Genomic DNA, 115,343 nt, shown 5'->3' on the forward strand with positions numbered 1-115,343 from the left:
TTCAAACATTATAGGTCTTTTTGGGTTTAAGCCGCCGACAAAAGATTTGAATGTTACAGCAGCCATAGCAATTATGAGTATGATTCTTATTGAGTATTCAGGAATTCATAAAAATGGAGTGAAGCATTGGGTGAAGCATTTTGCTGAACCAGTACCATTTGTAGCACCGATTATGATTTTGGAAATTGTAATCAGACCGCTGTCGCTTTGTATGCGATTATTTGGTAATGTGTTGGGAGCATTTGTTATTATGGAACTTTTGAAGACAGTAGTTCCGGTTTTGGCTCCTATCCCATTTAGTTTTTATTTTGATATATTCGATGGATTATTACAGGCTTATGTATTTGTGTTCCTGACAGCATTGTTTATGAATGAAGAACAGGAATAACTTATTAGATTCACAGCGAGTTGTGCAAAGAATAATAAAATTACAATCATTTGGTGAAAAAAGAAAAAGGAGATTAGAATTATGGGAACAATTATTGCAATTGGAGCAGGTATCGCAGTATTAGCAGGTTTAGGAGCAGGAGTTGGTATTGGTATTGCAACAGCAAAAGCTGTTGATGCTATCGCAAGACAGCCGGAAGCAGAAAGCAAAATCAGTAAGAACTTAATCCTTGGATGTGCACTTGCAGAGGCAACTGCTATTTATGGTTTCATTATTGGTCTGTTAATTATCTTAATGCTGAAATAAGAAGTTGTTTAGCAAGACGAGTAAAGAAGAAAGGCAGGTGTAAAAGGTGATACAGTTTAATGCAAGCCTTATCTATACCATTATAAACCTTGTGATTTTTTATCTTTTACTGAAAAAGTTCTTATTTAAACCGGTTATGGGCATTATGGAAAAACGTGAAAAAATGATTGCTGATGGACTTCAGAATGCAACAGATACACAGAATGAAGCAAAGCAGTTAAAGGCAGATTATGAGAAAGCCCTGAGCGGAGCAAAAGAACAATCCAGCCAGATTGTTGATAAAGCACATGCAGAAGCTAAGAAAGAATACAATCGTATTTTATCAGAGGCAAATGAAAAAGCAGGAATTATGCTGGAAAATGCGAAGAAGACAATCGAGGTTGAACGTCAGCAGACAATGAATACATTGCAGTCAGAAATTGCGGGACTTGCAATGCAGGCAGCTAAGAAGATTGTTGATGAAAAGACAGAGAATCAAGGAAACAAAGGAATTTATGATCAGTTTCTGGAAGGAGTAGGTGAAGCTCATGGAAACACAGACATCGATTAAACGGATGTACCGCTCATCAATGTCAGGACATTATGCGCGAGTGTTGTATGAGCTTAACGTTCCAAAAACAGATATAGAGAAAACAAAAGAAACATTTGCAGAAGTACCACAGTTGAGAGAAGTATTTATCAATCCAACGATTTCTGCAAAAATAAAAATGAGCGTCATCGATCAGGTGTTTCCGGAGAGTATGAAGAATTTCCTGAAAGTCGTATGTAAAAATCAGCGTGTCAATCTGATTAATGAGATATTTGACGCGTATGATGAATATTGCGATGAACAGGCTCATATTCTGACGGCAGTATTGACCTGTGTAGAGCCTCCAAGTGAGGAACAGCTCGATAAGATGAAGGTATTCCTTTGTGACAAATATCAGAAAGCAGATGTGAAGATTCAAATTGTAGAAGATACGTCTCTTCTTGGTGGATTTATTCTTCATGTTGAAAATGATGAGTATGACTGGAGTCTGAAAGGAAGACTGACACGATTAGAACAAAAATTGACCTGGAGGTGAACAAGGTGAGTTCAATCAATTCAGAAGAAATCATTTCTATTCTGAAAAATGAAATAGAGAATTTTGATCAGATCAGTAAGGACAGCGAAGTCGGTACTGTAATTACAGTCGGTGACGGAATCGCAACCATTTACGGGATTGATCACGCCATGTACGGGGAAATTCTTACCTTTGAAAATGGTCTGAAGGGAATGGTTCAGGATATCCAGAAAGATGCTATCGGATGTATCTTGTTTGGCCATGACACAGAGATCAAAGAAGGAACAAAAGTTGCTCGAACAGGGAAAAAGGCCGGTGTTCCGGTCGGAGATAAATTTATCGGACGAGTTGTCAATGCACTCGGCGAGCCAATTGACGGAGCAGGTGAGATTGAAGCAGACGGTTATCGCCCAATCGAAAATGAAGCACCTGGTATTATTGACCGTAAATCGGTAAGTGTACCAATGGAGACAGGTATTCTGTCAATCGATTCTATGTTCCCGATTGGACGTGGACAGCGTGAGTTGATCATTGGAGACCGTCAGACTGGTAAAACTTCAATTGCTACCGATACAATTTTGAACCAGAAGGGAAAAGATGTAATCTGTATCTATGTTGCAATTGGTCAGAAAGCATCTACAGTTGCTAAGGTAGTAAATACATTTAAAGAAGCAGGTGCGATGGATTACACAATCGTTGTTGCTTCAACAGCGAGTGATTGTGCACCACTTCAATATATTTCTCCATATGCAGGAACTGCTATGGCTGAATATTATATGCACAAAGGAAAAGATGTATTAATCATATACGATGATCTTTCAAAACATGCCGTTGCTTACCGTGCATTATCATTGTTACTTGGACGTTCGCCTGGACGTGAAGCATATCCTGGAGACGTATTTTATCTGCATTCAAGACTGTTGGAGCGTTCCAGCCGTTTGAGTGATGCACTTGGCGGAGGTTCTATTACAGCACTTCCAATTATTGAAACACAGGCTGGTGATGTGTCTGCATACATCCCTACAAACGTAATTTCTATTACAGACGGACAGATTTTCCTTGAAAGTGATTTGTTTGCATCTGGTATGCGTCCGGCGGTTAACGTTGGTTTGTCTGTATCCCGTGTAGGTGGAGATGCACAGACAAAAGCAATGAAGAAGGCAGCAGGAAGTCTTCGTATCGATCTTGCCCAGTATCGTGAGATGGAAGTATTTACGCAGTTCAGTTCAGATTTGGATGCTGCAACAAAAGAACAGCTGGAATATGGTAGCGGTTTGATGGAACTTTTGAAGCAGCCATTAGGAGCACCAATGGGATTAGCGGAAAAAGTTATTACATTATGTACTGCAAGAAATAAAGTGATGCTTGGAGTTGAAAAAGCAAAAATTAAAGAATTCCAGCACGATATGTTGCAGTATTTTGCAACAGAACATCCTGAAATCGGCAAAGAAATTGAAGAGACAAAGGTATTGTCCGATGAACTGGCAGAGAAGATTGTAGAGACTGCAAAGGAATTTAAGAAGAGCAGGTGTTAAGATGGCAAATATCAGAGAAATACAGACTCGTATTAATAGTGTAAAAGACACGATGAAGATTACAAATGCCATGTATATGATTTCTTCGACAAAGATGCGTCAGGCAAAGAAAAAACTGGCTGACACAGAGCCGTATTTCTATGGCTTGCAGGGAGAAATTTCACGAATTCTCCGACATGTACCGGAGATGGAGAAGCAACGGTTTTTTGATCTTCGAGAAGAGATTCCGCCAGAGAAGCGTAAGATCGCATCAATCGTAGTAACTGCGGATAAAGGTCTGGCAGGAGCCTACAATCACAATGTGGTGAAGGCAGAAGAAGAGATACTTGCAGGTCCGGGAGAGCACAAATTATTTGTTGTAGGTGAGTTGGGAAGACATTATTTTGCTAAAAGTGGAGTAAAGATTGACACAAATTTCCAGTACACTGTACAGAAACCAACGATGCACCGGGCAAGAGATATTGCCGCAACTCTTCTTGAACAGTTTGAAAATGGAGAGCTGGACGAAGTATATATTGTATATACACGAATGGAAAATTCAATTCAGTCTGAAGTGGAGAAGGTTCGTCTGCTTCCGCTGGAGAGAAGCTCATTCAACGAGATGAAGATGCCGCTTAACGTGTATCGTGAAGCGATTGCATTGTATCCATCTGCACAGGCAGTGATGGACATTATTGTACCAAACTATATTGTAGGTATGATTTATGGTTGTCTGGTTGAGGCATATGCAAGTGAGCATAATGCTCGAATGACTGCGATGCAGACAGCAACAGACAGTGCACAGGATATTATCAGAGAACTTTCTATTGAATATAACAGAGCCAGACAGGCTGCAATCACTCAGGAAATTACTGAGGTCTGCAGTGGCGCAAATGCGCAGAAGCGGAAAAGGAAGTGAGAATAGCATATGAATAAAGGACGAATTGTACAGGTTATGGGACCTGTCGTTGACGTATTATTTGAAGATGGAAATCTTCCTAGCATCAAAGATGCTTTGGAGGTAGAAAATAATGGTAAAGTCTGCGTTATGGAAGTTGCACAGCATCTTGGAAACAATGAAGTGCGCTGCCTGATGCTGGCTGCAAGTGAAGGACTTCATAAAGATATGGAAGTAACTGCAACAGGAGCAGGTATCCGCGTTCCTGTTGGAGATCAGACACTTGGACGTTTGTTCAATGTGCTTGGTGAAACGATTGATAACGGAGACAAAATCGAAGACGATGCTCAGAAATGGGTTATCCATCGCGATCCTCCGACATTTGAAAATCAGAGTCCGGTAGTAGAGATTCTGGAAACAGGTATTAAAGTTATTGACCTTCTTGCTCCATATGCAAAAGGTGGTAAGATTGGTCTGTTCGGTGGTGCCGGTGTAGGTAAGACCGTATTGATTCAGGAATTGATTCATAACGTTGCAACAGAGCATGGTGGATATTCTATTTTTACCGGTGTAGGAGAGCGTTCCCGTGAAGGTAATGACCTTTGGACAGAGATGAAAGCTTCAGGAGTTCTGGAGAAGACAGCATTGGTATTTGGTCAGATGAACGAGCCACCTGGAGCACGTATGCGTGTGGCAGAGACAGGACTGACAATGGCTGAATATTTCAGAGATGAGGAACATCAGAATGTGCTGTTATTCATCGATAACATTTTCCGTTTTACACAGGCTGGTTCAGAGGTATCCGCATTGCTTGGACGTATGCCTTCAGCCGTAGGTTATCAGCCTACACTTGCAACAGAAATGGGTGAGTTACAGGAACGTATTGCATCTACAAAGAATGGATCCATTACATCTGTACAGGCAGTATATGTACCTGCAGATGATTTGACTGACCCGGCTCCTGCAACAACATTTGCCCATTTGGATGCAACAACTGTACTTTCACGTAAAGTTGTAGAACAGGGAATTTATCCGGCGGTAGATCCACTGGAATCAAGTTCACGTATTTTGGAAGCGGATATTGTAGGTGAGGAGCATTATAGAATTGCCAATCAGGTAAAAGCAATTTTGCAGAAATATAAAGAGTTGCAGGATATCATCGCAATTCTTGGTATGGAAGAGCTTTCTGATGAAGATAAGGCAACAGTTATGCGTGCAAGAAAGATTCAGAAATTCTTGTCACAGCCATTCTCCGTTGCAGAAACATTTACAGGAATTCATGGAAAATATGTGCCTTTAAATGAGACAATCCGTGGATTTAAAGCTATTATTGATGGAGATATGGATCAATATCCGGAAAATGCATTCTTTAATGTCGGAACAATTGACGATGTTATTGAGAAAGCGAAGACAATGAGCTCAGAAGAGTAAAGGAGTGCGCATATGGAAACATTTGGTCTGAAAATAATTGCAAGTGACCGTGTGTTTTACGAAGGACGATGCAGGCAAATCGTTGTACCGGCGTATGATGGCGGTACAATAGGAATTTTGCCCAACCATGAGAATATGGTGATTGCAGTAAATGTCGGAGTTGCCCGCATGGAAATTGAGCCGGGGGACTGGCGTGAGGTAGCTGTCGGAAGTGGTTTTATGGAGATTGTTAATAACCGTGTAACCGTGCTTGTGCAGACAGCAGAGCGTCCGGAAGAGATTGATATCCGTCATGCACAGGAACAAAAAGAACGTGCACAGGAGCAGCTGCGTCAGAAACAGAGTATTCAGGAATACTATCATACGCAGGCTTCTCTTGCCAGGGCGATGAACCGTTTGAAAGTATCACATGGAAAGCATTGGAATGTGTAAATATTGTGGATAATCATAAAAGAACTGTACAAAAAGACTTTTTATGTCGGAATTGTATGGTTCTTTTTTTGTTGTTAAAAATATTTGTAAAAAAAGTAACAGAAATGTAACACATAGGAGTGCGTAGTGTTGCTTTTTTCACATTATTATACTAAAATATACTTTAGCTGAATTGATATTAGGGAGAATTACAATGAGTGAAAAAGATAAATTACGTTCGATGGTAGAGCTGATGAATGATGCTTTGAGAACAGTACGTGATTACTATGATTCAGAATATGCATATTACGTTGAACGGGATGATGAAGAAATTACAATGGTCTACGAGTGGTGTGCGGAGAATATTCCGTGGCAGAGAGACCGAATCAAAATGTTATCCCCGGATCAGTTTCCAAAATGGCTGAGAGAGGAAGTTACAGACACCACAGAAGACAGCTACAGTGTATTTTATCCGATGGGTGATAATCAGAAGGCAATACTGGCAGTTGTGAATGTTCACAGAGGAGGGTGCGATCTTTCTTTATTGCGTTCGCTGCTTCCGTATATTTCACAGACAACAGTTTTACAGAAATTACAAAGACAGCAGGAATATTTAAGTTACCATGATGACCTGACAGGCTTGCTGAACAGGAATAGCTTTGTGGGATATCTTTCAGAAGTGAATCAAGAAGCGTTAAAATCCTTGGGTGCGGTTTCTGTCGATGTAAATGGCCTGAAGAATTTTAATAAAGAGTTTGGAAGGGAATATGGAGACGAGGTTGTTATCCGAGTAGGAGAAGTACTGGAAGAGTTTTTTAAAGGATTTATGGTTTATCGTATGACAGGAGACGAATACCTGATTCTTGCGGAGAATATTTCATATGAAGGATTCATGAATCGTATCCACAACAGCAGAGACAAATTAGACAATATCAGTCTAGGACTGGTTACGATGGGATATGCCTGGGAAAAACTGGATATCAATATAGATAATCTTGTTATGGATGCAGGGAATATGATGCGTAAAGAAAAACGTAAATATTATAAAAATCTGAAAAAAGGTCATCATGAACCGATTATTAAGCAGGATTTGTTAGATGATATTGAGCAGGGTAATTTTATTGTATGTTTAAAACCAGTGCTGGAGGCGGAATCAGAAGAGGTTGTCGGAGCCGAAGCAGTTGTGAGATATCATCACAAAGATTTGGGAATTGTGGACCCGGGGCGTTACCTGACACTTTTGGAGGAAACAAAGCTTTCGCATTATCTGGATTTGTATGTGTTTGAAGAAGTGTGTAAGACACTTCGCAGATGGGAGAATGAAGATCGGATGATGTTGCCGATTTCTGTCAATTTCTCAGGAGCAACTTTGCGATATGAGAGTGTTGGAGATAAGATCCTGAAGATAATTGAAAAATATCATGTGTCAAGCGAGTATTTGCAAGTGGAAGTATCGGAAACAAATCAGGAGATGAATCCAGAGATGCTTGCTGAGACAAGTAATAAAATTCGAAAAGCGAATGTGAGAGTCCTTTTGGATGATTTCGGGGCAAAAGATTCAAGTTTTTCTATTTTGTCTATTATGGAGTTTGATGGTCTAAAACTAGATAAAGGAATTACTTCTAATATTGTAGGAAACAGTAAAAGCAGAATAGTGGCAAAAGCAGTGATTGATATTTGCCGTCGACTGGGTGCATCTGTTTATGCCTGCGGAGTAGAAACACAGGATCAGTTGAATGTAATGCAAGAATTGGGATGCGATTATGTTCAGGGAAATTTATTTAATAAAGCAATTACAATTGAGACATTTGAAGTGCGATATATGCAGTAGATGTAAAAAGTAAGATGGGAGATATAAACAGATGAAGAAAAAAGCGATGAAATATCGTCTGATTAAAATACTTTGCGTTGGAATCATCTTTGGAGCATTGATAGGAATGCTTCTTATGGGATTGAGTGGAAGAGCAAGAATCAAAGAAGTAAGAGAAGAATGTAAAACTACAGAGGATAAGCTGAAAAAAGAAAATGAACAGTTGCAGGCAGAAGCTGAAAAGGCTAAGGTGCAGCCGTCATCAGAGGCAATCGCGAAGGAAAATGCGGAAAAATTAGCCTCAAACGATGATGACTGGAGTCTTGTTCTGATTAATAGCGAGAGTCCGCTTGATACATCTTATGCACCGAGTCTGACAAAAATAACAGATGATTATTCTGTAGACAGTCGTATTGCGGATGATACAAAGAAGATGTTTCAGGATGCAGCGGATGCAGGGATGAGTTTGAATATTATATCTGCATATCGTGACTATGAGACACAAAGAGGCGTGTTTAATGATACAATGCTAAACTGGATTTATCAGGGAAAAACACCACTAGACGCCTATGATGAAACAAAACAGTCTGTAGCAGTGCCGGGGACAAGTGAACATGCTACCGGATTGGCAATGGATATTACATCATCAACTTATCAGGAGTTAGATGATGAACAAGAAAATACAGATGAAGCAAAGTGGCTGAAAGCAAACTGTGCAAATTATGGTTATATTTTGCGTTATCCTACTAATAAGTCAGATGTAACAGGAATTGTTTATGAACCATGGCATTTCCGTTATGTCGGTAAAACAGCGGCAAAAGAAATTATGAAACAGGGTATTACGCTTGAAGAATATTTGGAACAGCAAAAAGACGGAAAATAATCTGGAAATTTAAATGAAATTCATGAATAGTCACAAAAGTATAAAAAAATTGAATATTTAATTGACATTCTGACAGAGGTGAGTATAATAAGACTCAACAAAAACAAAGGCGTTTTTCCATTACGGAAAAGCGCCTCTTTTGTTTTGTAGTTGTCATGCATGCGACCCTGTTTAACGAGAAAAAATTGCGAAAGCAATTTTTCGATAATAGAAGGAGGTTGAGAATATGAAGAAACTTGAAATTGTAATTCAGCCAGAAAAATTAGAGGATTTGAAGGGGATCCTGGATGATTGTCAGGCAAATGGTCTTATGATAACAAATATCATGGGATATGGTAATCAGAAGGGACATAAAAAGATTTATCGAGGTGCAGAATATAGTGTGAATCTTTTACCAAAAGTAAAAGTAGAGACAATTGTTGAACCAGATACAGCAGAAAAAATTATTAAAAGAGTTGTAGATGAAATTCAGACTGGTACTTATGGAGATGGAAAAATCTTTGTATACGAAGTACAGGATGCAGTTCGAATCCGAACAGGAGAACGTGGATCGAATGCATTATAATTCGGTGCAAACCATGAAAATAAAAAAAGATATAGATTGTTATCAAAGAGGATAGTTGTAAGATACATAAAAATGTTCTTACAGGTGTCCTCTTTCTTTTGAAATATTGAATGAGATAGTTAAAAGACAGTCTCTAAAGAAATGAGAAGGAGGATGTAGATATGGGATTGACAGATTTAATTGCAGGCGGAATGGATAGCATAGACGCAACAGCATTATTGATAAATGTTATGTGGACAATGTTAGGAGCTATATTGGTTTATTTCATGCAGGCAGGATTTGCTATGTGTGAGGCAGGTTTTACAAGAGCAAAAAATACAGGAAATATTTTGATGAAGAATATGATGGACTTTGTACTTGGAAGTATTTTCTTCTTTATATTTGGCTTTGCTTTGATGCATGGTACAGATTGGAATGGTATTGTAGGAATCAAAGGATTTTTTGATCCGACATCACTGGCAGATGCAGATGGGATGATCAATGGACTTCCGGCAGGCGTGTTTATTATTTTCCACACAGTATTTTGTGCAACAGCAGCAACCATTGTTTCAGGATCTATGGCTGAGAGAACAAAATTTGCAGCATACCTGGCATACAGTGCAGCAATCAGTATTTTTATTTATCCGATCACAGGACACTGGATCTGGGGCGGAGGCTGGTTATCAGAACTCGGATTCCATGATTTTGCAGGATCTACAGCAGTACATATGGTAGGTGGTATCTGTGCTTTGGTAGGAGCTAAAATCCTTGGACCTCGTATTGGAAAATATGACAAAGAAGGAAAAGCAAGAGCTATTCCTGGTCACAATCTTGCAATTGCAGCATTGGGAGTATTTATTTTATGGTTCTGCTGGTTTGGATTTAACTGTGGATCTACAACAGCAGCAACAACGAACTTAGGTGACATTGCAATGACAACAAACCTTGCAGCCGCAGCCGCTACATTGATGGCATTGATCGTAACATGGGTTCGTTATGGAAAACCTGATGTTTCAATGACATTTAATGGTTCTCTGGCAGGTCTGGTAGCAATTACAGCAGGTTGTGATGCAGTAAGTAACTGGTCAGCAATCATCATTGGAGCAATAGCAGGTGTATTGGTTGTATTTTCAGTAGAGTTCTTTGATAAGGTGGCAAAAATTGATGATCCGGTCGGAGCAATTAGTGTGCATGGTGTATGTGGTGCGACAGGAACAATTTTAACAGGTGTATTTTCACCGGATTACACATTTGGAACTCAGCTGCTTGGTGTTGCAGCAACAGCAGCATACGTATTTGTATTAGCAATCATTATTTTTACAATTATTGATAAAACAATCGGTTTGAGAGTATCTAAAGAAGAAGAAATTGATGGTTTGGATGTTCATGAGCATGGATGTTCAGCTTATGCAGATTTTAACTTTAGAATTTAATATAAAAGATTCTGCTGTTGTGCAGAGCGTCTGTGAAAGGCAGCAGAAAAATCTATCTTCTTTCTAAAAGGAACAGGAATTACTTGTAAATGACAGCGAGTAATTCGGTTCCTTTTTTAATATAGTAGGAAAGAAATTTTTTAGGGAGGGGTTCTGCATTGACGATGGAATGTGCTTTTGTTAGAATAAGGGGTAGATGTAAGGAGGGTTTCTTATGGGAGATTTAACGTTTGGCGAACAAGTTAAAATTATGTTAAGCAGAAAAAACATGACGATCAAACAACTGGCTGAGATGATCGAGGAACGAACTGGGAAAGCAATGTCACGTCAGAATCTGACCCAGCGTTTGAGCAGAGATAACTTTCAGGAACAAGACATGAGATTGATTGCAGCTATTTTGGGGTGTCCGTTTAAGTTGAGTATATTTCCAGAGGAGCTGGAAATAGAGGAAACCGCGTCAGAGGAACTTGCAGTTCAATATGCAAACAATGCAGGACTGAAAAATAAAGATGCAGAAGAAATGACAGTTGAAGAACCGGAATCAGAAGAACCGGAATCAGAAGAACCAGAATCAGAAACAGAGGAAGCGGAAGAATTAGAAACAGAGGAAGCAGAATTTGAAGAAGTAGATGATGATTCGGAAGAAGAAATTTTACTTGAAGATGAAGAGCCTTGGGATGAATCAGAGGAATTGACTCTGGAGGATGCGGAGGAGATACCGCAGGACGAAACAGAAAATTATGATGATCACAAGACAACTATCTGGGAGCCACAGATTGTGCAGAGTGCATATGAGAGGGCGAGACTTACTTCGGAATGGGAGAAGGCAACGATTGAGCCGGAGGAAGAACCTAAACGTTTTGTGAAGAGAAACGAAATTGAAGAAGATTTGACGATAGGAGAGTTGAATCCATATACAGGACACGAGTATTTATCAAATAGTGTGAGAATGCATCCGAATAAGATCGGATATGTGCAGGTATATGATCGTGCGAAGCATCGTTGGGATGATATGACAGAATGGGCATATCTTGGATACCAGGAGCGGATGAAATCAGAGCTTGGCAAAGATTATGAACCACCAATTTATTTAGACTAAGATGAAATGGGGAGCTACAATAGACGGATATGCTCCCCATTTATAATGCAAAGAAAATTTAGAAAATATTTTCTAATAAATGTAATGACACCAGTATCCAAAATTTTCCTGTGTATTACATTCATCAGGAGAAAGTTCTAATTGATCGTTGTAGGAGTTGATAAATTCCGGAAAACCAAAAATTTCTGCGGCCCGGGCTTCTCGAATATCATATACTCCGGGCACTCCGAGCTGATAATGACCATTTTCTTCGATAAGGAGAAGATGATGATAATTATGATATCCATGCAGAAGAAAACTGTTGTTTGCAAGATTCCAACATTTTTTAGGAAGAATTTTCAAATCTGAATGATGGATTTTCTGTATGGTTTTAGAAGGAGATAATAAGTTTGTTGTATCACTGGCTTCGAATAAATTATCATTATCGTTGTATTCGGAAGCTGAAAGATCTGGAGCTGGATCAGGAGTTTCGGATTGCACAGTTGTCGAAAAAATTTCATTGATATCCAGATGAAAATGAGATTCTGTAGCGGTAAGAAAACTTTCATCAGGCAGTGGAATTAAAAAACCATGCAGATTCTCCATGGATGAAATTGAATTGATGGCAGAATCCGGTAGTGTAAGTTGAGCAGAAATGATATGAGAATTGCATGGAAGCTCACTTATTTTTTTGGAAATGTTATGCTCTTGTTCGGTTAAAATAGCACAGAGTGGGACAAGGTGCTGATTCGTGACGGGAATATTTCTGGCTTGAATCTGAAGAAGCCAGCAATCTGGCTTCTTTGTGAGTTTTAAAAATCCGGTGTTGCGCATACAGTGATTATTTTTATATTCATAAAGATAATAAATACCTGGATTCATAGAGTACCTCCAATAGATTAATAAAATAAGAATTGAGGAAATGCTGTTCAAAACCTCTAAGATAATGTATTCTTGTAATAATAAGAAAAGAACTGAAAATACATGAAAGGATTAGAAATATTCATGGATGAGATGAACCAAAAGTTGGATGAAAAATATATGAGAGAGGCGATTCGGCAGGCGAAGAAGGCTTATGCGCTGGAGGAGGTTCCGATAGGATGTGTGATCGTGTACGAAGGAAAGATTATTGGACGAGGTTATAATCGAAGAACAACAGACAAAAATCCATTGGCACATGCGGAGATTGCTGCGATAAAAAAAGCGAGTAAAAAAATAAATGACTGGCGATTGGAAGAGTGTACATTATATGTTACCTTGGAACCTTGTCAGATGTGTGCGGGCGCGATTGTACAGGCGCGGACAAAGCGGGTTGTTGTCGGGTGTATGAATCCAAAGGCCGGGTGTGCAGGCTCTATTTTAAATCTGCTTGATATGCAGGAATTTAATCATCAGGTTGAGCTTACGACAGGTGTACTGGGCGAAGAATGCAGTGCAATGATGAAACAGTTTTTTAAAGAACTCAGGGAGAAGCAGAAGAAAATAAAATACGAAAAAACGCTGAAAAAAGAGGATTAGATAAGAGAGTATAGAACAATCAGTTAAATATAGATAAAAAATAAAAGACACTGTGAGGATTCTCCTTTTCAGTGTCTTGAATTTCTTACTTTACGTGCATTACGCTTCGAATGCATCTCCACAAACGTTACCTTGGTAGTTGACTCGATCCAGGCACCCTCACAACACCCGGAAGGTCCTGCTTAGTGCTGCTTCGTTCCCGACCTGACACGGTTCACAGGTTCCCGTCGTGTGAGACCCAGATTTTCAACGCCACTTTCCAAGGGCAGCTTTGCAAATCAGCACCCTCTGCGTAATATCACCCCTGCTATAGCGGATTGCAGGTACAAGGTACCGCTAACACCCCGGCTGCACGAGTCTTAAGTTTACATGGTTTTTAAGAAAAAGTCAAGATGCCTAAGAAGAATAATTGAAAATAGAGGGGGAAGCGTTTATAATGAAATGAAAAAAGTATCTGGTTATTTAATATAAAAGTGACATATTAGAAAAAAGGGAGCATATAGATGAATATTTTATTGACTGCAATCAATGCAAAATACATTCACTCCAATTTAGCAGTATATAGTCTGAGAGCTTATGCAGCAGGAAAATGTGAGAGATATAAAGAAGAGATAGGAATTGCGGAATATACGATCAACCAGCCATTGGATCAGATATTGATGGATCTGTATAAAAGAAAACCGGAAGTGCTTTGCTTTTCCTGCTATTTGTGGAATATTGAATATGTAGAACAACTGGTCGCAGAACTAGGGAAGATTATGCCACAGACAGATATCTGGCTTGGTGGACCTGAGGTTTCATATCATGCGTCTCATATGTTGGAACAATTTCCACAGGTATATGGCATTATGCGAGGAGAAGGAGAAGAGACATTTTTAGAATTGGCAGAGTTTTATTACAACAACAGTGGGAAAAGTCTGGAACAATGTGAAAAAGTCCAACGATTGAAAGAAATCGTGGGGATAACTTTCCGAGATGGAGAAGAAATCATAGAAACTGCAGATCGAAGTGTGATGGATTTAAGTAAAGTGCCATTTGTATATGAAGATTTAGATGTTTTTAAGAATAAGATCATATATTATGAATCAAGCAGGGGATGTCCGTTTTCATGTAGTTATTGTCTCTCTTCTATTGATAAATGTCTTCGTTTTAGAGACTTAGAGCTGGTAAAAAAAGAATTACAGTTTTTTATAGATCATGAGATTCCGCAGGTGAAGTTTGTAGACCGTACATTCAATTGTAAACATTCACATTCTATGGAAATCTGGTCTTATATAAAAGAACATGATAAAGGGAAAACAAATTTCCATTTTGAGGTGGCGGCAGATTTATTAAATGAAGAAGAATTAAATTTAATCAGCACTATGCGACCTGGATTGATCCAATTGGAAATTGGTGTGCAGTCAACAAATGAACAGACGATTAAGGAAATTCATCGTACAATGAAATTTTCGCAGGTGACAGAAGTGGTGAATCGTGTGCATGCTGCGAAAAATATTCATCAGCATTTAGATTTGATCGCGGGTCTTCCTTTTGAAGATTACAATAGTTTCCATAAGTCATTCTGTGACGTATATGCATTGAGACCGGAACAGCTGCAGCTTGGCTTCCTTAAAGTTTTAAAAGGCTCATACATGGAAGAAAAAACAAAAGACTATGAGTTGTTGTATCAGAACAGACCGCCGTATGAAGTGCTGTCGACAAAATGGCTTCCATATTCGGATGTGATTCGCCTCAAAGGACTGGAAGAGATGGTAGAGGTGTATTATAACAGCAGACAATTTGAACATACTATGGAATTGCTTGAACAAGTCTTTGGAGATGCGTTTGTGATGTTTGAAGAAATGAGTAACTATTATGAAGAACATGGATATTATGGGGTGAATCACAATCGTGTCGCACGATATGAAATATTATATGCGTTTATAAAAGAAGTGGCATTAGTACAATACGAGACTTTATTAACAGAAGAGCAATTTCGTCAGACGTTAGTTATGGATTTATATCTGAGGGAAAATATGAAAAATCGTCCGGCATTTGCAGGTGACTCTTTAGTAAGTAAAGAGGTGGAGCGGACATTTTACGATACAGAGGCAGAAGAACATCAATATTTGAAAGGGTATGAAAAGTATGATAAACGTCAGCTGCGTAAGATGACACATTTGGAAAATATAGATGGACATTTGATTTTGTTTGATTATCAAAACCGCAATCCGCTCACAAATCAGGCCACAACATATGAGGTTATATAAGGGTTGCAGGTCACGTTACTGTTCACAGGTACTGTGAAGGATAACTATATAGGTTCTTGCAAAAAATGAGCAAAAAGTATAGAATAAAACCAATTCAAAATAAGAAATAAAAAAAGGGGTATCGAAATGAATTTTTATGATAAAAAATTTAAGAAAACAGTGTCTATTGTTATTCTTGTAATAATATTAGCAATGGTTGCAACGATGATAATTCCATATCTTATGTAAAGAATATGGATGCCAGATAAGACCAAGGGGTATAAGATGCAGCAGAAAAAAAGAAAGAGAAGAAGCAGAAGAATTCGAAGACTCCAGAGAGATATTTATTTGTTGGGTATAGTGTTGCTCTTAATATTAATCATTATGGGGGTGGTACAGCTCGTTACGAAAAGCTATATACATCGTCATGATGATGGGAAAATATTATCAGGGATTACAGTTGGAGGAGTCGATGTGTCCGGGCAGACCAAAGATGAGGCTGTTCAGACAGTACAAGGTGTTATAAGCCAGAAAAATAATGTGATCTTTACATTCAAAGTGGCGGATGACAGAGCATTTGATGTCGAAGCAAATACATTAGGACTTCAAGTGAGTAAGCTGGAAGATTCTGTACAACAGGCAGTGGACTATGGCAGAAGAGGAAATGCATTAAAAGCATATAAAATTATGAAAAATGCAAAACGTGGAAAATTGACACATGATATTCCACTGCAATATAAAATAGATGAAAATACAGCAAAAAAAGTGTTGGAAACAGCTGCGGTATCTGCTCTTAATGAGCCACAGAATGCCTGTGTGACACAGGATGCATTAGGAAATGTAAGCATCGAGAAGGAAAAAAGCGGAGAAGTTCTGAATACAAATAAAACAATCGAGAATATAAAGAAGCTTTTAAAAGCTTGGGATGGAAAAAATGCTACGATTCAAGCGAAGATAGATGAAGATAAGGCAAAAGTTACAGCAGAGGAATTGAAAGATGCGACGGATTTATTGGGAAGTTCTACAACTTATTATGATGTGAATGACAGTGGGCGAGCACAAAACGTAGAAAGCGGAGCAAAACACCTGAATGATATTTTGTTGCAGCCTGGTGAAGAGCAGTCGGCAGATGAAGCAATGAGGCCATATACAGAAGAGAATGGATATGCAAAAGCAGCTTCTTTTTCCGGGAATACGGTAGAACAGACAATGGGTGGAGGAATCTGCCAGGTGTCTACGACATTGTATCAGGCATTGCTTTATGCAGAACTTGATATTGTAGAAAGACATCAACATTCTATGCTTGTATCTTATGCAGAGCCGTCTATGGATGCGGCAATAGCAGATGATGTGATGGATCTGGTATTTAAGAATAATCAGGAATATCCTGTTTATATTGAAGCAATTGTTGGCGGGGGTAGCTTAACGTTTAATATATATGGAAAAGAAACAAGAGATCCGAACAGAACAGTTACTTATGTCAGCGAGACACTTTCAAGTGAACAGGCAACAGGAACAAATTATGTTGCATCAGATGACCCAATCGGATATATCAATTATGTGAGTGCAGCACATCCGAAGATTTCTGCACAGCTGTGGAAGGTTGTGACAGAGAATGGGACAGAGGTGAGCAGAGAAGTTGTGAATCATAGTGAGTATGTATCGTCGCCGGAGACCTATTCTGTGGGAACAGCATCAGATGATGCCAATGCTACAGCTAAAATGCAACAAGCGATTGGAACACAGGATTTAGCAACAATCAATGCAGCAATTCAGGAAATTATTTATGGTTATTGATCAGGAGTGCAAAGAACATAGAAGTCCGGATGATCAAGGAGTAGTATGAAAGTAGGAAAACTATCACAAACTGCATGGAATCGTGCAGTGATGAAACAATTATATAAAAAGCAGGAACAAAATTTATTGAAGATATCAGCGGCAGAAAGTTGCAGTGCCTATGCTGTAGATGATGAACAAGTGCTTATAAAATCGGCGGCATCCACATCAGGTGATACAAAAAAACTAGGGAATTATTCTTTGGCAGCAGCAATCAATCAGTTGGCATCCAGAGGGGCAAAACCTATAGACGTGCAGATTTTTATTTTGATCTCGGAGCGTATCGGAGAGCAAAAGGTGGCAGGCATGGTACAAGAAATGGAAGAAATGTGTACCATGATGAATATTGCAATTTCAAATGTTCAGGTAGAGGTGAATCCGGCAGTGACACAGGCAATTGTGCGTGTGGAGACAATGGGATTTGCTGAAAAGAGGATACTTAGAAATATCGAGAATATCAAGCCGGAACAAGACATTGTCATGTGCGGTTTTGTGGGCTTAGAAGGTACGCTGCGTATTTTGGAGGAGCAGGAAAAAGAGCTAAAAGGAAGATTTGTTCCGGCATTTTTACGTCAGACCAAAGAACTAGAGTCACAGATGCTCAAGCTTCAGCTATTAGAGAATGTTGAAAAAGAAGTGAAAGAGGAAAATATTATTTTATCCGCTGTGCAGCATGTAGGAAGCGGTGGGCTCTTTGCAACTTTATGGGATACAGCTGAGGTGGCAGGACTTGGGTTGCAGATTGATATGCAGAAGATACAAATCCGACAGGAAACCGTAGAAATTTGTGAATATTATCATTTGAATCCATATAAGATGACATCAACAGGAAGTCTTCTGTTTTTCACAGATCAAGGCGAAAAGCTGATCGAGATTTTAGAAAAGAACGGCGCACGAGCCGTTAGGCTTGGGAGTACCACCGCAGAGAATGCGAGGGTGATCACAAGCGGAAGTGAAATCAGATACCTGGATCGGCCAACATCGGATGAACTGATGTTATGGAGAAAACAGAAATTAGAGGAAGGTAAAAATTATGGATACAAAACAGAAATTAAGAAATGAAATTTTGAGAAATTTAGAGAAAAACAGCCGGATTGATCTTGGAGAACTTGCAATTCTTATGGGTATGGAAGAAGCAGAGATTGCAAATGAAGTGGCAGAAATGGAAAAAGAAAAAATCATTTGCGGATATCATACAATGATCAATTGGGATAAAACCGGGGTGGAAAAAGTGACAGCGTTGATTGAAGTGCGTGTTACACCACAGAGAAATCAGGGATTCGACCGTATTGCGGAACGTATTTACAATTATCCGGAAGTGAATGCGGTATATTTGATTTCCGGTGCATATGATCTTCTTGTTACATTGGAAGGAAAAACATTGCAGGAAGTATCATTGTTTGTATCAGAGAAGCTTTCTCCGATTGAACCGGTTATTGGAACAGCAACTCATTTTATTTTGAAAAAATACAAAGACCATGGTACGATCATGTTGCCTAAGAAAGGGTCTGACAGAATGGTGGTGACACCATAATGAGAAATCCATTATCAAAAAAGATTGTATCAGTACAGCCATCAGGAATCCGAAGATTCTTTGATGTGGCAAATGAAATGGAAGATGTCATTTCCCTTGGTGTTGGAGAACCGGATTTCGACACTCCATGGAGAATACGTGAAGAAGGAATTTTTTCTCTGGAAAAGGGAAGAACATTTTATACATCTAATGCAGGATTGATGGAACTTCGTACAGAAATCTGCAAATATCTTGAACGTACGATCCATGTCAATTATGATCCGAAAAAAGAAACACTGATCACTGTCGGAGGAAGTGAGGCTATTGATCTGGCACTTCGTTGTATGCTTGATCCGGGAGAAGAAGTATTGCTTCCGCAGCCTAGTTATGTATCTTATCTGCCATGTACAATTATGGCGGATGGGGTTCCGGTAATCGTAGAATTAAAGCATGAAAATGAGTTTAAACTGACAGTAGATGATCTGAAAGATAAAGTGACAGAAAAGACAAAGATTCTGGTCATGCCATTTCCAAATAATCCGACAGGGTCAATTATGACAAAAGAGGATTTGGAGCCAATAGCAAAGTTTGTGGAAGAACATGATCTGTTTGTTATTTCAGATGAAATTTATTCGGAATTGAGTTATAAAGGTGACCATGTTTCTATTGCTAGTCTGCCTGGAATGAGAGAGCGAACAATTGTGATCAATGGATTTTCAAAAGGGTTTGCGATGACAGGATGGCGTCTTGGATATTGCTGTGGTCCGCAGGTGATTTTGAAGCAGATGATCAAATTACATCAATTTGCAATTATGTGTGCACCTACAAACAGTCAGTATGCAGCGATTGAAGGATTGCGTCACTGTGGAGATCAAGTAATAGAAATGCGAAAAGCATATAATCAAAGAAGACGATTTTTGATGCACGAATTCAAACGTATGGGATTGGAGTGCTTTGAACCATTTGGTGCATTCTATGTATTTCCAAGTATCAAAGAGTTCAATATGACATCGGAAGAGTTCGCAACTCGTCTGTTATACGAAGAAAAAGTGGCAGTTGTTCCGGGAACAGCGTTTGGAGACTGTGGAGAAGGTTTCCTGAGAATATCTTATGCATATTCTTTGGAAGATTTAAAGGCTGCATTGGAAAGACTGGAGCATTTTATTGAAAAATTACGAGCAGAACAAAATAAATAATTATTTTGCTTAGAAAAAACTGTAGTGGAGAAAAAATATGTTAAATATTGTATTATTGGAGCCTGAGATTCCGGCGAATACAGGAAATATCGGACGTACTTGTGTTGCAACAAATACAAGACTGCATTTGATCGAACCATTAGGATTCCGTCTTGATGAGAAAGCATTGCGTCGCGCAGGAATGGATTATTGGAAAGATCTTGATGTTACAACTTATATTGATTATCAGGATTTTCTTGATAAAAATCCGGGAGCAAAGATTTACATGGCAACGACAAAAGCTGAAAAAGTATATACTGATGTAGCATATGAAGAAGACTGTTATATTATGTTTGGGAAGGAAAGCGCAGGTATCCCGGAGGAGATTCTTGTTGAAAATCAGGAGAACTGTGTGAGAATTCCAATGGTAGGAGAGATTCGTTCTTTGAATCTTGGAAATTCAGTTGCAATTATGTTATATGAGGCATTGAGACAAAATCAGTTTGCAGGGATGAATTTGGAAGGACATCTTCATCGTTTGGAATGGAATAAATAAAAGAAAAAGAGAGAAAAATCCTTTTTAGCGGATACGATGTATTGGCTAAAAAGGATTTTTTTCTATTTTAAAAATCTAAAAATTTTTTAGATAAGGTAGAATAAATATGGAATAAAAAGAGCATAATAAATAAAAGTTGTGCATATTTTACTAAATTGTTTCTATTATTGACAAAAAACAAACAATTTATTCACAAAAAAGTTTGAAAAAATCTAAAAAATTTATAGATTTTATACAAGAGATGTGCTAGGATGAAAATATGTACCTTAGGGAAAGGCGGTGACTAGAATATGGTAGAAGAAACCATTCAGGTAATCCGGGAGACAGAAGCAAAAGCAGATGCAATAACAAGAGATGCTGAAGTCAAAGGCAATCAGATCGTGGACGATGCAGAAAAACAGGCGAAACAATGGAAAGAAGAACAATTAGCTGTAATGGAAGAGAAGATGCAGAAAGCCATGACAGATGCAAGAGAAGAAGGAGAACGGGTACAAGCAGAGACGCTGTCAAAGATTGAGAAAGAAGTTGTAGCGTTAAAAGAACTTGCTTCCGTAAAGGAAGAGGAAGCAGTCAGCCTCGTAATAGCACAATTGGTATCATAAGCTGCGTGTTGCGGGAAGGTAAAAAAGATTACAGTTTGCAGGTAAACTGTAATGAAAAAGGAGGGATTGTGTTATGGCGGTATTGCAGATGCAGCGAATGAGTATCTGCGCGTTGAAGAAGGACCGAAAAGCGATTCTGGAAAAGATTCAGAGCATGGGAGTTATGGAGATTAACCATGTGTTGGACGAAGACGAAGATTTCCGCCGGATGGACACTGCAAATGCCAGAAGCAGTTTTGAAAAAGCTGCTAATTCTGCTGACAGAGCTTTGGAGATATTGAATGAATATGCTCCGATAAAAACATCGATGCTGTCATCTTTAGAAGGCAAGAAGCTGGTTGATGCAAAAGTACATGAAGAAGTGATTCGAAAGCGAGAGGAACTGCTTAAAGTGGTGAGTCAGATTCAGGCATTGGATAAGGAAAAAGCAGAGAATAAAGCAGAGATCCTTAAGTTGGAGAATCGGATTGAGAGCCTTGTCCCATGGCTGAGTCTGGATATCCCGATGAATGCGACAGGAACAAAGAAAACTTCTGTGATTTTAGGAAGTATTCCGGGACTGGCTGATATTTCTGGAATTTACGAGATTTTGGCAGATGCAGCGCCGGAAGTTGAGGCGGCAGATGCTTATGTGATTTCATCCGGACAGGATATGACCTGTATTGCAGTTATCTGTTTAAAACAAGAAGAACAGAGTATAGAAGAAGCACTTCGAAGTCGAGGATTTTCAAGAATAGCGCAGAGCAGCGCAAAGACTCCGGCAGGGGAAACGGAGGAGTTAAAGCAGGCAATCAAAGAAAAAGAGAATCGGATTTCACAAATCGAGCAGGAAGTGATCAGGCTCGCAGAACAAAGAGAAGAGATTTATCTGCTTGCAGATTATTATCGTGTACGAGCGGAAAAGTACGAAGTATTAGGAGAGATACCACAATCGGCAAATACTTTTGTGCTGAGCGGTTATGTTCCTCACCGGGATGTAGAAAAGGTGAAACGGGTTCTGGAAAGCAAATATGACTGCGCAATCGATGTGGAGGAGTTAAAAGAAGAGGAAGAACCGCCGGTACTTTTGAAAAATAATAAATTTTCAGCAAGTGCGGAAGGCGTTTTAGAATCTTTCGGACTTCCGAAAAAAGGTGAGATTGATCCGACAGCGATTATGTCAGTATTTTATGTATTTTTATTTGGATTGATGTTATCAGATGCAGCATATGGAGCAATTGTTTCTATTGCCTGCGGTGTATTGATTTTAAAATTCCCGCGTATGTCAGAGGGAATGAAGAAGTCGATTCAGTTATTTTTCTGGTGCGGATTATCAACATTATTCTGGGGAATCATGTTCGGCGGATATTTCGGAGACGTGATTAACGTTGTATCCAGAACATTTTTCGGACATGAAGTGGGAATCAAAGCATTATGGTTTGTTCCACTCAATAATCCAATGAAATTGTTGATTTATTCTATGGTATTTGGATTGATCCATTTATTTACAGGATTAGGGATTAAAGGATACATGTGTATCAGAGATAAAAAATATGTAGATTTCTTATGTGACGTAGTATTGTGGTATGTTTTCTTAATCGGATTGATTTTGTTATTAATTCCGACAGATATTTTTGCATCTATTGCACAGGTTCAGATTACATTTCCACCGGTTGTCAATGCAATTGCAAAATGGGCGTCCATCCTCGGAGCGGTGGGTATTGTGTTGATGTCAGGCAGAGCAAATAAAAATTTTGGACTTCGTATCGCATTAGGAGCATATGATCTGTACAATGTGACAGGATGGTTAAGCGACGTGTTATCTTATTCAAGACTTCTGGCACTGGGACTTGCAACAGGTGTTATTGCCCAGGTTGTAAACCAGATGGGAAGTATGGGAGGAAAAAGCGTATTTGGAGTGATCCTGTTTGTGATCGTATTTATTATCGGACACGTATTTAATATTGCGATCAACTTACTTGGCGCGTATGTGCACACAAATCGTTTACAGTATGTAGAATTTTTCGGAAAATTCTATGAAGGTGGAGGAAGAGCATTCCATCCATTTAGAGAAAATACAAAGTATGCGGATGTTAAGGAGGAATAAAAAGTTATGGATAAATTAGGTATTGTATATGCACTTCTTGGAGCAGCATTAGCTGTATTATTGGCAGGAGCAGGTTCTGCTTTAGGTGTTGGAGTAGCAGGTCAGGCAGCATCAGGGGTTGTATCAGAAGACCCAAGTAAATTTGCAAAAGTATTGATTATGCAGCTGCTTCCAGGTACACAGGGAATTTACGGATTGTTGGTTGGATTTATTACACTTTCAAAGGTTGGTTTGCTTGGCGGAGGTATCAAAGAAGTATCTGTGGCAACAGGTCTTTTGATTTTGGCAGCATGTCTTCCAATTGGTATTGTTGGATTGATCTCAGGAAAATCTCAGGGTAAAACAGCTGCAGCAGCAATCGGAATTGTGGCAAAGAAACCGGAACAGTTTGGTAAAGCAATGCTTTTCCCGGCGATGGTTGAGACATATGCAATTTTAGCACTGTTGATTTCTATCCTCGCAGTAAGTGCAATTCCGGTATAAACTGAAGGGTTACTTCAGGAGAATGTTATTCGGAGAATGAAGATGAATTGAAATAGAGCGAGGTAAAGAAAATGAGTGGATTAGACAAGATGAAAAGTCAGATCCTGGAAGATGCAAACGCACAAGCCGAAGAGAAAATCGCACAAGCAAATGCACAGGCAGAGGAAATACAGGCAAGAGTAAAAGCGGAAGTAGAAGAAGCACAGCAGCGAATGGATCAGAAAACAAAAACTGCAGTGAAGAATTATCATGAACGCATTGCCTCCTCTTGTGACATGAAGAGAAAGACGGCCATTTTGAAGGCAAAACAGGAAATGATCTCCGAAGTGCTTCAAAAGGCATATGAAAAAGTAATGAATCTTTCAGATGCAGATTATTTCGAATTACTTACAAATCTGTTGAAGACATATGTGCAGTCAGGTGATGGTGAGATTTATTTTTCTGAAAAAGATAAGCAGAGAATTCCGGCTTCGTTTGTAGAAGAAACAGAGAAAATCGTAGCATCGAAAGGCGGAAAGCTGACATTTGCTTCGGAAACAAAACAGATTGATGGCGGTTTTATTCTGGTATACGGAGGGATTGAAGAGAACTGTACCATACGGGCAATCTTTGAATCCAAACGTGATGAATGGTCTGACTTGGTGCAAAAAGTAATGTTTGTATAAAATAAAGCAGCCGGGAGGATTGAATGTGAATGAATTAGAATATACCTATGCAGTTGCCAGAATACGTGCGTTGGAGGCATCACTGCTTACAGATTCTGTAATCGACCAGCTCCTTGCATGCAAAGATGAAGCACAGTGTCTTGGGCTTTTAAGTGAAAAAGGCTGGGGAAATGCTGAGACAGAAAATGATGTGGAAGCAATTTTAAATTGCGAGGAAGAGAAAACATGGCAGGTTATCCAGGAAGTATCTCCAGATTTAACAGTGTTTGATGTGATGTCTTATCCGAAACTATATCATAACCTAAAAGCAGCGATCAAGGAAGTTTGTACAGAGGTGACAAATGAAAAGATTTTTTATGATGACTGCGAGATTCCGGGAAAGGAAATGCTGTCAATTGTAGAGAATAAAGCGTTTGAACGTCTTCCGGGGAATATGGAGGCGGCTGCAAAAGAGGCTTATGAGACATTGCTTCAGACAAGAGATGGGCAGCTATGTGATGTGATTGTAGATCGTGCAGCGTTGGAGGCTATTACACAGGCAGGGCATGATGCAAAAGATGAGATTATCCGTGTATATGCTGAGTCAACGGTGGCACTTGCAAATATCAAAATTGCAGTGAGATGTCAGAAGACAGGAAAATCGCTGGAGTTTATGAAACGTGCTATGGCTCCGTGTGAGAGCATCAATGTGGAACAGCTGGCAAAAGCAGCATTGTCGGGAGCAGATGCATTGCGAGAATATTTGAAAGAAACAGTTTATGCAGACGGTGTAGAAGCGTTGGAAGAATCGCCATCGGCATTTGAAAGATGGTGTGATAACCGAATGATCGAGGCAATTAAGCCACAGAAATATAATGCCTTTTCTGCAGGACCGCTGGTAGCGTATCTGCTGGCAAGACAAAATGAAATTAAGACGGTGCGGATGATCCTGACAGGAAAACAAAATGGATTTCCAGACGAGATGATCCGGGAAAGGATAAGGGAGATGTATGTATAAGATTGCAGTAATCGGAGATTATGACAGCATATATGGATTTGCAACACTCGGTCTTAGCATCTGTCCTGTCAAGAACCGGGAAGAAGCAAAAGATAAGCTGCGTCAGCTGGCAGATGGAAAATATGGCGTTATCTATATTACAGAGGCAGTTGCAGCGCAGTTGACAGATGTGATAGAAGAATATCAGGAACGGACATTTCCAGCGATCATACAAATTCCGGGCGTATCAGGAAATACCGGTGCCGGTGTGGAAGGCGTAAAGAAGACGGTGGAACAGGCTGTCGGAAGCGATATTTTGTTCTCAGAAGAATAAAACAATAGATAGAAAGCGAGGTAGTTCGTCAAATGAGTACAGGCGTAATAAAGAAAGTCGCAGGCCCACTTGTTATTGCTTCGGGAATGCGAGATGCGAACATGTTTGACGTCGTTCGTGTTAGTGAACAAAGACTGATTGGCGAAATCATAGAGATGCACGGAGACGAGGCATCTATTCAGGTATACGAAGAGACATCAGGACTTGGACCGGGAGAACCGGTAGAATCCATGGAAGTGCCGATGTCTGTTGAATTGGGACCTGGATTGATTACCAGCATATATGATGGAATTCAGCGCCCGCTGGATGACATTATGAAAGTATCCGGAAATAACTTAAAACGTGGTGTAGAGGTTCCATCTCTGAAGAGAAATTTGAAATGGGAATTTGTACCTACTGCAAAAGTTGGAGATGAAGTAGAAGCCGGAGATGTGATCGGAACAGTGCAGGAGACGATCGTCGTACAGCAGAAGATCATGGTTCCATATGGAATCAAGGGAACCATAAAAGAAATAAAGGCCGGAGAATTTACGGTGGAAGAAACAGTGGCTGTTGTAGAGACTGCAGAAGGTGACAAGGAATTGACACTGATGCAGAAATGGCCAGTCCGTAAGGGACGTCCATATAAAAAGAAATTATCTCCGGATATGCCACTGGTAACAGGACAGCGTGTTATTGATACATTTTTCCCACTTGCAAAAGGTGGAGTTGCTGCCGTACCGGGGCCATTTGGAAGTGGTAAAACAGTAATCCAGCATCAGCTTGCAAAATGGGCGGAAGCAGATATCGTTGTTTACATCGGATGTGGAGAGCGTGGCAATGAGATGACGGACGTTCTGAATGAATTTCCGGAACTGAAAGATCCAAAGACAGGACAGTCTTTGATGCAGAGAACCGTTCTGATCGCAAATACATCAGACATGCCGGTTGCAGCACGTGAAGCATCTATTTATACAGGAATTACAATTGCGGAATATTTCCGAGATATGGGATATTCAGTTGCGTTAATGGCAGATTCAACATCACGTTGGGCAGAGGCACTTCGTGAAATGTCAGGACGTCTGGAAGAGATGCCTGGTGAGGAAGGATACCCGGCTTATCTGGGGAGCCGTCTTGCACAGTTCTATGAAAGAGCAGGTCATGTGATTTCATTAGGTAAGGAAGAAAGAGAAGGAGCATTGTCTGTAATCGGTGCAGTATCACCTCCGGGTGGAGATATTTCAGAACCGGTATCACAGGCTACACTTCGAATCGTAAAAGTATTCTGGGGATTGGACTCAGCACTTGCTTATAAGAGACATTTCCCGGCAATCAACTGGCTAAACAGTTATTCGTTGTATCTTGATAATATGGAAAAATGGTTCAATGAAAAAGTTGAGCCGGACTGGATGGCAAAACGTCAGGAAATGATGACTCTGCTTCAGGAAGAAGCGGAATTAGACGAAATCGTAAAAATGGTTGGTATGGATGCCTTATCAGCAAGCGACCGTCTGAAGATGGAAGCTGCACGTTCTATCCGAGAAGATTTCCTGCATCAGAACTCTTTCCATGAAGTAGATACTTATACTTCTTTGGATAAGCAGTATATGATGATGGATCTTGTCCTCGCATATTATGATCAGTCTGTAGAAGCCTTAGAAAAGGGTGCAAAATTACAGAACTTGATCAATCTGCCTGTACGTGAACAGATTGGCCGATTCAAATATGTGACTGAAGATGAGATTCAGAAAGAATATGAAAAAGTAAAAGAAGAGTTACACATTGAGATTGCGAATGCATTGGGAAAGGAGGACTTCTAAATGCCAAAAGAGTATAGAACCATACAGGAAGTAGCCGGACCACTGATGCTGGTGCGCGATGTGGAAAATGTTACTTATGACGAGCTGGGCGAGATTGAGCTGGCAAGTGGGGAAGTAAGACGTTGTAAAGTATTGGAAATTAATGGAAGTGATGCTCTGGTGCAGTTATTTGACAGTGCAACAGGTATCAACTTATCGAACAGTAAAGTGCGTTTTCTTGGAAGAAGCATGGAACTGGGTGTTTCAGAAGATATGCTTGGACGAGTTTTTGACGGTATGGGACGTCCGATTGATGAAGGACCGGAGATACTTCCGGAAGCTCGTATGGACATCAACGGACTGCCAATGAATCCGGCAGCAAGAAGTTATCCGGAAGAATTTATCCAGACAGGAGTATCAGCTATCGATGGATTGAATACACTTGTACGTGGACAGAAGTTACCAATCTTCTCAGCATCGGGTCTGCCACATGCAAATCTTGCAGCACAGATCGCAAGACAGGCAAAGGTTCGAGGAAAAGATGATAAATTCGCCGTTGTATTTGCGGCAATGGGTATTACATTCGAAGAGTCAAACTTCTTTATTGAAAGTTTTAAAGAGACAGGTGCAATAGACCGTACAGTTTTATTCGTCAATCTTGCAAATGACCCTGCAATTGAGCGTATATCTACACCTCGAGTTGCACTGACGGCAGCAGAGTATCTTGCATTTGAAAAAGATATGCACGTACTTGTAATTTTGACAGATATTACAAACTATGCGGATGCACTTCGAGAGGTATCAGCAGCCCGTAAAGAGGTTCCGGGACGTCGAGGATATCCGGGATATATGTACACAGACCTTGCTTCTTTGTATGAAAGAGCGGGACGTCAGAATGGTAAAAAAGGAAGTATCACAATGATTCCAATCCTGACAATGCCGGAAGATGATAAGACACATCCAATCCCTGACCTGACAGGATATATTACAGAAGGGCAGATTATTTTAAGTCGTGATCTGTATCGAAGAGGTGTAACACCACCGATAGATGTACTTCCATCATTGTCTCGTCTGAAGGACAAAGGTATCGGCGAAGGTAAGACACGTGCGGATCATGCCAATACAATGAACCAGCTGTTTGCGGCATATGCACGTGGTAAAGATGCGAAAGAGCTGATGGTAATCCTTGGTGAAGCAGCGTTGACAGAGATTGATTTGTTGTATGCGAAGTTTGCAGATGCATTTGAAAAAGAATATGTATCACAGGGATACAATACAGATCGAAGTATTGAAGAGACTTTGGAAATTGGATGGAAACTACTTTCCATGCTTCCAAGAACAGAGTTGAAACGTATCGATGACAAATATCTCGATGAATATTACGGAAAGTAAGTTGCTGCAAAAAAGGTGACGAAAAAAGACTCTGAGAAGCATCAAAGGAAAGGTAGGTGAGGACGCTTGGCATCCACACAGGTAAATCCAACCCGTATGGAACTGACACGTTTGAAAAAGAAACGGATCACTGCAGTGCGAGGTCACAAATTATTGAAAGATAAACGTGATGAACTGATGCGCCAGTATCTTGATCTTGTAAGAGAAAACATGGAAGTTAGAAAACGGGTCGAAGCCGGCATTTTATCAGCGAATAAAAATTTTGTTATTGCCAAGGCTGGAATGTCGGAGGCGGAACTTCACACAGCACTGATGGCACCGAAACAGGAAATTAATTTGATTCCTTCGGAAGAAAATGTCATGAGTGTAGAGATTCCAAAATTTGAATATAAAACAAGAACAGCGGATGAAAATGATATTTATTCATATGGATTTGCATTTACATCCAGTGATTTGGATGGGGCTGTCAAATCTCTTGCAGATATTCTGCCGGATATGATAAGATTAGCAGAATGCGAAAAAGCATGTCAGTTAATGGCGGCAGAGATTGAAAAGACACGAAGACGTGTAAATGCGTTGGAGCATGTAATTATTCCGGAAACAGAGAAAAATATTAAATATATTACGATGAAGCTGGATGAGAACGAGAGAAGTACGCAGATTCGTCTGATGAAAGTAAAAGACATGATGCTCGAAGAAGCACATGGATATTCAAAAAAATAAAACCAGATTTTAAAGATGCAGTTGGAAAACCTAAAAGGTGCTCCGGCTGCATTTTCTATATATAAGCGGAACCATTTTGCAAAAAAGGCATACAGTAATGATATAAGCTCAGAAATGGGGAGAGGTGACCATGAACTCGAAACTGCCGTATTATATGGCTTATCCGATGCCACTTGCATATGACGATGAAAGGATGGAACGACGAGATTATGAATATATGAAAAGTCTGTACCCGGATACTGCAAAGAAAGTACTTCCCTATGTAGAGGAAGAGTGTGATAGAAATGAATATCCATGCAGTATGATTTATGATGAATATCCGGACCGCTTTTCACTTCGGATGATGTGTAATCGTATCTTTGATAAGGTTGTAAGTCAGGAAAAACTGGAACCGGAGGACTGGCTTAGAAATTTGATAGAGGTCATATTATATCAGGAATTGTTTAAACGTAGAAGTGATGACAGGAGAAACAGACGCCGCTTTTATTGACTGTACATGATGTTAAGAAAATTTTTATGAATTATAAGTGTTTTGAGTGGCACAGATATTTTACAATGAAAAAATATATGGTATAATAGAAACCGATGTTAACAATTATATTATTCAAAGTGAAATGAAAGAACATAAGCTGGAGACATATATGAAAAAAAAGAATATTATATTTATAGGAATGCCTGCTGTTGGAAAAAGTACGGTAGGGGTTGTGGTTGCCAAGCGACTGGGTAAACAGTTTATTGATACAGATTTGTTGATACAGGAACAGGAAAAAAAGCTGCTTCGTGAGATTATCGCAGAAGTCGGCGAGGATGGATTTTTGAAGATTGAAAATCAGGTAAACAGAGACGTAGATGTAGAGAATGCTGTAATCTCTCCGGGAGGAAGTATTGTGTATTGCGAGGAGGCGATGCAGCATTATAAAGAAATCGGAACAATTGTATATTTACAGGCATCTTATCAAACAATAAAACAAAGAATCCGTAATCCGAAGAAGCGAGGGGTCGTGCTCAGAGAAGGACAGACATTAAAGGATCTTTATGATGAGAGATGCGTTTTGTTTGAAAAATATGCAGATATCATTGTTAATGAAGACCAGTGTGAGATAGGGGATACGATTGAGAATGTACTGGAAGAACTCTCCAGATTATAATTAAGTTTATATCAAAAAGTTTTGCAATAATGTTACGAAAATAAAAAGTTCTTTTACAAAATTGTTTTTTATGCTATAATGTTTTAGCGTTTGTGAATTTGTAGACACAACAGCGTGTCATTTGAAATAGACAAAGAATAACGCGGGATATAAGTATATAAGCTAAAAAATGATTTATGCAACCGAGAATGGGGATTTAGAAAGATACGATATAAATATCGGATAATAGAGGTGCAAAATGGAGCAATATATTATTAAGGGTGGTAATCCGTTAGTTGGTGAAGTAGAGATTGGCGGAGCAAAGAATGCTGCACTGGCAATACTGGCAGCTGCAATTATGACAGACGAGACTGTATTGATTGACAACCTTCCGGATGTGAACGATATCAATGTGATGTTGGAAGCAATCGAAGGAATCGGTGCGATGGTAGAGCGTATTGATCGTCATACAGTGAAGATTAATGGTGGAACGATCACAGATTTTAATATTGATTATGATTATATTAAAAAGATTCGAGCATCTTACTATTTATTAGGAGCAATGCTTGGAAAATATAAAAAAGCAGAGGTGGCTCTTCCGGGTGGATGTAATATCGGAAGCAGACCAATCGATCAGCATTTGAAAGGATTTAGGGCACTCGGAGCTGATGTTGATATTGAACACGGCAAGATTGTTGCCGAGGCCGATGTACTTAAGGGTACACATCTGTATTTCGATGTTGTCTCTGTAGGAGCAACAATTAATGTCATGATGACAGCAGCGATGGCTAATGGCATGACAATTATGGAAAATGTAGCAAAAGAACCACATGTTGTTGATGTTGCAAACTTCCTGAACAGCATGGGTGCGAATATCCGTGGAGCCGGAACAGATGTGATTAAGATCCGTGGAGTGAAAACGCTTCATAAGACAGAGTATTCCATTATTCCAGACCAGATCGAGGCAGGAACATTTATGTTTGCAGCAGCGGCTACAAAGGGAGATGTAACTGTAACAAATGTAATACCAAAACATTTGGATGCAACAATTTCTAAGCTGATTGATATTGGCTGTGAGGTAGAGGAACTCGATGATGCAGTTCGTGTTGTTGCAAAAGGCAGATTAAAGTCTACACAGGTTAAGACATTGCCATATCCGGGATATCCGACAGATATGCAGCCACAGATTGGTGTAGTATTAGCACTGGCATCAGGAACAAGTACAATCACAGAAAGTATTTTTGAAAACCGTTTTAAATATTTAGATGAGCTTGCAAGAATGGGAGCAAATATCAAAGTAGAGGGTAATTCAGCTACAATCGAAGGTGTAGAGAAGTTATCCGGAGCAAGAGTGAGTGCACCGGATCTTCGTGCAGGAGCGGCACTTTGTATTGCAGGTTTGGCTACAGATGGAATTACAATTGTAGATGATATTGTTTACATTCAGCGTGGATATGAGCGCTTTGAAGAAAAACTCAGAAGCCTGGGTGGAATCATTGAGCGTGTATCGAGCGAAAAAGAAATTCAGAAATTCACATTGAAAGTAAGCTAATCTAAAAATTTTATAAACTGTATTGACAGAGACAATGATGAGTTGTATAGTTTGTTTGATAACTACAAATTAAATAATATAAACTTTCTCTTATTCAGAGCAGTGGAGATACAAAGGATCGAAGAAGCTGCGGCAACCCCTCTAAGCAGGAAGGTGCCAGCCTGAGCGAGTAATCGAACAATAAGGGGATTGTTATGAAATAGAAACAGTCCGTACGTTGTGCGGGCTGTTTTATCGTTATAAGCATCTAAGAAGGCTATATCAGCTGGGAGTCAATCCCCCAGCTGATATAGCCTCCGGCAGGATTGCAGAGGTGCGCAGTAGAAGTATGTCATGCAATTGCATGACGCGCACCTCGCAGCAAGAATGCCGAGGCATTCTTGAACAAGCCGGGAAGCAATGGTGTTATGCGGTATTCAAGTCGAAACAAATCCTAAACCGAGAGAAAGTACGGAAGAAAAGGAGAAGAACATGGAAAAATTATTATTTACATCCGAGTCCGTTACAGAAGGACATCCGGATAAGATGTGTGATCAGATTTCAGATGCAATTTTGGACGCATTATTGGAAAAGGATCCAATGAGCCGTGTGGCATGTGAGACATGTACAACAACAGGTCTTGTTATGGTTATGGGAGAAATTACAACAAATGCCTATGTAGATATCCAGAAAATCGTTCGCGATACAGTTCGTGAGATTGGATATACAAGAGGAAAATACGGATTCGATGCAGAGACATGTGGTGTCATCACAACATTGGATGAGCAGTCTGCGGATATCGCTCTTGGAGTAGATAAGGCATTGGAAGCAAAAGAAAATAAGATGTCTGATGACGAGATCGAAGCAATCGGTGCCGGAGATCAGGGAATGATGTTTGGATATGCAACAGATGAGACAGAAGAATATATGCCATATCCAATCGCAATGGCACATAAACTTGCCCTGCAGCTTACAAAAGTAAGAAAAGATGGAACACTTCCTTACTTAAGACCGGACGGAAAAACACAGGTTACAGTAGAATATGATGAAAATGGTGTTCCAAGACGTCTGGATGCAGTTGTATTGTCAACACAGCATGATCCGGAAGCAACACAGGAACAGATTCATGCAGATATCAAAAAACATGTATTTGACGTGATCATCCCAGAGGATATGATTGATGCAGATACAAAATTCTTCATCAATCCGACAGGACGTTTTGTAATTGGAGGACCTCATGGAGACAGCGGTCTGACAGGACGTAAAATCATCGTTGATACTTATGGTGGAATGGCTCGTCATGGCGGTGGTGCATTCTCAGGAAAAGACTGCACAAAGGTAGACCGTTCAGCAGCTTATGCAGCACGTTATGCAGCTAAGAATATTGTGGCAGCAGGACTTGCAAAGAAATGTGAGATTCAGTTATCTTATGCAATCGGTGTAGCACAGCCTACATCCATCATGGTGGATACATTTGGAACAGGTAAATTATCTGATGAAAAATTAGTAGAGATCATTCGCGAGAACTTTGATATGCGTCCGGCAGGAATTATCAAGATGTTAGATCTTCGTCGTCCGATTTACAAGCAGACAGCAGCATATGGTCATTTCGGAAGAAATGATTTAGACCTTCCATGGGAGAAACTGGACAAGGTTGAAGATTTGAAAAAATATTTGTAAGAATAAAAAGATGCGGTGCAGAAAAATGCTGTGTACCGCATCTTTTTTTAAAAAATTATGTTATAATCCCACTAGAGTAAAATGAAAAGAGGGCGAACCTATGAAGTTGAAAACGAAACTGGTGATTGCATTTATTCTGGTTATGATATTTCCAACTTTTGTTACAATGGCGGGAATGCATATGCTTGCACCGAACAAGGCAGGGGAAATACAGCAGATGTATTTGATTATCGTCTGCGTTACAACAGCTGTACTTGTCTGGTGGATTTATAAGACGGTTTCCGTGCCATTGGCAAAGTTGCAAGAAGCAACGAGAAATATCAAAGAAGGAAATCTGGATTTTGAGATAAAGCCGGAAAATGATGATGAGATAGGTCAGGTGTGTCAGGATTTTGAGGAAATGCGATTGCGTCTGAAGGCGAATGCAGAAGAAAAAATAGAATTTGACCGTGAGAATAAAGAACTGATCAGTAATATTTCCCATGATCTGAAAACTCCGATCACGGCAATCAAGGGGTATGTAGAAGGAATCATGGATGGTGTTGCAGATACACCGGAAAAGATGGACAGATACATCAAAACCATATACAATAAAGCAAATGAGATGGATCGGTTGATTAACGAACTGACATTATATTCAAAGATTGACACGAATCGTATTCCTTATGATTTTACAACAATTTCTGCAAAACAGTATTTCAGAGACTGTGCAGAGGATCTTGCAATTGAGCTGGAATCAAAAGGTGCAAAATTTGAATATCGTAATTATCTTGAAGAGGATGCTAAGATCATAGTAGACCCGGAACAGATGCGAAGAGTGATCAACAATATTGTTTCCAATTCATTAAAATATACAGACAAGCCACAGGCAGAAATAAGGATGAAAATTTTGGATGTGGGAGATTTCATCCAGGTAGAATTAAGTGATAATGGAAAGGGAATTGCTACGAAGGATCTGCCATACATATTTGAACGATTTTATCGTGCAGATGCGTCAAGAAATTCTTCCAAAGGCGGAAGCGGAATCGGGCTTGCGATCGTGAAGAAGATTGTAGAAGAACATGGCGGTAAAATATGGGCGACCAGCGAAGAAGGCGTAGGAACAACAATGTATTTTGTTGTCAGAAAATATCAGGAGGTGCCAATCGAATGAGCAAAAGAATTTTAATAATCGAAGACGAAGAAAGTATCGCAGAATTAGAGCGTGATTATTTGGAGCTTAGTAATTTTGAGGTGGAAGTTGCAAATGACGGACAACTGGGATTAGATAAAGCATTAGGAGAAGAATTTGATTTAATCATTTTAGACCTTATGCTTCCGGGAGTAGATGGGTTTGAGATTTGCAAACAGGTACGAAACAATAAGAATACACCAATCATTATGGTTTCAGCAAAAAAAGATGACATAGACAAAATCCGTGGACTGGGACTGGGAGCGGATGATTATATGACAAAACCATTCAGCCCAAGCGAACTGGTTGCCCGTGTTAAGGCACATCTGGCAAGATATGAGCGTTTGATCGGAAGCAGTGTGGATGAAAATGAAATCATAGAAATCCGTGGATTGAAGATTGATACAACAGCACGGCGCGTATGGGTAAATGGCGAAGAAAAATCATTTACAACAAAAGAGTTTGATTTGTTGACATTTCTTGCAGGTCATCCGAATCATGTGTATTCGAAGGAAGAACTATTTAGAGAAATCTGGGACATGGAGTCAGTAGGAGATATTGCAACTGTAACAGTGCATATAAAGAAAATCCGAGAGAAGATCGAATACGATACATCGCACCCACAGTATATTGAAACAATCTGGGGAGTTGGATATAGATTCAAGGTATAAAAATATGAGAAAGAAAACAATAAAAGAGCGTTTGCAAGAAGGAAGCTTTAATACAGTGCGGGTAATCGGAATGGGATTTTTGTTCGTAATTTTGATTGGCGCAGTACTTCTATGGATGCCATTTTCCGTGACAACACCGATGAAATTTACCGATGCATTATTTACGTCGGTTACAGCAGTCTGTGTGACAGGGCTTGTTACAGTTACTCCGGCAGTACAATTTACTGTGGTGGGAAAAGTAATCTTATTATTCCTGATTCAAATTGGAGGACTTGGAATTATTGCATGCGTTGTTGCATTTATGATCCTTGCAGGACAAAGGATTTCCCTGAGAAGACGAGTTATGATCCAGGAAAGCTATGGGTTGGATACGCTGAGTGGAATGGTACAATATATTATTCGGATTATAAAAGGCACATTTTTCGTTGAAGGAATCGGTGCACTTGCCTATAGTTTTTACTTCGTTCCAAAATATGGAGTGTTAAAAGGAATTGCATATGCGATATTCCATGCTATATCAGCATTTTGCAACGCAGGTATTGATATACTCGGGAGCTCCAGTTATATGCATATGGTCACAAGTCCAATCATTAATTTTACGACGATATTTCTCGTTGTAAGCGGAGGTCTTGGATTTGTAGTGTGGTATGATATTTTGAATAATATAAAACAAGTGCGAAGTATAAAAGATGTGAAGCGAAATTTCTTTCACAGACTGTCTTTGCAGAGCAAGATTGTACTTACAATGACGGCAGGGCTGCTTTTGTTTGGAATGTTTGCATTTCTTTTATTGGAATATCATAATCCTGTGACAATGGGAAAATTGACATTCTGGCAGAAAGTACAGGCGTCATTATTTCAATCTGTCTCAACACGAACAGCAGGATTTGCGACAGTTTCTCAATCAGGGCTGACAGCCGCATCGAAGGCAATCGGCTGTATGCTGATGATGATTGGAGGTTCTTCCGGAGGAACAGCAGGAGGTGTCAAAACGACAACGGTTGCGCTGCTGTTATTGACTTGCTTAGGTGTAGTAAGAGGAAGTCGTGATATAGAGTGTTATGGAAGAAAAATTCCACTCTCACAAGTAAAATCTGCGGTGACAATTTTATTTTTGACAATTATGTTTTGGATGTCGGGAACAATTATCATCACGATTTTAGATCCACAGGTGAATTTTTTGAGAATTGTATATGAAACAACATCGGCAATTGCTACAGTTGGTTTATCGGCAGATTTGACACCTAGCTTGAGCAGAGCAAGTCAGTATGTACTGATGGTGATAATGTACATTGGAAGAATCGGACCGGTCACGATGGCAATGATTTTTGCAGGAAAAGGGAAAAATGCAGAACAGTATCGTGAATTACCGGAAAAACAGATTATGATAGGATAGGAGATAGAAGATGGGAAAACAATTTGCTGTGTTCGGTCTTGGAAGCTTTGGAAAAAGTGTAGCATTGACCTTGCAGAGTTTTGGATGCGATGTGATCGCAGTTGATAATTGTTATGAGAAGATACAGGATATTGCAGATTCGGTTTCATATGCGATGTGCGGAGACGTAACAGAGCCAGAATTTATGAAAACGATAGGAGCCCGCAATCTGGATGGGGCAGTGATTGCAGTTTCAGAAAATCTTGAAGCTGCGATCATGGCAACTATGATTTCGAAAGAAATGGGAATTTCTTATGTATTGGTAAAAGCAATGGACGAACTGCAGGGAAAGATTCTTGAGAAAGTCGGTGCTGACTCGATTGTGTATCCGGAAATCGATATGGGTGAACGTGTAGCAAAAAAGCTGATATCGACAGAATTTATTGATTGGATTGAGTTATCTCCGGATTATAGTCTGACAGAGAAACTGCTTCCGAAACAATGGGAAGGAAAGAGTCTGGCAGAGCTGCGGGTCCGCGAAAAATATGGGATTAACGTAATCGGAATTTTAAAGGAAGACAAGATGGATATGGCATTAGATCCATCAAAACCATTGCAACCGGATGATATGTTATTTATTATCGGGAAAAATTCTGATTTAGAGAAGTTTAAGCTAAGGTAAAGAAAGGATTAACAGACGAATGATCACAAGTACAAGTAACCAGAGAATTAAGGAGATTGTACAGCTTCAAAAGAAAAACAGAGCAAGAAATACAGAGGGTGTATTTATTGTAGAAGGAATCCGTATGGTAAGGGAAATACCTGAGGATAAGCTAAAAGCACTCTATGTAACAGAAGAGTTTTATAAAAAGCATAAAGCAGAACTGCCGGGAAATGTGAAGCCGGAGTTTGTAACTCCGACGGTGTTTTCATATATTGCAGATACAAAAACACCTCAAGGGGTACTGGCAATTGTATGGCAGAATAAATACACGTTGGCAGATATTTTAAAAAAAGGTACAGAAAAAAAAGAAATGCTGCTTGTGTTAGATAATCTTCAGGATCCGGGAAATCTTGGAACCATTTTCAGAACTGCAGAGGCAGCGGGGGTTACAGGGATTATTCTTAGTAAAGACAGCGTGGATATTTACAATCCGAAAGTGATCCGCTCTACGATGGGTGCAATTTTCCGTATGCCATTTGTGTATGTGGAGAAATTGACAGATACAATAGAAGAATTAAAGGCACATCAGATTCAGGTTTATGCGGCTCATTTGGAGGGGAAGAATGCATATGATGAGGAGTGCTATCTCAATGGCACAGCTTATCTGATTGGAAATGAAGGAAATGGACTGAGACAAGAGGTGGCAGATTGTGCGGACACATGGATACGGATTCCTATGTTGGGACAGGCAGAATCCTTGAATGCAGCAGTTGCAGCTTCCATTTTGATGTTTGAAGCAGCAAGACAGAGACGAAAATAATGTTGGATTTATCACTGGAATATGGTATTGTAGTAAATAGATGTAGGGCAAAACGTGTGAATTTACACATGAATCATAGTTTTGCCATATATATTTACCAAGATATACACGTTTATATGTGGGAATAGGAGAGAAGAAAGACATGAACTTAAAGGGAAGAAATTTTTTGACATTAAAAGACTTTACTCCGGAAGAAATTACATACCTGCTTGATTTATCAGCAGAATTAAAAGAGAAAAAGAAAAAAGGAATTCCGGTGGACCACTACAAAGGGAAAAATGTTGCGCTGATTTTTGAAAAAGACAGTACAAGAACAAGATGTGCTTTTGAAGTTGCAGCATCTGATATGGGAATGGGGTCTACTTATCTTGGACCTACAGGATCTCAGATTGGAAAGAAAGAAACAATCAAAGATACAGCACGTGTACTTGGAAGAATGTATGATGGAATCGAATATCGCGGATTTGATCAGGAAATCGTAGAGACATTGGCAGAATACGCAGGTGTTCCGGTATGGAACGGGCTGACAAACCAGTATCATCCAACACAGATGCTGGCAGACATGTTGACGATCCGCGAATATTTCGGAGATTTAAAAGGGCGTAAGCTGGTATATATGGGAGATGCAAGATATAATATGGGTAACTCTCTGATGATCGCCTGCTCCAAATTAGGTATGCACTTTGTTGCCTGCACAACATCAAACTATTTCCCAAATGCAGAATTAGTTGAGACATGCCGCGGATATGCAGCCCAGTCAGGTGGAAGTGTTACATTGACAGAAGATGCAATAGAAGGAACAAAAGGCGCAGATGTTATCTATACAGATGTATGGGTATCTATGGGTGAGCCGGACGAGGTGTGGGAGTCACGTATTAAAGAACTTGCACCATATAAAGTTACAAAAGAAATTATGGCAAATGCAGGAGAACAGGCAATCTTTTTACACTGCTTACCGGCATTCCATGATTTGAATACGACAATTGGTAAAGAGATGGGAGAACGCTTCGGATTTACAGATATGGAAGTGACAGATGAAGTGTTTGAATCTGAGCAGTCAAAAGTATTTGATGAGGCCGAGAACCGTATGCACACAATTAAAGCGGTTATGGTAGCAACACTTGGAGAAGTAAAATAAATGAAAACAGAAATCTTAAAGCTTTTGAGAGAAAGTCAAGATTATGTTTCCGGGCAGCAGTTGTGTGAGACTTTCGGAGTTTCACGCACAGCAGTCTGGAAAGTAATGAATCAATTAAAAGAAGAAGGATACGAGGTCGAAGCAGTTCGGAATCGAGGATATCGGATCGTGGGCAGTGCAGACGTTATGACACAAGAAGAGTTAGAAAGCCTTTTGGATGGCCGAACAAAGTGGGCCGGACAGCATGTTGTCTATTCTGATGAGATTGATTCAACAAATATAAAAGCAAAACAGTTAGGTGAAGAAGGTGCGTCACACGGGACACTTGTAGTGGCAGATATGCAGACTGCAGGTCGAGGAAGAAGAGGACGTGGGTGGGATTCACCATCCGGCAGCAGCATTTATATGTCCATTATGCTTAGACCAAAATTCCCACCGGTAAAAGCACCTATGCTGACAATCGTAATGGCTTATAGCGTAGCAAGAGCATTGCGTACATGTACCGGATTAGATGTACAGATTAAGTGGCCGAATGATATTATCCTGAATGGAAAAAAGATTGTTGGGATATTGACAGAGATGAGTACAGAAATCGACTATATTAACCATGTAGTGATTGGAGTCGGAATCAATGTCAACACAGAAACATTTCCAGAGGAGATAGCAGATAAGGCAACTTCTCTTCGGATTGAGATTGGGGAAGTACAGAAGAGAGCACCGATTGTAGCAGAAATTATGTCTGAGTTTGAAAAATGCTATGAAGAATTTGAAAAACAGGAAGATTTGAGCTTTATTCAGGAAGAATATAATAAGCTGCTTGTGAATTGCGGAAAGGATGTCTGCATTTTAGGTGCAAAAGAATCTTATCAGGCACATGCTTTGGGAATTAATGAAACCGGTGAATTAATTGTCCGCCGGGAAGATGGAAGTAAAGAAACCGTATATGCAGGAGAGGTATCTGTGCGTGGAGTATACGGATATGTATAAGGTGGTATGATATGGAAAACACAGAAGAGATTGTACTTTGTGCAGCCAGTGCATATGAGCAGAAGTTTTATTTGAATCCGGATTTTATGACACTTCCAGAGTCAGTTCGCCAGGAACTTCAAATCATGTGTGTACTGTATACAGCTGATGTTGGCGGAATCCTCATGGTTGTATATGATGAAGATGGAAACCTTGAATTGAAAGTCGAACATGATGAAAATGATTTCGAATTTGACGAAATTGGAAGCGTTCTTAAAATTAAAGAATTACAGAATACAAAAAGAGAATTATTTGAATCATTGGAATTGTATTATAGAGTCAAATATCTTGGAGAAGACATTGATTTGGATGATGTCGAAGATTCAGAAGAATAGGTTAAGGGGAACTATATGAAACAGTTAACAATTGGAAATGTTACATTGGACAATTGCTATGTACTGGGACCGATGGCAGGCGTAACAGACCTGCCATTTCGTTTGTTATGTAGAGAACAGGGAGCAGGTCTGCTGTGCATGGAAATGATCAGTGCAAAAGGGATTTTATATAACAATAAAAATACAGAAAGTCTGCTTCAGATCCATCCGGATGAGATGCCGGTATCATTGCAGCTATTTGGTTCAGATCCAAAGATTGTAAGTGAGATGGCGAAACGTATCGAAGAAAGACCATTTTCGATATTAGATATTAATATGGGATGTCCGGTGCCGAAAATTGTCCGAAACGGGGAAGGGTCTGCATTGATGAAAAATCCGAAGCTGGTGTATGAACTTGTATCAGCAACAGTGAAGGCAATTCAAAAACCGGTAACTGTCAAAATCCGAAAAGGATTTGATGATGAACATGTAAATGCAGTAGAAATTGCAAAGATTATTGAAGAAGCCGGAGCTTCGGCAGTTGCGGTACATGGCAGAACGAGAGAACAGTATTATTCAGGAAAAGCTGACTGGAATATTATTCGTCAGGTAAAGGAAGCTGTTCATATTCCGGTTATTGGAAATGGAGATGTGACATCGGGAGAAAAGGCAGTTGCAATGCAGGAACAAACAGGATGTGACGGAGTAATGATCGCACGCGGGGCACAAGGAAATCCATGGATCTTTTCAGAGCTGACAGCATATGAAAAAACAGGTGAAATGCCGAAACGTCCGGATGTAGATGAGATACGTCAGATGATGCTTAGACATGCAAGACTCCAACTGCAATATAAAGGCGATTATACCGGAATCCGAGAGATGAGAAAACATGTTGCCTGGTATACCAAAGGACTGCATAATGCAGCACGTTTAAGGGATGATATCAATAGCGTTGAGAGCTATGAAGAACTTGAAAAAATCTTGACAGTATTGGCATGATTGGGTATAATATTGTAACTGCGAATAAGACTAAAAAAGAGATGGACCATGCTTGAAAAACAAAAGGTTTGGGACATCTTTTAGTTGCGTTATGAGATTAATTTACAAGAACAAACAGACAGAAGAATAAGACAGAAGTATTCAGAATATATTTATTTCAAAATATAGATTTGAAAAATAGTAATTCTAAAGTTAATCATAAGATATGATTGCAGACTTAAAAAGAAAACACATGAGACTAAAAAGGAGAACAAATCATGGCAGAGGCAAAGAAAAGATTACTGACATATGCTGGATTAAGAGCATTAGAAGAAGAACTTGAAAATTTAAAAGTAGTAAAACGTAAAGAAGTTGCAGCTAAGATAAAAGAGGCAAGAGAACAGGGAGACCTTTCAGAGAATGCTGAATACGATGCAGCAAAAGATGAGCAGCGCGATATCGAGGCTCGTATCGAAGAACTTGAAGCAATTCTTAAAAATGTAGAGGTTGTAGTGGAAGACGAAGTGGATTTCGACAGAATCAATGTTGGATGTACAGTAAAAGTATACGATGTAACATTTGATGAAGAAATCGAATTCAAAATCGTAGGATCTACAGAGGCGAACTCTTTGGAAGGAAAGATTTCAAACGAGTCACCTGTAGGACAGGCTCTGATGGGTAAAGAAGTCGGAGACGTAGTAGATGTTGAGACACAGGCAGGTGTGATCCAGTACAAGGTTCTGGGTATCAACCGCTCACTCTAGGAAGGAGATATACAATGGCAGATAATCAGAAAAAAACACAGGAACCAGACTTAAATCAGTTGAGAAAAGTTCGTCGTGAAAAACTCGCAGAACTTCAGCAGAATGGAAGAGATCCATTTCAGATTACAAAATTTGATCAGACACACCATTCACTCGAAGTGAAAAATCTTTATGAAGCACACGAAGCTGAGCTTTTAAAAGACCGCCAGGAGCCAAATGTAGACGGTCTGGATGAAGAGCAGGTAAAAGAAGTTCTGAAGAAAGATTACGAAGACAAGAGAAGCATTATGGATGCAAATCCAATTCACGTATCAATCGCTGGACGTATGATGTTCAAGAGAGTTATGGGAAAAGCTTCCTTCTGTAACATTCAGGATTTACAGGGAAATATTCAGGTATATGTCGCAAGAGATGCAATCGGAGTTGATGCATATACAGATTTCAAACGTTCGGATATCGGTGACATTTTCGGATTAGAAGGATTTGCTTTCAGAACAAGAACAGGAGAAATCTCTATTCATGCTGAAAAGATGATACTTCTTTCTAAGAGCTTACAGATGCTTCCAGAGAAGTTCCACGGTCTGACAGATACAGACACACGTTACCGTCAGAGATACGTTGACCTGATTATGAATGCAGACTCTAAAGATACATTTATCAAACGTTCAAAGATCCTTGCAGCAATCCGTAAGTACTTAAGCGGAGAAGGATTCATGGAAGTTGAGACTCCAATGCTTGTAGCAAATGCAGGAGGAGCAGCAGCAAGACCATTCGAGACACACTTTAACGCATTGAACGAGGATCTGAAGCTTCGTATTTCACTTGAGCTGTACCTGAAGAGACTGATCGTTGGTGGACTTGAGAAAGTATACGAGATTGGACGTGTATTCCGTAACGAAGGTCTTGATACAAGACATAACCCAGAATTTACTCTGATGGAGCTTTACCAGGCATATACAGATTACCACGGCATGATGGATCTGACAGAGAATATGTATCGTTTTGTTGCTCAGGAAGTTCTTGGAACAACACAGATTGTTTACAAAGGAATTCCGATGGATCTTGGTAAACCATTTGAGCGTATCACAATGGTTGACGCAGTTAAGAAATACGCAGGCGTTGACTGGAATGAAGTTGAGACTTTAGAGCAGGCAAGAGAACTTGCAAAAGAACACAATCTTGAATTTGAAGAGAGACATAAAAAAGGTGATATCCTGAATCTGTTCTTTGAAGAATATGTAGAAGAACACCTTCTTCAGCCGACATTCGTAATGGATCATCCGGTTGAAATTTCACCTCTTACAAAGAAAAAACCAGAAAATCCAGAATATGTAGAGCGTTTCGAGTTCTTTATGAATGGATGGGAAATGGCAAATGCATACTCAGAGCTGAATGACCCAATCGACCAGAGAGAGCGTTTCAAAGCACAGGAAGAACTGCTTGCACAGGGTGATGATGAAGCTAACACAACAGATGAAGACTTCATGAATGCCTTAGAGATTGGTATGCCTCCTACAGGTGGTATCGGATTTGGTATTGATAGAATGTGTATGTTGTTGACAGGAGCAGAAGCAATCAGAGATGTATTACTGTTCCCGACGATGAAGTCGTTGAATGATGTAAACAAGGGAAATGATGTAAAAAATCAGCCTGTCGAGGAAATGAAGGCTGAGCCTGAAAAGATTGATTTCTCAAAGGTGAAAATCGAGCCTTTGTTTGAGGAACAGGTTGATTTTGATACATTCAGCAAGTCAGATTTCCGTGCAGTAAAGGTTAAAGAGTGTGTTGCAGTACCGAAGTCAAAGAAACTGTTACAGTTTACTCTTGATGACGGAACAGGCACAGACAGAACCATTTTAAGCGGTATTCACGCATATTACGAGCCGGAAGAGCTTGTAGGTAAGACACTTATCGCTATCACAAATCTTCCTCCTCGTGCTATGATGGGTATTGACTCTTGCGGTATGCTCCTCAGTGCTATTCATGAAGAAGAAGGCGAAGAAAAGCTTCATCTTCTGATGGTTGATGACCACATTCCAGCAGGTGCAAAGCTCTATTAAGATGATGTAAAGATGTACCGTTTTACCGAATAGACGGGACGTACTTCATTTGATAAAAAACTAAAAAAACAGCGATTTACATCAAACTTACATCAATTGATGCAGAAATCGGTGCAAGTAAGAAAAAATCGCATAATTAGTGCAATGAGTGGGCAATTCCAATCGGAGTTGCCCATTTTCTAAAATGAATGGAAATGCAAATCGGTATTTAATGCTTAACGAGGAGGAATAAACATGGCGAAGAAAGAAGAAAGATTTGAAGTTATATTTAGAGATGGAAGTTCGCTTAAAGATGAAGGGATTCGACAAATTCTTGTAGATAAGGAGACTGGAGTTAATTATCTTTGTTGGAAATCTGGATACGGGGCTGGTATTACACCTCTTCTGGATTCTGAAGGAAAAGTCATAGTTACTAAGTAAAATTAAAGTTTGTAGAATTAAGAAAATCGAAATTTATAAAGGAGAATATTGATGAAATTATTTTTATGTTCGCACTTTTCAAGTGTAGGAAGTCTGATAAAGGAAGAAATTGAAAATAAGAAAGTCGCATTTATTCCAACAGCTTCACTGCGTGAAGGCTACACCGGTTATGTCGGCTCGGCTCGAAAATTATTCAAAAAGTTGGGAGCGATCGTAACTGAAATTGATATTTCAACGGAGGCTTATTCAACGATACAGTCTGTTTTTGAAGAAGCAGATGTGATATATTTTACCGGCGGAAATTCTTTCTTTCTTATGGACCAGCTCCGTAAAACGGGAACTGATGGACTGCTGAAAAAGGAATTGGCAAATGGAAAATTGATGATCGGCGAGTCGGCAGGCGCAATTATATGCGCTCCAAGCATCCAATATATCGAGCAAATGGATGAAAAGCCGGAGGACTACTCACAAGAAGATGATGCAGGGATTGATTTGATTGATTTCTATGTTCTTCCGCATTATCTTACAGCACCATTTAAGAAAGTTACCGAGAAAATAATGACTGAGTTTTCGGATTTGAATCTATGCCCAATTAACAACCGTCAGGGAATTGTAATTGATGGTGAAGATTCAAAGGTTATTTGCAAAGACTAATTTGAAAATTCCAGTTGTGCGCCCAGCTAAGGGTGTGTAGTTAAGCCGGTGGGATTCCGGTTTATCCAAGGTTTAGCCAACCAGATAATAGCGAGTCTTGGGATGATGCCGGTAACGGCATCTGACAAGCGTAGACAGCAAGAAAGCAGGGTTGAATAGTGATTGAGCTTCGAAACGTTAACTTCAGTCGGTCGACGTCTTAACTGGTGCGGAAGACAATATCATGTAATGCGATATGGTGAGTGTTATGTGGCACTGCGGAGTCAGAGAACCAATCATGTTTTACATTGTGAATACACATCAACTGGGGAGAACCTGCCATTTCTCGAAGAAGAGTATGAAATTGCAACTGAAAACGGAGTATTTCAAATGAATGGTAGGTGGTCGGACAATCCCATAGTACTGTAGAAGTCGGGCAATGCCGATGGAGGGAAGGGGATTGCATAGTAAAGGTCTTACTGAGGACACATTATCCGTACTCAGGGACGGAGGAAATAATGGAAACGAAATTAGTAAGAATAGCTGAGATATCGGCAACATCAAAACATCCTATATTTACATCAGTGTACCGCCTGATAAATGAAGATATGCTAAAGCAATGCCATAAGGAATTAGATGGGAACAAAGCAGTCGGAATTGACAAGGTAACTAAGGATGAGTATGGGAAGAACCTTGATAGAAATATCAAGGAACTGGTACAGAGGTTGAAAAACAAATCCTTTAAGCCACTTCCGTCACTGAGGGTATATATACCTAAAGGAAATGGAAAGAAACGACCATTAGGGATTGCTTCCTATGAAGATAAGATTGTACAAATGGCAGTGAAGAAAATACTGGGAGCTATTTATGAACCGAGATTCCTAAACTGCATGTATGGATTCAGACCGAATAGGGGGTGTCACGAAGCAATAAAAGAAGTATATCAACGGATAAGCTATGGAAAAATCAGCTATATCGTAGATGCCGATATCAAAGGTTTCTTTGACCATATCGACCATGATTGGATGATGAAGTTCCTTGAATGGAATATACAGGATAAGAACTTATTGTGGCTAATACGTAAATACCTTAAAGCAGGAATAATGGAGCAAGGAAAATTCGAGCCAACAGAGGAAGGTTCGGCACAAGGCTCAGTAATGAGTCCGATGCTTGCAAATATATACATGCATCATGTACTGACGTTGTGGTTCAAGCTGGTGGTGCAAAGGGAAATGCAGGGAGAGTGTTTTCTCGTCAACTTTGCGGATGATTTTGTTGCAGGATTTCAATATAAGTCAGAAGCTGAAAGATACTATAAAGAGTTAAAGGAACGAATGGAAAAGTTTGGACTGGAGCTGGAAAGTAGTAAAAGCAGACTGATTGAATTTGGGAGATTTGCAGAGCAGAATCGTAGAGCAAGAGGAGAATGTAAGCCTGAAACATTTGATTTTCTGGGATTTACCTTCTACTGTAGCAAAACTCGAAAGGGAGGTTTCGTGCCAAAGGTACAGACTTCAAGGAAGAAGTTTGAGCAAAAGGTTAGAGCATACAAGAACTGGATTTACGATAATCGAAATCGACCAATGCGAGAAATAATTAAAGAGTTGAACGTAAAACTAATTGGACACTATCGGTATTATGGTGTTACATGGAATTTTCGGAAGATAACAACATTCCGGCATAGAGTACAACAGTTTCTATTCAAAGCCATGAATCGGAGAGGTTGTAGACGGGCATACACATGGAATGGATTTGTGGAAATGCTCAAGTATTACCCGTTAGCAAAACCTAAAACGTACTATTGTTTATATTGAAGCGAATGTTACTATGAGGAGCCGTATGCGGGAAAGCCGCACGTACGGATCTGTGAGGGGCTAAGATTAAGAGGTCTTAGTCTACTCGACTGTCGAACACATGAAAATTTGAAGTTTACAGCGAGGTGAAAGAGGTTGAATTATGTAGAATATGGAAAAGAAAACAGCGATGTAATTATCCTCTTACACGGAGGCGGTTTATCATGGTGGAATTACAAAGAGGTTGCTGAAAGACTTCAAACAGATTATCATGTGGTTTTGCCTATATTAGATGGTCATGCAGGATGTGATAAGCAGTTTACGACGATAGAGAATAATGCTTTGGATATTATAGAATTTGTAAATAGCAAATTGGGCGGTTCTGTTTTAATGATGGGAGGACTATCGCTTGGAGGGCAGATTTTGCTTGAAATTTTATCTTAACGCAAAGATATATGTAAGTATGCAATAGTGGAAAGTGTACTTGTGATACCTTCAAAATTTACATATTCTATGATTAAACCGGCGTTTGGAAGTTGCTATGACTTAATAAAGTATAAGTGGTTTTCAAAATTGCAATTCAAATCACTACGAATAAAGTCGAATTTGTTTGATGAATATTACAAAGATACTTGTGCTATTAGAAAGAGTGATATGATTGCCTTTTTACAGGAAAACTCAGTATATTCACTAAAAGATGGCATTGGAGAGTGTGAAGCAACCGTTCAAATTTATGTTGGAGAAAAAGAAAATCAATCAATGAAAAAATCTGCTAAAATCATTCATGAAAAATTGCAGGATAGTTTTATAAAAGTTCTTCCTAATATGTTTCATGGAGAGTTTTCAATAAACCACGCAGATGATTATATGAGAAAACTATTAGAAATAGTAAAGTGAAGGTAACTTTCAGTCTTCGGCAGAGACTGAAAGCAACAGAAGATTTGAATTTGTATGATTGAAATGAAAACTTCAAAAATATATTGACTTGTACGTAACGTACACCCTTATACTATCATCATAAGGAGGTGCATCCGATGTTATTGAATGAAATTATAAATGAGGTTGGAATGACAAAGCGTGCAGTTAAGTATTATGAAGAAAAAGGATTGCTGTCAGTGGATAAAGATAACAATGGTTATCGTAACTATACTGCACAAGATGTTGAAACTTTAAAAAAGATTTCAGTATATAGAAAACTCGGTATTAGTATTAAAGACATACAGAGCCTTTTGGAAACTGGCGACAAAAGTATTCTTCTTCGTATTTATCAAGAAAAAGTGCAGGAAAAAGTTTTAAAAGACTCAGAACTTGAAGCTTTGAAGCAATTTATAGATGATGGTGACGCAGACAAAGCTAATGAGGCACTTGATTATCAAACCGTTGAAAATGCGATTGAGTCTTTGCTACCGGGAAAAGAATGGGGAGATTATTTTAAAAGTCATTTCAAACCATTTCTTAATGTAAGGTTGAAGACTCTGGAACAGAAGCAAGCACTACAGAATATATTAGAATATTGCGATGAAACGACATTGAAAGTTCCTTTTATCATGGGAATAGGTGCGAAGATGATAGGTGGGGTTGCACAAGAAACCAGAACCGCAGATGAGATGATAGCCTATTATCGAGATATGAGTGAAAGTGACTACGAAAGCCTAAAAGAAAAAGTATGGAAAGGTGCTAAAATGAAAAACGGTATAATGAAATACCATCCGGCATTTGTTTCACAGAGAAAAATGCAGAAAGAGTTACAAAATAAAGGCTATAACGATATATTCATTCCTAATTTGATGGTTCTGTCTCCAACGTATGCAGAATATAAGAAAGCGTTAGATAATGTGAACGATAGAATGTGTAGAGAACTTGGACTGTATTATGATAGCAATTACAACTTAGTTATTAAAAAAGATAATTCTAAGTAAAAGTTAAACTACCCTTTGAGAAAGGAGAATCCTTTTCTCAAAGGATTTTTTCTATTTATACGGATATTCGCAAACTACAAGATAAATCCAAAACTTCATATACTCTAAGCACAAGGAGGTTGAGGTTTGACTATGAACAACAGTTTAACAGAAGTACATGTATATCATTCATCGGAACTCCCGGCAAAAGGCTTGCAAAGGTGATTTCCCTTTCCTTTACGAGTACAAAGTTGTAGGTAATGATGATTTTGTATGAATAAGGAGCGAACTGAGTTGAATAAAGAGTTAAAGGTTATAGATTTTTATTGTAAGAAGTGCAAGAAGAGTATGAGGATTTCATACATGGTAGGGAGACATCTGCAACAAGCGTATGCTGATGATACGCAAAGGTGCCATTCTAAGGACACATGAAAAATTAGAAACCAGTTTGAGGACTGGGACTGTTATTTATGTGTCCTTTTTTATTTGCTGAAAATTACATAATGAGGAGTATTTATCTGTCCTTAAACGTTTCTAGCCACAACAGAAACGAAAGGACGATAAAAGATATGTATAGAGAAGTAGATGAGTATAATGAAAATGTGCAGCTTAAGATAGGTCAGAGAATACAGGAAAAAAGAATAGGAAAAGGGAGCGTTGGTGTTGATATGGAAGCTTACCTTGACATAACAGCAAATAGTTATTCCAGATTGAACGTGGTGAAGTTAAATGTGATTTACCTAAATTGTTTGTTATCTGCCAGCTTTTGGATGTTAGTGCAGATTATATACTGTTTGGCAGAGTAAATGATGATGATAATAATGGAACTTTGACACAGGAGCAGATTGAGGCAATCAGGATTATGAAAAAAGCTTTTGCATAATTACACTGATTAAGAGGCATTATTAATAATGAAATATAATAAGAATGAATTGTTTACAAACGTGCTTTAAAATAGTAAAATTAAAGCATATTCGTAAAAGAAGAGGTGAGACATTTGGATTATATAGAAGAAATTAAGTGTATAGCTCGAAATAGCGGGGGATATGTCAGGACTTCTCAGATAGAGGAACTTGGTATTAGCAGACCGATGATTAAAAGATACAAGGAATCAGGACTACTGGAACAGGTTAGCAGAGGAATTTATAGTGTAACAAATGAGATTTTGGATGAATATGTAGTATTGCAAAAACATTGTAATAAAGCAATTTTTTCTTATGGAACAGCACTATATTTGTGGGGAATGTCAGATCGGACACCACACATATTTGACATAACTGTACCACAGGGCACACATACATCACATTTAAAAAAAGTAAACGAGGATTTAAGATTTCATTATGTAAAATCAGATTTTTATGAGATTGGTATAACGCAGACAATATCTCCACAAGGAGGAAATGTTTTTCTATATGATAAAGAACGATGCATATGTGATCTTGTTCGTAATAAGGATAAGATAGAAATGCAGTTATACAGTCAGGCAATTAAAGAGTATTTTAAAGGAAAGAGCAATCAGAGAAAACTATTGAAATATTCGAAAATATTTAATGTTGAAGATAAAGTAAGGGTATATATGGAGGTATTAATGTGAAAACACCAGAACAGCTAAAAGGGAAAATAAGAAGTATTGCAGAAAAAAAGAATCTGCGTTCTCAAGAAGTACTACAGATGTATCTGTTTGAAAGAATATTAGAGAGATTAGCAAAATCACCTTATTCAAAAAATTTTATACTTAAAGGCGGATTGCTAATATCTTCAATGATGGGAATAAGTGAACGAACTACGATGGATATGGATACAACAGTTCGTGGAATTACTATGGAAGAAGATGAAATTGTAGAAGTAATAAAAAGCATCTTATTGGTTCCTGTAAATGATGGAATTGAATTTACATATGAATCAATAGAGCCGATTAGAGATGACGATGCTTACAATAATTTCAGAGCACATATAAAAGCTCATTATGGTAAGATTAATGCACCGATGAAAATAGATATTACAACGGGTGACAGCATTACGCCAGGAGCGGTAAGATATGAATATCCGTTATCTTTTGACGAGGAAAGTGTTGAGATAATGGCATATTCACTTGAGACAATTCTTGCAGAAAAATATGAAACAATTATCAGAAGAAATATTGGAACCACACGTGCACGAGATTATTATGATTTACATATGTTATATCGGCAGCACCATGATGAGGTTCGTATAGATATATTGAGGGAGGCAGTTTTACATACAGCTAAGAAAAGAGAATCATTAGAAGAAATTTATGATTGGGAAGAAATCTTAAAAGACATATCGGAAGAACCAGCATTATATAAGCTATGGGAAAGATACGCAGAAGAAACCAGTTATGCAAGGGAATATTCGTTTGATGATGTCTTAAATACTGTTGAGACTATAGGCAGAGAATTAAATATCAGGAAAAGCTTATAAGAAGAAAAAAATATATGTTCGCCATGTGGTGACGATTTCCCCATTCTCATAAAGAAAATGAAGAAATCTATGGAATTCTTTCAGGTAACGGCAAAGCCATAATTGATGGAGAAGAAATCAGCCTTTCAACTGGAGACTGGCTAAAAATCGCACCTGTTGCAAAGCGTCAGTTTTTTGCATCCGATATTTTCGGAATTACTTATATCTGCATTCAGGTAAAATAAAATTCTCTGGAACATTTTACAGCAGAGGACCCGTAATCGGCTAATTAAAAGTATTTATTTACAAAAATGCACAGCTCCCGATGCGAGCTGTCTTTTTTATTTGAATCTATATAAAATATGCATTTTATACGCATGAAGAAATTGACAGAAAATTTCGGGGGGGGGGGGGGTATAATTACACTGTATACTTATGCCACTTTTGAAAACACAACATCAGATGCTGGTACAACCAAAGTAGACAACAAAAGACGAATTTGACGAGGTGCTGAATGGCTTATACGGTAAAACAATTATTAGAATCGAAACAATTTCCTGATATGAGATTAGTGACATGTAAAGAAAATCTGAATCAGGAAATTAAAGGTATACGAATTATCGAAATAGAAGATATGGAAAGATATCTGACTGGAGGAGAGCTTCTTCTTACAAATATGAAAGTGTATTTCGGAGAAACGGACAGAGAGTTTCGGAAACATTTGAATGAACTGGAGAAGAAACAGGTCAGTGGATTTATTATAAAGCAGCATCCGGACATGGTACAGAAAGTCAATTATTATGATATTTTATTAAAGTTTTGTTCGGAACGTAATATTCCAGTGATAGAAATTTCGGAAGATGAGTATTATTGGGGTATTATAAAATATGTTATTCTGCAGATCTATGATGAAAATATCGCACGGTTGATTTATTTCAAATTGACACACGACAATATTTCTAACATGTTATTGGATGGAGAGAATTTTGAAGATCCAACTAAAAATATTTTATTTCTATTGTCTTCTATGATTGGCAATCCGGTAGCGTTATATTATAGTAACTTAACTTGCTGTGCGTCCACAACGCAGGATCTGTCTGATTTTGTATTTGAGAAAAATGTTGAGAAATATAAACCGGATATTGTTACCAGATTTGAATACAAAAAACAGAGAAAAGAGCATACGCAATATATTACAAAAATACATGTGTTAGGTCGGGTAGAAGTTTATTTGGTAGTCACGGAAGTGAATATGCCATTAACAATACTGGACTATATGGCATTGGAAAATGCTGTTTTTACTTTACAGTATAGTTTTATGGAAACATATGCTCGAAATGAGATAGAAAAAAAATATCAACGAGATATTGAATATAGCTTGCTTAATGGTTTATTAACGGGCGATGAATTGAGTAAAGCTGCAAGAATGCTAAAATTGGAAGATACAGATCAATATTGTGTGGTAAGTTTTCATACGATTTCAAGCAATAGCGAAGATTATTATACAAAAGAAGAATTAGAAGAAATCGGAGTGATAGAAGGCGAGATTCAGAGATTACTTCCAGATGAACATATTTACCGGAATTTGAATCAGATTGTGTGTATTCATGAAATTAAGCCTGGGGAAACACAAGCAGGGTTCCGGGAAGAAATGGAAAAATTATATCAGACAGTACAGAAGCAGATTTTTCACAGAAATAAGACAACGGATTTTCAGATTGGCATTGGAGGTATTGTTAATGGATATGGAGATTTGAAAAAATCTTTTAATGATTCAAAGAAAATCATAGACTATATGGATATGCTCAGATATCTCTATGGTGATAAGAATATATCGGTAGCCGATTTTTCTAAGCTCGGTTTTTTCCGGATTTTTGAAAAAATCAAAAATCGTGATGAACTGATGGAATATGTGCCAGAGTCACTTGTGAAATTATATTGGTATGATAAAGAACATGATGGAGAACTGATTGAAACGCTGCAGGCGTATCTGGACTGTGATAAGAGTGCGAATAAAGCAGCTGAAAAACTCTATGTAAATTATCGTACTCTTTCAGGGCGATTGAAAAAAATAAGAGATATTTCTGGCATTGATTTCAAGAATTCTGCTGAGATGCTGGCTGTTAGAAATGGAATCGTTTTATTCAAAATGGCAGAAACACTGTAATTTAAAGAGAAACTATATCTCTACGGTATGGTTTCTTTTTTTTGCGAAAAACCGATAACTACAAACTTTTTGTAGCAAAACGTGAAAATATCTTCCTATTCTCTGTATTATTTTTGCAAAAAACAAGTGCTATACTTTAACCAGTACATAAAAGAATACCTTGATTATCTAAGTTGATATGAAGCAGGAATGAAACATGAAAAAGAAACAGGTTGAGAAAGAACAGAATAATGAGAAACAGCTTCCCAGACAGGAAACGACACTGGGAGAAGATATCTTTCAGCTGTTATTGAAGATTGTTCTTATCATTTTGGCGGTCATCCTTGTTTTTACATTTATGTACGGGATGGCGAGAAACAATGACGTATCTATGAAACCAGCAATAAAAGATGGTGATCTGGTCATGTATTATCGACTGGACAAGCGTTTTGTGTCCGGTGATATTGCAGTATTTAAGAAAGATGGCAGAACAACCACAGGCAGGGTTGTAGCAGTAGCAGGTGATACCGTGGATATTACAAAAGACGGTTTGATGATTAACGGTGCTACGCAGATTTCACAGGATATATACTTTGATACTACACAGTTTCAAAATGGAGTTGACTTCCCAATCACCGTTGGAGAAGGTCAGATATTTGTACTGGGTGATAACAGACCGGAGGCGTCAGATAGCAGAATCTATGGCTGTATCAATGTAAAAGATGTCAAAGGAAAAGTTATAGCGGTTATTCGGACCAGAGGAATCTAATCCCCTCCTCCGTTAATCAAATATAAATCAATCTAAATTTTACAAGGGAGGAATCACTATGGGCATGAATAAAATGTTCAAAAAAGTGCTCGCAGTTGTTGCAGCCGGTGCCATGACAATGGGAATGGCAATGCCAACATTTGCGGCAGATGCGGGCAAGACAACGGAGGCATGGATTACTAAGACCTACAATACCGAGGTTGGAAAGGCTGAAACATTTAGCTTTACAGCAACACAGAAAACAGGTGATGGTTTAATAGGTACAACAGCTAACGTTACAATGCCCAAAATTTCGTTTACAGCTGATCAAACGGGAACGAATTCTGAAAGAGGTCAGATTAAATTTCCGACATATCCAGAAGCAGGAAAGTATGAGTATACTGTAACAGAGACACAGACAGCAGATCCGGAAGTATCTGGTGAGCATAAAAAAATGATCATGTCACTGGCTGAGTATACAATGGATGTATATGTTACAGATGGTGCAACTGGTACGGAAATTTCTAATATTATCGTTAATAAGAAAAAAGACGATAAGGGAGAAACACCAACAGGTACAACAGGTAAAGTAGACATCAGTAATACGGATAAGAATGGATTTAAATTTACTAACACCTATGTACAGGAAGCCGGTACCGGTACTGATCCGACAAATCCAGATCCGACTTATGACAAAGATGGTTCTTTAAATGTAACTAAGACAATCAATGCAAATGGTGGAACAGTAGATGCAGATAAAGACTTCGATTTCACAGCAACATTTAATTTCCCAAAAGGAACAGATAAAAATACACTTGGTGGTGTAAAAGATGCTGATGGACATGTTATTGATATCAACGAAAACGGAACTTGTACATTTACACTGAAAGCAAACAAAAATATGAAATTTACAGGTGTGCCGGTAGGAACAAAGATCAATGTAACTGAGTCTGCAACACCAAACTATAAAGGAAGTGCAGTAAGCGTATTTAACGGACAATCACAGACTAAAGTAGAGGCTTCTAAGTACAATATGGCTTTTACTGTTAAAAATACACTTGGACAGAACCAGAATAAAGTTGATGTAACCAACACATATGATTACGTACCGACAACTGGTATCATCATGAACACTCTTCCATATGTTCTGATGATCGCTCTTTGCGGTGCAGCACTGATGGCATTCGTTGCTTTCAAACGCAGAAGATTACAGAAATAATTTTATAAATGAACCGGGAAAGGGGATGTGTGCGGCGTTGCTCCGCCGCATTCCCTTTTTCTAAATCAAGAAGAAAAGCAGGAATATTTCATATGAAAAAAATAGCAAAGTTCATAGTGAAGGGAATCGATCATATGGTAAATCTGATAGCATTGTTGCTGGTTCTTATGACAATGTTCCTGTCATGCTATATGTTATGGGATTCAAACCAGGTTTATCAGGCGGCAGATGCGAAAAACTATGAAGCCTATATTCCAACAGAAAAACATACAAAATCATTTGAAGAATTACAGAAAATTAATCCGGATGTGATTGGCTGGATCCGGGTGAACGATACTAATATCAATTATCCGCTGTTACAGACAGATAATGATGATACTTATATGAATACAGATGCAGAAGGAAAATATTCTTTAAGTGGAGCTATCTTTTTACATTGTGGTAATAAGCCAGACTTTTCAGATTTTAACAATATTATTTATGGTCACCACATGGAAAAGGAAAAGATGTTCGGTGATATTGGTAATTTTACGGATGAGACATATTTTGATGAGCATCCGTATGGAAATCTTTTCTTTGACGGAAAAGATCATGGAATCGAATTCTATGCATTGATGCAGGTAGATGCCTATAATGAAACGATTTTCAATGTGTGCCCAGACACATCAGAGGCAAAGCAAGCGTATCTGCTGGAAATAATAGACAATGCTTTATATAAACGAGAGTTGAACATTACTGAAGATGATCATCTGGTTTTGTTGACCACATGTACATCTGATATGACAAATGGAAGAAATGTATTAGTGGGAAGGCTGACAGACCAGGTTTATCCGGAAAAAGAAAAAGCAAAGAATCTTGGCACGGGAATTGATCAATTAAAAGATATGATTACGAATGTTCCGGTTATCATTTGGATGATTGTGATTATTATAGTCTTACTACTGCTGAATAGACAAATAGGAAAGAAGGGAAGGAAAAAACATGAAAAGGATTGAGTTAAAAAAAGTCAGCATTGTGTTCCTGACCATGCTTCTTTTCCTGAGCATACAGATACCAGCCTTTGCAGCTGATACTGATACTACAGTGAAAATACCAGTGGAACAGGTATTTGACAGCAAAAATACGGATGCTTCGGATGAATTTATGTATGCTTTGCTAACAGATCAGTCAGATGCACCAATGCCTGATGGCAGCAGCAATCGGCGATATGTATGGAACATGAAAGGCAATATAGCTACGGAAATTACCATGAATATCAGAAATGCAGGTCAGTATCATTACAAAATCTGTCAGATAACAGAGAAGAAAGAAAATTATAGCTATGATGAGAGAAACTATGATATTACAGTGGAAGCATTTTATAATGCAGATAATCAGTTGAAAGTAATAACGGTGGTTGAAAACCAAGATGGAGAGAAAGTTTCAGAAATTTCTTTTAAAAATAGTTATACTTGGCAGGGAAAAGATAAATCTGGACCATCATTGATATCAAAAATCAGTAAGAGCAATAGTGTAAAGACTGGAGATGATAGTCCTATCATGGGATATTTTACATTATTACTGGGTTCATTGGTTTGCCTGATTGCTATGATCAGAGAAAACCAGAGAAAGAAGAAAGAAGATGCATAAAATGAGGCACAATAAGTGGAATAAATACTTTAAAATTGCATGTTCCTGGATTTTGATTTTTTCTATGTGCTTTTTATCTCTGAATACGGTAAATGCATCAGCTGAAGATACAACTGCTTTTGAATCAGAAAGTGAAACCGGAGATACCGAAATAGAATCAGAGCCATCTACAGATCAGTTTACTTCTGAAAATGAAGAAACAAAACAGGAAATGGAGAAACAAATCCCGGACAGTATTAAGGTGGATCAGCTAAATGCTGAAATTCAAAATAGAGTTGCGAATGGTGAAGTGCCATCAACAGATCGAGTAAAGTATGTAGATGAAAAAGGAAAAATAATTGAGGGAGCACCGACAACCATTGAGCTTGGAAAAATTTCTGATCATACAGAAATAACCATAGCTGATAAAAATTATGAATTTAAGAATGCCAAAGTAAGTGATGAAGACTGTGTATTTATCGGACAGTATGAAAATTATATTTATTATAGTACAGATGGCAATATTGCAAAGAAGCTAACAGATGAACAGTTGCTTGTAATGACTTACTCCGAGAGTAAAAATTCTGTTAATGAAGAAATCGAACAAGTAGCTACAGAAGATACGAATAAATCGGAAGAATCGACGGAACAGATTATTGATAATGAAGGAGGAACTGAGCAGCCAGAAGAACTGAACGTCCCAGAGAGCATATCTGTACAGAGCTTGGATGAAGCATTACAGATTAGTGTCGCAAATGGTGATGAAAATGCAACATCTACAGATCGGGTAGAATATGTAGATGTCAATGGAAACCCAATTGCAGGAGCACCTTCTGTCATTCAATTTGGAGCAATTGCGGATCATAAAGATTTATCTATAGAAGGCAGACATTTCGAGTTTAAGAGTGCAAAAGTAGATGGAAAAAACTGTGTATACATCGGAAAATATAATGACACTGTATATTACAGCACGGATGGCGTGATTGCCATCAAATTGGATGATGGTCAGAAACTTACAATGACTTATCAGGAATATTACAATATTAGAGTCAATGAAGAAATCCCGGAAGGTGGAGTAGCTGGTACGATTACGACAAAAGCAGGAACGGTAAAGGTAAATACTGCTGAAACGATACGTGTAAATGCTGGAGAAACGTGGAAGTTCACCGTGAAACCAGGAACAGCTAATAAAGTCAGATATAAAATTGGAAGCGTTACAGCAGCAGATGTATCTACAAGTATTAAACGAGTATCTGGAGATGAATATGAAGCCAATTATGAAGCAAATTTTCAGAAAGACGATACAGTAACGGTTGCATATGATAAAAAGGGTGTATATCGTGTAACGATTAACACCGAAGACAATAATGGATTTGAATATATCAATATTGAGCATAGTAAAGAGAATGGATGGGACTATTTACCAGAACAACATAAACTTGTATGGACATATACGGAAGATAAAGTGAAGTATGATGGATCTATTGATCTTCCAAAATTCCATATAAAAAGAGGATATAGATTGGTTCATATGGTATTAAATGGAGAAACGGTAGCAGCTGCAGATAGTAACAAAGAAGTTCCGGATGGTGTGGGAGCGAATCAAGGTGTAAAAGGACATGCAGGTAAACTTATTGTAAATGCCCAAATAACTAATGAATATACTAAAAATAAAGATGACGAAACAGATTGTAGCTTTGAATACAGTTTCAATGTGCAATGTACAGACGGAGGAGGGAGAGATTTTAATTTTAATTTAGCTCCGTATCGAACAGGGAAGCAGGTTTTAACCGTACGTTTAAAAACAGACAACCGTCGAAGTGGTGAAGGTATCGATGTTGTCATGTGGGATCCTGATCAGAAAAAGCTGGTTCCAATGAAAGATAATGATACGGTAAATATGGATCCTGTGGGAGACGGAGTAGTAACTTTAAAGAAAAGACAAGTGAGAATCTTTTTTGCAAAGCCAAAACCAGGATATCGATTTGCAGGAGTGGGTGTAGACAGTGCACAGCCGTCAGGTGGAGTTCATACTGATGGCGGAAAATCTAGAGCTGTTGTAGATGATCTAAATAATATGAATGCTACTTCTCTTGGAAAAAAAGGAGAATTTAAAGTTTATGATGAAATTTGGGAAGCAGCTAAAAATGCAGCAAGTAGTGCAGGGTATGAAAAATTTTTGGCATATGCAGGAGAGAAGACAACACATGATACCGATTGGGAATTGTATGCAGGCTATTTCATGTCTACGAAAGAAAGCGTCTATGTACATTACAATTCTGGTGCCGGCGAAGGTGTGCTTCCGGCAGATGCAGTTGTGAAAAATATTCCGTATAATGAGGAACTTGATACTGTAAAGAACAAACCAATGCAGTCTTATGGAGAAAATCCAAACACCTATGAGGGAAAAAGGGGGATGGGAAGCACCTTTCGAATAGGGGAGGAATGGCCAGAACCAACCTGTGAGGGATATGAATTCCTTGGCTGGAAGCTACGTCTGACTCCGTGGTTTGGAGCTCCACAATATAGTGATAAGTTATATCAGCATAATGAAGTCTTTAAAATTTCTGAGGAAAATTATGAATTTGCCGCAAACCGTGACCTTCCAGTGTCTGTATGGACTGATGGGGTGGGATATCAATTCGTTGCACAGTGGAAAAAAACAGCCCAAAAAGAAATAAAGGTTGAGCATTATCTCAAGGTACCGGGTGGAACGGAAAAACTTGAGAAGACAACTTCAGGAACCATTTCCTTTGCAACAGGAGACGAGAGTGTTAAAGCGTTCGCAAAACCAGAAACAAACGGAACATTTCCAGGTTATGTTTTTGATACAGAAGATTCTCGAAATGAATTAGAAAAAGATGTAAAAAATGATTCGTCTTCTGATACAATTACACTTAAACTGTATTATAAACCAACTGTTTTAACGGTAAGCAAAACCGTAACCGGATACAATATGGAACCGAATAGATCGTATGAGTTTACAATAAAAGCCGTTCCACCATCAGGAACTGATGCAAGTACCGCTACTATAACGGATGGGCAGATTTTCATAAGAAAAGGAAATGATGAAGTAGAGAATCTCACCTTTACAAAGAATCAGGCTACGTTTAACCTGGCAAAAGGTGAATCCGTAGACATTAGTTGTCTGCCAACAGGATGGACATATACAGTTACGGAAACTGATCCTGGAAAAAATTACAAAACAAGCTATAAATTAAATGACCGTGATGCAACTGATGGAAGAGAAGCAGAATTCAGAACTTCCACAACAGGAAATGATGAGATTATGTTTACAAATGCATCTACAGTGGCACCTCCGGAAACAGGAAGAACCTTTTATGATAGCGAATGGATTTTATTGCTGATTGTTATATTGGTTATAAGTGCAGGTGGCATGACATTTCTTAGAAAAATGAAAAAGCGTTATTAGACAAATAGGAAGAATTATGCTTGAAATGTGTGAGTGAAAAGTATGATTCTTCCTGTTTCAATCAATGAGTTTATGTACGGAACAAAGAAAAGAGAGAGAGGTGAGCACCTATGCAGCTTACCAATACAACGGATTATGCAATCAGGATTGTCTGTTATTTGGCAATAAAAAAGCACAGGGTTACAACGGCAAAATTAGCTTCTGAATTAAAGATTCCGGAGAGCTATATTCCCAAAATCACAAAGCAGTTAAAAAAAGAGAAGATTATTTCAGCTTCTGAAGGTATCAGTGGAGGATATGCCCTTGCCAAAAATCCAGAAAAGATTTCTTTATTTGATGTCATATCATGTATGGAATCAACAATGGCAATCAGTCGCTGTCTTGAAAAGGATGGATTTTGCTCCAGAAACTATACGGATTGCTGTAAAGTACATCAAGTCTTATTGGACTTACAGAACACTTACAATAACCGGTTAGAAAATGTGAAAATCTCTGATATTATCAGACCTGGGAAAGATGAATATTTTGGGCGATTTTATATCATTCTGAAAGTTAATTTAGCGGAAAACAGTTATGAATGTATCTATTCTCATAACAGGGGGATTTATGATGATGTAAAAAATGCAGGAACATATGATGATTTTCTGAAAGTATATTGTGAAAAATATGTATGTGAAAAAGATTGTGAAAAACTGCAGGAATTTTTGAAAAGCGATTCGTTGACAGAGCATTTGAAAAAGGGCTGTTCAGAAGAAGATATTGTTTATCAAAGAAGAAGCGAGAAAAACTCAGAGACTTATGTTTGGATGGAAGTAAAAAGATTTGTGGATGAAAATGAGAAAACTGCTGTTATTACATTCCATAATGCAAAAGTTATTCCTAACACAATTGTAAATATGGAACGGGAATTAAGACAAAAAGCACAGGATGAGACAAAACAGTATTGGAAAATGGTTTCGCTTCTGGCTGCAGTGTTGAATCACAATAATCTTATAGAAACAGAACATCAGGATGATATCTGTTTTTATACAAAACAAGTGTATCTTCAACTACAGAAAAACTATCCGGAGTATGGGATTACAGAGGAAGAAATAGAAAATGTCTCTCATCTGGCTCCAATTCATGACATTGGAAAAATCCGTGTGCCGATAGAGATATTGAACAAAAACGGTAAATTAACAGCTGATGAGATGGAAATTGTAAAGCAGCATCCTCTTACAGGGGCAGAGATGACATTGCGGTTTCCACAAGGAACTACGACAGAAAAACTTAATAAGTATAGCTATGAAATATGCAGATATCACCATGAAAGATATGATGGATCTGGTTACCCGGATGGACTAAAAGGTGATGAAATACCACTTTGTGCTCAAGTAGTAGGCCTTGTGGATGCTTATGATGCATTGGTCAGTGTACGCCCCTATAAAAGAAAATTAAAGCATGAAGAAGCCATAAGAATGATTGCCAACGGTGAATGTGGTGTATTTTCAAAAAAACTATTGCAGTGCTTTATAGCAGCGGCAATGCAGAAGGAATGGATAAAAAAGGCAGATAGCTGAGAAAAGGAAAATATGTTTTTAGGAGGAATTTGTGTGAAGAGGAAAAAGAGATGGCTAAGATGGATAGCCTGGACACTTTTATTGGTTTTGTGCATGAATAGCGCAGGAACGACAGTTTTGGCAGTTTCAGTGGAAGAAGAGAATATTCCAAATATAAATAGTACTCAAGAGGGTGAAATGCGCACAGAAGATTTTATTCCGGAGGAAAGTACATCATTGTCGGAAGAGACGTCGAAAGAAGAAAATACTTCGCCATCAGAAGAGACTCCTGGAGAGAAAATCACCCCGCCATTAGAAGAGACTCCTGGAGAGAAAATCACCCCGCCATTAGAAGAGATTCCGGAGGAAGAAATTACTCCATCCCAGGGAGAGCTTTCAGAAGAAGAAAAAGCCTTCGAGGAGCAGATTGCACAAGAGGAATCACCAAGGCTTCAGGAGATTTCCGAAGGCTTTGATATTGATTTCTATGTCATTATCGACGGAAACAAGGTAAAGCTTCAGCATAATGACATTACTGGCATTGCAACATGGAAAGACGGAAGAACTATCTATTATGGTGTTTCCATGGAGGACCTGCTCCTGATATATGAAAAATTTGGATTTGTAAAAAATGGTGAGAATCAGAATCCGGATGCAAATAATAAGTTTGTATCTGCATACCGGGGAAAAAGCGGGATAGAATACGGAAAAGTTTATACAGACACAGAATCCGGAAAGACATATGTTTCTTACAATTATGGACAGAATAAACAAGGGGAAGCGATAGATGTTTACTACCTTCCAAATGGAAAAGGCGTTGCATTAAATTTAAAAGATTCTGTAAAAAAGGACAACTCGTTTTATTCCGTAGAGGTAAAGGGAGAAGGGCAGGATCGGATTCGTTATGCATTAACAGGAACTGTAGTGGAAGAAGCTGTGGCTGATTTTAATCCCCAATTGTCGGACCAGACAGACCAGATCGAATGGACCTGTATGGGAACAGATGATAAGGTGATAGATGGTATACGGGAATCAGGGAACCAGACGAGGTTCACAATCGGAAAGATCACACAGTCTTATGTGATCCAGAGAGCGGATCAGACAGCCTTTGACATTCAGTTTTATATATATGCAGACAATGAGGTTCGAAAGCTGCCGGCTGATTCTCTGAAAAAGGTGTATAAATGGAACCGTCAGGGCAGATGCTATTTATCTGTCAGTGATCTTGCTGAGATTTATAGAGAGTTCGGCTTGAATGCAGAGGAAACACAGTCCGGAAATTATTTTCCATATACAGTCCGTGGTGAGAAGACATTAGCACAGGCGACAGTGGTAACTTATAAAGGACAGCAATATGTATCTTATAACCTGGACAAGCAGGAAACAACTGTACCAACAGACGTTTATTATATGCCAAAAGGAGCATCTGATGGCGAAAAAATTCCGGATAATTATTCAGACCAGATTAAGCAGAATAAGAACAGTTTCTATTCGGTTACAGTGATCAATCCGGATGGAAATCGAACGGTGAGTTACTATAAGAAAGATTCTGCGGTCACAATTTCCGTTGATCCAGGAGATACGAAGGAAAGCGACTGGCTTTGTGCCAGTGAGGATGAAAATGAAACAATTTTTCCGGTGAAACAGGGCGATAAACTAACCTTTTCTATTGGGAAGATAGAGCAACCATATACGGTTGCATGCAGCACTTTTGCACCAGCAACCTTGAACATTAAATTCTATACTTTTGTAAATAATGAGAGATATAATGTTCTAAACGAAGAAATTCCTGTTATAAAAGATACTACAACAAAGCCGGGAACAGTTTATTATTATATTTCTAATGATGAGTTAAAAAAGCATTTTGAAAAATTTCATTACGATGGTTCTATTCAAAATGGAGCAAAAGAGCGTTTTTATTATTCCAAGAGAGATTACGATACAATCCATAATGCAGGGAAATACACGATAGAAGGTCATGAATGTATTTATATAGGAAAGTCCGGAGAGCCGATGGATGTGTATTACCTGCCAGACGGACAGAATATAAGCACCATGAGTGCAAAGACCTTACTCGAACACGACGATGATAGATATAACGGTTTTTACAGTGTGACAGTACAGGATGACGATGGACAGGTTTACAGCCAAACAGCTTTGCGTGATCTTCCGGCAATTGATTTTGTTGCAAGAAAGTCAACACTTACAAGAACAGTTAGTACAAAGCCGCGTGTAGAAGAACAAACGCAGGATATAAACTGGGAATGCAGAGAGGAAGATGGTACTCTTTCAGCAGTTACATGGAGTAAAAATGAAGCAGAGCATACCATGAGCTTTACTATTAAGCCAGATGATGCAGTACGTCCATATGTGATTGTTCCTGATAATACAGAAAAACCGGCAGCAACAAAAGAAGCAAATATCAGTTTTTATGTATTTATCGATGGACATTATAAGCTGATAAAGAACCTCAATGCTGAGCAGCATTACATAATCAAAGCAAACAGTGGCCGAGCCAGTCGTTATTATTTGCGAGCTAAACCAGATGATACGATTTCTAAAATTTACAGTGAGTTTGGTTTCACTCCGAGCAAGCTGGAGCCCGGCGCAGATCAGAAAGAGAAGATTCTGTTTGGTTATGCGACAGACAGCCGTGTGTTTGTACAGCACCCTTATAAGGACAACGATGGTACATGGTATATTCCTGTCCTGAAAAACGGGAAAGATGTATCTGTCTATTATTTCTCACAGCCAAACCCACTGAATCCAGACAGAATCGAAAATTATTTTGATCGTTTGACAGGACTTTCTTCTCAGGTTGGGCTGGCAGGAAGACATTTCAGTGTAGAGGGAAGTTTTCATCTGATTGAAGTGTTGGATCCACTGAACCTGACCAAAAGAGAGGCGATTAAGAGACAGTATGTAGGCCATGGGGAAGCATATACTGTGGAAGTACCAAAGAGGGCAAGTTTAGAAGGTGAGTATTATGGCAAGGAGATTGTCTGGAGTTGTACATCTAATGACAGGGACGAAAATGAGGTTCTTCCGGAACCGTCCGGAGATGATAAGGTAAAATTTGAAATTCCGAATGTTAACTCATCTTATGAGGTGATCGCAGACAAACCGCTGGAGTCTGGGGCAGTCAGGGTTATCTATAATACAACTCGTTATATGAAGAAACTTCCTAAGGAAGCTAAGTTGACCCCTCAGGTTGAGAATAAGACAAGACATACAGATGATTATGAGAATGAAATAGAAGCTGGAAAACATAACGTTAAGTCACCATATCCTCTGGTTTATGATCATGAAGATAATGACAGCAAAGAGTTGGAACAGTATGAATTCGATCATTGGGATTACAGAAACAAAGACGGAAAGTGGCAGGAATGCGGTGCAGGGGATTCTATTTCTGATCTTATAAATAATAATGCAAGACAGCCAATCACCCTCTATGCAGCGTGGCGTAAGGTGAGTAACCAAAATCGAAAACAGGTACAGTTTTATATCTGTAAGTCAGCGATGCCGGAAGATGGTTCGGTAGCATTACCAACCACGAATGTAGACGATTATACAAGTGCGGTTGCCGTGGCAAACTGTAATGTGAAGGCAAGTATATTGCATGATGTTCCAGTTCTTGGAAATAAGAATCCATCTACGTGGGAACAGTATGCGGATGGAAATAAGAGAGTGCAAGAACTTTTGCAGGGAACTAAACCAGATGAGGGATATATTGGAAATGGAGACTATATCTACAAGATAGATAGAATTCCTTCCGATGAAGAGGTATTCCAGACAATTCGTGAAAGCGGACGTATGATTCGTATCGGAGACAGGGAGATTCCGCCATCGAAATTAGATACCGAATTCTTCACCATTTATTGGTATTCTTTCAAAAGTGAAATGTCCGATGGGTGGCATATTGACGGACGTATTGTAGCAAAAAATGGTTACCTGACAGTAAAGAAAGATTTTGTCGGAATGCCGGAAGCAATAGAGAAAGTCAAGAAAGATTATTATATCCAGGTAGATATGGATGAAAAGCTTTTAGATGGAAAACCTCAGCCACCTGCATTTCATGAGCATATGAAACTTGTGCTTCCTTCAGAAGATAGCCAGAAACCGGATGCAGAAGCTCCGCAAGCGGAGGATGCTCCAATAGAAGTTGTAGGTACATGGACAGATGATACACATACAAGCTGTACGTGGATCGTTAAGGCGGACTCATTCTGGAAATACACATTAAAAGAGTACAACTATAAGCCAAAAGATTCGAATGTGAAATTTTCAGGTTGGTACAATGTTCACAATTCTCATGAACAAGGAGATAATGTAAATTCATGGGAAGCATATCCAGAAAGTGGAATTCAATTCACAGGACGTGGAATTGGACGCGGTGGTGAGACTCTTACTATTGAATTGGAGAACCGTTATCAGAAAGAGGGAATACTCACACTGAACAAATTTGATGAGTCTACCGGACGGGGAATGGAGAAAATCAATTTTGCTGTCAGTAAGAACGGTGTTGAGGAGGAAACGGTAACAACTGATAAATACGGAATCGCACAACTTCACATTCCGTTACAAGATGAAAACAAACAGAACAGAACAGCAACTGAGACGTATTTGTTGCGAGAGACAAACTTACCGACGGGATATGTAGACACAGGAGATATACAGATCACAGTTGAGATTGCCAATGGAGCATTCAAAATCACTGATGCAAAACTGGTGGATAGGGAGGCTAACGAAAATCAGGAGGCTGTTAAGGCACCAGTTGATGGTAAGATAGACGGAAAATCTGTTCTGCTTCAGCGAGGAGATACCAGCCTTAATATCCGAAACTTTGCTAAAACAGGCACTCTGCATATCAAAAAGACATGGGAAAATCCAAATGATGCACTGACGGAAAAACAGGTGAAAATCAGATTGTATCAGAATGGAATTTCTACAGGACAGGAATTCTTGCTGAATGAAGAGAACGGATGGGAACACACAGTCGACAATGTTCCACTATTCCAGGACAGAATTCCGGTGGAATATAAGGTGGAAGAAATCGAGATAGGAAAGACACATTATTCTTCGGAATACGGGGATGGTTTCCTATATTATGAAGTTATTTATCCAGAGATTCAGTATTTCGATTCAAATGGGCAACAATTATTCCCGAAGGATGAGAATGAGTTCAAGGATGTTTCCAAGATGGAACTGGAAGTGCAGAATCTGCATTTCAATCTTGCTGAACGAAGTTTCTTAAAGACGGATGATCTTCTAAGAAACCGACTTGCTGGTGCAGGTTTTCTGTTCTATAAAGTACCGTATGATGATGTTACGAAAGAATATGCAGATGATACAGGATATACAGTAGATTATGACAATACACAGAGCAAGGACGATATCGTTCTGAAAAAGGATGGAAAAACGTGTACGACGTATCGTTCCTTAGAAACAGATGAAAATGGAATGCTTCAATTACCGGAGGACTTTGAGAACGGACGATACTGGATGGTAGAATCTGTTACTCCAAACAAAAAGGACAAAGCAGATAAAACCAAAACACAGTATCAGGATAATTTTAATTTATATATGGTCGATGTAGAATCCGATATTTTATTCCTATATGAGAAATCACCGATGACAAATACCTGGAGAGCTGTTTCGGACAGACATATCGTCAATCATCCGCAAAAAGGCGGGGTGACGGTTGAGATTACAAAGGAAGTCACTGGTCCACTTGGAAACCGCAAGAAGCCATTTGATATGGAAATTCTCTATTGGGAAGATGGTCAAAAGCTGCGTAGCAAGACAATTAGAACTTCTTTGAAACATGGAGATAAAGTTACATTAAAAAATGTAGATATATCTTCGGATATCATAATAACAGAAACTGTTGATACATCAAAATACGCTGTTTCGATTTCTAAAAAAGAAGAGAATGATAAGTATTCAAATCCAGTGCAGGCAACATCGAATGGAAATACAGCTGTCATGAAACAGCGGATTGAGGCTGCACGAGGAGACGTGATTGAGTTAAAAATCACAAACGAAAACACACAATTAATACCGGAAACAGGGGTTCGTCTGAGAACAAGCAGGCATGTATGGTTACTATTTGCCATAAGTATTATCATGATTCTGTTTTTCAGAAGAAGACGGAAAATAAGATAAACACTGCTATGGAACAAAACTTGCAAAAATACATCAGACATTTTACATGTTTGTTGCATTCGAATAAAAAAATAAACCACTATAATAATGGTATGCTCCCCGTCAAGAGGACAATAAAAAATAATAAATTTTTGTATCGTCAGCCATGCTATGGCTGGCGATATTTTAGTTTGCGCGCCATGGGCGCGCTCTAACGGGTGAAAGTCCCGAACACGCCTAGGCGACAAGGAAGTGTATAGCTGAACAGCAAGGGTGTCTATCGTAAGGTAGAATCTGAAGGAAGCTGTAAGCAAACTCTTGGTCCGACGGACAGAAATCACATATGAGGCTAGGTTCCGCTTGGTAAGTCTGCTAAATAAGACAAAGCCGTAAAGTTGCCGTTTGTAGGAACCGAGTAAATGTGGCAGATATATGAGAGGAAAGAGCGTGCACCTTAAGCGTGGAGGTCTCACAGAGGTTTCATTAGCCTAGTAACAACGAACTGTGAGAAGTCAGCCGAGCCCATAGTAGCGAAGAAGTCTCTGTAATGGAGATGGAGCGAAGGGGCGAACAATCAATAAGTTTGAGTATGTCTCGTATTGCAGAAATGACAACATCTGCCGTAATCAATCGGGAAAAAGGTGGTCAAATCAAGCGAGACGGAAAGGAAAGAACGCATGGACACAAGTAGTCTAATGAAGCAGATACTATCCAGCGATAATCTCAACAGAGCATATCTGCAAGTCGTACGAAATAAAGGTGCCGAGGGAGTGGACGGAATGAAGTACACAGAACTTAAAGAACATCTTGTAAAGGACGGCGAAATTATCAAGGAACAGTTGAGGACAAGAAAATATAAACCTCAACCAGTACGAAGAGTGGAGATACCAAAGCCAGACGGTGGTGTCAGAAACCTGGGAGTACCAACAGTAACAGACAGATTCATACAACAAGCCATTGCACAGGTCTTAACACCAATCTATGAGGAACAGTTCCATGACCATAGCTACGGATTCAGACCGAATAGATGTGCACAGCAAGCAATCCTGACAGCACTTGATCATGGAACAAGTGAAGCTGTGTTACAGGCAGATGTCGGACATTTTGGGGGTACATCTCTTCCAGTTGGTGGAGAAAGTACACATGATAAAGAACATGATGGAGAACTGATTGAAACGCTGCAGGCGTATCTGGACTGTGATAAGAGTGCGAATAAAGCAGCTGAAAAACTCTATGTAAATTATCGTACTCTTTCAGGGCGATTGAAAAAAATAAGAGATATTTCTGGCATTGATTTCAAGAATTCTGCTGAGATGCTGGCTGTCAGAAATGGAATTGTATTATTCAAAATGGCAGAAACACTGTAATTCAAAGAGAAACTATATCTCTACGGTATGGTTTCTTTTTTTATGCGAAAAACCGATAACTACAAATTTTTTGTAGCAAAACGTGAAAATATCTTCCTATTCTCTGTATTATTTTTGCAAAAAACAAGTGCTATACTTTAACCAGTCCATAAAAGAATACCTTGATTATCTAAGTTGATATGAAGCAGGAATGAATCATGAAAAAGAAACAGGTTGAGAAAGAACAGAATAATGAGAAACAACTTCCCAGACAGGAAACGACACTGGGAGAAGATATCTTTCAGCTGTTATTGAAAAAGGAAATGGAACAGCAGAAAAACTGACTTTCACAAATAATCAGGCAGCCTTTACATTGAAAAAAGATGAATCTGTAGATATCAGTTGCTTACCGACAGGATGGACATATACCGTTACGGAGACAGCACCGGGAACAAACTTCGAGGTGTCATACTCGATAAATGGTGGATCGAAAACCGTTGGAGAAGCAGCATCATTTACAATGGCAGCAACAGGAACGGAAGATATCCAATTTACAAATACATCAACCGTGGCACCGCCCGTAACCGGAAGAAATATTCAGAATAATAGCTGGATTATGATGCTGATCGTGGTTTTACTGATCGGCATGGGAAGCATGGTATTTTTCAGAAAAGTAAAAAGAAAATATCATTAAGGCAAAAAGGAAGAATTGTGCTTGTGAAGTGAAGAACCTGAAAGTATGATTCTTCCTTTTTACAATGAAAGAAACAAGAAAAATGTTCAGGATAAAAATCATTATTGGGGACGGATAGAGAGGGTGACATTATGCAGCTTACAAATACAACGGATTATGCCATTAGAATCGTATGTTATCTAGCATCAGAAAATAAGGTAATAACTACAGCAGAACTATCTCGTGAATTAAATATTCCGGCAAGTTACATTCCTAAAATAACAAAGCAATTAAAAGAAAAAGAAATTGTTAAAGCGGCAGAGGGATCGAATGGAGGCTATATGCTGGAAAAACGACCGGAAGAAATTTCTCTTATGGACGTTATTAACTGTACAGAGTCAACAATGGCAATTAGCAGATGTCTGGAGAAGGACGGATACTGTTCCAGAAATTATTCAGATTGCTGCAAGGTACATAAGGTGTTAATGGATCTGCAGAACACTTATAATAACAGGCTGGAAAATGTGAAAATATCAGATATTATTCAGCCGGGCAAAGATGAATATTTTGGACGTTTTTATGTAGTTATAAAATTGAATTTAAAGGATCAAACATATGAATGTATTTATTCCCACGTACATGAAGTCTATGATAAAGTAAGTGATTCAGCTACCTATGATGAGTTTATAAGGAAGTACACAGAACAATATGTATATGAACAGGATCGCCAGAAGTTAAGACGATTTTTGACAAGCGAAAAGCTTACGGAACACTTAGTAGACGGCTGTATGGAAGATGATATGTCCTACCGCAGAATATGTGATAATGAAGCAGATTCTTATATTTGGATGGAAGCAAAAAGATATGTAGATGAGACGGAGAATATTGCCATTCTCACATTACATAATGCGAAGGTCATTCCAGATACGATTGTTAATATGGAACAGGAATTGCGGAAGAAAGAAAAGAATATCACGAAACAGTATTGGGATATGGTTTCTTTGCTTGTTGCGGTATTGAATCATAATAATCTGGTGGAAACGGAACATCAGGATGATATTAGTTTTTATACGGAGCAGGTTTATCGCCAACTGCAGAAAAATTATCCGGAATATGGAATTACCGAAGAAGAGATTGAAAATGTATCACACCTGGCACCAATCCATGATATTGGTAAAATCCGGGTACCGATAGAAATATTGAATAAAAACGGAAAATTAACAATAGACGAGATGGAAGTCGTGAAGCAGCATCCAATTACCGGTGCAGAAATGACATTGAGATTTCCGAATGATGTGACAACAAAGAAATTGAATAAGTACAGCTATGAAATCTGCAGACATCACCATGAGAGATTTGATGGATCTGGATATCCGGATGGTTTAAAGGGAGATCAGATTCCTCTTTGTGCTCAGGTGGTCGGTTTGGTGGATGCCTATGATGCTTTGGTCAGTGAGCGACCATATAAACGGAAACTGAAACATGATGAGGCGGTAAGGATGATTGTAAATGCTGAATGTGGAGCGTTTTCCATGAAACTGCTTCAATGTTTTCTTGCTGCGGCTATGCAAAAAGAGTGGGTGCAGAAAGTAGAATCAAACAGAGAAGAGTAAGGAAAAAGTCCAGTAGGTATTTGATGAAAATTAACAGAAATTTTAACGGATATTATAATAAAATTAGTTATTTTATGCTAAAAAATCATTCTAGATATTAGAATGCAATATTGAGTAAATGGTAGGAATTTTTATTCCGATTAGAGGTCCAGATATGAAGAAAAAAAGAAGGATAGAGAACAGAATTATCGCAGTAATACTATGTATGGCTATCTTATTTTCTCAAGTGAATATTGCGGATGCAGCAGATATAAATCCATCGGGTACCAACACTAGTCAAGTGACACTTTCTGATGATGCCAATAAGAGTAATGGTGAAGTATCAACCGAGTCCACAGTTTCAGATGAAATAAATGGCACCACGGAATCTGAATCTAAGATATCGGAGGAAACAAGTGAAAACTCGAAAAATGACGAATCGGAATCGTCCGGTGGAAATGTTAAATCGGAATCAACAGATAACATAGATGCTTATTATAAGGATAGTAAAATATGCATTTATAATTATGAACAATTAAAACAGATTGGTTCAGATGCTTATATTTACACAGGTGATAAGGATGGACAGATTGGTTCTGGAGAAGTAGTAAAGAGTGAAGGCACAGAGTTGAAATACGGTGCAGATGCTCAGTACATTTTGATGAATGACATCCAGCTGAACTCGGAACAGATGTGGTTAGTACCGGATTCATTTACCGGAACTATCACAGGTACGAAACTAGAAGAAAACGAAACACCAACGCTGTATGATAAGGAAACGGATACAATCTACATATACAATCCATATCAGTTAATGGTACTTGCACAGGAAGAATCTGAAACAGAACCAGTTATGTCGATGGATTATGATGCTCCTCAATTTGGAATGGGACAGATGATTTATCCGGATGGAGAAGATCAGGAGTATCTGACATACAGCAAGACACATAAATATGTAATATCTGAAAAGTTCAGCTCAGATAAACCGGAGCTTCTTGCGGATCAAGTTACTACTGTATCTGATACCGAGGGGCGTGACTTTAAAGGTCAGGTTGTAAAAACAATTGGAGATAAGACTTATATTCTGATTGGAAATGAAGAACAGTTACGGGAAATTGGTTCTAAAGCTACTGTATATGGAGCGGTGTATCAAGCATATGAAGATGCTGCTTTGAAGTGGCATTTGGATACTGACTCTGATGGAAATCCAATTATGCTATATGGTGGAGATGCTGATTTGTCCAGTAGTCAGAATGGAAATAAAGATTATTCTTTAGGAGCGATTAGCGATACAGAAGCGAGTTTGGGAACACATAAAGCAAATATTCATGGCAAATGTGGAGTAAACCAGGCAACAGGAAAAATCGAACCGAATCTGGACATAGATAAAGCAAGTGGACAGACTTATTCGCCAACTGCCAATTATATTATTTTTCGAGATATTGACCTGTCAAGTGCAAACTGGACACCATTGATGTTTTCAGGAAATATGATCGGTGCAAAAGCAAATGGTCAGTCTACCTTGTGGCAAAATGACGCAAGTGTTACAGATTACAGTAAAGCAACAGAATTGTCAACGAATGTAAATCGACCAGTAATTTCCAATATTACTGTCAATCAGACAGGAAAAATGGATGGCACAAAATACATTGGAATTGGATTTTTTGCGACAGTGACAAATGAAGTCAATGTTGCCGACATTGGTGTCAGTGCAGGAACAGTTACTGTATCGAATATTGAATTGAACAATGTAAGTGTACAAAATAACTCTAACACACACAAGAATACACAGACGTTGATCAGTGGTTTGACAAGTAGTCTTGGGTGGCTGGTAGGTGGATTGGTTGATGTTCTTGTTGGGGCATTAACATTCGGACAGGTAAAATTAAATCTGCATGATACCTTATCAGCGCTTTTAAATGCAAGAGCCGAAGATCCTACGATTTATGCCACTGGCGCATTTGCCGGAAGAATTGTTGGAGATGTTGCAATCGAAAATTGTGATGTGACCGGAACTGTTCAGGTATCGAACATCAATGACCGGACGGGTGGATTTGTAGGATATACAGAAGGAGTTACACAGTACAGTGGTTTATCAAAAGTGTTAGGTGTAACAGTAGATGCTTTATCATCTCTGTTAAATGCTATTCCAGGACTTGGACTTGGAGATTTGATCACCATTCTTTTGAAAAAAGCATTGCCAGTAAGCGATCTTATCCCAACCGGATATAAAAATGTAAATATCAGAAACTGTAGTGTAGAGGGATTGGCAGGAACTATCGGACAAAACGATAAGAGTTATATCGGTGGTTTTGTTGGACAACAGGTTGGAACGGACATTCAGAATTGTTCCGTAAAGAACAGCACTTATGCGATAACATCAAAAGAGTATGGTGGAGGTTTTTCCGGAATCTGTCGGGATGCAGATATTCAGGGAACATTGAGCGATGTAGGTATTGAACTGGTTCGTGTAACTCAGCCACAAAGTTTGCTTTTGAATTGTAATCTTACGGATAGTAATGTCACAGTAGAAGGCGAGAATTATCAGGGAGGAATTACCGGAGCACAGACGAATAGTTATGTCATTAACTGTGGAGCGACCGGAAGCATATCAGTCAAAGCAAGTGGAAATTATGCTGGTGGTGTTACCGGAATTGCAACAGTTGGATGGGTAACAAACCTTGGCAAAGATGAAGTGGCAAATACAAGTTTATTAAAGACAGTAGGAGATCTTCTGACAAAACTGTTATCCAGTAATCCGGATCAGGCAGGTATGCTGCTCTCCCTTGCAGGAATCGCTCCATCGGCAATTCTTGGATGTAATATGAATTGCCAGATGATATCAGTAGAAGCCGGTAAAAGTTATGCTGGAGGAATTCTTGGAGGTGGAGATGGCGTTTATCTTGCAGAATCCAGTGCCGATTATCTAAATAAACTGTCCTATTGGAAATACGGGGTTTTGGATACAGGAAATGTATCACAAAGAGAAAATATGTTAAATGGACTGGAGAGTGTAAAAGCAGGAGAACATCGTGTCGGAGGAGTTGCAGGAAGTGTAACAACTGCAAGTGTAACTGGTCTTTTAAATAACACATTAGGAGTTGGCAGCTTTCTGGGATTTACAGTACATAGTGTTACAGTAACGGGCGTGGATGCCGGGTATGCAGTAACAGCAACCGGTAATTATGCCGGAGGTGCTTTGGGAGAAGCGATTGGCGGCGATGTACAGAGTGTTACTTTACATCAGTTAAAGTCAGTGACAGCTAAAAACCGATGTGGAGGTTTTGTAGGCTGTGCTGGACCGGGTGATCTTGCCGGGGCAAATGGATTGACAGTGAATCTGTTAGGACTGAATCATTTATTAAATGTCAGCAATCTCCTGTCTGTTGCAGAAGGAATCCGGGTAAAAATCACAGATGCTCATGTTGATGGAATTACGGGCGGATTTACGGTACAGGCAAAAGGAAGTAATGCTGATGGAGAATCGGTTGATTATGTAGCTGGAGGATTTATTGGAAAGAGTAATAGTTGCGAAATCAGTCAGTCAGATGTAAAGAATTTAAAAGAAGTGACAGCAAATGACACAGATGGAAATGCTGGAGGTTTTATAGGAACATCTTCAACAGGTGGACTTGCTGATGTAGCAGATGAGACAGAGATAAAAGCTTTGATCAGTGCGAATGGATTATTAAATGCAGTGAAGTATTTAATCCCTTCCTATACACAATGTACAGTCAGTTATGTGTCTGGTGGTGGAGTAACTGCTGATACAGCCGGAGGATTTGCTGGGAGTTTTCAAAGTGGAACTGTAAACAATCAGGCAGCAGGCGAGGGCAATTATTACAGCGTATACAATCTGGATCATGTCAACGGACAGTCCTATGCTGGAGGATTTGGTGGAAATGTTTATTCTGGAGCACTGGCTCAGGCAGGAAAAGGAATTAGTATTCTTGGAAGTATCAACGGGCTGAATATTAACATCGGAGATCTGGTAAATTTGATCAATGCATATATTCCGTATGTTCAATATGCAGGAATACAATCAAAAGAAGGATTTACCGTTACCGCAAATACGATAAAAGCAGCTGACAGTAATTCCGGAAGTGCCGGAGGATTTATCGGATATGGAAGCGGTGTACAGGTAAGCACCTGTGATGTATCGAACCTGAAACATACAACTGTAACCACACCGAAAAATTTGGAAGATACAGATGGTTCCAGCTACTTTAATACAAAGCAGAGTGCATATGCAGTAACCGGTGCAAGATATGCCGGAGGATACATTGGCTATATGGATATCGGTTCGGCTGCATCAGTTGGAAAAGGCTTGAGTGTTCTTGGAACAGCAATCGGAATCAACGATGTACTGGATGCATTAAATGTTGTGGTTTCAACGGTAGAACATTCCAATGTTACTGGAAATACCGGAGGCTTTGCGGTTATAGCATCTACAAAGAATACAGAGTCAGATGCAAGTGCAGATGATGTACTTGGAGATGCCGGAGGATTTGCCGGAAAGATATCAGGTGGACACATACAGGATTCAAATTCTTATAATTTCTCATACGTGATCGGGCAGATTACTTCGGGCGGTTATGTTGGAGATCTGGAACCAGGAAATGTTGCCAGCGTTCTCGGAGATGCCAGCATTTTGAAGGGACTTGTCAGTGTGAAAGATAGTCTTGCATCCGTTGCACAAGATTTTGTACCGACAATCCGGAATAGTTCTACTACATGTATTCCATGTGGTGGCGCAGTAAGAGCAGAAGCAGAATCCACGAAATCTGTTCAGCGGGGATTAGCCGGTGGTTATGCAGGACATAACGAAGGCGGTCATATCTGGGGAAACAATACTAAGAACTGGAAAGGAAACAAATATACAGGACCGACAAGTACCTGTGAAGCAGTTCGTATCCGTTCAGTCTATGGTGCAGAAATTGCCGGTGGATTTACCGGATTGATGGAAGCAGCCGATACCGCAAGTGCAGGCAATCTTTCCCTTTTGTGGGGACTGGTTAAGGCAGACAATATTCTGGGAGCATTGAGTATTGTATACCCGACAGAAGAAAATACAGCCGTATATGGTCCACTTGCCAAGATGGATTACAAGACTTGGAATTCATGGGTGGAGCATGTAGGAAAATATGGTGGCTATGGAAGCGACCTTGCGAAAAATGGAACGGTGGAAAATCAGGAAGCTTTAGATGCAATTTTAAGTAAATATGCTTATGGCTATCAAGTTGTCGCAGGAAGAAGCCAGTATCGGGATGAAACAACATTAGCCAATGGAGGAGCCGCTGGAGGTTATGTTGGTTCTATGAAGACGGGCACCATTACCAACGGAAATGCTTATCAGACAAAAGCAGTAAAGGGATTACGTTGCGCTGGAGGATTTGCCGGAGAGATGGTAAACGGAGGAGCAGCGAACCTTGGAGGAGTCAATATCCTCGGATTAAAATTAGAACTGGGACAGATGCTGAATGTACTGGATGTGTTTGTACCCGTCATTAAGCAGTCTTCCGTGGAGGGATATCAAAGTGGTCTGTCTGTTCAGTCGAATGGAACAGATACCAGAAAAACATGCGGATATGCCGGTGGATATATCGGACGCATGATTGGTGGACAAATCTGGGGAGCTGATACAGCAACTGTCTGTCAGGTCAGCAAACTGCGACGTGTAGATGGAACCAGTTATGTAGGAGGATTTGTAGGAAGTTCCAAACCGGGAAGCGTTGCTTCTGTTAATACGACTGCGGGAGAAGACTTATTAAGTAAATTGCTGAATAGTCTGATCAGTGCACCAGCAGATTTAATTAAAGTTTTGGATGCGACAGTTTCCACCATCCGATATGCAGATGTAAATGCCTGGGATGATTGGGGAATCATCGTAAATGGTGCTTATGCGGATGGCAGTAAAAATACAGCCTATGCAACAGCCGCCGGAGGATTTGCCGGAAGCCTTTCTGGAACAGTATTGGGAAAGAAAGATACCGAAGGTTCAGGACCGGTAGTAAATGGCATTCGATCTGTAGTTGCCGGAGAATATGCCGGTGGATGTTTTGGAATTGCTGATGTGGATGCAGGCGTTTCCGTATCCGCAGACGGCGAAACATCAGTTCTCGGATATCTGTTAAAACTGGGACAGCTTGATGTGTTAGATGCATTTCGGACTTATGTATATTACGGAAGCGTAAGTGGAAGTAATGACGATGGATTAAGTGTATCAGCATTGAAAGCAGTGAAATCCGGACAAAACAATCAGGTAACTTACAGTGGAAATGCCGGAGGATTTGGCGGTGCATTATTAAACAGTACAGTGAAAAACAGTACAGTGGTAGCTCTTAGTAATGTAACCGGACCAAACAGTGTCGGTGGTTTCATTGGTTATTCTGGTAAGAGTGGCGTAGTAGATGTCAACAAATTAAATGTTCTGGGCGATAATATGGGACAGCTTTTAGGCGGTGCACTAGGTGTTTTGGACGTTTTTGGCTCTCATATTGATGACAGCATGGTAACTGGTATTGATGGCGGTTATACCGTACAGAGTACTGGCGGAGAAGAACAGATTGCCGGAGGATTTATCGGATATGCGAATCTGGCTCGAATGGCAGGTTGTAATGCCGGAGATCAGAAGGAGCAGACACATGGATTGAAACAGGTCGCATCCGGTGGAACAGCCGGAGGATTTGCCGGAAGAACGAGTTTTGCTTATCTGGCAGATGTAAAACTGGATTCCACAGTTGTAAAAGCAGTGGTTACGATTTTAAATCAACTTGTGAAAGCATTGTATCTGGATAAGATACAGGAGTCGGATTTATTAAATATCAATCTTGGTATTATCAAAGTACAGGCTCTATGTGAAGGAAATCTGCTTCATGTGAATTTGCTGGGACTTGATATTTCCGTGGCTCTGGTAAAACAGTCGGCAGAAAATAAGCAGGAAACCGATTTTGCAGTGATTACAATCGGAGATTCTACCATCAAGCTGCCATGCAACAGTGATGGAATTATTGATAAAGACAATGATTTAGAGTCTACCATTAGTATCAACTTAATCAAGGCAAACCGGACGAAGATTACAGACAGTAATGTCTATGGTATTTCTACAGGATATGATGTCTATGCCGGTGGTGCCGGAAATGATGCTGATGGAACTGCGGAAGATGGACGAAGCGGAGGATTTGTCGGATTCAACGATGAAGGACTTCTTCAAGATAATAACATGTATTACTGTGATGTGGTCAGGGGAACAAAAGACTTGGTTGGACCGTTCAGTGGAAAGAGTAATCTGAATTCTGTTTACAGTTTCAATACAAAGAAAAACGTGGAAGGCGAAAATAATATTTATCGTATTTACAGAAAATTAGATGGAACACTGGATGAGATTAAGAAAAGCTCTCATATCCTGAACAGTAAATATGAAAAGGATGATGCAAGTGGATGGAATATTTATTCCATTGAGCATATGCAAACCGTCGAAAGTTATGATACCTTAAAGGATGCAGAGCTTGCCAGTGCTCAGGGAACGAAAACAGCAAATCTGGACGCCTATGTGTCAGCAGCGAAAGCTGTTTTGATGGCAGATACGAAAACCAGTTTTAACACAGGAGAAAGTGATACACCAGAACCTTCCGAATCACAGGACCCATGTGATGAATTTGTCAATCTGACCATCAATAAAGTTTGGAAGGATTTGAATAATTTCAGTGATTTAAGACCAGATAACATTAAGGTAACAATATCTCGTACCTGGACAGACAGCAATCAACAGGAACAGACAAAAATTGTTCCGGGATACGAGAGTTACACAATAAATGGTTCTGAGAAAAAATCTACATGGCAGGAGGTGATCAAAGGCTTGCCTGCATATCAGACAGATGAAGATGGAACCATTCATTATTACACCTATTCCGTTACAGAAACGGAAGTGACTGGTTATACAACAACGGTAAATACATCCGATGATGGATTTACGTTCAATATAACCAACAGACATTTTCCAGGACTCCCGGATACAGGAGGTTATGGAAGCTATCTTATTTACCTGATAGGTATCCTGCTCTTACTGGTTTATCTTGCAATGCGATACAAAAAAAGCAAAGAAAACCAGAAGGCAGAACAGCTATAAAAACTTTATTCTAAAGAAAAGGAGAAAACAGCTATGAAAAGAATGAAGAAAATCATGGCAATGCTGCTGGCAGCAATTATGACAATGGCTATGGCAGTAACGGCATTTGCCGCAGACACAACAGGAAAACTTACAGTAAATGTAAAATCAGGACAGACACTCACCGGACAGACAATTTACCTGTATAAATTATTTGATGTAACAGAATCTGGCAGTGGAGCTACAAAGAACTATGCTTATACGATAAATACTGCAACTGGTTACAAAGATGCAATTAAATCAGCACTTGGAAGTGGCACTATTACTGACACTTCTACAGATGCAGATTATGCGGATGAAGTAGCAAAACTTGGAGGAAATGACTCTACTGAAGTACAGAAGTTTGCCAATGCATTTACAACTTACGCATTAACAAATAATGTAACAGCAACAGTAAACTCTGGAAAACTCGCAGATACAAACAAAGATTCTTATGATTTTTCAAACTTAGCATACGGTTATTATCTTGTATATGTAACTGGTGGAAAACAGATTCAGGCTTCATTAGTAACAGTTGACTCTGATGCAGCTACAGTTAATCTGAAAAGTGAAGCTCCAAGCATCGAGAAAAAGGCAGACAAAACTTCAGTAGAAATCGGAAATGTAGTTACCTATACAGTAACAGGTTCTATTCCGGATACTACAGGATATAATCAGTATACATACAAAATTAACGATACATTATCAGATGGTCTTGATTTTGTAAATGATGTTAATGGAACTGCACTTGCAGAAGATGCTACAACAGTTAAGGTTGCAGTTGCTTTTAAAGATACAGATGTTACAGATGCATCTACAGCACCTACAACAGCGAAACTGGATACAGCCAATCATAGAAAGATGACACTTGACCTGTCCTCATGGGTTAGAGCAAATCAGAAAAATAAAGGCAAAGAATTTACTGTAACATATTATGCAAAAGTAAATGATAAGGCTGTTGTAGCAGAAAAGAACAGCGCTAAATTGGAATATGGTAATGATCCAGACAATACAACAGAGACAACACCAAGTGAAGCAAAAACACCTACATATCCACTGAACATTAAGAAAACAGATCATAAAACAACTGAATTATTAGCAGATGCAAAATTTAGCCTTTATACAGAAACAGAATATAAAAAAGATGCGGCTACAAGACAGGCTATTAAAGTTACTGGAACAAATGGAAACTATGTAGTAGATCCAACATCTGAAAACACAGTATTTGAATCTGCGGCAACAAAAATTGGCGAGAATGCATACAATCTTCATGTCAATGGTCTTGCAGAAGGAACATACTATTTAGTAGAGACAAAAGCCCCAGAGGGTTATAATAAACTGGCAAAAGATGTAAAAATTGTCATTACAAAGAGTACAACAGGTGATGAAACAGCATGGACTCTTTCCAAAGATGATAAAGACGAAGCTGATAAGATCATCGATATCGAAAACAGCACAGGTTCTCTTCTTCCATCAACTGGTGGTAAAGGTGCAATCGCATTTGGTATTATCGCTGCAATCCTTGTATTTGGTGTAGTAGTAAGCTTTATCCGTGATAAAAGAAAAGTAGCATAATGTTAAGAATAATGGGCAAGAAACATAAGACAGAATAAATGGAATCTGCGGGTATCCTTTTGGATAGCCGCAGTTCCGATATAACGATAGGGAGAATGCAATGAAAAGTAAGAAAAAAGGTAAGATTACAATAAAAGATATTATTCGTTTACTTGTGCTTTTGGTTGCATTCGCCGTGTTATTATATCCGACATACAGCAGATACTTGAATGAAAAGAATGGTTCAAAAGTAGTATCTGAATATGATGAGAAAAGTGTAAAGTTAAGTCATGCAGAAAAGGAACAGATGCTTGCGGATGCAAGAGCATACAATCAGGAAATGTTGGGAAACATTGATTTGATTGATCCATTTTCCCAAACGGAACCAGAAGTAGATGAACGATACGAGAGTCTGTTGAATGTGGAAGGTTCTGGCATGATGGGATATGTAAAGATACCGAAAATCAACGTGGAACTTCCGATTTACCATGGAACCTCTGAATCTGTCTTACAGGCGGGAGTTGGTCATTTTCAGGGGACATCCCTGCCAGTTGGTGGAGACAGTACACATACTGTGCTGACAGGACACAGAGGACTACCAGATAAAACATTGTTCACCAATATGGATAAAATGGAAGTAGGAGATATTTTTTATATTAAAGTATTGGACGCAACACTGGCTTATGAAGTAGACCAGATTTTAACAGTATTGCCGGAAGATACAGAAGCGTTGTCGATTGTACCGGGGCAGGATTATGCAACACTTGTTACCTGCACACCTTTTGCAATCAATACACATCGACTTTTAGTGCGTGGACATCGTATTCCGTATGAAGAAGCAAATAAAAAAGAACCGGATACGGAGATTAAACCAGAATTGTCATTTACAACTAAAGTTTTGATTGTAACCATTATTGTTATATTCATGGGACTGGTAGGAGCCATTATTTATTACATCAAAGACAGAAAGAGGAGGAAGCAAAGTGATAAAAAAGATGAGAAAAATTAAACTTTTTTGGGGTATTGCACTTACATTTTTTCTGTTCAGTAATACGTTACTTTTTCCTGTGATATCGGTATATGCTCAACCACGAACGGGAAATATTGAAATTGATTTTGAAGGAAGAACAGATGACAGGGAAAATATTCTGCTTTCAGGAGCAAAGTTTGAACTCTTTCCTGTTCAATATATGGATAATGATGTTATGGTGTGGCGTGATGAGTTTGCAAAATGCGGAATTTCTTTAGATGATAGCAGTTCAGAAGCGAGGGCTGAGCAAGCGAAGGCATTATTTGATTATGCAAAAGCAAATAATATGACAGGAATTATTCACGAAACAGATGAAAAAGGACATGCTCATTTTCTGGACCTGGCAGAAGGAATGTATCTTCTTGTAGAAATAGGAAATGTAGATAGTGGCTTAGATGAGTTTGACTCAGCTCCATTCCTTGTAAAAATTCCTTCAGAAGTGGGTGGGAAATTCGAATATGATGTTGATGTAGAACCGAAAGCAAGATGGGTGTCTCATGATGGCGAGCCAGTAGGTCCAGACGAGCCAGAAAATCCGCCAAAAGATCTGCCGGATAATCCCCCAAATTCGACTCCAACACAGACGCCAACTCCTGATAATACACCTAATCCTATTCAAAAAATTATAAATATTGTTAAAACAGGGGATTCGACGAACGTGTTGCTATTGATTGGTGTAACAGTGGCGAGCTTAGGTGTTATTATTTTGAGCATTAGAAAGAAAAGAGATACTAAGTAGTAAAACTATAGATTTTGAAAAAGACCATCATAGTAATATATGAGCTTTGATGGTCTTTATATTTGCTTATTATATTTGAGAAAATCGTTTCTATGCTCCTGTCTTCTGAACTGGTAGCCTTGTGAGTTGAGTGTATCAACTTTCAGGGCAATCAGGTTGATATCAGAGTGCATGGCTTTGGCAATCTGCTGAATATCATATCCATTTTTTATGTACTCAATAATCGTATCGTCCGGGAGAGAAGCCTGTGCTGCAAAAACATTGGCTTCATATTCCATCCGGTTCTCACGCATATCAAAAATATTAAATTCCTGAAATCCTCCAGTCAAAGCAGCTTCCTGTCGATGAAGCATGTCATGCCCGATCTCATGCCAGAGGACGATCTGTTCAATTACCGGGTGCAAACCATTCTGAAGAAAAATAAAGCGGTTCTTCAGGATAACTTTGTATGCTCCACGTTGCTTTTTAAAATCCCGGTAGAGAATATTGATGCCAAGTTCCTCGGCAACTCTGTATGGATCACGAGTACCACATTTCTTAATCAGTTTATTCACGATTGTGACAATCTCATCTTGTGTGTAATATCCCACAACGGTTCACCTCCTTGTAGTGCCATTATAACGGATAGTTCCACTATCCCATATGATAAAACGTAGGCTGTCCTATAAAAAGGACACAACACCATAAGAGGTTACTCGTCTTTTCGATATTTTTTCGGTGTGTATTTTTTATTTTTGGCAATCAGATATGCTTCCTGAATAGCGTCAACCATTTCCCTCATATCTTCGTCAGCCATTTCTCCTCCGGCAAATAATCCGGTTACCTCTGCAAGAAGTTCTTTTGCCTGTTTTGCTCCTCTGCGTCCATAGTTATCTTCCACATTGGCAATGAATGCTTCGTCCTCAGATAAGAGGTAGTTGATATTCACGCCAAGAGCATCTGCAAGTTTGTTGAATAGACCACATTGGTGCCAGGCACTATAAACTTCCCTATAACCTTAAAGTAGTTGTACACCCAGAAGTAGAGAGTGATTATCTAAAACAGTATAATAATAAATCTTTGTATATTCCTGAAAATTTCAAAGTGGAAATTATACGAACCTGCAAAAAGGTATTCACGAAACAACAGAGTATCTGGAAGCATTTCTCAGAAATCTGCTTTTGAACGAGAAAAATGAGCTTCATAATCGAAATCTTCATATAAGTGGATTTTTGAACGAAGAAAAAGTGGATATTGAGAGTGCAAAAGTGGACATTCGAAACAGAAAAGTGGATATTGAAAGTGTACTTTCCGAAAAAGGTAGAGATTTCTCGGTAAAAACGACGATTCATATCCATAGACTTTTTGAAAAGTTTGGTTTCGATGAGGTGTTTGGAAGAAGTGCAGTTATGGAGCTTCTTGAGCTGAAAGCTTCAGGTGCCTCAAAACTTCTTTCCAATTTGGTAAAGGCAGATATTATTGAACCGGTATCCGGTCACGGAAAAGGAAAATATAAATTTAAGATGTAATTTATAAGATTTTGCTTAAAATTGTCGACACAGTGTGTAGACAATCTTCAGCAGCAGGACAGAGAAAATAAGAAAACAGAAATAACTTAAAAACTTTGCTTTTAATATTGACTGAGTTAAAAAGAAATAAATTGAGTTAAAATGTGCGGAGGTGTTAGCAAATTACGTTAGCTGATAAAGTGTATAGGCTCAAAAGGGAAAGTGACCTTTTGGGCCTTATTTTGTGTTATTTCTCAAAAAATGGGAATTATAAAGATTTAATTCTTTACTATGGATGTGTATTGTAAAAAATTATTTTGCTATACTGACAATATCAACAGAAAAGGTGGATATTCGAGAGGTGATCAGATGAATGCAGCACAGAGAATACGATTAATTCGGATAATAGAAAAGATTGAAAAAAATCCGGAATTCAGTAACAAGCTTGGAGTGAAAAATACATTTGATTTTATATCAGATAAACAGAAAAAAATGAATCATTCGCAACTGGATGAGTGTTAGAAGGAGAAAAAAGATGTTATCATTATTATTTACTATTTGTATGATTTGGTTTATTGGAAAATTTTTTATATTTGGCTTAAAAGCATCCTGGGGAATCATGAAATTACTTTGTACGGTTATTTTCTTTCCAGTGATATTAATTGGAATGGTGGTAGGCGGATTAATGTATATAGCTTTTCCGTTATTGATCATTGGTGGAATTATCGGACTTGTAACTTCACATTCATAAAGAGTCAGAGAGGTGTTTTTTATGGGATATGATATTGAAAAAGAAAAAAGAGAAGCAATTGAAGCTGGACGTAGAGCCTTAAATAGTCTTAGTACAGCAAAAGAAAATCTGAACAGTGCAAAAAACTGGGGTATGGTAGATATGTTTGGCGGAGGATTTTTCAGTACGATGCTAAAACATTCTAAAATGGATCACGCAAAGCAGAATATGGAACAGGCAAAGTATGATCTTCGTAATTTCAGCAGGGAATTAAATGATGTAAATATGGCATGTGATTTACATATCGATACAGGAGATTTCCTTTCATTTGCGGATTATTTTTTTGATGGATTTGTTGTGGACTGGATGGTCCAGGATCGAATCAATACTGCAAAAAGACAGGTGGAAGAGGCTATTCGAAGAACGGAAAGTATTGTTAGTCAATTACAGCGTATGTAAGGAGAAGGGCAATGAATCAGAAATGGTTCATTGCCCGTCGTGCGCTATGGATTATTTTAATTTTTCTTTTTCTGCATTTAGAAGTTCAAAATTGAGGCCCTGTTCACTGGCTGTCTTATCTATCCAAAGGTTCAAAGAGTCTATAGCTAAAGAAATTTCATCCAGTTTTTTGCTGATAAAAGCAAAATCCCTCATCTCATCGTCGCTGATCTTACCATCACGGGCTATTTGAATCAGCCGACCGGTAAGAGGGGTGATTTCATTTAGACCGGCAATGGTTTCCAGGATGATATTTGACAAATCAGTTACTTCTACCTCTGGAACATAGCGGTGACCTATTTCACATTTATGTGAGCAATAATAATTGCAGAGGTCTGGTCTCTTATAAGCATCAGCCATTTGAATGATATCGTAAGGTGTAGGTTCCTGCATTTCATATTCAAATTTTTCGATTTTAGAATCAGAAACAGCAGTCATTTTTTCGCTGGCTTCTGATCTGGTAAGACCGGCTTCTTCCCGGCAAATCTGATAAATTGTTTTATTTTCTCTTGTAGATTGTTTCCCCATGAGAATAACCTCCCCGTATATCGCCGAACATGAGGATTATCAGGTGTTAAGTCCACATGCTATGCGTGTATTTCCTCTATGGATTTTATTATACTTGAAGCATCAAGAAACAACAAGCGCATTGTTAAAAGCAATTGGCAATGAAAGGTTTTAACACGGGTGATGGTTACATGGGATTGGTAGATGGTAAATATATCTTGTTTGCCAGTGAATCCGATTACTATGAATAGTATCAAAATGATTCGTATATATTTTGCGGTAGCAGGGATGATGGGATTGCAATATGCCTGTCAGAATACATTTCTTGCATTAGGAAATGCGACAGTTTCAATTTTTCTTGCTTTATTAAGAAAGGTGATATTGCCGTTACCGCTTATTTTTATTTTGCCTCACGTCTTACCCTGACAGGTGAAAGCTGTTTTTTGGGCAGAACCGTTTGCGGATATGATTGCAGTAACAGTTACAGGAATTTTGTTTTTTAGGAAATATGGGAAAAGCCTATGTAAAAAAATGGCACTAATTAAGAAAATTTATTTAGTAGAAACGCAGCAGAAGCACTGATCAGTTAATCTGAGAGGTGCTTTTTTCGTAGACATACAGGGCAAAATGCCATCACCGAAGGTGATTTGGAATGCAGTTTGACTAAGTTACTGTGAACGGAGTGCACAGTAACTGAATACTTTCAAGTATAGGAGTAAGTAAAAGTAGATTGACAGATAATATAGAAAAGCGTATTATAACAATAAGAGGTGGGATTTCCCACACAAATGCTTGCGTAGGAGGTGTTGATAATGGAAGCAATGAAAGATTATGTTGCCCATCTGGATAACAAAAAAAGAATTACTCTCAGAGGAGCTGCTTATCAGTATTATAATGTCAAAGAATACGGAAATGGCTGCATTATTCTGGAACCTCGGGAACTGGCAGTGCCAGAGAGCATTTCAGCCAGAACTCTGGCAGATATGGATCGTGCAGTAAGTAACTTCAAGAGAGGCGATGTTTCCCCGGCTATTGACCTGTCAGATTTTTAAAAGGAATAAGAGATGAATTTTAATATACGAATGGGAATTCCTGAAATGCAGGAACTTTGGTTAGATCTGCAGGAGAAATATCGTTCCGGTAATATAAAAAAGAAGGAAGAACAGTTGTATAAAAAATGGGGAAAGGCTTTAAAGCTGTTGTCGGCTGATCCTGGTTATCCGAGTCTTCAAATCCATGAAATAGAGCCATTATCCAGACGTTATGGAATGAAAGTGTGGCAATCATATCTGGAAAATAAAACCAGTGGCGCAATGAGAATGTACTGGATTTATGGACCAGACCAGAAAGATATTACAATTATCGGACTGGAACCACATCCGGAAGATAAGAAAAATGGCGCATACGACCGAATTTCACTGTCGGATTTGTAGAATAAAACTGAATATGGAACAAAAACACGAGCAGTTAGTCTATGAAAAATAGGTTAGCTGCTTTTTTCGTGCAAAAAAAGGAGGTGGCGTGTATGGGATATGCACATAAAGATGTAAAGAAAACAAAGAAAATAGCAAAGAAATTTGTTCGCTACCAGGAAGGGGCAGAGCTTTACAGCATTGGACTGACGAAATTCCAGGAGTTGCCCATTTTTAAAACAAACAGAAATACAAACTTGAATTGAAAAAAATGGAATTTACCTATTAAGACATATAAACTGTTGACAATAAAGCTCCTATATAGTATGTTTTTAATAAACTACTATATAGGAGCTTTTGTATGGAAATGAATGGAGGATTTCTTGTCACCAAAATAAAACAGCTTGGAGACCGGATTTTCGAGAAGATTCTCAGTGAAAAGAATATTGATGCGTTTAATGGAGCCCAGGGGCGTATTCTTTATGTGCTTTGGCAGGAGGATGGTATCTCAATCAGGTCACTCTCGACTAAATGCGGATTAGCGATAACATCTCTTACTACGATGCTGGAAAGAATGGAAAATCAAGGGTTGATAAGCCGTGTTCAGTCTGAAACGGACAAAAGGAAAACACTCCTGTTTCTGACTGAGAAAGCACATGCCTTAAAGGGCGAGTACGATTCTGTATCTGATGAGATGGGCAGTATTTACTACAAAGGTTTTTCAGAGGAAGAAATTACCCGGTTTGAGGAATGCCTCGACCGCATCAGAAAGAATCTTGAGGAGTGGCAGAAGTCATGAGTATTTGTATCAAAGATCAGATTCAGAACATGAATATCGTCATTGGCTGCACAGTGGGGTGTGCATATTGCTATGCCCGCAACAACGTGAAACGCTGGCATATGATAGATGATTTCGCTGACCCTGAATTCTTTCCGGGTAAGCTCAAGATGATGGAAAAGAAACGTCCGCAGAACTTTCTTCTTACCGGCATGAGCAATCTCTCCGGATGGAAGTCGGAATGGATAGACGAGGTATTTGCAAAGATCCGTGAAAATCCACAGCATCAGTTCCTGTTCCTTACCAAGCGACCTGATTTGCTGGATTTTGATACCGATCTGGAAAACGCATGGTTTGGCGTTACGGTGACGAGGAAAGCAGAACTGTGGCGTATTGACGCCCTTCGGAAAAACGTCAGAGCAAAACATTACCATGTTACCTTTGAGCCGTTATTCGATGATCCTGGCATAGTTGACCTTTCTGGAATCAATTGGATCGTTGTCGGCACCATGACCGGAGCTCAGAGCAGGAAGATTCATACGGAGCCGGAATGTGCATGGTCTCTGACGGACCAGGCACATAAGCTCGGCATTCCGGTGTTTATGAAGGAAGACCTTGTCCCTATCATAGGGGACGAAAATATGATTCAGGAAATGCCGGAAGAATTTAATAAAGTGTTAGAGGTACAGAAATCATGGAAGAAGTAATAAATGGAATCCTCATTCGTGAGGTGGAAACAAAGAACATCATGACTAAGTCTAGTCTGCCGGTAGGCGGTTACTCGGTCAATCCCTATGTGGGCTGTACACATGCCTGCAAGTATTGCTATGCTTCTTTTATGAAGCGCTTTACCGGGCACAAGGAGGAATGGGGCACTTTCCTTGATGTGAAGCATTGGACGGAAATTAAAAATCCGAAGAAATATGCCGGACAGCGGGTGGTCATCGGTTCTGTGACAGATGGCTACAATCCACAGGAGGAGCAATTCGGGAATACCAGAAAACTTCTGGAGCAGCTGATCGGCAGTGACGCAGATATTCTGATCTGCACAAAGTCGGATCTTGTGGTACGGGATATTGATTTGCTGAAGAAGCTTGGACGTGTAACCGTTTCATGGTCGATCAACACACTAGATGAAAATTTCAAGAACGATATGGATTCTGCTTCGAGCATTGAGCACCGTATCGCTGCTATGAAGCAGGTATATGAGGCAGGTATCCGTACAGTCTGTTTCGTATCCCCGGTATTCCCCGGTATCACGGATTTTGAAGCAATCTTTGAGCGGGTAAAGGATCAGTGCGATCTGTTTTGGCTCGAAAATCTCAATCTTCGAGGCGGTTTCAAAAAGACAATTATGGATTATATCGCCGAAAAATATCCTGATCTTGTACCACTTTACGACGAGATCTATAACAAGCATAACCGCAGCTACTTTGAAGCACTTGAAGTAAAAGCTGAGAAAATGGCTAAGAAGTATGATTGTGCCTTTGTGGATAATGAAATGCCTTATGGCAGAGTCCCGCAGGGGCATCCGGTGATCGTAGATTATTTCTATCATGAGGAAATCCGTGGAACAGAGAATACCGGAAAAAGAAATCGCTAACTTCAAGTTTGTAGAATTCAAAAATTTAATATGAAATGTGAGATAGAGCGTATGGAATAATCTATACGTTCTATTTTTGCCTTTTTGAAAAAAAGTGATTAAAAAACTATTGACATTTTGTTAAAGGTTTTTAACTTCCCTGATTTTAAAATAATACCGATCAATAATATCCTGCAATGTAATGGATTTCATTTTATCATCTACTATATTTTGAATTTCATGATAGAAGTCCCCAATAGCGAATTGAATGTTGATACCGATTCCACAATCCGGATTGGTATCTGTGTCCAGGTGAAGCAGCGGCTTATCGCCCTCTACGGCTCGGTAGATGTCATACATATTGATTTTATCTGCCGATTTTGCAAGAGCGGCATTCGCATGACCTTGTGTGTTGACAACAATGCCTGCATTTTTCAGGGTTGCCATAAGCTGTCTGACATAAGCCGGGTTTGTCTTGATACTTTCTGCAATTTTTGTGCTGGAGAGTTGTTCGTCATCTCCAAGAGCAATAAATATAAGAATATGAATAGTGTCACTAAGCTTTGTGGAATATTTCATTTGTCACCTCAAATTTTCTTCTTGCAATTTTAAAATTTACATGATAATATAATTTCAATGCTTGCTGTAAATTTAATTTTAACAAGTAAAAAAATAAAAGTCAAGCAAAATAAAAAGTGTGGAATCTGATATAAAAAGGAGATAAAGTGGTGTATGCAAAAAGAGGAACAAGTCAGTTTTCTGGCAGAAAAAATCCGTCAGGCAGATGCAGTTTTGATAGGCGGTGGTTCTGGTCTTTCCAGTGCGGCGGGATATAACCATTATCATTGGCTACCCTATATGGAGGAATGTTTACAAGATTTCAAGGAGTGGTATGGACTGAAATCTCCTTTTGACGGTTTTTACTACTGTTATTCATCGCCGGAACAACAGTGGGCATATTATGCACGTTACATACAAAGTATGTGGGATGCACCTACAGGACAGCCATACTATGACCTGCGTGATATTGTGGCGGAAAAAGAAGTCTTTGTTTTAACAACCAATATAGATATGCAGTTTGAACGGATTTTTCAGAAAGAAAGGATTTGCGATTATCAAGGTAGCAGCGGTTATCTTCAATGCAGTCAGCCTTGCCATGACCAAATTTATTCCAATGTAGAAATGATTCGCAGGATGAACGAAAATATCCGGGAGCTGCGTGTTACTTCCGAGCTTCTGCCAAGATGTAATGAGTGCGGGAGAATCATGGTTCCCTGGGTAAGGGATGATACATTTTTGGAGGGGAAAGACTGGAAGGAAGGTGTAAGGCGATATGAGAATTTCCTAAAAAAATATCTCATGAATGGAACAGATAAGAATGTTGTACTGCTGGAGCTGGGGGTTGGTGAGATGACACCCAGTATTATTAAACTTCCTTTTTGGGAAATGACATACAAAAATGAAAAAGTGTTTTATGCCTGTCTGAATCAGAAGAAATCCTCAACTCCAGAACATATAAAAGACAAAGGCATTTATATAGCAGGAGATTTGGCAGAAACCCTGCGGGATTTAAAAGAAAACATAGTGGGAAAGGAAAAGTGATGAATATGAATGTATATCAAGAGATAAGTCAAATCATCAAAGAAGCAGATGGTATTTTGATTGGAGCCAGTAATGGTTTGTCTATCGCAGAGGGATATAACATTTTTGCAGATGACACATGGTTTCAGGAAAATATGGGAGATTTCAGAGAAAAATACGGACTGCGTTGTGTTTTACACGGATTTTCAGTGCCAATGAAGGTAGAAGAAAAGTGGGCGTTTGTAAGCAGACTTGTTAAGGCAAAAGCTATGCAGGATGAGCCGAGTGAGATTATGAAAAACATCTATGCACTAGTAAAGGATAAAGAATATTTCGTAGTAACTTCCAATGCGGAAGATCATTTTGTGCCGGCAGGTTTTGAGGCAGACCGTGTTTTTGAAATGGAAGGGAAATTAACCCAGATGCGGTGCAAGAACAGATGTCATGACGAGGTCTATCCTAATCAAAAAGCAGTTCTCGCCATGACAGAAGAGGAAGTAAACGGAAGAGTACCCAAAGAGTTACTGCCGAAATGTCCAAAATGCGGTGGAGATATGGAAGTAAATTGGGGTGAGATGTCCTCATTTACAGAAACGAAAAATTGGAAGGAAAAGGCTGCCCGCTATCAAGAATTTATTCAGAATTTACATGGAAAGAAGCTGGTAATTCTGGAATTTGGCATTGGCTGGAGAAATCAGATGATTAAAGCTCCTTTGATGCAGCTTGCAGCAGTAGAACCACAGGCAAGATATATCACATTTAACAAAGGCGAAATTTACATTCCAGAGGAAATCAAAGAAAAATCCATCGGTGTGGATGGTAATCTTACGGAAGCGTTAAAGGAAATCAGAGAGGGAAGGATAGACTAAGTAAAGTGGTTAAAGATATTATAGTTGTGAGATAGGAGAATGAAAAAAATGAGCTGTTATGAAAATTTGGTAATGAAAACACAAATGAACTATTCCAGACACTATAGTACCTATGCATCCGGTGGTACTGCTGTAGTGTTGAGCAAACAAAAACCACTTCCTTATGAGGAACAGATTCAGGAATTTGTTCGCAGAGTGCAGGAGGCAGAGTGTATCATAGTAGGCGGAGCATCCGGTTTATCAGCGGCTGGAGGTGGTGACTTTTATTATAGTGATACCCCTTCTTTTCGTGAGCATTTTGGAAAATTTGCAGATAAGTATGGATTCAAAGGTGCTTTTAGCGGCATGATGCATCGGTTTTCTACAAGAAATGAACACTGGGGATATGTGGCAACCTTTTTAAATACTACACAAAATGCCCCTATCAGAGAACCATATCTGGATTTGGATAGAATCTTGCAGGGAAAGGATTTTCATATCTTAACGACTAATCAGGATACACAGTTTGTAAAGATTTATCCGGAAGAAAAGGTCAGTGAGATTCAGGGAGATCATCGTTTCTTCCAGTGTTCTCAGTGTTGTCAGGATGAAACATGGGATGCCGTACAACCTGTGGCAGATATGATTGCGGCTATGGGAGAGGGGACAATGGTGCCGGATGAACTGATTCCTCGCTGCCCTCATTGTGGTGCGGAAATGTTTCCGTGGGTAAGAGGATATGGGAATTTTCTGCAAGGGAAAAAATACGAAGAAGAATATGAGAAAATCTCAAAATACATTCAAAAGAACAAAGATAGAAAAATCCTTTTGATAGAACTTGGAGTAGGGCGCATGACACCGATGTTTATACAGGAACCGTTTTGGGAACTGACAAACAGTTTGAAAGATGCATATTATATCTCCGTAAATTCAGAATATCAGTTTTTGCCGAAATTCATTGAAGATAAGGGGATTGCTATTTTGGGAGATATAGGAACAGTGTTAAAAGATTTGCGGAAAGTAAAAGAGGAAAGTGCATTTGTATAGGATACTTGTTCTTGATATTCCAGGTGAACCGGAATTGAATCGTCTGACAGACTTTTTTAAAGTTTTAGGCAATCCTACACGGGTAAAAATTCTGTTTCGCCTGTTCCAATCAGAAAATTGTGGAAGGACGAAGAATAGAAATTGACTTCTTGTTATACGAAAATTATAATGTGGAGGGATATTTTCCAGCATATCATATGAATAAAACAAGTGGGATAACAGTTGCACTTGATGGCAGTGTTCCTGATGATGAAGTTAAGTTGCTTTTGGATATTTTTATATTTGCATACCGAAAATGTACAAGTTGATGCTATTTTAACTATCTGCTCATTAATTGGTGGTTCTGCAGGAATATTGTTGGCGATACTGCTATTTGATCGTAAAGCTGTCAAAGACAATATGATGTCAAGAGTGTTTATCGCATGTGTATTTGTGATAGAAGTTATAATATTATTGATGGTAAAAGGACATCATGCAGATCACATAACACTGGCATTTTGGGAGTTTTTTGCAAAATATAAAATATTACTGATATACTTAGCAGTTATCAATTTTATAGCTTTCGCAGCTTATGCGGTGGATAAAGTTAATGCAGCCGAGCATCGTTCAAGAATTAGAATTGTAACATTACTAGGTTTAGCATTTGTTGGTGGTTCGGTTGGCAGTTTATTGGCAATGTATTTATTACGTCATAAAACAAGGAAAAATTATTTCACTGTTGGTGTTCCATTAATAATGGTAATGCAAGTAGTGGTGATTTTTTACGCAATGAATGCAGGATGGTAACATTTCGTATTTGCTGAAGGTACATGAAAGTGTTTTCCTGTTAAATAATGGAATTACCTCTCTTTTAATAATAAAATAAAAACGCAGAAAAAGCGAGTTTTCGTGAAATAGTTTTTCCTGCGTGAACAACCAGCACTATCGTCCACCGTTTTCGTTATAAAAGCGCTCTTTACTTTCATACATTCTCTTATCTGCGGCTTTTGAAACCTCATACACACTATTCCAATTTCTCTCTGTACTGAAAACCCATCCGTATGAGACACTCATTGAATCCACAAATTCACCGCTCCAATTTGCCACATGAACATCAAAACTATGTCTTATATCTTCAAACTGCTCTGTCTTCTCTGTAATGATAACAACAAACTCATCACCGCCGACTCTATATATCTTCCCATATTCATTAAAGCTGTTCTTCATGCAATCTGCCGCTGCACATATAAGTTCATCACCTGCCGCATGTCCATAAGAATCATTCGCCCGTTTCAATCCGTTCAAATCCATGGACATATATATCCACGAATCACTAAGCTTAAGCAGATTTATATCATTCTCGTATGCTCGCCTATTAAAACATCTGGTAAGTTCGTCTGTATTTGACGTATATATCAATTTCTCTTTTTCTAATCTTTCTTTTAAAATTTTCGAAAACATATATGTTATACAACATGATGCTAATACCAGATATGCACCTACTATAAAAATTGCCATGATACTTCCTTGCAAATAAAATGCGTCCTCTACTGTTACAACAACAATATATTTATCATCCTGCCGCACCATACATCTACAACGTTTTCCGTCCACTCTAATATGGGTTGCGCTTGCATCATCAACACAGAGATTATCCAATGACATTCCAATTTCATTCAGATTTTTTCCAATTTTATTGCTGTCTGTTGCACCGTTGATAACCTGAGTATCCTCATCCGCAACAACAATTTCCATACCTTTATATACCGGCATTCCAGCCACTACACTAGAAACTGCATTCTGCTTCATCTCTTTAAGAAGTCGCTTTGGCTCAATCCCAACCTGGATCATCTTCGTCCTATCCTCATTCCAGGTAATTGCATACATCATTTTCTTACCTTCAGAAGTATTCGGAGTAACATCCTGGCACATTGTCAACGATTTATTCTCCAACATCGGCTTAAAATATCCTATCTGTGCTCCGGAATTAAAGCTATAACCGAAATACTTTGGCAGCGAACCGCTATAAATACATCCCTGCTCATTAAACAAATGTATCTCATCAATTGCCATCAACTTTGCAATTTTCTGCAACTCATCAACATCATATTCAACTTCCGGCTTGGCATCGATAATATAAGACACCGCCTCAGCTCTTACAATATAATCATCCTTCAACGATTCGATAAGTTCTGCCTTACTTTTATCATTTTTATCAAGCACAGTAATCACACGATCAAGAAGCACCTTTGATGTTCTATACGCATTCTTATCATTAACATATTTCAAAATACTTCCTTCAAGTAACAACGCAACAACAATTATTGCTATAGATAAAATTACAACTTTTCTCTTCTTCATACCTTCTTTTTTATTGTGTTCTCCATAATGTAATTTTCCTCGCTTTTTCAATTCCATTTTGTAGATTTGATCAGGTATAAAAAAAGTTTCAAAAGGAAATGTATTATTTTTAGTATAAAATAAAAGCGCAGAAGAAGTGGTTCCTTTTCGTGAAAGAAGGCTTTTTCTGCGTGAATAAATTGTATGAAATTTTATGAAAGGAAGAAGATATATAATAAGCAATAAGACAAGACCGATTTGTAATAGACTTACTTCAAGAAAAAATGTATAATAAGAGAAAAAGATTCGTTAGCAAATCAGCCGAAAGTCTGAGACACAAAGTATAAGAGTTGCAAAATAGCAGCCAGTTACAACGTTTAGGATGCATTGTCTGAAAAGGCAATGCGTTTTTTGTTTCAGAATATTGATTGGGGACAGGCAGCTAATAATTATAAATTGGGGAAAAGTGATATGAAAGAAAATAGAGATGATATAAAAAGTCAATTGTATTACATGGATGAAATCCTTCATAAGATTTCTTCTATGAGTCAGGCAGAGAATGAAAAACAACTGGATAATATGACATTATCTATGCTGAAGAGCATTGGAAAATATACAGCAGCAGACAGAGCGTATGTTTTTGAATGGAGTTCAGAAAAAAAGGAAAGTTTTAAAAATACATTTGAATGGTGTGCCGCAGGAATCGAACCACAGATACAGAATCTGCAGGAAGTTCCTGTCTGCCTGATGCAGAACTGGGTAGAAACATTTATCCAGAAGAAAAATATCATCATTTATGATCTGGAAGCAATCGCAAAAGAAACTCCACAGGAATATGAAATTTTAAAGCCTCAGAATATTCATTCCCTGATTGCTATGCCGATTTATACAAATCATAAATTTATCGGATTTATCGGATTGGATAACCCGAATCTGAATCAGGATAGGATGTCCATGAATCTGTTATCTGATGTGGGATGCCATCTGGGAAGTGTTCGTGAAAACCTGAGAATGATGAAGGAACTGATGATAAAGAACAGGATTTTGTCAGGACTGAGCCGTGATTATACGACAGCTTTTGTTTTAAATCTGGATACGGATGAGTATGAGTTTGTATTTAATCAGAAGACAAATCATGCCCAGAAACATGAAGAGCTCAGAGCATTTTCAGATTATGTGGATGCATATGCTTCTACATTTGCACTTCCGGAATTTCGTGATGTAATGCGTCGGGAACTGGACCGTAACGAGATTAAAAAGCATTTTGAAACAGAAGACGAATATCATTTCTCTTTTGAGACGTCACCAAATGCAGCAGGGCTGTCCTGTTTTCAGGCACATATTGTAAAAGAGTACGAGGAAGGCAGCCATTTTGCGTTCCTTGGTTTCCGAAGTATAGATGAGATCGTACAGAAAGAGCGTTTTTATAAAGATTCTTTGCAAAAAGTAAATCAGGCACTTAAGCATCAGCTGGACATGATCACATCTGCACTGCCGGGTGGTGTGAAAATCAGCAATGATGATCCGGAATATTCTTTTAAGTATGTTTCAGAGCATTTTGCACAGATGCTGGGATATGATACTCCGGAGGAATTGATGGAAGCTTCTGGAGGGACGATTGTTGACCTGGCGCATCCGGACGATCTGGAACAGGGAATTGCACAGGCGTTGGAGCAGTATAGTAAAGCGGATCATTATGAAATCACATATCGAATGAGATGCAAAAATGGATCTTGGAAATATATTGAGGACAGGGGACACAAAATCCGCAAACCGGATGGAGTAATCGAACACTGGAATCTGATTCTGGATAAAAATGAACTGGTGGAAAAAACCATTGCCCTGAAAAGCGAGAAAAAAGCAAACCAGAGTAAATCGGATTTTCTTTCCAGAATGTCCCATGATATGCGGACACCATTGAATGGAATTATCGGACTTATGGATATCTGCATGAAGCACCCGGAGGACAGAATATTGGTGGATTCCAGTCGTCTTAAGGCAAGAGTAGCGGCAGACCATCTGTTGTCGCTGATCAATGACACGCTGGAACTGAGTAAACTGGAAAATGAAGAGGTAAAACTGGCTAAAGAAGATTTTTATCTGCCGGAGCTGCTTCATGAGGTGGAAACCATTGCACAGATGAGGGCAGATGAAGAGTGTATTACGATTCATTTTATGGATGCTCCTTATTCGATTCCATATCCGAATCTTATCGGAAGTTCCCTGCATGTAAAACAGATATTTTTAAATTTGATCACAAACAGTATTAAATACAACCATAAAAATGGAACTGTGGATTGCTACTTGAAAGAAGAGAAGGAATCCGATGAAAGAGTGCTGGTAGATGTGACTATAAAAGATACGGGAATCGGAATGTCAGAGGATTTCCTGAAGAATATATTTCGTCCATTTGTTCAGGCTGATCAGGGAGCAAGATCGCAGTATAAAGGTACTGGACTAGGCATGGCGATTGTAAAGAAACTGCTTGATCGCATGGGTGGAACCATTCAGATTGACAGTGTGGAAAATCAGGGCACTACCATACATGTGGTCATACCTTTTGAAATAGCAGAAGAACCTGCAGCTGTACAGGAAATGTCTGAGTTACCAAAGGAAAACCTGTCCGGGTGCCGTATTCTATTGGCAGAGGATAACGAGCTCAACAGGGAAATTGCGGCATTCCTTCTGAAAGATGAGGGGATTTCCGTCACAGAGGCGGAAGATGGACAGCAGGCAGTGGAATGTTTCCTAAAAATGCCTGAAGGATATTACGATGCGGTTCTAATGGATATCATGATGCCTGTGATGGACGGATATCAGGCAGCTAGGGCGATTCGTGGCAGTGGAAAGAAAGATGCAGAAATGATTCCAATCATTGCCATAACAGCCAATGCTTTTGCTGAAGATAAAAGAAAGACGATGGAGGCAGGGATGGATGCGCACTTGTCAAAACCTTTAAATGTACAGGAACTGATGGATACAATCCGAAAATTCTGTGCTGGTAAGCAGATATGTCAGTGACCGAGAAGAGAATAACAGAGGGATAGCAGAATGAAAAAGGACAGCGAACTATATAAAAAGATAAGAGTATATTGCTATATTGTTGGATTGATTGCTTTTCTGACAGCATTGATTGTTGGCGTTTTTCTGCTTCATAATTTGGAAAAGGATGAAAAGACAACCGGAAAAATTGTGGTTATGCAGGTAGATGTACCATGTGGTGCTTTGCAGTTCCACTGGGATGTATCGCAGCATTTGTATTTAAATTGCCGGTAATGATGGTGTATTTTGTCTTAAATCTGGATGAACTGGTAAAAATTCCGGCAGTATTTAAATATTATAAACAATATAAATGGTTAAAAAATTTAACAGAAATGGAGAATTAAATTATGGATATGAAAAAAAGAAGAGATATGCAGCTTGCTTACATTTCAGATGAAGCGGTTATGGAAGAACAGAGGATAGGTAGAAAAATTCTGCAAAAACTTAATTTTGCAGATCGGTCGGATTTTGATGGGATTGCAGAAATAGTAAAAGAACTTTTGGGAAAATCGGAAGGTGCATGGATTAACCCACCTTTTTACTGCGATTATGGTTCGCATATAGAAGTAGGTAAAAATTTCTTTGCAAAATATAACAGTTATTAAATTTCTTAAAACAAGTGAAATCTCAATCGGGATTTAAGGAGGTCACATGAGTTTTACGATGTTATTGCTTCTCGCATACATAGTAATGGGTGTGGGAAGTTTTATCGCTTTTAAGCGAAAGCACAAAGCAATTGGTATAGCATTGCTGCTTGTAATAGTGCTTAGTATCTTGATTTTGGGATACATGTGGATTCATTCGCCAATGTAACAACTTCAAGTTTTTAGAAATGATATAGCTTTGATATGAAAGGAAATCCTATGAGTGGTGCAATAAAAAAGGCTTTGGAAAATTTGGAAGAAATAGTGCCGGCTGGTGCTGATGGTTCTTATTATCAGGGACAGAAATTGGCTGAAAAAAGATGTCGGGAAGTAGCTGCATTCCCTGGGATTGATACATTACATAAGTTGTATGCAGTGTTGAGAAAAACGTGGACGGCAGAGACAGCATATCCGTCATGTCAGGCAGAATGGGTTTCGACCGATCCTTCCTACGGGCAATGTGCTATTACAGCAATGCTTGTTTATGATATGTTTGGAGGAAGTATTCATCGTATCAGAGTGAACGGAGGAGGAACACATTATTTCAATAAAATTGATGGATGTTATGTCGATCTTACCCGTGAGCAATTCGATTTATACGATATTCCGATCGTATACGAACCTAATGAGCAAATGAAAAGAGAGTATTGTGGAAAGAATCCTGACACTAAAGGGCGATACCATCAGTTGCAGAAAAATATTATTCGTTATTTAAAGATTGAATGAAATTCAAGGGAACGGAGGCAGTGAAATGGATATATCAAAAGCAGACTGGAAACTTTATCGTGAGCGTGTCTCAGACTGGCAAGAACATTATATGGAAAAACTCACAGCAGAATATGTAAATTACTAACTTCTCCCGGCAACGCATCAGATCATTTTTGGGAACTGGAAAAAAGAATTAAGCAGGACAAGAAACACCCAGGAGTTTTGATTGAACTTCGCAAATCCACAGCCATATGGGATATTGCATATTTTGTAAGAGATAAAGTGATTACAATGGATGAGCTGGAAGGATTCAGTGAGGACTTGATTGATGCAGTAAAGTTGATTCTGAGCAGGTAATTATTGACCGGATAATAAAGTCGGAAAGGGATGGTATGAATATGAGCGATGCTATAACAGAAAAAAAGACAGCGCACAATCAACAAATTCAGCTGATAACCAGCTAATACTTCAAAGAGAAGGTGTTTTTCTTGTAAGAGAGGACACCTTCTTTTTGTAATTTGCTTAATTCATTAGATAGAGCACTTCGATCTGCATTCAGATAATCTGCCAGCCCTTGCCTATCGTAAGGGATTGTAAATGTGTTAGAGCCGGCATGCATCGATTCGCAAGACAAGTAATTAAGTATCTTGTCACGTAAATTTTTCTTAGAAATATGATCTATTTTGTTCATCAATCTTACATTTTTTCTTGCTATTATCTCTAATAGGTTATGAATCAATCTTGTATGGAAACTGCAAGATGAAGAACAGGTTGTAATAATATGATTTATATTGAAAAGCATGACGGTGAGATTTTCATTGGCAATAACACTGATTTGAGCAGGAACACTGCTGATGCAGGCATAGCTTTCGCCATAGAGCATTCCTGATGACAGCTCTGTAATAATATTGCGATTCCCCCAGACATCATCATTTATTATGAGAGCCTGGCCAGATAGAATCATGCCGATAGTTTGTACCTTATCGCCACTTCTTAGCAGGTATTCACCTTTTGAATAATTTTTAATGCTGACAGATAGACATTTAAGCATTGGAAGAATTTCTGCTTCTGAAATTCCTTGAAACAAAGGTGTATTCGTTAAGATGTTCATATATTTTTCCATGAGTTCTATAATCCTTCTTTTCATCTTTTCCATAGTATATCACAAAAATCGAAAACAAAACAAAAATGTTGTCTGGACAACGGAATAATTGTTGTGAGTTTGATATAGTACCATTAAACAACAAGAAATAATGAATAAAGCAATAGAAAAGGAGAAAAACATGGAAAATAAAATGTTTTGTTATCAATGTGAACAGACCGCAGGATGTACAGGATGTACCGGAAATGCAGGAGTATGCGGAAAGTCCGCCAATACTGCAAGATTACAGGATGAGCTTACAGGAGCATTAATCGGACTTGCTCGTGCAGTCGAGGGCAATGAGCACCTTGTAAACGAAGAGATGAATCAATTAGTTCTTGAGGGATTGTTTACAACCGTTACAAACGTAAACTTTAATGATGAGACATTAAAAATTTTAATTTATAAGATAGAAAATGAAAAAAAGAAATTAGTACCAAATTGCTTTACATGTTCCGGCTCATGTGGAAGAAACGATAATTTTGATATGAATACTCTCTGGACTACTGATGAAGATGTTCGTTCCTTAAAATCCTTAATACTTTTTGGGATTCGTGGAATGGCTGCATATGCATATCATGCAAGTGTACTTGGATATACCGATGAAACAATCAGCAAATTCTTCTATAAGGCACTTTTTGCAGTCGGAATGAAGGATTGGGGAATGGATGAACTGCTTCCTATTGTATTAGAGGTTGGAGAAGTGAATTTAAGATGTATGGAACTTTTAGATCAGGCAAATACTACAACTTATGGAACTCCTGTACCAACAACAGTACCTCTTACAATTGAAAAAGGACCATTTATTATTATTACCGGTCATGATTTAAAAGATTTACAACTTTTATTAGAGCAGACAAAAGATAAAGGAATCAATATTTATACACATGGTGAAATGCTCCCGGCGCATGCATATCCAGAATTTAAGAAGTACTCTCATTTAAAGGGAAACTTTGGTACAGCATGGCAGAATCAGCAGAAAGAGTTTGATAATATTCCTGGAGCAATTCTTTACACGACGAACTGTCTTATGCCTGTAAAACCAAGCTACGCAGACAGAGTATTTACAACAGAAGTTGTATCTTATCCGGAAATGGTACACATAGGAGAAGAAAAGGATTTTACACCGGTGATTGAAAAGGCACTCGCCTTAGGTGGATATACCAAAGACCAGCATATGACGGGAATTAATGGTGGAATACAGGTGACAACTGGTTTCTCACATGGAACTGTATTATCTGTAGCAGATCAGGTGATTGAAGCAGTAAAGAATGGAGATATTAAACATTTCTTCCTGGTTGGTGGATGTGATGGAGCCAGAGTAGGAAGAAACTACTACACAGAGTTTGTAAAACAGTCTCCTGCAGACAGCATTATTTTGACGCTTGCATGTGGAAAATATAGGTTCAACGATTTAGATTTAGGAACAATCGGAGGACTTCCGAGAATCATGGACATGGGACAGTGTAATGATGCTTATAGTGCAATCAAGGTCGCAATCGCTTTAGCAGAAGCATTTGAATGTGATGTAAATGAACTTCCGCTATCGATGGTACTTTCATGGTACGAGCAGAAGGCCGTATGTATTTTACTTACACTTCTCTATCTCGGAATCAAGAACATTCACCTCGGACCAACATTACCAGCATTTATTTCGCCAAATGTGCTGAATTTTCTAGTAGAGAATTATGGGATTTCTCCAATTAGTACACCGGAAGAGGATCTAAAAAAGTTATTAAATAAATAATCAGACGGGAACGGAAAGAGACAGATTTACAATTGTGAGATAGATTTTTCTTAAAACAAAATAGGGGAAAGGCGGTAAAATATTATGAGTAAAAAAATTGATTTAAACTGGTCGGTGTATGATATTACGAAAACTTATCCAGAAGTGATTGATATTATGGCAAATCTTGGGTTTGATGAAATTAAGAAGCCGGCTATACTAAACTCCGTTGGACGAATTATGACAATTCCTAAGGGTGCAAAGGCAAAAGGAATTTCGATTCCGGTTGTTATAGCAGAACTGATAAAAAATGGTTTTGAAATTACTGGTAATATGCCAGATATTTCTTCTATGGGGAGCAAACAATTTCAAGCCAAAGAGACTGGCAATACAGTATTACTGAAGGATTATTTAAAGAGACTTGGAAATGGAGAAGATTTAGAAAGTGTTAAAAAAGATTTTGTCCAGAATTTTTCTGATGTAGATGCTTCTGAAATTATGAAGGCAGAGCAGGAACTTATAAAAGAGGGAACACCTATTACAGAGGTGCAGAAACTGTGTGATGTGCATAGTGCATTGTTTCATGGCTTAACCAAAGAAGAAAAAATAGCAAATGCTGAAAAGGCAGTCGAAGAATCTTTAAAAAAGGAAGAAACATCCGAAATGACAACTATGACGGATGCATATGTCAGAAAACATGAGCTTGCAAAAGCACTCAGAGAAACAAAGGGTCATCCTCTTTATTCTTTTACAGAAGCAAATGAGAAGTTTAGCAAAGAAATAGCAGATATTAGAGGTGCACTGGAAAAGGGCGAAGATGTAAGCAAAAAAATATCAGATTTTAGACAAATAGCAATACACTATGCAAAAAAGGGTGATTTGATTTATCCACTCCTTAAAGTTCGCTATGAAATATCAGGACCATCGTATGTTATGTGGTCTGTTGATGATGAAATCAGAGATGAATTAGCGGCAATAGATAAGGAATGCAATCATGACGAAGAATGGATTAAAAGAGTACAAGCTGTTTTAACAAGAGCGGATGAAATGATTTATAAAGAGACTAATATACTGTTCCCTATCTGCGCAATGAATTTTACAGCCGAAGAATGGTATGAAATCTATGAAGATGCCAAAGACTATGCATTAGTGTATGGCATTGATAATAGATGGGAAGAAGCAGAAAAATATGTGCAGGATAAAAAGAATCGTCATGAGGCGGCTATTTATGAAGGTGAAATAGTAATGGGCGGTGGACATATGAGTGCAGCACAGTTGGAAGCTATGCTTAATACGTTGCCAATAGAGATTACATTTATCGATGATAATAATATAAATCGTTTCTTTAATGAAGGAGCGAAAGTGTTCAAACGCCCTGGCATGGCAATTGACAGAGAAGTATTCTCTTGTCATCCGCCTAAGATAGAACCAATGGTTCGCTCCATTATAGAAAGTTTTAAAAATCATACTCGTGATAGCGTTCCGGTTTGGATGGAAAAGCAGGGAAAACCATTTTTAGTTACTTATTATGCAGTGAGAGACAAAAAAGATAATTATCTTGGAACTGTAGAAGTGGTACAGGATATGCAGTTTGCAAAAGAGCACTTTACAAGTTAAAACGCATAAAACCATAGATTGTAATCGAATAAAAAGGGAAATATTCTATGAGGTGTCGGATAAAACTGACACCTCAATGAGATGAATAAAAAGAATAAAGTAGAAAAAAGCGGTAGAAAGAACAGTATGTTCTGGAAGAGGTGAAAGATTTTCACCAGTATACAGATCACATTGTATTTATAGATTCGTCACCGGATGAGATGAAGTATTACAGTATTTTACCGAATTATCATATGTCGGTAAGAAATCAAAACCTTCCGGATTAGAAGGAACTGGTATCTATTCTTGGTAAAGGAGACAGCGCTGTTGGATATTCTGCACTTGCGAAAATTATTGCAGTGATTTTTGTAATTACTTCTATTATTACTGTTGTATTTGTAAAAGACCGCAGCTGTCAGGAAGCGAAGTCTGGTAAAGAAGCAGAAAGACTTACAATCAAAGACGCGCTTCATGTTATTGCCGGAAATGATCAGCTGAAAGTATTTATCGGAATCGTGCTTTGCTACAATCTTGTTGTACAGCTTGCCGGTGGTATTGCAATTTATTACTTCAAATATGTAACCGGAAATGAAGGCTTATATCCGATCTTTACAACTGCAGCACAGTTTGCAGAGATTGCAGCTTTGTTCCTTTTCCCAATCCTTTCTAACTATTTTACAAAGAAACAGGTATTTGCAATTGCCAGCTTCAGCCCTGCAATTGGTCTCGCAGGAGTTGTGCTTTGTGGATTCTTTGCACCACAGAACAGGGTGATTGTAGCAATTAGCGGTATCTTCTATAAATTAGGCTCTGGTCTTACATTAGGAGCAACAACCATTATGCTTGCTGACGTCATCGACTATGGGCAGGTAAAATTAGGAAGTAGAAATGAAAGTATTATCGCTTCATTCCAGACACTGCTTGTTAAGACCGCATCTGCAGTATCTGCCTGGCTGATCGGTGTAGGACTTACAATTGTCGGCTATGTAGCAAACGCAGAACAGAGCGCGTCTACAATCATGGGAATGCGAGTATTAATGGGGGTTGTACCTTCTGTAATTACAATCCTTGCATTTGTGATCTACGCAAAAGGCTACAAACTGGAAGGCACTTATCTGGAAGAGATCATGGAAAAAGTAAAAGGTAACAAAACGGAAGAAACAGAAGAATAGAAAATAGGAAATGAAAAACAGACAGGAAGAGGATGCATGATTCTCTTCCTGTTTTGTCGAAAAAATCTTACTGCATAAGTATAATGAAAGCACGTATAAGAAGTGCTTTTTTTTCTACATTTTTTTATAGGCGTTACCCCATTCGACCATTGAATCGAGAATAGGTTCCACCTTTTTCCATTGAAAAAGTGTGGGAAATGTCTAGGAAATCAAAACTAAAAACTAATACCAAAAAATGAATAATTTTAAAAAAGTGGGAATAGAGTAATGACAGAATGCGCAGAGTGTGATAAATAGTATTTATACAAAAGGAATTTATGATATTTATATTACCGGTTCAAACGCATTTTTGCTAAGCTCAGATTTAGCAACACTTTTTACAGGGAGAACGATGGAAATAAAAGTATATCCATTTTCTTTCGTGGAATATCTAACTTATTATGGAATTACAGACAGGTATGATGAAGCTTTTGATCAGTATGTCCGAACTGGTGGTATGCCTGGATCTTATGTATATAAGACTGAGGACAACCAGAAAGACGGTGTCAAAATACATTGGGTATTTGGAAAATGCATTTCTGTTCTATGAGGCAAAACGCTATGATTTAAAAGGGAAAAAATATCTGACAAATAATAGTAAATATTATCTTTGTGATGCATCATTTCGTTATGCAGTCAATGGTACACGAAACATGGACTTTGGAAGAGGTTATGAAAATATTGTTTATCTGGAGTTGCGTAGCAGAGGATATGAGGTATATGTGGGACAACTTTATAAAAAGGGGTGAAGTGTTTGGGAATATTTGAATACTTCCTTATTGGGGTTAATGTAATTGGATTTTTTCTATATCTGCTTAATATATTTTTATATTCACATACCGAAAATGCACAAATTGATGCTATTTTAACTATCGGGGCATTAATTGGTGGTTCTGCAGGAATATTGTTGGCAATACTGCTATTTGATCGTAAAACTGTCAAAGACAATATGATGTCAAGAGTGTTTATCGTATGTGTATTTGTGATACAAGTTATAATATTATTGATGGTAAAAGGACATCATGCAGATCACATAACACTGGCATTTTGGGAGTTTTTTGCAAAATATAAAATATTACTGATATACTTAGCCGTTATCAATTTTATAGCTTTCGCAGCTTATGCGGTGGATAAAGTTAATGCAGCCAAGCATCGTTCAAGAATTAAAATTGTAACATTACTAGGTTTAGCATTTGTTGGTGGTTCGGTTGGCAGTTTATTGGCAATGTATTTATTACGTCATAAAACAAGGAAAGATTATTTCACTGTTGGTGTTCCATTAATAATGGTAATGCAAGTAGTGGTGATTTTTTACGCAATGAATGCAGGATGGTAACAAGGAGTATCTTTTGACGATAGATTAAGCTCTTGCCATGAGGGACACAAAACGTGAGTTTTCTAAACTCATCGGATTATTGGTAGTTGTCTTGATATATAAGACAAAAAGTAAAATATAATTGACATTGTGAAAAAGAAGTGTTACTTTATAAATGGAGGTGAACATAAAGTGGCAAAAAATATTGCGATAAAAGTGGCAAGGACTGAAAAGGATATGACACAAAAGGTCTTAGCAGAAGCTGTTGGTGTTTCAAGGCAAACCATAAATGCTATTGAAAAGGGAGAATATAATCCTACAATAAAACTGTGTCGTAAAATTTGTCGTGTATTAGATAAACGTTTGGATGATTTGTTCTGGGAGGATGAAGAGGATGAAAATTAGGAAAATGAAAAGTAATTTAGATGAACGCCAGGAACTAAAACTTCTTAAAATTGAACATAATGGATGTTGGATTGCTTTTTGGGGCTTGCTGATTGTAATGTTAATACAAATGATAGTTGGGAATGACAGTATCAAGAATCTTGCCGGAGAATGGGTTGTATTTATGAGTCTTGCATTATATCTTTCAATTGATTGTGTGCGCAATGGAATTTGGGATAGAAAATTGAAACCGAATCTCAAGACAAATATCATAGCCAGTAGTATTGCGGCAGTGTTGACAGGGATTATATGGTTTAGTGTTTCCTATCGGAATTACCATAAACTTATTGGCTCAATTGCAACTGGAATTATTATGTTTGTGCAGGTGGAAATCTTATGTTTATTAGTATTAATGATATTTTCTAAAATATATAAAAGAAGAGTACAGAAACTTGAGGAAGATGATTGATATATGAAGTAGAAAGTTGTGGAGAAATTTATAGTATGAATGATAAATGCGTAGTATTAAACGCAAAGAAAATGAATTTTATACTGGAAGCAAGGAAGAAAGAGAAATTGTATTGATTCCTGCATGTATCGGTATCAACTACCTTGGAAAATTATTTGCTTCCGTATTAAAATCGCCATTGTGGTTAGATTCAATAACATTTAGTTAAGAAAAAATCAACATTATTTTAAATTAATACTTGACAGAATCTCTAAAGTATGCGACCGCCTTATTGATGAAATATCAATAAGGCGGCCCTTGTAGTTAGAACTATATCTATTTCAACTACAAGGAGAATATTTATGAGAATTATTCCATCAACTATCAAATCAAAATTACTTAAGTTGACCACATTGGAGTCTACCACCCGGAATATCTGTTAGATATTGCAATGTGATAGTTCCAACTTGTACCTGTTGATTTGTTAAAATAATGGGTTTTGTTTGTTTCCGGATAGGGAAAATAGCATATATATCAGGGGGATTTTGAGTGGTTAAAGGAGAATCTGTTTTTAGAGGATTTTCTCCATTGGAGTATACTGTATTATATTCTTGTAGTGACAAAAAATCATTATCTGTTGGTTGTGCGGAGTATGTTTTGTTATAATTTGGGATTGATAGGTTATCTTGAGAGTTTGTTTCGTGTGCATATGTTGTCATGGAAGATGATAAAAGTAATAAAAATGCGGAAAATAAACATATAACCTTTTTCATATAAATTCTCCTTTCAATAAAAAATTTGATTTGATTTTTCATGACTTCCAATGGAATCACCTATCTTTTAATAATAAAATGTTGATTTGAACAATTAAAAACTGTTTATATACATAATGATACTAGAATTTTCTGTGAATTGTCAATGGGATTTACTACATTGAATATATAGAACCACATTGGTGCCTGGCATAATCTGAGATCTGCAGTATGAGAATTCATCTTCACACAAACGTAAGCACCGCATCTTTAATTTTCTGATAATGCGATTCATAAATTACTATTTTTCCATGCTCAGTTGCAATCAGTTCCTCTGCGTACAGAGAGTTCATGTTTCCCCGGTTATTGACCTGTCAGATGTGTAGAATAAAACTGAATATGAAACTAAAACACGAGCAGTTAGTCTATGAAAAATAGATTAATTGCTTTTTATTTTTTAAAACACAAACAGTATATAACAGTTGACAACAGTATTATACTGTTATATACTGTTTGCAATAGGAGGGAACATATGAAGATTATAATCAATAATACATCGATGGTACCAATCTATGAACAGATTATGGAGCAGATCAAAGCACAGATTATCTCCGGAGAATTAAAAGAAAATGATATATTGCCGTCTGTGAGAACGATGGCAAAGGAACTGAAGATCAGTGCACTTACCGTGAAGAAAGCATATGACAATCTGGAAGCGGAAGGCATGACAGTCACGGTTCATGGAAAAGGAACTTATGTTGCGGCATCCAACACACAGCTGATGGAAGAAGAACGCAGAAAAGAAGTTGAGGCGGATCTGGAAGCAGCGATTCAAAAGGGAAGGCGCTGTGGAATGAAAGAGGAAGAGATTCGTTCCTTGTTTGAACTCATCATGGAGGATGAAAAATTATGTTAGAAATTAAAGGGGTAAAGAAAAGCTACGGCGAATTTCAGTTAGACTGTTCGCTAAATGTGGAAAAAGGAAGGATTACTGGTTTGGTCGGAGAGAATGGGGCCGGGAAGAGTACTTTGTTCAAGGCAATGCTCGGACTTATTTCTTATGATGGCGGCGAGATAAAGATCATGGGAAAAATACCCGAAGAGTTAAATGAAAAAGAGAAAGAAGAGCTTGGAGTCGTTCTGGCAGAAGCTGGCTTTAGCGGATATTTGAAAGGGAAAGATGTCGAGGCAGTCCTTGCCAGATTATATCCAAGGTTTGAAGCAGAAAAATTCCATCAGATGTGTGAAAGATATCAGATTCCGTTGAATAAATTTATAAAAGAGTATTCAACAGGGATGAAAGCAAAATTGAATCTGATCATTGCATTGACACATCAGGCAGAATTTTTAATGCTGGATGAGCCGACAGCAGGGCTTGATGTCGGAGCAAGGGAAGCGATGCTGGACATTTTAAGAGAATATATGGAAGAAGAGCCGGAGAGAAGCATCCTGATTAGTTCACATATTTCTTCAGATTTAGAACATCTGTGTGATGACATTTATGTGATTCATAAAGGGAAAATTGTACTTCATGAAGAGATGGATACGATTCTTGAAAAATATGCGGTGTTGAAAGTCAGTGAGGAACAATATCAGGCAGTGGATAAAAGTTACATTTTGAAAGAGAAAAAAGAGAGCTTTGGAATTTCCTGTCTGACGAACGAGAAGCAGTATTATATAGAAAATTATCCTGAAATCGTAGTGGAGAGCAGCTCGCTTGATCAGGCGATTCTTATGTTGACAGGAGGCGATAGATAATGAAAGGAATCAGAGGACTTTTGGAAAAGGATTTTCGGTTGTTTTTTCGGCAAGGTAGCAGTCTTTTTCTGGCATTAGCGTTTGTAGCACTATTTTTTATACTAACGGGAAAAACAGGAGTTACTTTCATTGCCATATATATCCCATCTGTTATGGCAGTATATTCAGGTAATACGATTAGTTATGATGAAAATGAGCATGGCTACACATATTTATTTTCTTTACCTGTAAATAGAAAAATATATGTTAGAGAAAAATATATTTTTTCTTTTATTATGACAGTGTGCGGATGGGGTATGGGAGTAATCTGTGCAGGAATTATGGTACTCATAAAACCGGGAGAATTTTTTGATGTGGAAATGTTGATAATGGAATTAATCACAATCTTTGTGTTTCAGGCGATTGCGGGAATCGTGATTGCAATCCGGTTAAGGTTTGAAGGAGAGAAAGGACGAATGGTGTTGCCAATTGCAATTTTAATCATTTTTGCAGTTTGTTATACAACTGGACATTTTCTTGAGACTAAATTGGAATTAAAAGAAAGCATTTCGTATATGATAGGAGAAATAGGAGATTTTGAAATCGCGATTTTGCTTAGTGTTTTAAGCCTGTTGGTATGGTTTGCTTCATATAAGTACAGTATGAGAGTTATGAAAAAGAAAGAGTTTTAAAATGAAAGATGAAATTTATCTGACAAGTTGTGTTATAATTTTATATAAAATAGATGGAGATGGAGAAAATTTTTCTTCATCTCTATTTTATTTCTTGACATATAATGTACCTCGAATTATAATACATTTAACAATTAAGTTAAATGTTAAATGAAAGGGTGGGATGAATTTTTGGGTATACAAGATACATTAAAAGCATTGGCTGATCCAATACGACGAGAGATTTTGAATTTGTTGAAAAATGGTCGGCTTTCAGCCGGAGAGATATGCGAACATTTTTCAGTAACGGGAGCATCTATATCAAGACATCTGGCAGTATTAAAGGAGGCTGATTTGATTCGAAACCAAAGAGAAGGAAAGTTTATTTATTATGAATTAAACACTTCCGTGTTGGAAGATGTCATGTTATGGATAACGGACTTGAAAGGAGCATCGGACGATGAAGGAAATGATAAAAAATTATAGAGGGACATTAATTAGCTCTGCACTGGTAATTCTTGCAGGGATTCTGGTAGGTTTTACGAGTATACAGGGTAAGTGGTTAAATGTATTTTTTATAGTAATGCAATGTGCGCTTGTGACAATCATATTTTATGATAACAGGAACAGACAACAAAGTCGCAAGGTTATAGGGATGACTATATGGATCATACCTGTTATTACATTGATTTATAACGGTATTGCCAGATTGGTCAACATGGGAGCAGATACAGAGAATTTATTTATGGCATTGATTTATTATGGAACAGGTTTAATGTTTATGGTTATAGGAAATTATCTGCCAAAGGTGAAACAGAACAATACGATAGGAATCAGGGTCGTATGGACACTGCAGGATGAAGAAAACTGGAATGCAACGCATAGATTCAGTGGAAAGATATGGGTGGCATCAAGTATTCTGTGCATGCTTTGCGGTCTTTTTGCAGAAAGCATAGCAGCACTCGTTTTGTATATTGTAAGTATTATGGCAGCCGCAATCATCAGTATTCTTTATTCCTATCTCTTTTATAAGAAAAAGATAGGAACCGGAGAAAAATTAAAAATTCAGTATAACAAAAAAGTAATGGTGGTGTACGGAATCGTAACAATTTTAATGATTATATTTATTATAGTGACTTTGTTTTGGGGAAGCATTGATATTCAGTTCCAAGATAACAATTTTACTATCGAGGCGCAGGGATGGAGCGATTATACAGTAGACTATACGCAGATTGACAGTATCTCATACGAAGAGAATTCATTACAAAACTCGAATGATTATAGAACCAATGGTTTAGGAAATTTTAAATATGCTATGGGAAATTTTAGAAATGATGTTTATGGAAATTATATCCGTTATACACATTCGTCCTGCCATTCATATGTAGTTATGAGTGTAGATGGAAAAACATTAGTTGTAAATGGTGAAAATGATTCGGCGACAGAAGAAATATATCATACTATCAGTGAGAAGATGTCAAAAATTCAAGCTGATTGAAGCCACCTTTTCACCTAAGGAGACAAACCCATGTATCTTATTTCAATTTATTTTGACAAGCAAACAAATAAAACCCTGCAGTGGTATATAGACAAAATTGCTGAGAAAACAGGTAACCATTTTATGATTGAGAATCGTGTGCCGCCACATATGACAATAGCTGCGATTGAGGCAAGAAATGTCAATGTTCTAAAACCAGCATTTGAAACTTTGAATGGAAAATTATACTCAGGCAGCATGAAGGTTGTCTCGGTAGGCCAGCTGTTTCCATATGTAATGTATGCAGCTCCTGTGTTGAATCAGGAGTTGTTTGAATTGTCTGAGGAAGTATATAGTACATTTTTTGATATTCCAGAGATAAAAATGAGTGAATATTATAAGCCGTTTTCATGGCTGCCACATATAACTTTAGGCAAAACATTGGATAAAGTACAGATGCAGAAGGCGTTTCAGGCAATGCAGGAAAGCTTCGTACCATTCACAGCACAATTTGATGAGATAGGTATCTCTAAAGTAAATCCACATGAAGATGTGGGAAGGTTTAAATTGGTTTAATGGATAGCTATACGTTTCTTACAAAAAATTGATATAAGAATTCTTACTCAGATTCCGTGAGCGGGTGACACATAAGAGCGTAAATTTTTGCTAAAAGCAAATGAATTTGAACTCAAACTTGCTGCTACGCAGCTTCAAACACGTTCGTTCAAATTCATTAACGCAAAAATTTACGCTCTTATGTGTCACCCGCTCACTCCATATTCGCTCGAATTTCTTATATCAATTTTTTGTAAGTAATGTATTGGCACAAGTTCTGAGAGGTGCATCCTCAAGTTATAGAAAGGGCAAGTTGAAGATGCAAAATTTTGATGAGGAGTATCCTCACGTTATCGAAAACGTGGGATGTAGATGCAAAATTTGTAAAGGAAGCATCCTCAGGTTTTAGAAAAGGCAAGATGTAGATGCAATTGTACATGACAGGTAGGCTGAAAAGCATCTGCAAGTTTAAAGAAAAGTAAGTTGCGGATTACATCGGTCTAAAAAAGAGCATCTGCAACAATGAATATCAAGGCAGTGCAGATACATCAGTTGTCAAAAAAGCATCTGCGACAGCAAATAAACCCAGAATATAGATACATCAGACACCAGAAAAGTAAATCCATCATCGCTCCATCTATTTAAACTACGATACACCACAAAGAAAGAAAAAGACTATGCAATCCAGCAAATTGGAGTCGGGCTTGCCCGACGAAGCTCCCGCAGGAGTGCATAGTCTTTTTCTTGCTTAGAGGTCGTCGTGAACTAAATAGCAAATCAAAAGGAGCTAGAAAAGGGATGAAGAGTTGGAATGATCACCTATTCAACACTTTATTGATTTGTTCTACAGGTAAATTCAATAGTTCAGCCAGTTTGTCAGCATCGGTAATATGCTTAAATAAAGTTCGGATAAATTCTTCGGTCACTTGTTCGGTCACTTGTTCGGTCACTTGCTCAGTTACTTGTTTCGTTACTTGCGCGGTTACTTCTTCCGTTACTCGTTTGGTCACAAGTTCTTCCTGTTCTTGAAATTCTTCTGCCATTAATTCTTTTAATGCTTCACACATATTCGTTTTAACCTCCTTTACTGCAACCCAGTTCGCACGGGTGATTACATCCATTGCAGCTTGATATAGTTTT

Annotated in this window: 110 protein-coding genes, 1 other RNA gene, 3 pseudogenes and 1 riboswitch (2 of these 115 cut by a window edge); of the genes and pseudogenes, 104 read left to right on the forward strand and 10 right to left on the reverse strand. The window is 38.5% G+C overall.

Going from position 1 to position 115,343, the window contains the following annotated elements; translation table 11 throughout:
- From H8S40_RS01485 to H8S40_RS01545, 13 genes and pseudogenes are all read left to right on the forward strand, one after another.
- Positions 1 to 388: the 3' portion of a F0F1 ATP synthase subunit A gene (locus H8S40_RS01485; protein ID WP_366482141.1), read on the forward strand. It extends 293 nt beyond the left edge of the window; 388 of the gene's 681 nt are visible here — the last part of the coding sequence; its start codon lies beyond the left edge, outside the window; it ends in the stop codon at positions 386 to 388.
- Between the two features lie 81 nt (positions 389 to 469).
- Entirely contained in the window at positions 470 to 694 is a 225-nt protein-coding gene (atpE, locus tag H8S40_RS01490; RefSeq protein ID WP_022075251.1) for an ATP synthase F0 subunit C, read from the forward strand.
- A 46-nt stretch (positions 695 to 740) separates the two neighbouring features.
- Complete coding sequence (gene atpF / locus H8S40_RS01495) at positions 741 to 1,244, forward strand: F0F1 ATP synthase subunit B (protein ID WP_022075252.1); 504 nt, start codon at positions 741 to 743, stop codon at positions 1,242 to 1,244.
- The gene (atpH, locus tag H8S40_RS01500) at positions 1,222 to 1,758 is read left to right on the forward strand and encodes an ATP synthase F1 subunit delta (RefSeq protein WP_022075253.1); all 537 of its coding nucleotides are present in this window, start codon (positions 1,222 to 1,224) and stop codon (positions 1,756 to 1,758) included. Before atpF ends, atpH begins: the two co-directional genes overlap by 23 nt.
- The gene (atpA, locus tag H8S40_RS01505) at positions 1,755 to 3,272 is read left to right on the forward strand and encodes a F0F1 ATP synthase subunit alpha (protein ID WP_118724501.1); all 1,518 of its coding nucleotides are present in this window, start codon (positions 1,755 to 1,757) and stop codon (positions 3,270 to 3,272) included. The genes atpH and atpA overlap by 4 nt, the downstream gene beginning before the upstream one ends.
- Before the next feature lies 1 nt (position 3,273).
- Positions 3,274 to 4,170, forward strand: a complete 897-nt coding sequence (gene atpG / locus H8S40_RS01510; RefSeq protein WP_186864375.1) for an ATP synthase F1 subunit gamma — start codon at positions 3,274 to 3,276, stop codon at positions 4,168 to 4,170.
- A gap of 9 nt (positions 4,171 to 4,179) precedes the next feature.
- Positions 4,180 to 5,580, forward strand: coding sequence for a F0F1 ATP synthase subunit beta (gene atpD, locus H8S40_RS01515; protein ID WP_118724502.1), 1,401 nt, complete (start codon positions 4,180 to 4,182; stop codon positions 5,578 to 5,580).
- Positions 5,581 to 5,592: 12 nt separating this feature from the next.
- A complete protein-coding gene (atpC, locus tag H8S40_RS01520; protein ID WP_022075257.1) occupies positions 5,593 to 6,012 on the forward strand; it encodes an ATP synthase F1 subunit epsilon in 420 nt (139 codons plus the stop codon).
- A 193-nt stretch (positions 6,013 to 6,205) separates the two neighbouring features.
- Positions 6,206 to 7,822, forward strand: coding sequence for a bifunctional diguanylate cyclase/phosphodiesterase (locus tag H8S40_RS01525; protein WP_186864376.1), 1,617 nt, complete (start codon positions 6,206 to 6,208; stop codon positions 7,820 to 7,822).
- 31 nt (positions 7,823 to 7,853) lie between these two features.
- On the forward strand, positions 7,854 to 8,684 hold the full coding sequence (locus tag H8S40_RS01530) for a D-alanyl-D-alanine carboxypeptidase family protein (protein ID WP_186864377.1): 831 nt from the start codon (positions 7,854 to 7,856) through the stop codon (positions 8,682 to 8,684).
- 226 nt (positions 8,685 to 8,910) lie between these two features.
- Positions 8,911 to 9,249 carry a P-II family nitrogen regulator gene (locus H8S40_RS01535; protein ID WP_022075260.1) on the forward strand — a complete coding sequence of 113 codons (339 nt, stop codon included), beginning with the start codon at positions 8,911 to 8,913 and terminating at the stop codon, positions 9,247 to 9,249.
- Positions 9,250 to 9,440: 191 nt separating this feature from the next.
- Positions 9,441 to 10,646, forward strand: a pseudogene (locus H8S40_RS01540) (ammonium transporter); the annotation flags it as partial.
- 229 nt (positions 10,647 to 10,875) lie between these two features.
- Positions 10,876 to 11,760: a hypothetical protein gene (locus H8S40_RS01545; RefSeq protein ID WP_186864379.1), complete on the forward strand. Its 885-nt coding sequence runs from the start codon at positions 10,876 to 10,878 to the stop codon at positions 11,758 to 11,760.
- Between the two features lie 72 nt (positions 11,761 to 11,832).
- Here H8S40_RS01545 and H8S40_RS01550 read toward each other — a convergent pair whose 3' ends face one another.
- Positions 11,833 to 12,621 carry a DUF6128 domain-containing protein gene (locus tag H8S40_RS01550; protein ID WP_186864380.1) on the reverse strand — a complete coding sequence of 263 codons (789 nt, stop codon included), beginning with the start codon at positions 12,619 to 12,621 and terminating at the stop codon, positions 11,833 to 11,835.
- A gap of 102 nt (positions 12,622 to 12,723) precedes the next feature.
- Between H8S40_RS01550 and tadA the strand changes: the two genes are divergently transcribed.
- Positions 12,724 to 13,257, forward strand: a complete 534-nt coding sequence (gene tadA / locus H8S40_RS01555; protein ID WP_330638896.1) for a tRNA adenosine(34) deaminase TadA — start codon at positions 12,724 to 12,726, stop codon at positions 13,255 to 13,257.
- A 92-nt stretch (positions 13,258 to 13,349) separates the two neighbouring features.
- Here tadA and ffs read toward each other — a convergent pair.
- An RNA gene (ffs, locus tag H8S40_RS01560) (signal recognition particle sRNA large type) lies at positions 13,350 to 13,613 on the reverse strand.
- 147 nt (positions 13,614 to 13,760) lie between these two features.
- Here ffs and H8S40_RS01565 point away from each other — a divergent pair.
- The 56 genes and pseudogenes from H8S40_RS01565 to H8S40_RS16395 all read left to right on the forward strand — a co-directional run bounded on the left by H8S40_RS01565 (position 13,761) and on the right by H8S40_RS16395 (position 84,007).
- On the forward strand, positions 13,761 to 15,509 hold the full coding sequence (locus tag H8S40_RS01565; RefSeq protein WP_186864381.1) for a B12-binding domain-containing radical SAM protein: 1,749 nt from the start codon (positions 13,761 to 13,763) through the stop codon (positions 15,507 to 15,509).
- A gap of 264 nt (positions 15,510 to 15,773) precedes the next feature.
- Positions 15,774 to 17,285, forward strand: coding sequence for a VanW family protein (locus H8S40_RS01570; protein ID WP_186864382.1), 1,512 nt, complete (start codon positions 15,774 to 15,776; stop codon positions 17,283 to 17,285).
- A gap of 45 nt (positions 17,286 to 17,330) precedes the next feature.
- Positions 17,331 to 18,386, forward strand: a complete 1,056-nt coding sequence (locus H8S40_RS01575) for an AIR synthase-related protein (protein WP_186864383.1) — start codon at positions 17,331 to 17,333, stop codon at positions 18,384 to 18,386.
- Positions 18,358 to 18,858 (forward strand): Lrp/AsnC family transcriptional regulator, encoded by a 501-nt coding sequence (locus tag H8S40_RS01580; RefSeq protein WP_186864384.1) that lies wholly within the window; start codon positions 18,358 to 18,360, stop codon positions 18,856 to 18,858. Before H8S40_RS01575 ends, H8S40_RS01580 begins: the two co-directional genes overlap by 29 nt.
- The gene (locus tag H8S40_RS01585) at positions 18,858 to 20,033 is read left to right on the forward strand and encodes an aminotransferase class I/II-fold pyridoxal phosphate-dependent enzyme (RefSeq protein WP_118724511.1); all 1,176 of its coding nucleotides are present in this window, start codon (positions 18,858 to 18,860) and stop codon (positions 20,031 to 20,033) included. The genes H8S40_RS01580 and H8S40_RS01585 overlap by 1 nt, the downstream gene beginning before the upstream one ends.
- 37 nt (positions 20,034 to 20,070) lie before the next feature.
- A complete protein-coding gene (locus H8S40_RS01590) occupies positions 20,071 to 20,568 on the forward strand; it encodes a tRNA (cytidine(34)-2'-O)-methyltransferase (protein WP_022075270.1) in 498 nt (165 codons plus the stop codon).
- Between the two features lie 290 nt (positions 20,569 to 20,858).
- Positions 20,859 to 21,170, forward strand: a complete 312-nt coding sequence (locus H8S40_RS01595; protein ID WP_022075271.1) for a hypothetical protein — start codon at positions 20,859 to 20,861, stop codon at positions 21,168 to 21,170.
- Between the two features lie 73 nt (positions 21,171 to 21,243).
- On the forward strand, positions 21,244 to 23,256 hold the full coding sequence (locus tag H8S40_RS01600; RefSeq protein ID WP_186864385.1) for a V-type ATP synthase subunit I: 2,013 nt from the start codon (positions 21,244 to 21,246) through the stop codon (positions 23,254 to 23,256).
- Between the two features lie 6 nt (positions 23,257 to 23,262).
- Positions 23,263 to 23,739 (forward strand): V-type ATP synthase subunit K, encoded by a 477-nt coding sequence (locus tag H8S40_RS01605; RefSeq protein ID WP_022075273.1) that lies wholly within the window; start codon positions 23,263 to 23,265, stop codon positions 23,737 to 23,739.
- Between the two features lie 71 nt (positions 23,740 to 23,810).
- Complete coding sequence (locus tag H8S40_RS01610) at positions 23,811 to 24,404, forward strand: V-type ATP synthase subunit E (protein ID WP_118724514.1); 594 nt, start codon at positions 23,811 to 23,813, stop codon at positions 24,402 to 24,404.
- A gap of 25 nt (positions 24,405 to 24,429) precedes the next feature.
- Positions 24,430 to 25,401: a V0D/AC39 family V-type ATPase subunit gene (locus H8S40_RS01615; RefSeq protein ID WP_118724515.1), complete on the forward strand. Its 972-nt coding sequence runs from the start codon at positions 24,430 to 24,432 to the stop codon at positions 25,399 to 25,401.
- Positions 25,394 to 25,714, forward strand: a complete 321-nt coding sequence (locus H8S40_RS01620) for a V-type ATP synthase subunit F (protein ID WP_022075276.1) — start codon at positions 25,394 to 25,396, stop codon at positions 25,712 to 25,714. Before H8S40_RS01615 ends, H8S40_RS01620 begins: the two co-directional genes overlap by 8 nt.
- Before the next feature lie 32 nt (positions 25,715 to 25,746).
- Positions 25,747 to 27,513, forward strand: a complete 1,767-nt coding sequence (locus tag H8S40_RS01625; protein ID WP_022075277.1) for a V-type ATP synthase subunit A — start codon at positions 25,747 to 25,749, stop codon at positions 27,511 to 27,513.
- Positions 27,514 to 28,884: a V-type ATP synthase subunit B gene (locus H8S40_RS01630; RefSeq protein ID WP_022075278.1), complete on the forward strand. Its 1,371-nt coding sequence runs from the start codon at positions 27,514 to 27,516 to the stop codon at positions 28,882 to 28,884.
- 66 nt (positions 28,885 to 28,950) lie between these two features.
- Entirely contained in the window at positions 28,951 to 29,607 is a 657-nt protein-coding gene (locus H8S40_RS01635) for a V-type ATP synthase subunit D (RefSeq protein WP_022075279.1), read from the forward strand.
- Positions 29,608 to 29,737: 130 nt separating this feature from the next.
- Entirely contained in the window at positions 29,738 to 30,097 is a 360-nt protein-coding gene (locus tag H8S40_RS01640) for a hypothetical protein (protein ID WP_117991001.1), read from the forward strand.
- Between the two features lie 151 nt (positions 30,098 to 30,248).
- Positions 30,249 to 30,755 (forward strand): shikimate kinase, encoded by a 507-nt coding sequence (locus H8S40_RS01645; protein ID WP_118724529.1) that lies wholly within the window; start codon positions 30,249 to 30,251, stop codon positions 30,753 to 30,755.
- A 238-nt stretch (positions 30,756 to 30,993) separates the two neighbouring features.
- Positions 30,994 to 32,286, forward strand: a complete 1,293-nt coding sequence (murA, locus tag H8S40_RS01650) for a UDP-N-acetylglucosamine 1-carboxyvinyltransferase (protein ID WP_022075282.1) — start codon at positions 30,994 to 30,996, stop codon at positions 32,284 to 32,286.
- An 87-nt stretch (positions 32,287 to 32,373) separates the two neighbouring features.
- Positions 32,374 to 32,473, forward strand: a riboswitch (SAM riboswitch).
- 284 nt (positions 32,474 to 32,757) lie between these two features.
- Positions 32,758 to 33,945: a methionine adenosyltransferase gene (metK, locus tag H8S40_RS01655; protein WP_022075283.1), complete on the forward strand. Its 1,188-nt coding sequence runs from the start codon at positions 32,758 to 32,760 to the stop codon at positions 33,943 to 33,945.
- A 100-nt stretch (positions 33,946 to 34,045) separates the two neighbouring features.
- A complete protein-coding gene (locus H8S40_RS01660; protein WP_117990995.1) occupies positions 34,046 to 35,098 on the forward strand; it encodes a HAMP domain-containing sensor histidine kinase in 1,053 nt (350 codons plus the stop codon).
- Positions 35,095 to 35,787 carry a response regulator transcription factor gene (locus tag H8S40_RS01665; RefSeq protein ID WP_022075285.1) on the forward strand — a complete coding sequence of 231 codons (693 nt, stop codon included), beginning with the start codon at positions 35,095 to 35,097 and terminating at the stop codon, positions 35,785 to 35,787. Before H8S40_RS01660 ends, H8S40_RS01665 begins: the two co-directional genes overlap by 4 nt.
- 4 nt (positions 35,788 to 35,791) lie before the next feature.
- Positions 35,792 to 37,183 carry a TrkH family potassium uptake protein gene (locus tag H8S40_RS01670; RefSeq protein ID WP_186864386.1) on the forward strand — a complete coding sequence of 464 codons (1,392 nt, stop codon included), beginning with the start codon at positions 35,792 to 35,794 and terminating at the stop codon, positions 37,181 to 37,183.
- A gap of 10 nt (positions 37,184 to 37,193) precedes the next feature.
- Entirely contained in the window at positions 37,194 to 37,844 is a 651-nt protein-coding gene (locus tag H8S40_RS01675; RefSeq protein WP_117990993.1) for a potassium channel family protein, read from the forward strand.
- 19 nt (positions 37,845 to 37,863) lie between these two features.
- Positions 37,864 to 38,646 carry a 23S rRNA (guanosine(2251)-2'-O)-methyltransferase RlmB gene (gene rlmB, locus H8S40_RS01680; RefSeq protein ID WP_186864387.1) on the forward strand — a complete coding sequence of 261 codons (783 nt, stop codon included), beginning with the start codon at positions 37,864 to 37,866 and terminating at the stop codon, positions 38,644 to 38,646.
- Between the two features lie 142 nt (positions 38,647 to 38,788).
- Positions 38,789 to 39,784: an ornithine carbamoyltransferase gene (argF, locus tag H8S40_RS01685; RefSeq protein WP_186864388.1), complete on the forward strand. Its 996-nt coding sequence runs from the start codon at positions 38,789 to 38,791 to the stop codon at positions 39,782 to 39,784.
- The gene (locus tag H8S40_RS01690) at positions 39,785 to 40,771 is read left to right on the forward strand and encodes a biotin--[acetyl-CoA-carboxylase] ligase (RefSeq protein ID WP_118724518.1); all 987 of its coding nucleotides are present in this window, start codon (positions 39,785 to 39,787) and stop codon (positions 40,769 to 40,771) included.
- A gap of 11 nt (positions 40,772 to 40,782) precedes the next feature.
- Positions 40,783 to 41,145 (forward strand): DUF6145 family protein, encoded by a 363-nt coding sequence (locus H8S40_RS01695; RefSeq protein WP_118737718.1) that lies wholly within the window; start codon positions 40,783 to 40,785, stop codon positions 41,143 to 41,145.
- 15 nt (positions 41,146 to 41,160) lie between these two features.
- Positions 41,161 to 42,123 carry a tRNA dihydrouridine synthase DusB gene (gene dusB / locus H8S40_RS01700; protein ID WP_186864389.1) on the forward strand — a complete coding sequence of 321 codons (963 nt, stop codon included), beginning with the start codon at positions 41,161 to 41,163 and terminating at the stop codon, positions 42,121 to 42,123.
- Between the two features lie 257 nt (positions 42,124 to 42,380).
- Complete coding sequence (gene greA, locus H8S40_RS01705; protein ID WP_117990979.1) at positions 42,381 to 42,866, forward strand: transcription elongation factor GreA; 486 nt, start codon at positions 42,381 to 42,383, stop codon at positions 42,864 to 42,866.
- 14 nt (positions 42,867 to 42,880) lie between these two features.
- Positions 42,881 to 44,926, forward strand: a complete 2,046-nt coding sequence (gene lysS / locus H8S40_RS01710; protein ID WP_186864390.1) for a lysine--tRNA ligase — start codon at positions 42,881 to 42,883, stop codon at positions 44,924 to 44,926.
- Between the two features lie 234 nt (positions 44,927 to 45,160).
- A complete protein-coding gene (locus H8S40_RS01715; RefSeq protein WP_055267402.1) occupies positions 45,161 to 45,346 on the forward strand; it encodes a DUF6440 family protein in 186 nt (61 codons plus the stop codon).
- A 51-nt stretch (positions 45,347 to 45,397) separates the two neighbouring features.
- Positions 45,398 to 46,000 carry a Type 1 glutamine amidotransferase-like domain-containing protein gene (locus H8S40_RS01720; RefSeq protein ID WP_007888235.1) on the forward strand — a complete coding sequence of 201 codons (603 nt, stop codon included), beginning with the start codon at positions 45,398 to 45,400 and terminating at the stop codon, positions 45,998 to 46,000.
- 497 nt (positions 46,001 to 46,497) lie between these two features.
- Positions 46,498 to 47,793 carry a group II intron reverse transcriptase/maturase gene (gene ltrA, locus H8S40_RS01725; protein ID WP_186864391.1) on the forward strand — a complete coding sequence of 432 codons (1,296 nt, stop codon included), beginning with the start codon at positions 46,498 to 46,500 and terminating at the stop codon, positions 47,791 to 47,793.
- 135 nt (positions 47,794 to 47,928) lie between these two features.
- Entirely contained in the window at positions 47,929 to 48,216 is a 288-nt protein-coding gene (locus H8S40_RS15995) for an alpha/beta fold hydrolase (RefSeq protein WP_243238143.1), read from the forward strand.
- A 42-nt stretch (positions 48,217 to 48,258) separates the two neighbouring features.
- On the forward strand, positions 48,259 to 48,669 hold the full coding sequence (locus tag H8S40_RS16000; protein ID WP_243238144.1) for a hypothetical protein: 411 nt from the start codon (positions 48,259 to 48,261) through the stop codon (positions 48,667 to 48,669).
- 137 nt (positions 48,670 to 48,806) lie between these two features.
- Positions 48,807 to 49,691, forward strand: a complete 885-nt coding sequence (locus H8S40_RS01735; RefSeq protein WP_186864392.1) for a MerR family transcriptional regulator — start codon at positions 48,807 to 48,809, stop codon at positions 49,689 to 49,691.
- A 548-nt stretch (positions 49,692 to 50,239) separates the two neighbouring features.
- Positions 50,240 to 50,476: a hypothetical protein gene (locus H8S40_RS01740; protein ID WP_117990968.1), complete on the forward strand. Its 237-nt coding sequence runs from the start codon at positions 50,240 to 50,242 to the stop codon at positions 50,474 to 50,476.
- A gap of 191 nt (positions 50,477 to 50,667) precedes the next feature.
- Positions 50,668 to 51,264, forward strand: coding sequence for a type IV toxin-antitoxin system AbiEi family antitoxin domain-containing protein (locus tag H8S40_RS01745; protein WP_117990966.1), 597 nt, complete (start codon positions 50,668 to 50,670; stop codon positions 51,262 to 51,264).
- Positions 51,261 to 52,112, forward strand: a complete 852-nt coding sequence (locus H8S40_RS01750) for a nucleotidyl transferase AbiEii/AbiGii toxin family protein (protein ID WP_366482149.1) — start codon at positions 51,261 to 51,263, stop codon at positions 52,110 to 52,112. The genes H8S40_RS01745 and H8S40_RS01750 overlap by 4 nt, the downstream gene beginning before the upstream one ends.
- A 35-nt stretch (positions 52,113 to 52,147) precedes the next feature.
- Positions 52,148 to 52,336, forward strand: a pseudogene (locus H8S40_RS16005) (cupin domain-containing protein); the annotation flags it as partial.
- A 269-nt stretch (positions 52,337 to 52,605) separates the two neighbouring features.
- Positions 52,606 to 54,258 (forward strand): PucR family transcriptional regulator, encoded by a 1,653-nt coding sequence (locus H8S40_RS01755; protein WP_186864393.1) that lies wholly within the window; start codon positions 52,606 to 52,608, stop codon positions 54,256 to 54,258.
- 196 nt (positions 54,259 to 54,454) lie between these two features.
- On the forward strand, positions 54,455 to 55,006 hold the full coding sequence (lepB, locus tag H8S40_RS01760) for a signal peptidase I (protein ID WP_186864394.1): 552 nt from the start codon (positions 54,455 to 54,457) through the stop codon (positions 55,004 to 55,006).
- 58 nt (positions 55,007 to 55,064) lie between these two features.
- Positions 55,065 to 56,204: a DUF7601 domain-containing protein gene (locus H8S40_RS01765; protein ID WP_186864395.1), complete on the forward strand. Its 1,140-nt coding sequence runs from the start codon at positions 55,065 to 55,067 to the stop codon at positions 56,202 to 56,204.
- 92 nt (positions 56,205 to 56,296) lie between these two features.
- Positions 56,297 to 57,199, forward strand: coding sequence for a class B sortase (gene srtB / locus H8S40_RS01770; RefSeq protein WP_207723243.1), 903 nt, complete (start codon positions 56,297 to 56,299; stop codon positions 57,197 to 57,199).
- On the forward strand, positions 57,186 to 57,833 hold the full coding sequence (locus tag H8S40_RS01775) for a Spy0128 family protein (protein ID WP_186864396.1): 648 nt from the start codon (positions 57,186 to 57,188) through the stop codon (positions 57,831 to 57,833). The genes srtB and H8S40_RS01775 overlap by 14 nt, the downstream gene beginning before the upstream one ends.
- A gap of 1 nt (position 57,834) precedes the next feature.
- Complete coding sequence (locus H8S40_RS16010; protein ID WP_243238146.1) at positions 57,835 to 61,245, forward strand: DUF7601 domain-containing protein; 3,411 nt, start codon at positions 57,835 to 57,837, stop codon at positions 61,243 to 61,245.
- Positions 61,246 to 61,355: 110 nt separating this feature from the next.
- The gene (locus tag H8S40_RS01785) at positions 61,356 to 62,804 is read left to right on the forward strand and encodes an Rrf2 family transcriptional regulator (RefSeq protein WP_186864397.1); all 1,449 of its coding nucleotides are present in this window, start codon (positions 61,356 to 61,358) and stop codon (positions 62,802 to 62,804) included.
- A gap of 33 nt (positions 62,805 to 62,837) precedes the next feature.
- Positions 62,838 to 68,948: a SpaA isopeptide-forming pilin-related protein gene (locus tag H8S40_RS01790; RefSeq protein ID WP_366482153.1), complete on the forward strand. Its 6,111-nt coding sequence runs from the start codon at positions 62,838 to 62,840 to the stop codon at positions 68,946 to 68,948.
- 656 nt (positions 68,949 to 69,604) lie between these two features.
- Positions 69,605 to 70,294: a helix-turn-helix domain-containing protein gene (locus tag H8S40_RS16390; protein WP_366482155.1), complete on the forward strand. Its 690-nt coding sequence runs from the start codon at positions 69,605 to 69,607 to the stop codon at positions 70,292 to 70,294.
- Between the two features lie 197 nt (positions 70,295 to 70,491).
- Positions 70,492 to 70,617 (forward strand): hypothetical protein, encoded by a 126-nt coding sequence (locus H8S40_RS16275; protein WP_004842243.1) that lies wholly within the window; start codon positions 70,492 to 70,494, stop codon positions 70,615 to 70,617.
- Entirely contained in the window at positions 70,614 to 70,967 is a 354-nt protein-coding gene (locus tag H8S40_RS01805) for a DUF7601 domain-containing protein (RefSeq protein WP_366482663.1), read from the forward strand. Before H8S40_RS16275 ends, H8S40_RS01805 begins: the two co-directional genes overlap by 4 nt.
- Before the next feature lie 131 nt (positions 70,968 to 71,098).
- Complete coding sequence (locus H8S40_RS01810) at positions 71,099 to 72,559, forward strand: Rrf2 family transcriptional regulator (protein ID WP_118724658.1); 1,461 nt, start codon at positions 71,099 to 71,101, stop codon at positions 72,557 to 72,559.
- A gap of 154 nt (positions 72,560 to 72,713) precedes the next feature.
- Positions 72,714 to 80,666 carry a Cna B-type domain-containing protein gene (locus tag H8S40_RS01815; protein WP_186864400.1) on the forward strand — a complete coding sequence of 2,651 codons (7,953 nt, stop codon included), beginning with the start codon at positions 72,714 to 72,716 and terminating at the stop codon, positions 80,664 to 80,666.
- Between the two features lie 33 nt (positions 80,667 to 80,699).
- Positions 80,700 to 82,259, forward strand: coding sequence for a SpaH/EbpB family LPXTG-anchored major pilin (locus H8S40_RS01820; protein WP_186864401.1), 1,560 nt, complete (start codon positions 80,700 to 80,702; stop codon positions 82,257 to 82,259).
- 100 nt (positions 82,260 to 82,359) lie between these two features.
- Positions 82,360 to 83,247, forward strand: coding sequence for a class C sortase (locus H8S40_RS01825; protein WP_186864402.1), 888 nt, complete (start codon positions 82,360 to 82,362; stop codon positions 83,245 to 83,247).
- Entirely contained in the window at positions 83,222 to 84,007 is a 786-nt protein-coding gene (locus H8S40_RS16395) for an LPXTG cell wall anchor domain-containing protein (RefSeq protein ID WP_186864403.1), read from the forward strand. Before H8S40_RS01825 ends, H8S40_RS16395 begins: the two co-directional genes overlap by 26 nt.
- 56 nt (positions 84,008 to 84,063) lie before the next feature.
- Here H8S40_RS16395 and H8S40_RS01835 read toward each other — a convergent pair whose 3' ends face one another.
- A complete protein-coding gene (locus H8S40_RS01835) occupies positions 84,064 to 84,597 on the reverse strand; it encodes an ImmA/IrrE family metallo-endopeptidase (RefSeq protein ID WP_118724653.1) in 534 nt (177 codons plus the stop codon).
- 101 nt (positions 84,598 to 84,698) lie between these two features.
- Positions 84,699 to 84,935, reverse strand: a complete 237-nt coding sequence (locus H8S40_RS01840; RefSeq protein WP_243238147.1) for a hypothetical protein — start codon at positions 84,933 to 84,935, stop codon at positions 84,699 to 84,701.
- Positions 84,936 to 85,167: 232 nt separating this feature from the next.
- Here H8S40_RS01840 and H8S40_RS01845 point away from each other — a divergent pair, with 232 nt between their 5' ends.
- The 4 genes from H8S40_RS01845 to H8S40_RS01860 all read left to right on the forward strand — a co-directional run bounded on the left by H8S40_RS01845 (position 85,168) and on the right by H8S40_RS01860 (position 86,683).
- Positions 85,168 to 85,515 carry a hypothetical protein gene (locus H8S40_RS01845; RefSeq protein ID WP_243238149.1) on the forward strand — a complete coding sequence of 116 codons (348 nt, stop codon included), beginning with the start codon at positions 85,168 to 85,170 and terminating at the stop codon, positions 85,513 to 85,515.
- A 348-nt stretch (positions 85,516 to 85,863) separates the two neighbouring features.
- Complete coding sequence (locus H8S40_RS01850; protein WP_186864404.1) at positions 85,864 to 86,016, forward strand: hypothetical protein; 153 nt, start codon at positions 85,864 to 85,866, stop codon at positions 86,014 to 86,016.
- A gap of 13 nt (positions 86,017 to 86,029) precedes the next feature.
- A complete protein-coding gene (locus H8S40_RS01855; RefSeq protein ID WP_118724650.1) occupies positions 86,030 to 86,245 on the forward strand; it encodes a hypothetical protein in 216 nt (71 codons plus the stop codon).
- A 21-nt stretch (positions 86,246 to 86,266) separates the two neighbouring features.
- Positions 86,267 to 86,683: a hypothetical protein gene (locus H8S40_RS01860; RefSeq protein WP_186864405.1), complete on the forward strand. Its 417-nt coding sequence runs from the start codon at positions 86,267 to 86,269 to the stop codon at positions 86,681 to 86,683.
- A gap of 51 nt (positions 86,684 to 86,734) precedes the next feature.
- Here H8S40_RS01860 and H8S40_RS01865 read toward each other — a convergent pair whose 3' ends face one another.
- Positions 86,735 to 87,250: a helix-turn-helix domain-containing protein gene (locus H8S40_RS01865; RefSeq protein ID WP_118738150.1), complete on the reverse strand. Its 516-nt coding sequence runs from the start codon at positions 87,248 to 87,250 to the stop codon at positions 86,735 to 86,737.
- A gap of 791 nt (positions 87,251 to 88,041) precedes the next feature.
- On the opposite strand from H8S40_RS01865, the gene H8S40_RS01870 reads away from it, so the two are divergent.
- From H8S40_RS01870 to H8S40_RS01895, 6 genes are all read left to right on the forward strand, one after another.
- Complete coding sequence (locus H8S40_RS01870) at positions 88,042 to 88,281, forward strand: hypothetical protein (protein ID WP_005609451.1); 240 nt, start codon at positions 88,042 to 88,044, stop codon at positions 88,279 to 88,281.
- A 12-nt stretch (positions 88,282 to 88,293) separates the two neighbouring features.
- A complete protein-coding gene (locus tag H8S40_RS01875) occupies positions 88,294 to 88,662 on the forward strand; it encodes a hypothetical protein (protein ID WP_186864406.1) in 369 nt (122 codons plus the stop codon).
- A gap of 92 nt (positions 88,663 to 88,754) precedes the next feature.
- Complete coding sequence (locus tag H8S40_RS01880) at positions 88,755 to 88,907, forward strand: DUF6462 family protein (protein WP_186864407.1); 153 nt, start codon at positions 88,755 to 88,757, stop codon at positions 88,905 to 88,907.
- A 95-nt stretch (positions 88,908 to 89,002) separates the two neighbouring features.
- The gene (locus H8S40_RS01885; RefSeq protein WP_004853467.1) at positions 89,003 to 89,440 is read left to right on the forward strand and encodes a radical SAM mobile pair system MarR family transcriptional regulator; all 438 of its coding nucleotides are present in this window, start codon (positions 89,003 to 89,005) and stop codon (positions 89,438 to 89,440) included.
- The gene (locus tag H8S40_RS01890; protein WP_186864408.1) at positions 89,437 to 90,126 is read left to right on the forward strand and encodes a radical SAM mobile pair protein A; all 690 of its coding nucleotides are present in this window, start codon (positions 89,437 to 89,439) and stop codon (positions 90,124 to 90,126) included. Before H8S40_RS01885 ends, H8S40_RS01890 begins: the two co-directional genes overlap by 4 nt.
- Positions 90,114 to 91,022, forward strand: a complete 909-nt coding sequence (locus H8S40_RS01895; RefSeq protein WP_186864409.1) for a radical SAM mobile pair protein B — start codon at positions 90,114 to 90,116, stop codon at positions 91,020 to 91,022. The genes H8S40_RS01890 and H8S40_RS01895 overlap by 13 nt, the downstream gene beginning before the upstream one ends.
- Positions 91,023 to 91,142: 120 nt before the next feature.
- Here H8S40_RS01895 and H8S40_RS01900 read toward each other — a convergent pair whose 3' ends face one another.
- Positions 91,143 to 91,580 (reverse strand): Rrf2 family transcriptional regulator, encoded by a 438-nt coding sequence (locus H8S40_RS01900; protein ID WP_186864410.1) that lies wholly within the window; start codon positions 91,578 to 91,580, stop codon positions 91,143 to 91,145.
- A gap of 153 nt (positions 91,581 to 91,733) precedes the next feature.
- Between H8S40_RS01900 and H8S40_RS01905 the strand changes: the two genes are divergently transcribed.
- From H8S40_RS01905 to H8S40_RS01920, 4 genes are all read left to right on the forward strand, one after another.
- On the forward strand, positions 91,734 to 92,603 hold the full coding sequence (locus H8S40_RS01905; protein WP_118738147.1) for an SIR2 family NAD-dependent protein deacylase: 870 nt from the start codon (positions 91,734 to 91,736) through the stop codon (positions 92,601 to 92,603).
- A gap of 5 nt (positions 92,604 to 92,608) precedes the next feature.
- Positions 92,609 to 93,451, forward strand: a complete 843-nt coding sequence (locus tag H8S40_RS01910) for an SIR2 family NAD-dependent protein deacylase (protein ID WP_243238151.1) — start codon at positions 92,609 to 92,611, stop codon at positions 93,449 to 93,451.
- 48 nt (positions 93,452 to 93,499) lie between these two features.
- Positions 93,500 to 94,477, forward strand: a complete 978-nt coding sequence (locus tag H8S40_RS01915) for an SIR2 family NAD-dependent protein deacylase (protein WP_243238153.1) — start codon at positions 93,500 to 93,502, stop codon at positions 94,475 to 94,477.
- A gap of 246 nt (positions 94,478 to 94,723) precedes the next feature.
- Complete coding sequence (locus H8S40_RS01920; RefSeq protein WP_243238155.1) at positions 94,724 to 95,263, forward strand: DUF1294 domain-containing protein; 540 nt, start codon at positions 94,724 to 94,726, stop codon at positions 95,261 to 95,263.
- A gap of 135 nt (positions 95,264 to 95,398) precedes the next feature.
- On the opposite strand, the gene H8S40_RS01925 is transcribed toward H8S40_RS01920, so the two are convergent.
- The gene (locus H8S40_RS01925) at positions 95,399 to 96,817 is read right to left on the reverse strand and encodes a GGDEF domain-containing protein (protein WP_186864412.1); all 1,419 of its coding nucleotides are present in this window, start codon (positions 96,815 to 96,817) and stop codon (positions 95,399 to 95,401) included.
- Positions 96,818 to 97,267: 450 nt separating this feature from the next.
- Here H8S40_RS01925 and H8S40_RS01930 point away from each other — a divergent pair, with 450 nt between their 5' ends.
- From H8S40_RS01930 to H8S40_RS16400, 6 genes are all read left to right on the forward strand, one after another.
- On the forward strand, positions 97,268 to 99,817 hold the full coding sequence (locus tag H8S40_RS01930; RefSeq protein ID WP_186864413.1) for a PAS domain-containing hybrid sensor histidine kinase/response regulator: 2,550 nt from the start codon (positions 97,268 to 97,270) through the stop codon (positions 99,815 to 99,817).
- A gap of 30 nt (positions 99,818 to 99,847) precedes the next feature.
- Entirely contained in the window at positions 99,848 to 100,072 is a 225-nt protein-coding gene (locus H8S40_RS01935; protein ID WP_186864414.1) for a hypothetical protein, read from the forward strand.
- 113 nt (positions 100,073 to 100,185) lie between these two features.
- Complete coding sequence (locus tag H8S40_RS01940; RefSeq protein ID WP_243238157.1) at positions 100,186 to 100,443, forward strand: LbetaH domain-containing protein; 258 nt, start codon at positions 100,186 to 100,188, stop codon at positions 100,441 to 100,443.
- A 46-nt stretch (positions 100,444 to 100,489) separates the two neighbouring features.
- Complete coding sequence (locus H8S40_RS01945) at positions 100,490 to 100,651, forward strand: hypothetical protein (protein ID WP_186864415.1); 162 nt, start codon at positions 100,490 to 100,492, stop codon at positions 100,649 to 100,651.
- A 50-nt stretch (positions 100,652 to 100,701) separates the two neighbouring features.
- Positions 100,702 to 101,208: a YunG family protein gene (locus H8S40_RS01950; protein WP_243238159.1), complete on the forward strand. Its 507-nt coding sequence runs from the start codon at positions 100,702 to 100,704 to the stop codon at positions 101,206 to 101,208.
- A gap of 204 nt (positions 101,209 to 101,412) precedes the next feature.
- The gene (locus H8S40_RS16400) at positions 101,413 to 101,547 is read left to right on the forward strand and encodes a hypothetical protein (RefSeq protein WP_330638907.1); all 135 of its coding nucleotides are present in this window, start codon (positions 101,413 to 101,415) and stop codon (positions 101,545 to 101,547) included.
- A gap of 103 nt (positions 101,548 to 101,650) precedes the next feature.
- Here the strand turns inward: H8S40_RS16400 and H8S40_RS01960 are convergent, their stop codons facing one another.
- Positions 101,651 to 102,313, reverse strand: a complete 663-nt coding sequence (locus H8S40_RS01960; protein WP_186864417.1) for a Crp/Fnr family transcriptional regulator — start codon at positions 102,311 to 102,313, stop codon at positions 101,651 to 101,653.
- Positions 102,314 to 102,473: 160 nt separating this feature from the next.
- On the opposite strand from H8S40_RS01960, the gene hcp reads away from it, so the two are divergent.
- The 8 genes and pseudogenes from hcp to H8S40_RS02000 all read left to right on the forward strand — a co-directional run bounded on the left by hcp (position 102,474) and on the right by H8S40_RS02000 (position 109,240).
- The gene (hcp, locus tag H8S40_RS01965; RefSeq protein ID WP_186864418.1) at positions 102,474 to 104,078 is read left to right on the forward strand and encodes a hydroxylamine reductase; all 1,605 of its coding nucleotides are present in this window, start codon (positions 102,474 to 102,476) and stop codon (positions 104,076 to 104,078) included.
- An 84-nt stretch (positions 104,079 to 104,162) separates the two neighbouring features.
- Positions 104,163 to 105,674, forward strand: a complete 1,512-nt coding sequence (locus H8S40_RS01970; protein ID WP_186864419.1) for a DUF438 domain-containing protein — start codon at positions 104,163 to 104,165, stop codon at positions 105,672 to 105,674.
- Between the two features lie 281 nt (positions 105,675 to 105,955).
- Complete coding sequence (locus H8S40_RS01975) at positions 105,956 to 106,825, forward strand: MFS transporter (RefSeq protein ID WP_366482665.1); 870 nt, start codon at positions 105,956 to 105,958, stop codon at positions 106,823 to 106,825.
- 274 nt (positions 106,826 to 107,099) lie between these two features.
- Positions 107,100 to 107,601, forward strand: a pseudogene (locus H8S40_RS01980) (ATP-binding protein); the annotation flags it as partial.
- A gap of 17 nt (positions 107,602 to 107,618) precedes the next feature.
- The gene (locus H8S40_RS16025) at positions 107,619 to 108,200 is read left to right on the forward strand and encodes a DUF1294 domain-containing protein (RefSeq protein WP_243238161.1); all 582 of its coding nucleotides are present in this window, start codon (positions 107,619 to 107,621) and stop codon (positions 108,198 to 108,200) included.
- 171 nt (positions 108,201 to 108,371) lie between these two features.
- The gene (locus H8S40_RS01990; RefSeq protein WP_186864420.1) at positions 108,372 to 108,584 is read left to right on the forward strand and encodes a helix-turn-helix transcriptional regulator; all 213 of its coding nucleotides are present in this window, start codon (positions 108,372 to 108,374) and stop codon (positions 108,582 to 108,584) included.
- Positions 108,574 to 109,032, forward strand: coding sequence for a DUF6773 family protein (locus H8S40_RS01995; RefSeq protein WP_330420173.1), 459 nt, complete (start codon positions 108,574 to 108,576; stop codon positions 109,030 to 109,032). The genes H8S40_RS01990 and H8S40_RS01995 overlap by 11 nt, the downstream gene beginning before the upstream one ends.
- Before the next feature lie 46 nt (positions 109,033 to 109,078).
- On the forward strand, positions 109,079 to 109,240 hold the full coding sequence (locus tag H8S40_RS02000; protein ID WP_186865703.1) for a hypothetical protein: 162 nt from the start codon (positions 109,079 to 109,081) through the stop codon (positions 109,238 to 109,240).
- 166 nt (positions 109,241 to 109,406) lie between these two features.
- Here the strand turns inward: H8S40_RS02000 and H8S40_RS02005 are convergent, their stop codons facing one another.
- Entirely contained in the window at positions 109,407 to 109,784 is a 378-nt protein-coding gene (locus H8S40_RS02005) for a hypothetical protein (protein ID WP_118724635.1), read from the reverse strand.
- 511 nt (positions 109,785 to 110,295) lie between these two features.
- On the opposite strand from H8S40_RS02005, the gene H8S40_RS02010 reads away from it, so the two are divergent.
- The 6 genes from H8S40_RS02010 to H8S40_RS02035 all read left to right on the forward strand — a co-directional run bounded on the left by H8S40_RS02010 (position 110,296) and on the right by H8S40_RS02035 (position 114,224).
- Positions 110,296 to 110,679, forward strand: coding sequence for a GntR family transcriptional regulator (locus tag H8S40_RS02010; RefSeq protein WP_186864421.1), 384 nt, complete (start codon positions 110,296 to 110,298; stop codon positions 110,677 to 110,679).
- On the forward strand, positions 110,673 to 111,521 hold the full coding sequence (locus tag H8S40_RS02015; RefSeq protein WP_186864422.1) for an ABC transporter ATP-binding protein: 849 nt from the start codon (positions 110,673 to 110,675) through the stop codon (positions 111,519 to 111,521). The genes H8S40_RS02010 and H8S40_RS02015 overlap by 7 nt, the downstream gene beginning before the upstream one ends.
- Positions 111,521 to 112,192, forward strand: a complete 672-nt coding sequence (locus tag H8S40_RS02020; RefSeq protein ID WP_186864423.1) for an ABC-2 transporter permease — start codon at positions 111,521 to 111,523, stop codon at positions 112,190 to 112,192. The genes H8S40_RS02015 and H8S40_RS02020 overlap by 1 nt, the downstream gene beginning before the upstream one ends.
- 171 nt (positions 112,193 to 112,363) lie before the next feature.
- Positions 112,364 to 112,657, forward strand: coding sequence for an autorepressor SdpR family transcription factor (locus H8S40_RS02025; RefSeq protein WP_022074984.1), 294 nt, complete (start codon positions 112,364 to 112,366; stop codon positions 112,655 to 112,657).
- Positions 112,632 to 113,669, forward strand: coding sequence for an SdpI family protein (locus tag H8S40_RS02030; RefSeq protein WP_186864424.1), 1,038 nt, complete (start codon positions 112,632 to 112,634; stop codon positions 113,667 to 113,669). The genes H8S40_RS02025 and H8S40_RS02030 overlap by 26 nt, the downstream gene beginning before the upstream one ends.
- A gap of 30 nt (positions 113,670 to 113,699) precedes the next feature.
- Positions 113,700 to 114,224 (forward strand): 2'-5' RNA ligase family protein, encoded by a 525-nt coding sequence (locus tag H8S40_RS02035; RefSeq protein WP_186864425.1) that lies wholly within the window; start codon positions 113,700 to 113,702, stop codon positions 114,222 to 114,224.
- Between the two features lie 794 nt (positions 114,225 to 115,018).
- On the opposite strand, the gene H8S40_RS02040 is transcribed toward H8S40_RS02035, so the two are convergent.
- Positions 115,019 to 115,343, reverse strand: the 3' end of a protein-coding gene (locus H8S40_RS02040; protein ID WP_118737215.1) for a 3-isopropylmalate dehydrogenase. Its footprint extends 584 nt past the window's final position; 325 of the gene's 909 nt are visible here — the last part of the coding sequence; its start codon lies beyond the right edge, outside the window — the gene reads right to left on this strand; its stop codon occupies positions 115,019 to 115,021.

Source organism: Ruminococcus hominis, from assembly GCF_014287355.1.
In the GTDB taxonomy this organism is placed as follows: domain Bacteria; phylum Bacillota; class Clostridia; order Lachnospirales; family Lachnospiraceae; genus Schaedlerella; species Schaedlerella hominis.

Excerpts from the sequence above, each read along its gene's own strand:
- atpE (WP_022075251.1), top strand. The coding sequence starts at position 470 with ATGGGAACAATTATTGCAATTGGAGCAGGTATCGCAGTATTAGCAGGT.
- atpH (WP_022075253.1), top strand. The coding sequence starts at position 1,222 with ATGGAAACACAGACATCGATTAAACGGATGTACCGCTCATCAATGTCA.
- atpG (WP_186864375.1), top strand. The coding sequence starts at position 3,274 with ATGGCAAATATCAGAGAAATACAGACTCGTATTAATAGTGTAAAAGAC.
- atpD (WP_118724502.1), top strand. The coding sequence starts at position 4,180 with ATGAATAAAGGACGAATTGTACAGGTTATGGGACCTGTCGTTGACGTA.
- atpC (WP_022075257.1), top strand. The coding sequence starts at position 5,593 with ATGGAAACATTTGGTCTGAAAATAATTGCAAGTGACCGTGTGTTTTAC.
- H8S40_RS01525 (WP_186864376.1), top strand. The coding sequence starts at position 6,206 with ATGAGTGAAAAAGATAAATTACGTTCGATGGTAGAGCTGATGAATGAT.
- H8S40_RS01530 (WP_186864377.1), top strand. The coding sequence starts at position 7,854 with ATGAAGAAAAAAGCGATGAAATATCGTCTGATTAAAATACTTTGCGTT.
- H8S40_RS01535 (WP_022075260.1), top strand. The coding sequence starts at position 8,911 with ATGAAGAAACTTGAAATTGTAATTCAGCCAGAAAAATTAGAGGATTTG.
- H8S40_RS01545 (WP_186864379.1), top strand. The coding sequence starts at position 10,876 with ATGGGAGATTTAACGTTTGGCGAACAAGTTAAAATTATGTTAAGCAGA.
- H8S40_RS01550 (WP_186864380.1), bottom strand. The coding sequence starts at position 12,621 with ATGAATCCAGGTATTTATTATCTTTATGAATATAAAAATAATCACTGT.
- tadA (WP_330638896.1), top strand. The coding sequence starts at position 12,724 with ATGAAAGGATTAGAAATATTCATGGATGAGATGAACCAAAAGTTGGAT.
- H8S40_RS01565 (WP_186864381.1), top strand. The coding sequence starts at position 13,761 with ATGAATATTTTATTGACTGCAATCAATGCAAAATACATTCACTCCAAT.
- H8S40_RS01570 (WP_186864382.1), top strand. The coding sequence starts at position 15,774 with ATGCAGCAGAAAAAAAGAAAGAGAAGAAGCAGAAGAATTCGAAGACTC.
- H8S40_RS01575 (WP_186864383.1), top strand. The coding sequence starts at position 17,331 with ATGAAAGTAGGAAAACTATCACAAACTGCATGGAATCGTGCAGTGATG.
- H8S40_RS01580 (WP_186864384.1), top strand. The coding sequence starts at position 18,358 with ATGGATACAAAACAGAAATTAAGAAATGAAATTTTGAGAAATTTAGAG.
- H8S40_RS01585 (WP_118724511.1), top strand. The coding sequence starts at position 18,858 with ATGAGAAATCCATTATCAAAAAAGATTGTATCAGTACAGCCATCAGGA.
- H8S40_RS01590 (WP_022075270.1), top strand. The coding sequence starts at position 20,071 with ATGTTAAATATTGTATTATTGGAGCCTGAGATTCCGGCGAATACAGGA.
- H8S40_RS01595 (WP_022075271.1), top strand. The coding sequence starts at position 20,859 with ATGGTAGAAGAAACCATTCAGGTAATCCGGGAGACAGAAGCAAAAGCA.
- H8S40_RS01600 (WP_186864385.1), top strand. The coding sequence starts at position 21,244 with ATGGCGGTATTGCAGATGCAGCGAATGAGTATCTGCGCGTTGAAGAAG.
- H8S40_RS01605 (WP_022075273.1), top strand. The coding sequence starts at position 23,263 with ATGGATAAATTAGGTATTGTATATGCACTTCTTGGAGCAGCATTAGCT.
- H8S40_RS01610 (WP_118724514.1), top strand. The coding sequence starts at position 23,811 with ATGAGTGGATTAGACAAGATGAAAAGTCAGATCCTGGAAGATGCAAAC.
- H8S40_RS01620 (WP_022075276.1), top strand. The coding sequence starts at position 25,394 with ATGTATAAGATTGCAGTAATCGGAGATTATGACAGCATATATGGATTT.
- H8S40_RS01625 (WP_022075277.1), top strand. The coding sequence starts at position 25,747 with ATGAGTACAGGCGTAATAAAGAAAGTCGCAGGCCCACTTGTTATTGCT.
- H8S40_RS01630 (WP_022075278.1), top strand. The coding sequence starts at position 27,514 with ATGCCAAAAGAGTATAGAACCATACAGGAAGTAGCCGGACCACTGATG.
- H8S40_RS01640 (WP_117991001.1), top strand. The coding sequence starts at position 29,738 with ATGAACTCGAAACTGCCGTATTATATGGCTTATCCGATGCCACTTGCA.
- H8S40_RS01645 (WP_118724529.1), top strand. The coding sequence starts at position 30,249 with ATGAAAAAAAAGAATATTATATTTATAGGAATGCCTGCTGTTGGAAAA.
- murA (WP_022075282.1), top strand. The coding sequence starts at position 30,994 with ATGGAGCAATATATTATTAAGGGTGGTAATCCGTTAGTTGGTGAAGTA.
- metK (WP_022075283.1), top strand. The coding sequence starts at position 32,758 with ATGGAAAAATTATTATTTACATCCGAGTCCGTTACAGAAGGACATCCG.
- H8S40_RS01660 (WP_117990995.1), top strand. The coding sequence starts at position 34,046 with ATGAAGTTGAAAACGAAACTGGTGATTGCATTTATTCTGGTTATGATA.
- H8S40_RS01665 (WP_022075285.1), top strand. The coding sequence starts at position 35,095 with ATGAGCAAAAGAATTTTAATAATCGAAGACGAAGAAAGTATCGCAGAA.
- H8S40_RS01670 (WP_186864386.1), top strand. The coding sequence starts at position 35,792 with ATGAGAAAGAAAACAATAAAAGAGCGTTTGCAAGAAGGAAGCTTTAAT.
- H8S40_RS01675 (WP_117990993.1), top strand. The coding sequence starts at position 37,194 with ATGGGAAAACAATTTGCTGTGTTCGGTCTTGGAAGCTTTGGAAAAAGT.
- rlmB (WP_186864387.1), top strand. The coding sequence starts at position 37,864 with ATGATCACAAGTACAAGTAACCAGAGAATTAAGGAGATTGTACAGCTT.
- argF (WP_186864388.1), top strand. The coding sequence starts at position 38,789 with ATGAACTTAAAGGGAAGAAATTTTTTGACATTAAAAGACTTTACTCCG.
- H8S40_RS01690 (WP_118724518.1), top strand. The coding sequence starts at position 39,785 with ATGAAAACAGAAATCTTAAAGCTTTTGAGAGAAAGTCAAGATTATGTT.
- H8S40_RS01695 (WP_118737718.1), top strand. The coding sequence starts at position 40,783 with ATGGAAAACACAGAAGAGATTGTACTTTGTGCAGCCAGTGCATATGAG.
- dusB (WP_186864389.1), top strand. The coding sequence starts at position 41,161 with ATGAAACAGTTAACAATTGGAAATGTTACATTGGACAATTGCTATGTA.
- greA (WP_117990979.1), top strand. The coding sequence starts at position 42,381 with ATGGCAGAGGCAAAGAAAAGATTACTGACATATGCTGGATTAAGAGCA.
- lysS (WP_186864390.1), top strand. The coding sequence starts at position 42,881 with ATGGCAGATAATCAGAAAAAAACACAGGAACCAGACTTAAATCAGTTG.
- H8S40_RS01715 (WP_055267402.1), top strand. The coding sequence starts at position 45,161 with ATGGCGAAGAAAGAAGAAAGATTTGAAGTTATATTTAGAGATGGAAGT.
- H8S40_RS01720 (WP_007888235.1), top strand. The coding sequence starts at position 45,398 with ATGAAATTATTTTTATGTTCGCACTTTTCAAGTGTAGGAAGTCTGATA.
- ltrA (WP_186864391.1), top strand. The coding sequence starts at position 46,498 with ATGGAAACGAAATTAGTAAGAATAGCTGAGATATCGGCAACATCAAAA.
- H8S40_RS01735 (WP_186864392.1), top strand. The coding sequence starts at position 48,807 with ATGTTATTGAATGAAATTATAAATGAGGTTGGAATGACAAAGCGTGCA.
- H8S40_RS01740 (WP_117990968.1), top strand. The coding sequence starts at position 50,240 with ATGTATAGAGAAGTAGATGAGTATAATGAAAATGTGCAGCTTAAGATA.
- H8S40_RS01755 (WP_186864393.1), top strand. The coding sequence starts at position 52,606 with ATGGCTTATACGGTAAAACAATTATTAGAATCGAAACAATTTCCTGAT.
- lepB (WP_186864394.1), top strand. The coding sequence starts at position 54,455 with ATGAAAAAGAAACAGGTTGAGAAAGAACAGAATAATGAGAAACAGCTT.
- H8S40_RS01765 (WP_186864395.1), top strand. The coding sequence starts at position 55,065 with ATGGGCATGAATAAAATGTTCAAAAAAGTGCTCGCAGTTGTTGCAGCC.
- srtB (WP_207723243.1), top strand. The coding sequence starts at position 56,297 with ATGAAAAAAATAGCAAAGTTCATAGTGAAGGGAATCGATCATATGGTA.
- H8S40_RS01775 (WP_186864396.1), top strand. The coding sequence starts at position 57,186 with ATGAAAAGGATTGAGTTAAAAAAAGTCAGCATTGTGTTCCTGACCATG.
- H8S40_RS16010 (WP_243238146.1), top strand. The coding sequence starts at position 57,835 with ATGAGGCACAATAAGTGGAATAAATACTTTAAAATTGCATGTTCCTGG.
- H8S40_RS01785 (WP_186864397.1), top strand. The coding sequence starts at position 61,356 with ATGCAGCTTACCAATACAACGGATTATGCAATCAGGATTGTCTGTTAT.
- H8S40_RS16390 (WP_366482155.1), top strand. The coding sequence starts at position 69,605 with ATGGACACAAGTAGTCTAATGAAGCAGATACTATCCAGCGATAATCTC.
- H8S40_RS16275 (WP_004842243.1), top strand. The coding sequence starts at position 70,492 with ATGAAAAAGAAACAGGTTGAGAAAGAACAGAATAATGAGAAACAACTT.
- H8S40_RS01810 (WP_118724658.1), top strand. The coding sequence starts at position 71,099 with ATGCAGCTTACAAATACAACGGATTATGCCATTAGAATCGTATGTTAT.
- H8S40_RS01815 (WP_186864400.1), top strand. The coding sequence starts at position 72,714 with ATGAAGAAAAAAAGAAGGATAGAGAACAGAATTATCGCAGTAATACTA.
- H8S40_RS01820 (WP_186864401.1), top strand. The coding sequence starts at position 80,700 with ATGAAAAGAATGAAGAAAATCATGGCAATGCTGCTGGCAGCAATTATG.
- H8S40_RS01825 (WP_186864402.1), top strand. The coding sequence starts at position 82,360 with ATGAAAAGTAAGAAAAAAGGTAAGATTACAATAAAAGATATTATTCGT.
- H8S40_RS01850 (WP_186864404.1), top strand. The coding sequence starts at position 85,864 with ATGAATGCAGCACAGAGAATACGATTAATTCGGATAATAGAAAAGATT.
- H8S40_RS01855 (WP_118724650.1), top strand. The coding sequence starts at position 86,030 with ATGTTATCATTATTATTTACTATTTGTATGATTTGGTTTATTGGAAAA.
- H8S40_RS01860 (WP_186864405.1), top strand. The coding sequence starts at position 86,267 with ATGGGATATGATATTGAAAAAGAAAAAAGAGAAGCAATTGAAGCTGGA.
- H8S40_RS01865 (WP_118738150.1), bottom strand. The coding sequence starts at position 87,250 with ATGGGGAAACAATCTACAAGAGAAAATAAAACAATTTATCAGATTTGC.
- H8S40_RS01870 (WP_005609451.1), top strand. The coding sequence starts at position 88,042 with ATGGAAGCAATGAAAGATTATGTTGCCCATCTGGATAACAAAAAAAGA.
- H8S40_RS01875 (WP_186864406.1), top strand. The coding sequence starts at position 88,294 with ATGAATTTTAATATACGAATGGGAATTCCTGAAATGCAGGAACTTTGG.
- H8S40_RS01880 (WP_186864407.1), top strand. The coding sequence starts at position 88,755 with ATGGGATATGCACATAAAGATGTAAAGAAAACAAAGAAAATAGCAAAG.
- H8S40_RS01885 (WP_004853467.1), top strand. The coding sequence starts at position 89,003 with ATGGAAATGAATGGAGGATTTCTTGTCACCAAAATAAAACAGCTTGGA.
- H8S40_RS01890 (WP_186864408.1), top strand. The coding sequence starts at position 89,437 with ATGAGTATTTGTATCAAAGATCAGATTCAGAACATGAATATCGTCATT.
- H8S40_RS01895 (WP_186864409.1), top strand. The coding sequence starts at position 90,114 with ATGGAAGAAGTAATAAATGGAATCCTCATTCGTGAGGTGGAAACAAAG.
- H8S40_RS01900 (WP_186864410.1), bottom strand. The coding sequence starts at position 91,580 with ATGAAATATTCCACAAAGCTTAGTGACACTATTCATATTCTTATATTT.
- H8S40_RS01905 (WP_118738147.1), top strand. The coding sequence starts at position 91,734 with ATGCAAAAAGAGGAACAAGTCAGTTTTCTGGCAGAAAAAATCCGTCAG.
- H8S40_RS01910 (WP_243238151.1), top strand. The coding sequence starts at position 92,609 with ATGAATGTATATCAAGAGATAAGTCAAATCATCAAAGAAGCAGATGGT.
- H8S40_RS01915 (WP_243238153.1), top strand. The coding sequence starts at position 93,500 with ATGAGCTGTTATGAAAATTTGGTAATGAAAACACAAATGAACTATTCC.
- H8S40_RS01920 (WP_243238155.1), top strand. The coding sequence starts at position 94,724 with ATGATGAAGTTAAGTTGCTTTTGGATATTTTTATATTTGCATACCGAA.
- H8S40_RS01925 (WP_186864412.1), bottom strand. The coding sequence starts at position 96,817 with ATGAAGAAGAGAAAAGTTGTAATTTTATCTATAGCAATAATTGTTGTT.
- H8S40_RS01930 (WP_186864413.1), top strand. The coding sequence starts at position 97,268 with ATGAAAGAAAATAGAGATGATATAAAAAGTCAATTGTATTACATGGAT.
- H8S40_RS01935 (WP_186864414.1), top strand. The coding sequence starts at position 99,848 with ATGAAAAAGGACAGCGAACTATATAAAAAGATAAGAGTATATTGCTAT.
- H8S40_RS01940 (WP_243238157.1), top strand. The coding sequence starts at position 100,186 with ATGGATATGAAAAAAAGAAGAGATATGCAGCTTGCTTACATTTCAGAT.
- H8S40_RS01945 (WP_186864415.1), top strand. The coding sequence starts at position 100,490 with ATGAGTTTTACGATGTTATTGCTTCTCGCATACATAGTAATGGGTGTG.
- H8S40_RS01950 (WP_243238159.1), top strand. The coding sequence starts at position 100,702 with ATGAGTGGTGCAATAAAAAAGGCTTTGGAAAATTTGGAAGAAATAGTG.
- H8S40_RS01960 (WP_186864417.1), bottom strand. The coding sequence starts at position 102,313 with ATGGAAAAATATATGAACATCTTAACGAATACACCTTTGTTTCAAGGA.
- hcp (WP_186864418.1), top strand. The coding sequence starts at position 102,474 with ATGGAAAATAAAATGTTTTGTTATCAATGTGAACAGACCGCAGGATGT.
- H8S40_RS01970 (WP_186864419.1), top strand. The coding sequence starts at position 104,163 with ATGAGTAAAAAAATTGATTTAAACTGGTCGGTGTATGATATTACGAAA.
- H8S40_RS01995 (WP_330420173.1), top strand. The coding sequence starts at position 108,574 with ATGAAAATTAGGAAAATGAAAAGTAATTTAGATGAACGCCAGGAACTA.
- H8S40_RS02000 (WP_186865703.1), top strand. The coding sequence starts at position 109,079 with ATGCGTAGTATTAAACGCAAAGAAAATGAATTTTATACTGGAAGCAAG.
- H8S40_RS02005 (WP_118724635.1), bottom strand. The coding sequence starts at position 109,784 with ATGAAAAAGGTTATATGTTTATTTTCCGCATTTTTATTACTTTTATCA.
- H8S40_RS02010 (WP_186864421.1), top strand. The coding sequence starts at position 110,296 with ATGAAGATTATAATCAATAATACATCGATGGTACCAATCTATGAACAG.
- H8S40_RS02015 (WP_186864422.1), top strand. The coding sequence starts at position 110,673 with ATGTTAGAAATTAAAGGGGTAAAGAAAAGCTACGGCGAATTTCAGTTA.
- H8S40_RS02020 (WP_186864423.1), top strand. The coding sequence starts at position 111,521 with ATGAAAGGAATCAGAGGACTTTTGGAAAAGGATTTTCGGTTGTTTTTT.
- H8S40_RS02030 (WP_186864424.1), top strand. The coding sequence starts at position 112,632 with ATGAAGGAAATGATAAAAAATTATAGAGGGACATTAATTAGCTCTGCA.
- H8S40_RS02035 (WP_186864425.1), top strand. The coding sequence starts at position 113,700 with ATGTATCTTATTTCAATTTATTTTGACAAGCAAACAAATAAAACCCTG.